Source organism: Halomonas borealis (assembly GCF_004798905.1).
Taxonomy (GTDB): Bacteria; Pseudomonadota; Gammaproteobacteria; order Pseudomonadales; family Halomonadaceae; genus Halomonas; species Halomonas borealis.
Genome location: NZ_SDMO01000011.1, coordinates 1 through 112,354, shown reverse-complemented (window position 1 = coordinate 112,354; position 112,354 = coordinate 1). Strand labels below are relative to the sequence as shown.

The window sequence follows — 112,354 nt, the reverse complement described above, 5'->3', positions numbered from 1 at the left end:
CATACTCGCGGGACACGGTTCGCGCCTGCAGCTGCTCCACCAGCGCGGTCTGCGCGGCCAGGGTCTTGGCCACGACCATCAGCCCGCTGGTGTCCTTGTCCAGGCGATGGACGATGCCGGCCCGCGGCACGGTGGCAAGCGTGGGGCAGTAATGCAGCAGGCCATTGAGCAGGGTGCCATCGGGGTTGCCGGCGGCCGGGTGCACCACCAGGCCGGGCGGCTTGTTGATCACCAGCACCTCGTCGTCCTCGAACACCACCTCCAGGGGAATGTCCTGAGGCTCGAAGCGAGCGTCGTCCTCGACCACCGCGGTCAGCGCCACGGCCTCACCGCCATGGACCTTGTCGCGGGGCTTGGCCGGGCGGCCATCCAGGGTCAGGGCGCCGTCCTTGATCCAGGCCTTGAGGCGTTCCCGGGAGAAGTCGGAGAAGAGGTCGGCGGCGGCCTGGTCGAGGCGCAGGCCGGCCATGTGCTCGGGGACGCGGTGCTGGGCTTCGAAGGTCTGGGACATGGACTCGATGATCATCCGTCTGGGCGGTGGAGCGCTTCGCGACAGTGCACGCGGTACGGTGACTGCGTTTTGCCACGAGGTGCTTTATAGTGGGCGAATTCGGGCCGATTCTAGCACGGCCACCCAGGGTTGTTTGACACGAGGATCACGATGCGCGTTATCACGACCGGACCCCGCCTGGCCGTCATGTTGCTGGCGAGCGCCCTGCTGGCCGGCTGTGCCAGCACCGCCGAAGAGCAGGAAGCCCCGGACCTGCAGGAGCGTCAGCTCTACGACGAGGGGCGCTCGGCGCTGGAAGGCGGGCGCTTCACCACCGCCGTCAACCGGCTCGAGGCCATCGACACCCGCTTCCCGTTCGGCGACACCGCCGAGCAGGCCCAGCTGGAGTTGATCTACGCCTACTACGAGACCAACGACTGGGAGAAGGCCCGGGCCGCGGCCAGCCGCTTCATTCGCCTGCACCCGGATCACGCCCAGGTCGACTACGCCTATTACCTGCGCGGCCTGTCCGCCTGGCAGGCGGGACGCTTCAGCCTCGAAGGGCTCAAGCTGATCGACATCTCCAAGCGTGACCTGGGCGCCACTCGCGATGCCTATTCCGACTTCCGCGAGCTGGTCCAGCGCTTCCCCGACAGCCAGTACGCGCCGGATGCCGAGCAGCGCATCGTCTACCTGCGCAACCTGCTGGCCCGCCACGAGCTTCAGGTGGCCGACTTCTATCTGCGCAAGGGCGCCTACCTGGCCGCCGTGGAACGCGGCCGCTGGGTCATCGAGCACTACCCCGAGGCGCAGGCCACCCGCGATGCGCTGGCGACGATGGTCGAGGGTTACGTCGGGCTCGACATGGGTGAGCGCGCCCAGGAGACCCTGCGGGTGCTGATCGACAACGCCCCGGACCACCCGCGGCTCGATGGCCGCACCTTCGATCCTCAATACGTCAAGGCGGACCCGATCAGCGCCTGACAAGCTGCTGCATGAAACCGCTCGACGCATAAAGAAACCCCGAAGGCCGACGCCTTCGGGGTTTCTTGTCGCTCGGCGTTTGCCGCTAAGCGCCGCCCGGAGGGCTTACTCCCCCGGCTGCCAGCCATTGACGATCGGGTAGCGACGGTCACGCCCGAAGCCGCGGCGGGTCACCCGCACGCCCACCGGCGCCTGGCGCCGCTTGTACTCGCAGCGATCGACCAACCGCACGACCCTGTAGACATCCTCACGCTCGAAGCCGGCGTCGATGATCGCCTCGGCGCTCATGTCGCCCTCGATGTAGGCCATCAGGATGGCATCCAGGTCGTCGTAGTCCGGCAGCGAATCGCTGTCCTGCTGGTCCGGCGCCAGCTCGGCGGTCGGCGGCCGCTCGATGACCCGCTCGGGGATCGCCGGCGACTGGGTGTTGCGCCAGCGTGCCAGGCGATAGACCCAGGTCTTGTACACGTCCTTGATGGCATTGTACCCCCCCACCATGTCGCCATAGAGGGTCGCGTAGCCCACCGCCATCTCGCTCTTGTTGCCGGTGGTGAGCACCATCAGGCCCTTCTTGTTGGAGATCGCCATCAGCAGCACGCCGCGGCAGCGCGACTGCAGGTTCTCCTCGGTGGTGTCACGCTCGGTACCGGCGAAGCTCTCGGCCAGGGTCGACATGAACGACTCAACCATCGGCTCGATAGGCATCACCTCGTAGTCCACCCCGAGCAGCTCGGCCTGGGAGGCGGCATCCTGCTTGGAGATGTCGGCGGTGTAGTGATACGGCATCATCACCGCATGCACGCGCTGCGGGCCCAGCGCATCCACCGCGATGGCCAGCGACAGCGCCGAGTCGATGCCGCCGGAGAGCCCCAGCACCACACCCTGAAAGCCGCTCTTGTTGACGTAGTCGCGCAGCCCGGTGACCAACGCGCAGTAGAGGTCTTCCTCCGGCTCGACCGATTCGTCGACCTCGCCGGCCTGAGGCACCCAGCGCGACTGCTCGCGCACGAACTGCACCGGCATCAGCCCCACCGCCCAATGCGGGGCCTGCACCCGCAGCTGGCCGTCGGCGTCGACACAGGCCGAGCCGCCGTCGAACACCAGCTCATCCTGGCCGCCGATCTGATTGACGTAGACGATCGGCAGCGACACCTCCCGGGCGCGCTGCTCGAGCAACGCCAGGCGCTCGGTGGGCTTGTCCTGGTGGAAGGGCGAGGCATTGAGCGTGACCAGCACCTCGGCCCCGGCCTCCCGTGCCTGCTGAACCGGCGTCTCGTCCCAGATGTCCTCGCAGATCAGGATGCCCAGCGCCGCGCCCTTGTGCTCGATCACCAGCGGCCGGGTACCCACGGCGAAGTAGCGCTGCTCGTCGAACACCTCATAGTTGGGCAACGCCTGCTTGGCGTACTCATCGAGCCATTCGCCGTTGTAGAGCACGCCGGCCAGGTTCCAGTTCTGCCCCTCGCGGCGGCCCGGATAGCCGACGATCACCATCACGTCGCGGGACATCTTCTCGGCCATTCGCGCCCGCGCCTCGCGCAGGCGCGTCTCCATGGAGGGGCGCAGCAGCAGATCCTCCGGTGGATAGCCGGTCAGGAACAATTCGGGCAACACGACGATATCGGCACCATGCTCGATGCGCGCCTCGCGAACCGTCTCGATGGCCCGGTCGGTGTTGCCAGGAATGTCCCCCACCAGGGGGTCCAACTGAGCCATCACCAGCGTTAGGTCTTGCATGGGCGTAGAAATCTCTCGAGAATCCATGGATACCCGCATTGTCCCGCAAGGGCGGTCGAGTGGCAAAGGCGGTCGATACGCTACAGGGAGCGCTTAAGGATGAACCTCTTGCTGATCCGGCTGATCATCTTCGCCGTGCTGTTCTTCGCCGGCCTCAAGCTCTATCGCATGTATCGCGAATGGAAGCTCGAACGCGAAGACAACGCCCAGCCCTCCCAACAGGGCGGGCAGATGGTGCGCTGCGCCTGGTGTCGGGTCCACCTCCCGGAAAACGACGCCCTGCGCGAACGTGGCGAATGGTTCTGCTCCACCGACCACCGCGACAAGTTCCTGCAAGAACGCCGGCGCGAAGACTGAAGGCGCGCCCGACGGGCCGCATGCTTACCTCGAAGCCGCCAGTCGCGTCTCAAGGCGATACGGCATCGGATCGAGGATCGGCTCGCGGCCCAGCAGTTCATCGACCAACAGGTGCGTCGAGGCCGGGGCCAGCACCAGGCCATTGCGATAGTGGCCGGCATTGACGTAGAGCCCTTCCACGCCCGGCGCCGGGCCGATGAATGGCACCCCGTCTGGCGACCCCGGGCGCAGCCCCGCCCAGTGATGCTCGATCTCGCATTCGGCCAGCGCCGGCACGATCCCGATCGCCGACTCCCGCAATGACGCCCGCGCGTCATCGTCCGGCGTCTTGTCGAAGCCGCGTTCCTCGAGGGTCGAGCCGGCCAGCACGCGACCATCGGCGCGAGGAATCACATAGCGACCATCCCGCAGCACGACCCGCTTCACCAGCCCCGGCGGCGCCTTGAACAGGATCATCTGCCCCTTCACCGGGCGGATCGGCAGCGCGACGCCGGCCCGCTCGAGCAGCCCCGCCGCCCAGGCGCCACCGCAGACGATCGTGCGTGCGCCCGCGACGGGGCCCTCCGAGGTCTCGACGCCCGTCACGCGGCCTTCGGCCCCACGAAAGCCCGTGACCTCGCAGCCTTCACGCAGCGTGACACGAGGCATGTCTTCGAGCCGACGGCGCAGCGCCTGGCCGAGGTGCGGGTTGCGGAGGCTGCCCAGGGTCGGCATCCACAGCGCCTCCTCGAGGCCCGGGGCGACCTGCGGCTCCTTGGCATAGAGAAAGCTGGAGGAAACCCGTTCCAACGGCTTGCCCACCTCTCGGGCCCAGCCCATGGCCTGGGCCTCGTCGGCCACACTCAGGTAGAGCAGCCCTTTCTGGCGGTACTCCGGGTCTATCCCGGTCTCCTCGCACAGGCGCAGGGCCAGCGCCGGATAGCTGCCCTCCGACCAGCTCGCGAGGCGCGAGATGGGGGCCGAATGGCGCCAGGGGTAGAGCGGTGAGACGATGCCGCCCCCCGCCCAGGAGGCTTCACGGCCACAGCGGCCGCGTTCGAGAAGGGTGACAGCATGGCCGGCATCGGCCAGTTGCAGGGTCGTCATCATGCCGATGACGCCCCCGCCCACGACGAGGAAATCGCTCACGAAACGTGTCCGAGTTGACTGACGGAAGGAATAAGGCGCCTGATCGATAGTAAACGGGTACCGTGAAGCAAACCGAGAGTTCTCCCGGGAGGGCGACATGGCACCCGGCGCCACCCAAGCTCAACACCTTACCGAGAAGACCGGAGGATGGCCAAAGCCCACCGACACCGGCTTCACCCTGATCGAGCTGCTGGTGACACTCGCGGTGGTCGTGATCCTGGTCACCGTGGCCGTGCCCGGCTTCCAGCGGCTCATGGCGCGCAACGAGGTCGCCGTCGAGGTGATGCGGCTGAAGACGGCACTCGCCATGACGCGTAGTGTCGCCATCACCCGCCGACACACCGTCACCCTGTGCCCCAGCGAGGACATGGCCCAGTGCGCGCTCGATGACGATGCCGATGGCCAGGCCTGGCTAACGACCCTGGCCCTCTTCGATGGGCAGGGGAAGCCCGGCGATGAATTGATACGGACGTTCGGCGAGAGTCACCTGCCGGCCCTGACCTATCGCAACGATGACCGCCCGGTCCGCTACGCGGCGCTGGGGCGCGCCTCAGGGTATAACGGCACCTTCCGGCTGTGCGGCAGGCAGGATGAGGGCGCCAAGGTCATTCTCAGCAACATGGGGCGAGTGCGTATCGAACCCGATAGGCCGGAGTGCTGAACCCGGCCTGCTGACCCGATGCTTCACCGGAGCATCCCTCGAACTTCCCGCCAGGAATAGCACCCCGCGCTACGATTCGTTTAGAGGGGACGGCCTCGCGGCCGGGACGTGCATGAGGCCCGCCTTCACATGGGCTCCCACAGCATGCCTCCACTCTCGACTTCGCCCGGTTCGTCCGGCTCCCCGCCTGTCACCTCGGTTCTACCATTGAAGGCAATCGCCCCATTGGAAACAATACTGCCTGAGATATTGGACCTTCCCGAGAGGCTGATGCTACCACTCGCCCAGATCAGCCCGCTTATCTCTTTATTTCCGAAACCCTTGAAACGTATCTCACCACTGGAGACAAACGACGCCGCGACATCTCCCTTGACCTTCAGCCCTTTCTTTCCCCCTAAACTGCCATCCGCCACGACCGTCATTCCATCGAGCCGGGAGTCGACGTCTCCCTCGAAGACACCATCACAAAACACGATGCTGGCCGCTCCCCGCGAAAAACTCGAGTCACAGCTCTCGACAACCGCCCCATCCCCCGAGGCAAGTTTGGCTTTCACCTCATCAATAAATCCTGTCCGGGTAGGGTCTGCGGGGTGTCGAGACCTAGGATCGGGCACATTGTGCGTGCCGGCATTCATCTTCGACTCTCCCGAGACCGACGAGGCAGGATTCATCGTGTAAGGACCACCCGAAAGGATCGCATAATCAAAGATACCATCGGGGAATGGCACACCGGCCTCATCTTCCGCCCCCTCGCCCACCATCAAGAAGCGATGAGCAATAATCACATCTCCAGGCCTTACATAGCCCATGAACAGCTGGACGTCTCGCCCCTCTGAGTTGGTGCAGGTAAGGCTCCTGTAATAAACACCTTCTGCCCCCGCACTCCTTTCATCGCCCCACTCTTCCAGCCCGACATTTGCATTGGGATACTCTGCCGCATCGGCACAAGAAACACCCTTACCATGACTAGCGGAACCCGGGAATTCGGCGGATCCACCATACTCGGCGGCCATCTGTGCTTCGGACTGCGCCCGATAATTACCCGCCAACCGCTCATCGATCATGGACGACTGCATACTCGTCACCCCCAGCATCAGCGACATCGTCAATAGCGAGAGAACCACAACCAAGGCGGCACCTTGCTGCCTGCGTCTCATCGACTTCCCCTCCGCATCAGCACAAAAACCAACTCAGGGGAGGAGGCCACGCGCACACACCGTCATCGTCGTTATCATCGCCGTCACCGCTATCACCGCCGTCACCGCCGTCACCGCCGTCACCGCCGTCACCGCCGTCACCGCCGCCATGATCGCTATCCCCAAGGCCGCTCGCCACCGCCGCCGTACGATTCACCGCTGAGAATGTCAAAGCCTCAAACTTGCGGGACCCATCCGTCGCCATCAAACGAAACGTGATCCGTAAAACGCCATCATCGGGCCATTCCGCGTCATCAACCTCGAACCCGGGGGTATCGCCGCCCTCACCATCGCCGAAAAAACCTCCGACGACATCGTCATCGTAAGCGACCTTGTCATTACAGCTAACCTCGACATGCAAGAAGGCTTCGCCGGTCTCGGCACTCGAACGTAAACTATATTGTTTCTTGACCGGGGCACCCTCGGAACAGCCCGAGCTCCCGACATCGGAGCGATTGGGAACACTCAGCTCGAGCGTGCCGCTAGCGTCCTTCCATGGATCACCACCAGGGTCATGATGCGCTCGCCTGACGTCCCTCAACAGGCTCTCGGCGGCGAAGTTCACCGCCGCCTGTTTCTCGCCCAGCCGTTCCACCTGTCGATGGGTCTGAAACACCGTCAGGAAAAGCTGGCCGGCGCCAAGAATGATGATCAGGCCGATGACCATGGCGACCATCAGCTCGACCAGCGAGAAGCCCTTATTCTTCTGCACCGCCCGCCCCCTCTGGTAGCCTGATGGTATAGGTCAGCGCTGGCGCCGCCTCACCCGCAAAGCGCTCATCCTCCCATGTCAGCGTCAGATCGAACTCACACTCACCCGATGACTCGAGGGGCGCTGGATCGAGCCCCGGCAGGAAGGTTTCCCACTGCGCATGCCATGTCCCGGCGGGGCCATTGACCTCACCTTCAGCGGGACATGTCAGGCTTCCGGATTCGGCCAGCCCGGCCCAGAGCCTTTCCTGCGCATCCTGTGCCGCCAGGCTGGCGATGGAGCGCTGATAGGCGGCATGAGCGCCCTGCAGGGACTTGAGCTGCATCGCGGCGATACCCAGCAGGCCGATGGAGAGCACCAGTAACGCCACCAGCGCCTCGATCAGGGTAAATCCTCGCGAGCTCATGATGACGAGCCTCGGCCGACACGCCCCAGCGGGCTCACGCCGACCACCCGCGCGTCGGCCCCCGAACGCATCAGGGTCAGGCGGCAGCCGGAGGTGCAGTTGGTGGCCTTGCCCAGGGCGTCGAACGTCACCGCGAAATCCTCATCGTCCACCGTTAACATGCCATCTCCGGCACGCCGCACACGCAGCGGCTCAGAAGTGTCTTCCACTGTCACTCGATACCCCCAGGACGCGGCATCCGCCATCTCGAAGGTCACCGCCTGGCGTCGCTTGATCGCCTCGCTCCGGGCGACATTCAACCCGACGAGCACCTCGTTATAGCCGGACCGCACACGATTGTCGGCCAGCATATGCTGGAAGCCCGGCAGCGCCACGGTGGCCAGGATCACGACCACGGCAAGCGTCACCAGCAGCTCGATCAACGTGAAGCCTGACGATTCCCGCATGCTCAATCCCAGCAGGCCTCGGGGCCACGGCTGCCATCGCTTTTCACCCATAGGGTCTGGCAGCCAGAGGAAACCCGCTTGCCGCCCGTGGCCTGCAGCGTGAAGGTGCTCCCGGGCTCACCCTCGAACTCGATCGTGGGATACACCCCGTCGGGCGAGGCCGTCGTCTGTAGGCACGACGCCTCATACGCATAACGCTGGGTATAACAGCGCTCCATTTCCCCGGCGGCTTGCATCAGCCCCGCCTGCCCATCCGTGACTCGCGAGCGCTCCACGTAGCCCGTATAGCGGGGGTAGGCGATGGCCGCCAGGATGGCGATGATCGCCACGACGATGATCAGCTCGATCAGCGTGAAGCCTCGCACTCTCCGCCCCGGCGGCAGGTGGCGAGCCGCTTCTTGGTGTCTGGCCTGAGTCACACTCACTGCCCTGCCTGGTGATATGTCGTTTCAGTATGTCCCAAGACCGCACCTCCCTGATAGGGCCCATGGAGCGTGCATCCGATAGCCCCATCTCATGTTGACGCCTGAGGTTCATGGGGCTTCGGGCTCACGCCCTGCGCCCAAGGTCGTGCCATCGGCGGAGCATCGCCAGCGCCCCTGCCGGGACGCACCCATGCACAAAAACACCGCCATCGCGGGGCGATGGCGGTGTCCAAGGCGCTCACTCACGGGCGCATCACTCGCTGGCGATCACCCGCTCGCGCAACTCACGGGGCATGGAGAAGGTGATCGTCTCCTCGCGACCGGCGAGCTCCTCGGGCGCTTGTGCGCCCAGCTCCTGCAACCGTTCGATCACGCCCTTCACCAGCACCTCGGGGGCGCTGGCCCCGGCGGTCACGCCCACCACGTTCACGCCCTCGAACCAGGCGGGATCGAGCTGTTCGGCGTTGTCGATCAGGTAGGCCGAGGTGCCCATCCGCTCGGAGAGCTCTCGCAGACGATTGGAGTTGGAGCTGTTGGTGCTGCCCACCACCAGCAGCAGGTCGCTGCCCGCGGCCAGCTCGCGCACCGCGTCCTGACGGTTCTGGGTCGCGTAGCAGATATCGTCCTTGCGCGGCCCCTGGATCTCGGGGAACTTGTCGCGCAGGGCATCGATCACCCGGGCGGTATCGTCCATGGACAGCGTGGTCTGGGTGACGAAGGCGATTCGGCTCGGGTCCTTCACCTCGAGCCTCGCCACGTCATCCTCGTCTTCGACCAGGTAGATGTGCCCGCCATGCGAGGTGTCATAGCGCCCCATGGTGCCCTCGACCTCGGGATGCCCCTGGTGGCCGATCAAGATGCATTCCTGGCCGTGGCGCGCATAGCGCAGCACTTCCATGTGCACCTTGGTCACCAGCGGGCAGGTGGCATCGAAGATCTTGAGGCCACGCCGCTCGGCTTCTTCCTGCACGGCGCGGGACACGCCATGGGCGGAGAAGATGACGATCACGTCGTCGGGCACCTCATCGAGCTCCTCGACGAAGACCGCCCCTCGCTCCCGCAGGCTGTCGACCACGAAGCGATTGTGCACCACCTCGTGGCGCACGTAGATGGGCGGCTCGAAGACATCCAGCGCGCTGTTGACGATATCGATGGCGCGATCGACGCCGGCACAGAAGCCACGCGGATTGGCCAGTTTGATCTGCACAGAATTAGCTTGCATAGGTTGCCTTGCCTTGATGCGTTGGCATCGTTTAACCGCCGAGGACAGCCCCAGCCGTGTCATCACAAGCCGGAAAGTGCTGACTTCCGTCGCGAGCGAAGAAAGGCTGGCTGCCGTCGGAGCACAGGACCGAGCGGCAGGAAATCAGTATTTTCCTAGTGGGTGGTGGCCGGCTTGACCTCGATCACCTCGACCTCGAAGGTCAGGGTACGCCCCGCCAGGGGATGATTGAAGTCCACCTCGACACGCTCGTCGTCGACGCTCTTGATCACGCCGGGCAGCTCGCCGCCGGCCGCATCGGCGAAGGACATCACCATGCCTTCCTCGGGGTCCTCGCTGGTGAAGTCCTCACGCTTGATGACCTGAATATTCTGCGGGTTGTGCTGGCCGAAAGCGTGCTCCGGGGTGATCGCGAAGCTACCGGACTCGCCCGCGCTCATTCCCTTGATCGGCTGTTCGAAACCCGGCGGCAGGTTGCCGTCACCCAACTGGAAGGTCGCCGGCGCCTTGTCGCGGGTCGAGTCCACCTGGGTGCCATCTTCCAGCTTGAGGGTGAAGTGCAGGGTGATTTCCATGCCCTCGTCGATGCTCAGGCCTTGTATATCGCTCATAGATTCTCTCGAAACGGTCGTGAAGGTCGCGTCAGGCGCGCCGCGCCCGGCGGCGCTCGCCGATGGTCGACTCCCAGATCAGCCCGATGGCGCCCAGGGTGATGCCGATGTCCGCGACATTGAAGGCCGGGTAGTACCAGCCGGCGGCGTGGAAGGAGAGGAAATCCACCACGTAGCCGTGCACCAGCCGGTCGTAGAGGTTGCCAAGCGCACCGCCGATGATCAGCGCCAGCGATACCGCCAGCAGACGCTCGCTCGCCTTCAAGCGCTTCATCCACAGCGTCAGGCCGATGCTCGCGGCCACCGCGATGGCCGCGAACAGCCAACGCTGCCAGCCCGGGTGGTCGGCCAGGAAGCTGAAGGCCGCGCCGGTATTGTGCAGCAGCGTCAGGTTGAAGAACGGCAGCACCTCGAGCGGCCGGGCATAGTCGAGCATGCCGGAGGCCAGCGCCTTGCTGCCCAGGTCCAACACGACCCAGGCCACGGCTAGCCACAACCAGCGCAGCGGCTTGTGCATGGGCGCCGTCTCGGCGCCCTCGGGAATCTCGGGCATGGTGCCCACCTCACGCATAATGACGGGTCTCGCCGGAGCCATCCGGCAGGTTGCTCACGCAGCGGCCGCAGAGATCGTCGTGCCCCTGGTGGGTGCCGACGTCCTCGCGATGGTGCCAGCAGCGCTCGCACTTGGTATGCAGGCTCGCCGCGACCGCGACCTTCAGGCCCTCCAGCTCGGTGGCCTCGGCGCCTTCGCCCGCCGCCAGCGGCGCCAGGTGGACCTCGCTGGTCAGCATCACGAAGCGCAGCTCGTCGCCGAGCTTGGCCAGCGTCGCCTGCAGGGCATCATCCACGTAGAGAGTGACCTCGGCGGCCAGGCTACCCTTGATGGCCTTGGCGTTGCGCGCGTCTTCCAGGCACTTGTTGACGGCCTGCTTGATCTCCAGCACCCGTTCCCAGAAGCCGCGTCCCATCTCGGCCGAGTCGTCCAGGGTCTCGAGCCCGGAGTAGTACTCCTCGAGCAGCACGCTCTCCGCACGCTTGCCCGGGATGTGCTCGAAGATCTCCTCGGCGGTGAAGGAGAGGATCGGCGCCACCCAGCGCACGAGCGCCTCGACCACGTGGTAGAGCGCGGTCTGGGCGCTGCGCCGGGCCAGCGAATCGGCCTGGGTGGTGTACTGGCGGTCCTTGATCACATCCAGATAGAAGCCACCCAGCTCGCGGGCACAGAAACCGTGCACCTGCTGGTAGACATCGAGGAAGCGGTACTCTTCGTAGGCGGTCTCGATGCGGGCCTGCAGCTGGGCGGCGCGGTCGACGACCCACCGGTCCAGGGCCAGCATCTCATCGAACGCCACCGCATCGCGGCTCGGCTCGAAACCATTGAGGTTGGCCAACAGGAACCGCGAGGTGTTGCGGATGCGACGATAGACATCGGCGGTGCGCTTGAGGATCTCGTCGGAGACCGCCATCTCGCCGCCGTAGTCGGTGGAGGCGACCCACAGGCGCAGGATGTCGGCGCCCAGCTTGTCCATCACCTCCTGCGGCGCCACCACGTTGCCCATCGACTTGGACATCTTGCGGCCATGGGCATCCACGGTGAAGCCATGGGTCAGCAGCCCCCGGTAAGGCGGATGGCCGTCGATGGCGCAGCCGGTCAGCAGCGAGGAATGGAACCAGCCGCGGTGCTGATCCGAGCCTTCCAGGTACAGATCGGCGATCGGCCCCTCGGCGTGACCATGCGGGTGCGAGCCGCGCAGCACATGGCGGTGGGTGGTGCCGGAGTCGAACCACACGTCCAGGGTATCGGTGACCTTCTCGTAGTCGGCGGCCTCGCCGCCCAGCAGCTCCGCCGGCTCGAGGCGGAACCAGGCGTCGATGCCCTCGGCCTCGACGCGGCTGGCCACGCTCTCCACCAGCTCGACGGTACGCGGATGCAGCTCACCGGTCTGCTTGTGCAGGAAGAACGGGATCGGCACGCCCCAGTTACGCTGGCGCGAGATGCACCAGTCGGGGCGATTGGCGATCATCGAGTGCAGCCGTGCCTGGCCCCAGCCGGGGGTGAAGGCGGTGCCCTCGATGCCTTCCAGCGCCTTCTCACGCAGGGTGCGGCCATCGCGGCCGGTCAGGTCCATGCCGACGAACCACTGGGCGGTGGCGCGATAGATCACCGGCGTCTTGTGGCGCCAGCAATGCATGTAGCTGTGGTTGATGGTCTTGTGATCCATCAACGCCCCCAGCTCACGGAGCTTGGCGACGATCTGCGGGTTGGCCTTCCAGATCAGCTGGCCGCCGAAGAACGGCAGGTCATCGACATACACGCCGTCGCCCTTGACCACGCTGATGAAGTCGCTGAAATCCATGCCGTAGCGGCGGCAGGAGTCGAAGTCGTCGACGCCGTGGACCGGCGCCGAGTGCACGATGCCGGTGCTGCCCTCGTCGATCGTCACGTAGTCGGCCAGGAAGATCGGGGCACGGCGATCATAGATCGGGTGGGCGAACTCGACTCGCTCCAGGCGCTCGCCGGTGGCGGTGGCGATGATCTCGCCCTCCAGGCCGAAGCGCTCGAGGCAGGACACCACCAGATCCTCGGCCAGCAGCAACAGGCGGTCGCCGGTGTCGACCAGCGCATAGGTGAACTCGGGGTGCACGTTCAGCGCCTGGTTGGCCGGGATCGTCCAGGGCGTGGTGGTCCAGATCACCACCGCCGCCGACTTGGGCAGGCTCGCGAGGCCGAAGGCCGCGGCCAGCTTGTCGTCCTCGGCACAGGCGAAGGCCACGTCGATGGCCTCGGACTTCTTGTCGGCATACTCCACCTCGGCCTCGGCCAACGCCGAGCCGCAGTCGAAGCACCAGTTCACCGGCTTCAGGCCCTTGAACACGTAGCCGCCCTCGACCATGTCGGCCAGGGCACGGATCTCACCGGCCTCGTTGGCGTAGTCCATGGAGCGGTAGGGGCTGTCCCAATCGCCGATCACGCCCAGGCGCACGAAGTCGGACAGCTGGCCCTGGATCTGCTCGGCGGCATATTCGCGACACAGTCCACGGGCCTGATCGGCCGCCAGATGCTTGCCGTGGGTGGTCTCTACCTTGTGCTCGATCGGCAGGCCATGGCAGTCCCAGCCCGGCACATAGGGCGCGTCGAACCCGGCCAGGTTCTTGGACTTGACGATGATGTCCTTGAGGATCTTGTTGACGGCGTGACCGATGTGGATGCTGCCATTGGCATAGGGGGGGCCATCGTGGAGCACGAAGACCTCGCGCCCTTGGCGCGCCTCGCGCAGCCGCCGATAGAGGTCCAGCTGTTGCCACTGAGCCACCCGCGCGGGCTCACGCTTGGGCAGCATGCCGCGCATGGGGAAGGCGGTTTCTGGCAGGTTCAGAGTGTGCTTGTAGTCGCTCATATCCTGGGGGTCAGCCGTCGTCGTGGTCGGCGGGCTGGCCCGCCGAGGAATCGGAAGTCACGGCCTCGCGCGCCAACGGCGCCGATGCCAGAGGAAGAGAATCGTCCGCCGTGGCGAAGAAGCCCCGCGCCCGCGCCTGATCGTCGCCGATCTGCGCCTTGAGGGCCGTGAGGCCATCGAACTTCACCTCACCGCGCAGCTTGGCGCAGGGCAGCACGCGCAGGGTCTGGCCGTAGAGGTCGTCGTCGAAGTCGAACAGGTGCACCTCGAGCACCGGCCGCTGGCTACCCACCGTGGGCCGCCAACCGACATTGGCCACACCGGCCAGGCGGCGGCCATCGGGCAGCTCGGCGATGACCGCGTAGACGCCCTGTAACGCCAGGGTGCGGGCCGACTGCGGCAGGTTGGCGGTGGGCACCCCGATGGTGCGCCCGAGCTGGCGGTCACGCACCACCCGGCCGGCGAGCCGATAGGGACGCCCTAGCAGGCGCGCGGCCTGGGCGAAGTTGCCACAGGCCAGCAGGGTGCGCACGCGGGTACTCGAGACCCGCTCGCCATCGAGCAGGAAGCTGCGGGTATGCTCCACCTCGAAGCCCCGCTCGCGGCCCACCGTCTCCAGCAGCGCGAAGTCGCCGCGCCGATCGCAGCCGAAGCGGAAGTCGTCGCCGACCACCAGGTGGCGCACACCGAGCCCCTCGACCATCACCCGCTCGATGAAGGCCCGTGCGGTCAGCGAGCGTAGCGTGTCGTTGAACGGCAGGCACAACACCCGATCGGCACCATGGGCGGCCAGCCGCTCGACCTTGTCGCGCAGCCGGCTCAGCCGCGGCGGCGCCTGAGCGCCGGCGAAGAACTCGCGGGGCTGGGGCTCGAAGACCACCACCGTGACCGGCAAGCCCAGCGTTCGTGCCCGCTCGCGCAGCTGATCGAGGATCGCCTGATGGCCGCGGTGCACACCATCGAAGTTGCCGATGGTCGCCACGCAGCCCCGGTGTTCCTCGCGCAGGTTGTGCAGTCCTCGAATCACTTGCATGGGCGTCATCGCGCTGGAGGTGAAAGATGCTCGATTATAACGGACCGAGGGCCCCTTGACAGCCGACCCGGCTTGGCCATCAGCCGTTGATCCGAAAATGCCGCGGTCGCACGCCGAGGGCCACCAGCCAGGCGAAGTAGGCACCCGCCCCGGCGACCACCAGCGCGGCCAACCAACCGACCCGACGCCACAGCGACCAATCGAGCCAGGCCTGCCACTCGGGCGTCAACCAGGCCAGCCCCACCCCCATGACCGCGCAGCCACCAAACAGCTGCACGGCATAGCGGCCCCATCCCGGCTGGAAGCGCAGCACACCCTCACGGCGCAGCAGGAGACCCAGCAGGCCGGCATTCAGAAAGGCCGACAGCGCCGTGGCCAGGGCCAGCCCCGCGTGGGCCAGCGGCCAGATCAGGATCAGGTTGAAGACCATGTTGGCGACCATCGCCACGATCCCGATCTTGACCGGCGTCTTGGTATCCTGGCGGGCAAAGAAGCCCGGCGCCAGCACCTTGATCAGCATGAAGGCCACCAGCCCCAGGGCATAGGCCCGCAGGCTCATCGCCGCCATGGCGATATCATGATCGGTCATGGCGCCGTAGTGGAACAGCGTGATCAGCAGCGGTTCGGCCAGCAGCGCCAGCGCCAGCGCCGCCGGCAGCCCCAGCAACAGCACGGCGCGGATCGCCCAGTCGAGCATCCGCGCGAAGTGCTCTCCGGACTGCTCGGCGTGACGCTTGGACAGCGCCGGCAGGATCACCGTGCCGATGGCGATGCCGAACACCCCCAGCGGCAGCTCCACCAGGCGATCCGAGTAATAGAGCCAGGAGACGCTGCCCGCCGCCAGCAGCGAGGCCAGCACGGTATCCAGCAGCAGGTTGATCTGTGATACCGAGACGCCGAACAACGCCGGTGCCATCAGCCTGAGGATGCGTCGCACACCGTCATGGGCGAAGTGTGGCCAGGGCCTGGGGATCAGCCCCAGCCGTGCCAGGAAGGGCACCTGGAAGAGCAGCTGGGCGGCACCGGCGATCAGCACCCCCCAGGCGAGCGCCAGGGATGGCTCACTGACCAGCGGCGTCAGCAGCAGCGCCGCGCCGATCAACGACAGGTTGAGCAGCACCGGCGTGAAGGCCGGCACGGCGAAGCGATTCCAGGTATTGAGCACGCTGCCGGCGAAGGCGGTCAGCGAGATCAACAGCAGGTACGGAAAGGTCAGCCGCAGCATGTCGGCGGTCAACGCCAGCTTCTCGGGGTCGCGCGCGAAGCCGGGGGCGAACAGCCACACCAGCCAGGGCGCGGCCAGCATGGCCAGCGCCGTGATCAACAGCAGCACGGCGGCGAGGCTGCCGGCCACCGCATCGAGCAGCTCACGCACCTCCTCGCGGGTACGCTGGGTCGCGTACTCCGAGAGCACCGGCACGAAGGCCTGATTGAAGGCGCCCTCGGCGAACAGCCGGCGCAGGAAGTTGGGCACCTTGAAGGCCACGAAGAAGGCATCGGCGCCCTGCCCCGCCCCCAGCAGCGCGGCGATCACCACATCGCGGGCCAGCCCCAGCACCCGCGAGAGCATGGTCATGGTGCTGACCACCAGCCCCGAGCGCAGCAAGCCGCCGCCCTTGGGGGCCGGCGGGGTGTCGGAGGCGGGCTGTGGGGTGGAATCGGTCACGGGGCGCTCCCTTCCGGTGCGGATCATACCGGGAATCGTCAGGCACAAAAAAACCGGCCGTAGCCGGTTTTTCGATGGCATGCCCGCGCCTGGCGGGCACCCATAGGCGTCCGGCGAGCTTACGCGGCCAGTGCCTTGATACGCTTGTTCAGGCGGCTCTTGATGCGAGCGGCCTTCTTCTTGGACAGCGCGTCCTTGTCGGCGATGCGGTCGATGACCGGCTGGGCGCGCTTGAAGCTGTCCATGGCCTGAGCATGGTCGCCGCCGTTGATGGCCTTGACCACGTTCTTGATGTAAGTGCGAACCATGCTGCGCTGGCTGGCGTTACGGACACGACGGTCTTCTGCCTGACGGGCGCGCTTGCGGGCTTGCTTGGTGTTAGCCACTGACTGTCTCCTTGGAGAAAGTTGTCACCGCCTGCTAGAGCGGTTTTGATAACATTTTGATCCAACAGGGAAAATAAGATTTCCTGTCGGTCTGGCCATCTGGCCGACCGCACCGAAAGGCGCAATCGCTTACGGGCCGTGTCTGAGAGGATGGCGCATCCTATCATGCAGCCGAGGCGCTTGCCAGCCTTGTCAAGGGCCGACACCCCGCCACAGCGGCGCTAGAGCATCACGAGATTGTCGCGGTGAATCAGCTCCGGCGCCTCCATGTAACCGAGGAGCGCCTCGATGCGATGGCTCGGCTGGCCGAGCAGGCGCTGCGCCTCGTCGACGCCATAGTTGACCAGCCCCTTGGCCACCCGACGCCCCTCCTCGTCCACGCACAACACCATCTCGCCACGCACGAAACGCCCGGCGATCGCCTTGACGCCGACCGGCAGCAGGCTGGAACCACTGTCACGCAGCACCTTCACCGCGCCGGCATCCAGGGTCAGGGTGCCGCGCACCTGGAGCTGGCCGGCCAGCCAGCGCTTGCGCGCCGCGATCGGCGCCTGGGCGGGGGTCAGCAGGGTGCCGAGCCGTTCGCCGTCGACCAGCCGCGAGAGCACCTCGGGCTGGCGACCGCTGGCGATCACGGTCAACGCCCCGGAGCGTGCCGCCAGGCGGGCGGCACGCACCTTGGTGGTCATGCCGCCGCGCCCCAGGGCACCGCCGTCGCCGGCCACCGCGGCCAGCCGCGGATCGTCGGCGCGCCCCTCGTCGATCAGCCGGGCCCGCGGATCGTTTCGCGGATCGGCATCGAACAACCCCTCCTGGTCGGTGAGGATGACCAGTGCATCGGCCTCGAGCAGGTTGGCCACCAGGGCTCCCAGGGTGTCGTTGTCGCCGAAGCGGATCTCATCGGTGACCACGGTGTCGTTCTCGTTGACCACCGGCACGACACCCAGCTCGACCAGGGTGCGCAGCGCGGAACGCGCGTTGAGGTAACGCTTGCGATTGGAGAGGTCGTCGTGGGTCAACAACACCTGGGCGGTGGTCAACCGGTGGCGGCCGAAGTGGCCCTCATAACACTCGGTGAGCCCGTTCTGGCCCACGGCGGCGGCGGCCTGCAGGGCATGCACCTCGGTAGGGCGCGTCTGCCAGCCCAGGCGCGCCATGCCCGCGGCCACGGCGCCAGACGACACCAGCACCACCTCGATGCCACGCCGGTGCAGGGCGGCGATCTGATCGACCCAACCACCGATGGCGGCCTCATCGAGGGCACGACCATCGTTGGTCAGCAGGGCGCTGCCGATTTTCACTACCACCCGCCGCATGCCTGTCAGAGCGTCGCGACCCGGGACCTCTTCACCTTTCGCCATCTTCGCCGTCCTTGATACGACTCGACCTCATCGGACCCACGCATGCCGTGCAAGCAGGCCACATGCCGACACCGATGCTACCCGCTACGCGACCTCAGGGGGCGTATTCGATCTCGACATCATAATCATCGTCATCGAAGTCGTCGTCATCCTCGTCGTCACGGCGACGCTTGCGCCCCAGCCGCGCCTCGGTGCGGGCCACGGCTTCGTCTTCCATGCGACGACGCATCTCGCGCTCGTGCTCGGCGACTTCCTCGTCCTCGTGCTCGAGGCGACGCCGCTCGGTGAGCCAGCGATGCGCCGCCTGTACCAGCGCCTCGGTGCCCTCGCCGCTGATCGCCGAGATGCGGAACACCGGGCCCGTCCACGCCAGGCGCCGCACGATCTCATCGGCGGCCGCCTCGCGCTCGTCCTCGGGCAGCAGGTCGAGCTTGTTGAGCACCAGCCAGCGCGGCAGTTCGGCCAGCGTCGGCGAGAACTCGCCCAGCTCGCGGGCGATGGCCTCGGCGGCCGTCACCGGGTCGGACTCGTCGAAGGGCGCCACATCGACCACATGGAACAACAACCGGGAGCGCGTCAGGTGCTTGAGGAAGCGCAGCCCCAGGCCGGCGCCGTCCGAGGCCCCCTCGATCAGCCCCGGGATGTCGGCCATCACGAAGTGCTCGTGTTGGGCAAGCTTCACCACGCCGAGGTTCGGCACCAGGGTGGTGAAGGGATAGTTGGCGACCTTGGGCTTGGCCGCCGACACCGCCCGGATCAGCGTCGACTTGCCGACGTTGGGCAGGCCCAGCAGGCCGACGTCGGCCATCACCTTCATCTCCAGGCGCAGGTTGCGCCGCTCGCCCTCGGTACCCGGCGTGGTACGCCGCGGCGCCCGATTGGTGGACGACTTGAAGTGGATATTGCCCAGCCCGCGGCGCCCTCCCTGGCCGACCAGCACCACCTGGCCGATCTCGGTGACGTCGGCGATCACCTCGAGGGTATCCTCGTCGATCACCGTGGTGCCCACCGGAACCTTGATGTGCAGGTCCTCGCCGGCGCGACCACTCATCTGCCGGCCCTGGCCGCCCTGGCCATTCTGAGCCTTGTAGAAGCGCTGATACTTGAAGTCGATGAGGGTGTTCAGGGCATCGTCACCGATCAGGTGAACGCTGCCGCCATGCCCCCCGTCGCCTCCGTCGGGGCCACCCTTGGGCACGTACTTCTCGCGGCGAAAGCTCAGGCAGCCATTGCCGCCCTTGCCGGCTTCCACGATGATCGAGGCTTCGTCGACGAACTGCATCTATCATTCTCCCGGCGGTACCTACCGCCATGATACAAGAAGGCCCCGCCATGGCGGGGCCTTCTCGCTACAGGTCCGGGCGGTCTCAGGCAGAGACGACGCTCACGAACTTGCGGTTCTTCGGACCCTTGGTCTCGAACTTGATCACGCCTTCGTCCAGGGCGAACAGGGTGTGATCCTTGCCGATACCAACGCCGTTGCCGGCGTGGAACTTGGTGCCGCGCTGACGGACGATGATGTTGCCCGGGGTCGCTGCCTGGCCGCCGAACAGCTTCACGCCAAGGCGTTTGGATTCGGAATCGCGACCGTTACGGGTAGAGCCCGCTGCCTTCTTATGAGCCATTGCAAATACCTCGCTCGTTCAGGGGAGTGACCGCTTACGCGGAGATCCCGGTGATCTTGACTTCGGTGAACCACTGACGGTGGCCCTGACGCGTCATGCTATGCTTGCGGCGACGGAACTTGATGATGTTCACCTTCTCGCCGCGGCCGTGTGCGACGATCTCGGCGGACACCTTGGCACCGCCGACGGTCGGGGCGCCGACCGTGATGTCGTCGTCGCTACCCACCAGCAGGACCTCATCGAATTCGATGGTGTCGCCGGTCGGCACTTCCAGCTTCTCGAGCTTGAGAGTCTGGCCTTCCTGAACGCGGTACTGCTTGCCACCGCTCTTGATTACTGCGTACATGCTTGTCTCTCCGGTACTCATCGGGGTTGGCTCTTCATCGACCTGCTTCGAGTGGCGCCCCTTCCGGCAACCATCTGGCAGGGAGCGAGATGAGTGGGTCGCGGATTATAACCGCCCGCGCGAACGACGACAACCCGGCGCCTGCCGCCGACGGCATGGCCGACGCTTCCCCGATGGCGCGGACGGCGTGCGCCTTGACGCCCCCCAGGGGGCCCCATAGCATGGCTCACACTCCCAGGCCGGCCCACAGCATCACGCACGGATGCCGCATGCCGCCTCCACCACTTCGTCGATGCCGCCTTCATGCCAGCCAACCCGTCGTCACCCCAGCTCGATAACGCCGTCCCCGCCTCGCCCATCCATGCCGTCGTCGCCGAGGACTTCAGCGCCGTCAATCACACCATCCTGGCGCAGCTCGCCTCGCGTGTGCCGCTGGTGAAGACCATCGGGCAGTACATCATCGACAGCGGCGGCAAGCGCCTGCGCCCGCTGCTGGTTCTGCTGGCCGCCCGCTCGCTGGGCTACCAGGGCGAGCGCCACGTGACGCTCGCCACCCTGATCGAGTTCATGCACACCTCGACGCTGCTGCACGACGACGTGGTCGACGAGTCCCACCTGCGGCGCGGCAAGGCCACCGCCAACGATGCCTGGGGCAACGCTCCCTCGGTGCTGGTCGGCGACTTCCTCTATTCGCGCTCCTTCCAGATGATGGTCGACGTGGGCTCGATGCGGATCATGTCCGTGCTCTCCGCCGCCACCTGCACCATCGCCGAGGGCGAGGTGCAGCAGCTGACCAACGTCGGCAACCCCGACGTGGACGAAGCCGCCTACTTCGAGACCATCCAGGGCAAGACCGCCATGCTGTTCGAGGCGGCCTCTCAGAGCGGCGCGATCATCGCCGACGCCACCCCGGAACAGGAAGCCGCACTGCGCGATTATGGTCGCTACCTGGGACTGGCCTTCCAGCTGATCGACGACCTGCTCGACTACCAGGGCGATGCCGAGGCGATGGGCAAGAACGTCGGCGACGATCTGGCCGAAGGCAAGCCGACCCTGCCGCTGATCCAGGCCATGGCCGCCGGCACCGCCGAGCAGGCCAAGCTGATTCGCCGGGCCATCCGCCAGGGCGGCCTCGAGCACCTCGACGAGGTACTGACGATCGTCAACGACACCGGCGCCCTGGACTACACCCGCGCCAAGGCCGAAGAAATGTCGGCCAAGGCCCTGGCCCGGCTGGATGCCCTGCCCGACTCAGCGTACCGCGACAGCATGGCCGAACTGGCCCGGCTGGCGGTGCAACGCCGCAACTGACGGCAGGGGGCCGGCGAGAGAAAAGGATGAGGCGGCAGAAGGGCTTGCATTCCAACCGCTCCTGCGTATAATGCTCATCCGTCGCCGCGAGACACGGCAGACATCGGAGTATAGCTCAGCTTGGTAGAGCGCTGCCTTCGGGAGGCAGAGGTCGTAGGTTCGAATCCTGCTACTCCGACCAAAGAATTCAGTAAAAGCGGCCACTTAGCTCATCGGAGCGGTGGCCGTTTTGCGTTGCATGCCTTCCGGGGCCGCTGGAATCCGCGGGGCCACAGGGCGCCAGACGTTATGCCAAGGCGGCTTCTCGACTATCCTTGTAGCCAGCAAGCCACACCGCTGGATGACGAGAGGGATGCCGCCGCCATGGACGAGATTCACTTCATCCCGCTGCTGCTGGGGGAGATCGAGCAGTACTTGCGAGGCCTGGCCGCCGCCGCACCCCGCATCGCCGGCGCGCTGCTGCTGATCGTGGCGACCTGGGGAGCCTCGAAGCTGCTGCGCGTCCTGGTCTCTCGGCTGGCCCACCGAGCCCGCCTGCGGCGCAACCTCACCGAGGTCATGGCGATGCTGATCGGCCTCACCGTGTGGCTGGTGGGGTTGCTGGTCGCCATCACCCTGGTGTTCCCCACCATCACGCCGGGCAAGGCGATGACCACCCTGGGGCTCGGCTCCATCGCCGTGGGCTTCGCCTTCAAGGACGTGTTCGAGAACTTCCTGGCGGGGCTTCTGATCCTGTGGCGCGAGCCCTTCAAGATCGGCGATCACATCGCCGTCGAGGAGCATGAGGTCGAGGGGCTGGTCGAGGAGATCACCGTCCGCGACAGCCATATCCGTCGCACCGATGGCCAGCTGATCGTGGTGCCCAACGCCCTGATGTTCCAGAACCCGGTCATCGTACGCACCGACCGCGACGTGCGCCGCACCTCGATCATCGTCGGCATCGCCTACGGCGAGGACGTTGACGCCGCTCGCTCGGTGATCGAGGTGGCGGTGCGCCGGGTCGACTCGGTGCGCGACGACGTGCGCGACATCCAGGTCTTCGCCAAGGCCTTCGGCGAGAGCTCCATCGACTTCGAGGTCACCTGGTGGACAGGCTCCAAACCGGTGGATATCCGCTCCTCCCGGGATCAGGTGGTGGCGGCCATCAAGCGCGCCCTCGACGACAACGACATCGAGATTCCCTTCCCCTACCGCACCCTGGTGTTCAAGGATGATTCTCCGGTGCCATTACCGCGCCCCGACGGGAATGACTGAGCCAGGACCTCACCGACCGCCACCCTGACCATCGTGCGCACCGATACGCAGCCCATGCTGCCTGAGCTTGCGTACCACGGTGGGCTGACTGATATCGAGCCGTTCGGCGATCGCGTAGGTGGAAGGTAGCTCACCACACAGCTCGGCCAGGATGGCCCGCTCGGTGCGCGCCAGTGCCGCCTTGAGCGATTCGCTCTCGCCCAGCCGCATCGATGCCTCACCGCCTCGCGCGCCCTCCTGCAACGACGACATCGCCCGACCCGATCGCGGTCCGACCGACGCCCCCTCGAGGCGGATGACATCGTCCGCCGCCGAGAGCCAGGCCCGTTCCAGCCAGTTCTCCAGCTCGCGCACGTTGCCCGACCAGTCGCGCCCCATCAGCTCCTGCCAGACGCAGCGACTCACCAACTTGTCGCGGCCATAGCGGACATTGAGCCGCTTGAGCTGTCGCTCCACCAGGCCTGGGATATCCTCGCGACGCTCGCGCAGCGGCGGCAGGGTCACGGGGATGACATTGAGCCGATAGTAGAGGTCGAGCCGGAAGCGCCCCTCCTCGACCCGACGCGCCAGGTCCTGGTTGGTCGCCACCACCAGTCGAAAGTCGACGCGCCGCGGGCGAGTGTCGCCCAGCCGAGTCACGCTGCCGTCCTGGATGACCTTGAGCAGCTTGGTCTGCATCGCCAGCGGCAGCTCGCCGATCTCGTCGAGGAACAGGGTGCCGCCCTCGGACTGCTCCAAGAGCCCCGCCTTGCCGCCCGGCGCCGCGCCGCTGAAGGCGCCGTGCCGATAGCCGAACATCTCCGATTCGAACAGGCTCTCGGGGATGGCGCCGCAGTTGACGTCGATGAAGGGACCCTCGGGGCGGGCGCTCCAGAGATGCAGCTGATGGGCGAAGGCGGTCTTGCCGACCCCGGACTCACCGAGCATCAGCACCGTGGCATCGGTCGGCGCCACCCGCTTGAGCAGCAGCGCCACCTCGCGCATGAGCTCGCTGCGCACCTCCAGTTCGCCCAGCTCGGCCTCCAGGCCAGCCTCCTCGGTGCCGCCGCTGCGGCGCAGATGATCGCTGAAGCGCCGCTGTAGCAAGGCGTATTCCTTCTGCAGCAGCTGCAGGTCGGTCAAGTCCATGGAGCGGCTGACCACCGCGGCCAATTTACCCGCCTGGAACACCGGATGCGCCTGGGCGATGACTCGCCTGCCGGTGCCCGTCACCTGCACCAGCTGCGCCGGCTTGCCGGAGCGCATCACCTCGAGGCTGACCGAGGGCTTGAGCACGCCCTGGGCCTCGAGGGCCTGAACGGTGGTGCGGCACAGATCCTCCCGGGACATGCCATAGACCGCCGCCGCCGCAGGACTGACATCGCGCACCCGTCCGCCGGCGTCGACCACGAAGAAATGGTCATGGGCGGTGTCGATGATGGTGCGCAGGATATCGCTGTTGAGCTCACTCATGAGGCCTCGCGCCGATACATTCATGGATCGTTGATCCACGAATGTATCACTTGCGCCGCTTTAACGATGCACACATGGATCGCCTTTTCAAAAAGGCTTGTAATATCAGTCTGTTAAAAATGGCACGATTCCTGCTTAAACAAAGAAGACCTTCCCCAACAGACGGAGCCAGACATGAGCGACCTGAACCAGCCCCTGGGTGGCAACGAGATGCCGCGCTTCGGCGGCCCCGCCACCATGATGCGTCTGCCGACCCAGGACGGCGCCGCGGGCCTCGATGCCGCCTTCATCGGCGTACCCATGGACATCGGCACCTCCAACCGCCCCGGCACCCGCCTCGGGCCGCGTCAGATCCGCGACGAGTCGCGCATGCTGCGTCCCTACAACATGGCGACCCGGGCCGCGCCCTTCGACAGCCTGCAGGTGGCCGACATCGGCGACGTGCCGATCAACACCTTCAACCTGCCGAAGAACCTCGACATCATCAGCGAGTTCTACGACAAGGTGCTCGCGGAAGACTGCGTACCGCTGACGCTCGGCGGCGACCACACCCTGACCTGGCCGATCCTGCGCGCCATCGCCAAGAAGCACGGCCCGGTCGGGGTGATCCATATCGATGCCCACGCCGACGTCAACGAGCACATGTTCGGCGAGGAAGTCGCCCACGGCTGCCCGTTCCGGCGCGCCCAGGAAGAAGGCCTGCTGGATGCTAACCGCGTGGTGCAAATCGGGCTGCGCGGCACCGGCTACGCCGCCGACGACTTCGACTGGTGCCGCGAACAGGGCTTCCGCGTGGTCCAGGCCGAGCAGTGCTGGTACAAGTCGCTCGAGCCACTGATGGCCGAGGTGCGCGAGCAGATGGGCGACGGCCCGGTGTACATCTCATTCGATATCGATGGCCTCGACCCGTCCGTGGCGCCGGGCACCGGCACCGTCGAGATGGGCGGGCTCACCGCCCAGCAGGGTCTGGAAATCGTGCGCGGCGCGGCTGGCCTCAACGTCGTCGGCGGAGACCTGGTCGAGGTGGCCCCGCCCTATGACACCAGCGGCAACACCGCCCTGATGGGCGCCACCCTGCTCTACGAGATGCTCTGTGTGCTACCCGGCGTCAAGCACCGCGACTAAGCCGAGCCCCGGCCCCGCGGGGCCGAGCCACATTACAAGACCAACAGGGAAACCCCCATGGCCGATTCCATCGACACGACCCCCGTCAACCGCACCGCGCCATTGAGCCGGAGCGGCCTGCTGAAGTTCCTGATCCCGTCGCTACTCGGCATCGGCCTGTTCCTGGTGCCCTTCTCGACCGGCGACACCATCAACATCGGCATGGGCATGATGGCCGACTGGCTCAAGGCTACGCTCGGCGATGCACTGCCCGCCATCGCCACCCTGGTGCTGTGCCTGTCGGTGCTGTTGACCGGCTTCGTGAAGCTGGCCAAGCCGGCATGGGCCCGGACCGGCATGCTGCATGAGCTGTTCGACGTGGCGCCGCTGTGGGCGATCATGCGCGCCCTCGGGGCCGCGTTCGCGCTGATGACCTACTTCCAGGTCGGGCCGACTTTCATCACCGCCTCCTTCACCGGCGGCGTGATGCTCAACGACCTGGCGCCGGTGCTGCTGACCTTCTTCTTCTTCGCCGCTATCCTGCTGCCCTTCCTGGTCGACTTCGGCTTCATGGAGTTCATCGGTAGCCTGGTGCGCACCCCGTTCCGGATCATCTTCGGGCTACCGGGGCGTAGCGCCATCGATGCCACGGCCTCCTGGATGGGCTCGGGCACCGTCGGCGTGCTGATCACCACCCAGCAGTACGAGCAGGGCTACTACAACCGCCGCGAGGCCTCGGCGATCGCCACCAACTTCTCGATCGTCTCCATCGCCTTCGCGCTGCTGGTCACCAGCTTCATCGGCATCAACCACCTGTTCGTGCCCTTCTACCTGACCGTGGTCATCGCCGGCCTCGTCGCCGCCGTCATCGTGCCGCGGCTGCCGCCGCTGTCGCGCAAGTCGAACAGCTACTACGAGCCGGCCGGCTGCCAGATCCAGGAAGAGAACACCGGCAACCAGAGCCTGCTGCGCTACAGCCTGGGCATCGCCGTGGCCCGCGCCGAGAAGGCCCCGGGGCCGGTCAAGCTGGCCAAGCTGGCACTCTTCAACGTCGCCGACATCTTCTTCGGCCTGCTGCCGCTGGTGATCGCCATCGGCACCGTGGCCCTGGTGCTGGCCGAATTCACGCCGCTGTTCACCTGGCTCTCCTACCCCATGGTGCCGGTGCTCGAGTGGATGCAGGTGCCCGAGGCCGCGGCGGCAGCGCCGGCGACCCTGGTCGGCTTCGCCGACATGTTCCTGCCGGCGGTGCTGGCCAGCGACATCGAGAGCGAGCTGACCCGTTTCGTGATCGCCTGCCTGTCGCTGACCCAGCTGATCTACATGTCCGAGATCGGCGCCCTGCTGCTCAAGTCGAAGATTCCGCTCAAGCTCTGGGAGCTGGTGATCATCTTCTTGCTGCGCACCGCCATCACCCTGCCGATCATCGTGCTCATGGCCCACTGGCTGGTGGGCTGAAGCGATGCCCATGAACCTCGAGAGAACAACGCCCATGACCTGTGCCGAGCTGCTGATTCGCCTGCTGCGCGACACCTACGCCACCGATACCGTATTCGGCATTCCCGGGGTGCATACCGTGGAGCTGTACCGTGGCCTGGAAGGCGGTGCCGAGGCCGGTGAAGCCACGCCCAGCGGCATTCACCACGTCACGCCACGCCACGAGCAGGGCGCCGGCTTCATGGCCGACGGCTATGCCCGGGCCACCGGCAAGCCCGGGGTATGCTTCATCATCACCGGGCCTGGCATGACCAACATCGCCACCGCCATGGGCCAGGCACTCGCCGACTCGATCCCGATGCTGGTGATCTCCAGCGTCAGCCGCCGCGACACCCTGGGCCGCGGCCAAGGCCGGCTGCACGAGCTGCCCAGCCAGCAGCAGCTGATGGCCGGCGTTTCCCGCTTCAGCCATACGCTGCTCGATCCGGACGCCTTGCCAGAAACCCTGGCACGGGCCTTCGCGGTATTCGAGGGGGCCCGCCCGGGGCCGGTGCATATCGAGATCCCCATCGACCTGTTCGATGCCCCGGCGAGCGCACCACGCCACTGGCAACGCGCGGCGCTGGCCAAGGCCGCCCCCGACCCCACGGCGCTGCACCAGGCCGGTGAGTGGCTCGCCGGCGCCGAGCGTCCGCTGGTGCTGCTCGGCGGCGGCTGCGTCGCGGCGCCCGAGGCCGCCCACACCCTGGTCGAGGCGCTGGACGCCCCCGCCGTGACCACCATCAACGCCAAGGGCCTGCTCGGCCGCGACCACCCGCTGGACCTGGGCGCCAACGCCTCGCTGCCGGCGGTGCGCGAGCTGGCCCGGGATGCCGATGTGGTGCTGGCCATCGGCACCGAACTCGGCGAGACCGACTACGACGTGGTCTTCGACGACGGCTTCCACCTCGATGGCCGGCTGATCCGGGTCGACGTCGACCCCCAGCAGCTGGCGCGCAACCAGGCCGCCGACCTGGCCCTGGTGGCCGACGCCGGCCAGGCCCTCGTAGCCCTGGCGGCGCGCTTCGCCGGACAACGTTTCAGCCGCGGCGGCGCCGAGCGCACCCGCGCCACCCTCGCGGCCCTGGGACTGGCCCGAGACCCGGCATTCACCACCTATGTGCCGCTGTTCGAGACCCTGCGCGAGGCCCTGCCCGAGGCGATCCTGGTCGGTGATTCCTGCGCGACCACCTATGCCGCCAACCACCTGGTGACCCAGCCGGCGCCGCGGCGCTTCTTCAACGCCTCCACCGGCTACGGTACCCTCGGCTACGGGCTGCCGGCGGCCCTGGGCGCCAGCCTCGCCCGGCCCGATTTGCCGGTGGTGGCGCTGGTCGGCGACGGCGGCGTGATGTTCACCCTGCCCGAGCTGGCCTGCGCGGTGGAGGAGCGTCTGCCGGTGGTGATCCTGCTGTGGCACAACCAGGGCTATGAAGAGATCCGCCGTTTCATGGACGACGCCGGCGTCACCCGCCTCGGCGTCGACATCCAGGCGCCGGACTTCCTGACCGTGGCTCGTGGCTTCGGCTGCCCGGCCACCCGCGTCAACGCCCCCGCCGAGCTGGCGCATGCCCTGGCCACCCGGCCCACCGACGGGCCCTTGCTGATCGAGATCGACGCAGGCGCCTGGGCCGGCGCCGTCGCTTCCGCCTGACCCCCGATTCCGGAGCCTTGCCATGCAACGACTGACCAAGCAGTTCATCGACAACCACTGGGTCGACAGCCAGGCCACACGCCGCCTGACGGTCACCGACCCCTACCGCCAAGAAACCCTCGCCGAGCTCACCGCCGGCGATGCGGCCGATGTCGATGCCGCGGTGGCCGCCGCCCGACGCGCCCAGCCCGACTGGCAGGCACTCGGCGGCGAGCGCCGGGCCGTCTATCTCGAGGCCTTCGCCGAGGCCCTCACCGAACGCCGCGAGGCGTTGATGCAGCTCTCGGCGCGCAACAACGGCAAGGCCCTGGCCGAGACCGCCATCGACCTCGACGACGCCATCGCCTGCTACCGCTACTACGCCGGCCAGGCGCGGGCATTGGAGGCCCGCCAGGGGCGTCTCGTCGAACACGCCATGGAGGGCGTCGAGGCCCTCACCTACGAGGATCCCGCCGGGGTCGTGGGCCTGATCACCCCCTGGAACTTCCCGCTGGTGACCAGCGCCTGGAAGATCGCCCCGGCGCTCGCCGCCGGCTGCACGGTGGTCTTCAAGCCCTCCGAGGTGACGCCGCTGCCTGAACAGGCGGTGGCGGAGATCGCCCTGGAGATCGGCCTGCCCTCCGGCGTGCTCAACCTGGTGCACGGCGACGGCGACGGCATCGGCGCGCCGCTCACCGCCCATCCGGGCGTCGACAAGCTCTCATTCACCGGCAGCAACGCCGTAGGCGAGAAGGTCATGCGCGCCGCCGCCGAGGGCAGCCGTGGCGTATCGCTGGAACTGGGCGGCAAGTCACCGATCCTGGTGCTCGACGACGCCGAGGTGGAGGCGGCCGCCGACTGGGTGATGGCCGGCATCTACTTCAACTCCGGCCAGATCTGCTCGGCCACCTCACGGCTGATCGTCGACGAGTCGCTGGCCGAGCCGCTTTACGCGGCGCTGGCCTCACGCATCGACGCCATCCGCCTGGGCGACCCGCTGGCCGACGACACCGACATGGGCCCGATGACCGGCGCCCGCCAGCGCCAGGCCGTGGAGCGGTATCTGGCCATCGCCGCCGAGGAAAGCCTCACCGCCGTGCGCGACGCCCGCCACCGGGAGTTGCCGAACCAGGGCGAGTTCATCGCCCCGACGCTGTACCGCGATGTGCCCACCGACAGCCGCCTGTGGCGTGAAGAGATCTTCGGCCCGGTGCTCTGCGCGCGCAGCGTCGCGAGCGAGGCCGAGGCCGTCGCCCTGGCCAATGAATCGGCCTTCGGCCTCGCCGCCACGGTGATCAGCGGCGACGCCGAGCGCGCCAAACGCGTGGGCCGCGCCCTGCGCGCCGGCAGCATCTGGTTCAACAGCGAGCAGCTGGTGATGCCGGAAGCCGGCTGGGGCGGCTTCGGGATCAGCGGCATCGGCCGCGAGCTGGGGCCCTGGGGGCTCTCCGCCTACCTCGAGGTCAAGCACCTGATCGGCCCGGCGGGCTGACGGCCACCGACCATACGGCCGGGGCCTCGTCACTCGGGGGGCAACGCCCTGCCCCGGCGGCTGGTACATGCCGGGGATCGGCGAGGCCGACGGCCCCACGACGCCCCCGGCCTACCGGCGACCGCCCCGCTATCGCGGAGGTAGCGTCGGGCCAGCCCCTCCCACCCTCGAGCCGCCCGGCTAACCGGTCTCGCCGAAGGCCTCGATGATGAAGGCCTCCATGGCCTGGGCGGCCGGCGACAGGCTGCGTCGCCCGGGGCGCAGCAGGCCCAGCTCGCGCTCCACCCGCGGGTCGACCAGCGGGATGAAGCGCAACCGTTCGTACTCCTCGGGGAAGGCCAGCCGCGGCAAGGTGGTGATGCCGATGCCCGACACCAGCATGGCGGTCAGCGATATCATGTTGGAGATATCGAAGGCGCTCTCGGCCAGCAAGGGTTCGGCGTCGCTGCCCTCCAGCAGCCGCGAGGTGCCATTACGGATCAGCACCTGGCCCTGCAGCGCCTCCCAGCCCAGCGCCTCTTGCCCGGCCAGGGGGTGATCGTCCCGGCACACCACCCCTACGGCGTCGCGCATCAGCGGCGTGAAATCCAGGTCATCGTCCTTCTGCCACAGGCTGGTGAGGCCCAGCTCGACCTCGCCGCCGGCCACCAGCTGCCGGACGAAATCCGCATTGCCGTCCTGCAGGCTGACACGCAGCGCGGGATGACGCTGGATGAAGTCGTTGAGCAGTCGTGGCATCACACGGCTGGCCACCGAGGGCACCGCGGCCATGTCGACATGGCCGACCTGCTGCTGGACCTGGGCCACCAGCTCCCGACTCAAGCGGTCGTGCTGGGTGATCAGCTCGCGGAAACGCGGCAGGCAATAGGCACCGAAGGGCGTGAGCACCGACTTGCCGCCCTTCTCGAACAGCGGCTCACCCAGGCGTTGCTCGAGCTCGCGCACCGCCATGGAGACCGCCGGCTGGGTACGATGCAGCTGGCGCGCCGCGGCATGGAAGCCTCCCGCGTCGACGATCGCCAGCACACAGCGCAGCGGCTGGATCTTGAGCTCGGGCAGCATGGTGTCTCCTTGGCCATGGCCGGTAAGAAAGTCTGATCACTGTATCTTTTTTATTGATTATCCTTATCTTGGACCCTCGCCTAGCATGACGGCAACGTCATCAAGGAGGTTCCCATGTCTCACGTTCATTCCCTGTACATCGACGGCGCCTGGGTCGAGGGCCAGGACAGCATCGCCAACGTCAATCCGTCGGATACTCGCGACCTGATCGGCGAATACGCCCAGGCCGGTGTCGACCAGGTCGGCGTGGCCATCGCCGCGGCCCAACGCGGCGTGAACGAGTGGCGCGAGAGCGGCCTGGAGCGGCGTTACGCCGTGTTGATGGCCATCGGCGACGAGCTGATCGCCCGCAAGGACGAGCTCGGCCGGCTGCTGGCCCGGGAAGAAGGCAAGGCCCTGGCGGAGGGCGTCGGCGAGGTCTACCGCTCCGGCCAGTTCTTCCACTACTACGCCGCCGAGGTGCTGCGCCAGATCGACGAGCGGGTCGATTCGGTGCGCCCGGGGGTCGAGGTCGACACCCGCCGCGAGCCGGTGGGCGTGGTCGGCGTCATCAGCCCCTGGAACTTCCCCATGGCCACCGCGGTGTGGAAGATCGCCCCGGCGCTGGCCTTCGGCAATGCAGTGATCTTCAAGCCGGCCAACCTGGTGCCGGCCAGCGCCTGGGCGCTGACCGAGATCATCAGCCGCCAGGCGCTGCCCGCCGGCACCTTCAACCTGCTGATGGGGCCCGGCTCGAGCGTCGGCGACGCGCTGATCTCGAGCCCCGAGATCCACGCCCTGAGCTTCACCGGCTCGCTGGGCGTGGGCCGCCGCGTGGCGGCCGCCACCGCCGGCAACCTGGTCAAGTGCCAGCTGGAGATGGGCTCCAAGAACGCCCTGATCGTCGCCGATGACGCCGACCTGGAGCTGGCCGTGGAGGCCGCCTTCGCCGGCGCCTATTCCGGCACCGGCCAGAAGTGCACCGCCTCCTCGCGGCTGATCGTCACCGACGCGGTCCACGACGCCTTCGTCGACAAGCTCATCGCCAAGCTGAAGACGATCCGCGTCGGCCACGCCCTGGAAGACGGCGTGCATCTCGGCCCCGCCGTGGATGCCCGCCAGCTGGAGTCCAACCTGGCGTGGGTCGAGCGTGCGAAGACCGATGGCGCCACCCTGGCCTTCGGCGGCGAGCGCCTGGAACGCGACACCGAGGGCTACTACATGGCGCCGACGCTGTTCGTCGACACCACCAACGCCATGGCCATCAACCGCGAGGAAGTCTTCGGGCCGATCGCCTGCGTGATCCGGGTGCGCGACTACGAGGAGGCGATCGCCACCCTCAACGACACCAACTTCGGCCTCACCGCCGGCATCATCACCGACTCGCTCAAGCTCGCCAGCGACTTCAAGGCCCGCGCCGAGACCGGCTGCGTGATGGTCAACCTGGCCACCGCCGGCACCGATTATCACGTGCCCTTCGGCGGTCGCAAGGACTCGAGCTTCGGCCCCCGCGAGCAGGGCCGCTACGCCCGCGAGTTCTACACCGTGGTCAAGACCTGCTATGTCAAAGCCAACTGAGCCAAGGCCCGAGGAGCGTGCCATGTCACAGGAAATGCTGATCGTCGACGGCCTGCAGTACTCCAACTGGTCGCGGGAGATCTTCGAGCAGATGCGCGAGGGCGGCGTCGATGCCGTCCACGCCACCCTGGTCTATCACGAGACCACCCGCGAGACGCTGAGCCGCCTCGGCGAGTGGAACCGTCGCTTCGAGGCCCACGGCGACCTGATCATGCCGGTGCGTGCGCCGGGCGACATCGAACGCGCTCGCCAGGCCGGCAAGGTAGGCATCTTCCTCGGCGCCCAGAACTGCTCGCCCATCGAGGACGACATCGACATGGTCGCGGTGATGCGCGACCTGGGCCTGCTGATCATGCAGCTCACCTATAACAATCAGAGCCTGCTGGCCTGCGGGTGTTACGAGGCCGAGGACAGCGGCATCACCCGCTTCGGACGCCAGGTGATCGGCGAGATGAACCGCGTGGGCATGGTCATCGACATGTCCCACAGCGCCGAGCGCTCGACCCTGGAGGCCGTCGAGCTCTCCGAGCGGCCGGTGATCATCTCCCATGCCAACCCGGCCTCCTTCCATCCGGCCAAGCGCAACAAGTCGGACAAGGTGCTGGAAGCGATCGCCGAGTCCGGCGGCCTGCTGGGGTTCTCGGCCTATCCTTTCCACTTGAAGAACGGGCCCGACTGCTCCCTCGACGACTACTGCGACATGATCGCCCGCACCGCCGATCTGATGGGCATCGAGCATATCGGCATCGGTACCGACCTGTGCCAGGCGCAACCGACCTCGGTGCTGGAATGGATGCGCAACGGCCGCTGGTCCAAGGCGATGGACTACGGCGAAGGCAGTGCCGGCAACGCCGGCTGGCCGCAACCACTCGCCTGGCTGCGCGACAGCCGCGACTTCCCCAACCTGGTCGCGGGGCTACGCCGGCGCGGCTTCGACGAGGCAGAAGTCGCCCGCATCATGGGCCGCAACTGGGTCGAGCTGCTGGAGCGGACCGCCGTGCCGGCCCGGGCCGAGGAGGCCGCCGCCTGACCCAGCGGTGCCTCGCCGCCACACAATAACAACGCCCTCAAAGGGCCATCAGCAAAGGCCAAGACCATGACACAACACCACGCCACGTCTCATGCCGCGCCGGCATCACGCGAGCGGCGCCTGGGCGACCCGGTCGTCCTCGTGCTCAGCATCGGCTTCATCCTGCTGTTCGTCGCCCTGTCGCTGTATGACATCGACATGGTCGCCGACACCATCAGCGCCGGCTTCGCCTGGACCGCCGCCACGCTCGGCGCCTACTTCCAGCTGTTGCTGCTGCTGACCTTCTTCATCGCCATCGGCGTGGCCATCACGCCCGCCGCCAGCGCCCGAATCGGCAACCTCGCGACGCCGGAGATCGGCACCTTCAAGTGGCTGTCGATCATCATGTGCACCCTGCTGGCCGGGGGCGGGGTCTTCTTCGCCGCCGGCGAGCCGGTCTACCACTTCGTGGTCACCCCACCGGCCTTCGACAGCGAGCCCGGTTCCGCCGAGGCGATCGCCGACGCCCTGGCACAGTCCTTCATGCACTGGGGGTTCCTGGCCTGGGCAGTGCTCGGTTCGCTGACCGCCGTGGTGCTGGCCCACGCCCACTACGACAAGGGCCAACCGTTGCAGCCACGCACCCTGCTCTACCCGGTGCTCGGCGAACGTATCATGAGTGGCTGGTTCGGCGGTGTCGTCGATGCCCTGTGCGTGATCGCCGTGGTGGCCGGCACCGTGGGCCCGATCGGTTTCCTGGCCACCCAGGTCAGCTTCGGGCTCCACGAGCTGTTCGGCGTCGCCGCAGGGTATGGCACCCAGCTATTGGTCCTCGTCGCCCTGGCGGTGGTCTATGTGACCTCGGCGGTCACCGGCATCCATCGCGGCATCCAGATACTCAGTCGCTTCAACGTGATCCTGGCGCTGACCATCGCCGCGACGATCTTCGTCTTCGGCCCCACGCTGTTCCTGACCAACGCCTTCACCCAGGGCTTCGGCGAATACCTGAGCTCCTTCTTCAGCATGGCCACCATGACCAATCAGACCGCGCCGGCCTGGTGGATGCAGTGGTGGACGGTGTTCTTCTTCGCCTGGTTCATCGGCTACGGGCCGCTGATGGCGATCTTCGTGGCGCGCATCTCGCGTGGGCGCAGCATCCGCCAGATGATCCTCGCCGTGGCGGTGATGGCCCCGGTGGCCACTACCGTGTGGTTTACCCTGCTCGGCGGCTCGGGCATTCATTACCAACTCACCGGCGCCATCGATCTCACCGAGGCGCTCAACAACTTCCAGTTCGACGTGGCGACCCTGACCGTGGCCCAGGCGCTGCCCGGCGGCACCCTGATGGCGTTGGCGATCCTGGTGCTGACGACCATCTTCGTGGCCACCACCGGCGATTCCATGAGCTATGCCATCGCCGTGGTCGGCTCCGGCCATGATGAGCCCAACCCCCTGGTGCGTGCCTTCTGGGGCATCGCCATGGCACTGATGGCTGGCATCCTGCTGTACATGGGCGCCGGCCAGATCAGCGTGCTGCAACAATTCATCGTGATCACCGCCATCCCGGTGTCGCTGGTGCTGCTGCCCTCGCTGTGGACCGCCCCCCAGGCCGCCCGCGCCATGGCCCGCGAACAAGGCCTGTCGACCCGCCGTACACCGGAGCCCGACCATGGCTGAGTATCGCGACGCCACCGCCCCTGGGATGCCACTGCGTGCCGCCGACGAGGCCATGGACCTGGAACGCCTGGGCAGCCTGCCGGCCAGCCGCCTGAGTTTCGTGCGCAGCCTGGTGCGCCAGATGGCCCGCCAGCGCTGGCAGGTCAGCCGCGCCCGCTTCGCGCTGGACGCTCAGGGTCATGGCATCGCCATCTACCGGCTGCAGACGCCCCACGGGCGCTATCACGGGGTCATATTCTCCCATCACCTGGACGACGCCCAGCGTTCGGACCGCGTGATCGCCCAGGCCTGGGACGTGACCTTCGGAGTCATCGAGGGCGACGTCGACGATGTCCTGCTCGAGCAGATGGCCGCCAACGTGCCGCTGCAGGAGGCCGGCCGCCAGCATCCGCGGCTGCTGGTGCTGTCCCGCGCCAATCGTAGCCTGCGCAACTTCACCCACTTCGTGACGGCGCTTGGCGCCGGCGACCAGCCCGATCCCGCCCAGCTGACCCGGGCCGGCTACCTCTACCGGACCACGGCGGTCTACGGCAACGGCAAGTTCGGCATCGCCGACTTCGTGCGCCTGCAGGACAACCCCGACTTCCAGCGTCCCTTCTCGGCCCAGATGCTGGCGGTCTACCTGCTGCGTCACTTCTCCATCGAGCAGGTGGAACACATCGCCCGCGCCCAGGCCCCCGACACGGCGGTTCCCCTGGCCACCGAGCTGCGCCGCTACCTGGGCATCGGCAACTCCACCGGGCTCGGCATGGCGCCCTTCCTGATCAACCACCCCCAGCTGATCCAGCAATGGGTGACCTGCCGGGAGACCGCCCTGGCCATGGCGCTCGGCCAAACGCCCGACGAGGCACGGCGCCAGCGGCTGATCGCCTTGACCCGGCGCGCCATGCGCCACCTGGCGCAGACGGTCACCGAAGACGCCGAGCAGGGCGAGCGCAACGCCGCCGTCGTGATGGCCCTGCCCGAGGTAATCGCCTGGCTCGAGGAGATGCCACTGGAGGACGACCTCTGGCAGCAGCTGGTGGCCTGGAGCGCTCGCACCCTGCCGCTGGAGGCCCAGGAGCTGATCAACACCCTGCTGATCGAGCTCTACCCCGAGCGGGTCGACTCGCTGGTGGACCAGATGGGCATCGAGGAGCGCCTCGAACTGACCCCCGACATGCCGCTGGTGCGCTTGAAGCAGCTGATCGAGACCCATTACGACTGGGCGCTGGCCGAGGACTTCGCGCTCCCCGAGGCACGCCACTGGTTCTGGTATCGCTCGACGGAGAAGGAGGAGCCACGGCTGGGTGTACGCGGCGTCGAGCCCGGAGCCGAGAAGGAGCTGCCGCTGGCCATCGCCCCCCGAGTCCACCATACCCACGGCGTGCTCAGTGACTTCCTGGAGGCCAATCCCCGGGCCCTGGTGGTGGAGTTCCTGATCGCTCACCCCCGCCACAAGGACATCGTGCGGCGCATCCAGACCCTGGCCGATACGCCCTACGGGGAGATTCGCGCCAACCTCTGGCACCGCGACATGAAGCCCATGCACCTGCTACGCACCAAGCTGTCCTTCTTCGGCGCCGGGCGCTTCGATCCCAAGTCGGATCGCTGGGTGCGTATCACCCTGTTCCAGGGCGCGCCGCTGGTGGAAGAACTCAATGCCGAGCCCCGGGACCTGGCCGCGATCGACGACTGGAGCTTCCCGCTGGAGCCCGAGGGCGTCATGCACTCACAACGACAAGGGGCAGGAGAGACATCATGAAGGCGTCCTACAACGAATTGCAGGGCCTGTGCCGCAAGGCCTTTATCGGCATGGGCTTCGAGGAGGGCGACGCGGCGGACGCCGCCGACATGGTCGCCTGGATGCAGTGCTTCGAGCTGGGCGGCCTGGCCGCGCTCAGTCGCGGCCTGGACTTCCTGCTCGAGGACGACCCCGACGAGCTGCCAAGCGTGCTCTACCAGGACGGCGACCTGGCGGTGGTCGACGGCCACGGGCAGAGCGTGCTGAGAAGCTCCACCCTGGCCCTCGAGCTCGGCTTCGCCAAGGCTCGGGCTCGGGGGCTCGCGGTGATCAAGATCCGCCATTGCCACAATCGCCAGCTGATCATGGGCTACCTGGCCCGGCTGGCGGGGCGCGGCATGAACGTCACCGCCTTCTGGCGCAACGCCCAGCAACCGCCCACCGAGCAGGTCGTCGGCTTCCGTGCCAACGGTTCGGTGCCGGAGATTCGCGTCTACGCGGTGCACGAGGTGCCCGAGGAGAACGAGCCCAACGACGCCGTCACCCTGGTGATGGCCAACCACGTCGACCTGCTGCCGGCGATGCGTTCGGACTACCGCTACGACCTGTTGGCGCGCCACGACGAGTCGGACCTGCTGGCCTGCCGCCACCGCTCCCTGGCCGAAGGCATCGAGGTCGACGAGGCCGTCTGGGAACGCCTCAAGCACCTCGCCACCCGCATGCTGGTGGAGGCCAGCGAGGCCTCCCGCGAGGGTGCCGGCGCCGGCACCCAGGATAACGACTGAGACCGAGACGAGGCATCACCCATGATTCATCCCGTCAGCACCGACCTCTTCGCCTCCCAGGCGCCCTTGGAATGGGCCGTGGTCGGCAACGGCATCCTGTTCACCGCCCAGATCCCCATCGGCACGGATGGCCAGGTGGTCGAGGGCGGCATCGAGGCCCAGACCCGCCAGACCCTCGACAACCTCACCCACACCCTGGAGAGGGCCGGCGCCGGCCTGGACGCCCTCACCCAGGTGCTGATCTACGTCACCGCCCGGGAGGACCTGGCCACGGTCAACAAGGTCTACGCCGAGTACATCGACGCGCCCTACCCCAATCGCGCGGCGATCATCGTCTCCGGCTTCGCCCGGGAAGAGATGCGGATCGAGATGCTGGCCTACGCGGCCGTAGACGCCGCCGCGTCCTGAGGCCCGCTCCCGACGGGAGGGCGCGTTCTCAGCCCTCCCCCCTTCGCCCCAGCTCCTCGAGATAGCCCTCCAGCACCCGGTTGGGGGGCGCGCCCTTGCGGGTGATCGCGCTGTAGCGGGTCACGTAGTGGCAGGTGTCCGGCTGCAAGGCGCGCATCCTGCCATCGCTCACCCAGCGTTCGGCATAGTGGGTCGGCAAGTAACCGATATAGCGCCCGGAGAGGATCAGAAAGGCGATTCCCTCGCGATCCGTGGCCGAAGCGGCGGCCTTCAAGGGCTCATGGAACGCCTTGATCTCCGGGCTCTGGGCATAGGCCGGCGTCACAGCATCCGCGCGGGCCAACTGCGCGTCACTCACCGATTCGGCGTCGAACAATGGATGCCCACTCGCGCAGTAGAGCCGCGAGGCCTCCTCGTAGAGCGAGCGGTAATGCAGCCCGGGCAGGGTCTTGAGCTCGGGCACCACGCCGGTATGCAGGCGACCATCGAGCACCGCCAGCTCGATATCGTTGGGCGGTATCATGCGGATGTTGATGCGCACGTCCGGGCCTCGCTCCTTGAGGGCGCTCAAGGCATCGGTGATATGCATCTCCGGCATGGTCACCAGGTTGTCGGTGATGCCGATATTGAGCTCGCCCTTGAGCCAAGCGTGGAGGCCATTGACCCGGGTGCGAAAGCCCTCCGTGGCCGCCAGCAGCTGCAGGGTGGCCTCATAGACCTCGGCGCCCTCGTCGGTCAGGGCGAAACCACTACGGCCCCGCTGGCACAGCCGCAGGCCGATCCGCGTCTCCAGGTCGTTCATCGCCATGCTGATGGCGGCGCGGCTGATGTTCAGCGTCACCTCGGCGGCGGAGAAGCCGCCACACTCGACGACCTTGCGATAGATCCTCATCAGGCGCAGGTCGGCATCGCTGAGCGATCCCGTCAGGGCCTCCTGGCGACGTGCCATGGTGTCTCCTCGCGCGGGAATGTGTCTCCCGCAGACTATGCCGAGACGCGCTGAAAGTTAACCTGATGCTGACATGAAATTAACGATATCTAGATTTAACTTACCGCATCCCTGGACCAGTCTTCATTGACGCAGTCGCCAAGACGACGAGGACAACAGAGGGTATCGCCATGTCAGATCGTTCTCCCCTGCAGGCCGCGGGCCTGACCGCCGCGCAGCTGGATGCCTACTGGATGCCCTACACCGGCAACCGCCAGTTCAAGCGCGACCCGCGGATCATCACCGGCGCGCAAGGTAGCTACTTGACCGACGCCGAGGGTCGCCGGATCTACGATGGCCTCTCCGGCCTGTGGACCTGCGGCGCCGGCCATGGCCGCCCCGAGATCACCGAGGCGGTGAGCCGCCAGCTCGGCGAGCTGGACTACGCCCCGGCCTTCCAGTTCGGCCACCCCAAGGCCTTCGAGCTGGCCCACCGCCTGCGCGAGCTGACACCCCGCGGACTCGATCACGTGTTCTTCACCGGCTCGGGCTCGGAGAGCGCCGATACCGCGCTGAAGATCGCCCGCGCCTACTGGCGCAAGAAGGGCAAGGCGACCAAGACCAAGCTGATCGGCCGCCGCAAGGGCTATCACGGCGTCAACTTCGGCGGCATCAGCCTGGGCGGCATCGGCGCCAACCGCACCCTGTTCGGCCAGGGCGTGGATGCCGACCACCTGCCGCATACCCTGCTCAAGGACAACGCCTTCACCCGCGGCATGCCCGAGCGTGGTGCCGAGCGCGCCGAGGAACTGCTGGAGCTGATCGCGCTGCACGACGCCTCTAACATCGCCGCGGTAATCGTCGAGCCGCTGGCCGGCTCGGCCGGGGTGATCCCCCCGCCGGTGGGCTATCTCAAGCGCCTGCGCGAGATCTGCGACCAACACGAGATCCTGTTGATCTTCGACGAGGTGATCACCGGCTTCGGGCGCATGGGGTCGATGACCGGAGCCGAGGAATTCGGCGTGGTGCCGGACATCATGAACGTCGCCAAGCAGCTGACCAACGGCGCGGTGCCCATGGGCGGGGTCATCGTCAAGGGCGAGATCTACCAGGCCTTCATGGAACAGGGCGGCCCGGACTACATGCTCGAGCTGCCCCATGGCTATACCTATTCGGGCCACCCGGTCGCCTGCGCCGCCGCCCTGGCCTCGCTGGACGTGCTCGAGAACGACCGACTGATCGAGCGCGTGCGCGAGATGGGCCCGATCTTTGAGGACGCCCTGCATGCCCTCAAGGGCACGCGCTACATCAGCGACATCCGCAACTACGGCCTCGCCGGCGCCCTGCAGATCGAGCCCTACCCTAATGAGCCGGCCCGGCGTCCCTATGAGATCGCCATGAAGTGCTGGGACAAGGGCTTCTACGTGCGCTACGGCGGCGACACCATCCAGCTCGGCCTGCCCTTCATCGTCGAGCGCGAGGAGATCGACCGGCTGATCAACGTCCTGGGCGAGGCCATCAACGAGCTGGACTGAACAGGGTAGCCGCCCAGGCAAACAACGCGGGCGTCGAGGACGGGTCAGCCCCGAGCGCCCCCGTCAACGACATCCGCCCGACTGGATTGAAGACTGCAACCTGCAACACTCCATTTGAGAGGACACCCATGACCACGCTTGGCCATCTGATCAACGGCGCCCGTGTCGACCGCGACGGGCGCACCCAGGACATCTACAACCCCTCCACCGGCGAGGTCGCCGGCCAGGTCAGCCTGGCCAGCCAGGCGACCGTCGAGCAGGCCATCGCGGCCGCCCAGGCCGCCTTCCCGGCCTGGCGCGACACGCCGCCCGCCAAGCGGGCGCGCATCATGTACCGCTTCAAGGCGCTGCTGGAACAGCACACCGACGAGATCTGCCGGATGATCGGCCAGGAGCACGGCAAGATCGTCCACGACGCCAAGGGCGAGCTCGCGCGCGGCATCGAGAACGTCGAATACGCCTGCGGCGCCCCGGAACTGCTCAAGGGCGAATACAGCAAGAACACCGGCCCCAGCATCGACTCCTGGAGCGAGTTCCAGCCGCTGGGCGTGGTCGCCGGCATCACGCCGTTCAACTTCCCGGCCATGGTGCCGCTGTGGATGTATCCCATGGCCATCGCCTGCGGCAATACCTTCGTGTTGAAGCCCTCGGAGCGCGACCCGACCGCCACGCTCTTCATCGCCGAGCTGGCGCTGGAGGCCGGCCTGCCCGCCGGGGTGCTGAACGTGGTCAACGGCGACAAGGAGGCCGTCGACACCCTGCTCGACGATGCTCGCGTCCAGGCCGTCAGCTTCGTCGGCTCCACGCCGATCGCCGAAACCATCTACACCCGCGCCAGCGCCAACGGCAAGCGCTGCCAGGCGCTCGGCGGCGCCAAGAACCACGCCATCGTGATGCCGGACGCCGACATGGACAACGTCGTCAACTCGCTGAACGGCGCCGCCTTCGGTTCCTCCGGCGAGCGCTGCATGGCGCTCTCCGTGGCCGTCGCCGTAGGCGACGCGGCCGCCGACGCCCTGATCGCCAAGATGCAATCGCAGATGCAGACCCTCAGGGTCGGCCCCTTCCATGACGCCGAGAACGACTTCGGCCCGGTGATCACCCGAGCCCACCAGGAGAAGGTCTGCGGCTATATCTCCAGCGCCGAGGCCGAGGGCGCCGAGATCGTGGTCGACGGCCGTGGCGTGCAAGTACCGGGCTTCGAGAATGGCTTCTTTGTGGGCGGCACCCTGATCGACCGCGTAACCCCGGACATGACCTGCTATCTGGAGGAGATCTTCGGGCCGGTACTGCTGGTGGTGCGCGTCGACTCCATGGAAGCCGCCATGCAACTGATCGACGACCACGAGTACGGCAACGGCACCTGCATCTACACCCGCGACGGCGAGGCGGCCCGCTACTTCAGCGACCACATCCAGGTGGGCATGGTCGGCATCAACGTGCCGCTGCCAGTGCCGGTGTCCTACCACAGCTTCGGCGGCTGGAAGCGCTCGCTGTTCGGTGACCTCTCCGCCTACGGCCCGGATGCGGTGCGCTTCTACACCAAGCGCAAGACCGTCACCCAGCGCTGGCCGTCGGCTGGAGTGCGCGAGGGGGCGCAGTTCTCCTTCCCCTCCTGAGGGATCGCGACCCCGCCTCGGCGGGGTCGACGCCAACTCGACAACATCAACAACAAGCATGGGAGAAAACGATGTTTGGCTTACCCGTATCCACCACCTGGCTGGTCGTCGGCGCCCCGGCGTTCTGGCTGCTCTATACCCTGGGCTTCCTCTGGGTGACCCGCAACTGGCCCGGCCTCAACCACCCGAAGGACGACGCCTGACGCGAGGCGCTCGATCGCCGCGGATCTCTCACGACGACGGCACACAACAACAACCTGGGTGCAAGGAGAAAGGTGTGAACACGACGGTATTACTGTTTCTGGGACTCTACTTCCTCGCCATGCTGGCAGTGGGGGTGATCTCCATGCGGCGAGGCGGCTCCAGCAGCATGGAAGGCTACTACCTCAGCGGGCGCAACGTCGGCCCGCTGGTCACCGCCATGACCATGCAATCCACCTCAATGAGCGGCTACATGTTCCTCGGGGCCGGCTCCCTGGGCTATACCCAGGGGTACTACGGGTTCTGGTATGCCGCCGGTGACATCGGCGGCGGCGTGGTCAATCTCTCGGTGCTCGGACGCCGGATGCGCAAGCTCTCCCAGATCATGGGCGCACTGACCTCCATCGAGTACCTCGAGAAGCGCTACCCCAGCAAGTGGATCCGGCTGATCGCCGCCGGGCTCTCCGTCTTCCTGCTGGGGGCCTACGTGCTGGCCCAGTTCATCGCCGGCGGCAAGGGCCTGGAGCTGGTGACCGGCCTGCCCTACGAACTCGCGCTGGCCATCGCCGTGTCGGTCATCCTTGCCTACACCCTGATGGGCGGCTACGGCGCGGTGGCCTACACCGACCTGGTGCAGAGCTTCGTGATGATCATCGGCATCATCTGGATCCTCGTCGCCACCCTGCAGGAGGTCGGCGGCCTGACCGCCGCCAACCAAGCACTGGCGGCGCTGGACCCGACGCTGCTCAGCGTCTGGGGCCGCGACCTCGCCTACGAAGGACAGTGGGGCATCGTGATGGGGGCGCTGTTGATCTTCTCGATCGGCTACATGGGCTGGCCCCACGTGGTGACCCGCCACATGGCGATGCGCAACCCCTTCCACGCCCGCCGTGCCGGCGTCTACTCCACGCTCTGGAACCTGGTCTTCGTCAGCGCCCCCTATATCCTCGGTACCCTGGCGATCCTGGTGCTCCCGGAGCTCGACGATCCCGAGCAGGCTATCTTCGCCCTGGCCCAGGCCCTGCTGCCTGCCGCGGTGGTGGGCATCGTGATGGCCGCGATCATGGCGGCGATCATGTCCACGGCCGACTCGATCCTGCTGCAGACCGGCAGCATCGCCGCCCGCGACCTCTACGAGCGCTTCATCAATCCGAACATGGAAGAGAAGCAGATGGTGCGGGTCTCCCAGGGCATCGTGCTGCTGCTGGGCCTGGCCTGCGGGATCGTGGCGCTGTTCGAGCCGCCGGCGGTCTTCTCCATCGTCGTCTTCACCACCTCGGTGCTGGGCAGCGCCTTCCTGCCGTCCTACGTCGCCGCCGTGTGGTGGAGAAAGGCCAATACGCCGGGCGCTCTGACCTCGATGATCGTCGGCACCCTGGTGGCTTTCGGCTGGCAGTACCTGGCGTTGGACCAGGTGACGGGCCTGCATCCGATGCTGGCCGGCGTGGTCCTCTCCAGCCTGTCGATGGTCGTGGTCAGCCTGCTCACCCAGGCCAGCCACCCGGTGCCCGAGCATGTCCTGCAGGCGATGGCCGAGACCGCCGAGCTTCGCCCCTTGCCACGCCCGCTCAAGGCCCAGCAGAGCTTCGAGATGGCCCACGAGGCGCTGACCCTCAAGACCCAGGAGCGCACGACATGATCGCGACCCGCGACGAGGCCGCCCGCCCCTCGGTCGCCCAGGAGGAGGCCTGGCTGCACGCCCGGCTGCCCCAAGATGGCCTGGCGCGGCGGTTGACGACGATCGATCCCGCCCTGAGCCTAGGCGAGGTGCGGGCCGTCGGCTTCCCCTACCTGCTCTGTCTGTACCGCTGGGAGACGCGCCGCCTCGGGCGGCAGCGCCAGGAGTGGATGAGTTGCCTGGTGGACCGCTGCCAGGGCGTCAGCACCACCTGCGAGGGGATCGAATTCGGCGAGCCGCTGGCCACGGCCGACCTCCCCCACGCCGCACTCGACACGCCGCCACTGGAGCGCAAGGCGCGCCAGCACGTCATGCAGGTGCGCCGCCACCGCCTGAAGCGGCGAAGCGCCACGGGCCTCGAGCTTGCGCGCTGCGACACCGTGCGCAAGCCGCTGTGGCGCGTCACCGCCCACCATGCCCGGCACGGCGAGCTCGAGCTGCTGATCGACGCCCTCAACGGCGGTTACTACCTGCTGTAAGGGGCGCTTCCGGCGCCCCGTTGTCCCTCGCCTCTCCTCCACCCCGCCCAACCCATTACGCCCAACCTAGAGCGTCAAGCCGTCGTGGGCGACCTCGACCCCGGCCGGCAGCGCCAGGCCGCCCGCCATCAGCTCGGCATCGAGCTCGTGGCCGATGTGGGTCAGGTAGGCCTGCGGCGCCCCCAGGCGTTCGAGGATCTGCAGTGCCAGGCTCAGGTCGTTATGGTTGCTCGGCGCCGGGTGAGTCGAGGGGTGGGTGGCATCGAGCACCACCACGTCGGGCGCCCAGTCGCGCAGGAAGCGCTCGGTCTCGCCGGGCAGGCCCAGCGTGTCGGTGAGATAAGCCAGCCGGGCGTCGCCGTCATCCAAGCAGAACCCCAGGGTCGGCTTGCTGTGATTGAGTGGCACCGGCGTCACCGTCAGGCCCCCGAGCTCGAGCGCCCGGAAGGGCTTGAGGCCCGGTCGGAAATCGAGGATCCCGGCGTTGCGGTAAAGATCCGCGCAGCCCTGGGCATCCTTGGGGCCATGCACCGGGATCGATTCGCCGGTGCCCCAGCGCAGATGGAAGAGCCCCTGGACGTGGTCGGCATGGTAGTGGGTCAGCAGGATGGCCGCGGGGCGCTCGGCCTCGCAGCTTTCGGCCAGGTCCATGCGTCCGGCGTCGAGCAAGTAGCGCCGTCCGTCGAGCCGCACCTCGGCGCAGCAGGGCCCACGGCGATGGCTGCTCAGCACCCTGGCCCGGGCACAGGCCGGGCAATCGCAGCCGAAGCGCGGTACCTGGGCGCTGTCGCCGCTGCCCACGAAACGAAAGTTCATGCCCGGCACTCCTCATCGAGCAACGCACGCAACCCGGACAACGTCTCGGCCAGCGTGCCGCCATTGTCGACCCGGGCCACCTCGGGCAGCGCCGCGGCCAGTTCGCGGTGACGTGCCAGCCGCGCGGCGATTGCGGCCTCGTCCTCGCGGCCACGCTGCCGAAGTCGCGCCGCGATCGCCGCCTCCGGGGCGGTGACCAGCACCGGCAGCAGGGCATCCCCGAAGCGCGCACGGGCGTCGGGCAAGGCCCGGCGGCTGCCGTTGACCAGCACCGCCCGACCGCGGGATAGCCAGGCCTCGAGCTCGATGCCGAGCCCATAGTCCAGGCCATGGGCCCGCCAGGTCAGGCAGAAGAGTCCCGACCGTCGACGCGAGGCGAACTCCGCGGCGCTGAGCGCCACGGAATTCTCGGACGCCCCGCTGTCGCGGGTCACGTAACGGTGCGCCACCAACCAATCGGGATGTCGAGCCCGGGCGGCGTCGAGCAGGGAATCCTTGCCCACGCCGCTGGCCCCCATCACATAGACCAGGCGACCCATCAGTGCACCTGCCTGCCGGCGCTCCACACCCGCTGCACCAGGGGGTGGCCGTCGACCCGGCGCACCCTCAGCAGGTCGGCGCGCAGCCCCTCGGCCAGCCGGCCCCGGTCGGCGAGGCCCACGGCCTCTGCCGGTTGGCGGGTCGCGGTGGCCACGGCGCGGGCCAATGAGTAGCCGCCCGGCATGTCGGCGATGCGGAAGACCGCGTCGAGCAACGCCGCCGGATAGTAGTCCGAGGAGAGGATGTCGAGCACGCCGAGGCATACCAGCTCGGCGGCGGCGATGTTGCCGGAGTGCGAGCCGCCGCGCACCACGTTGGGAGCGCCCATCATCACCGCCATGCCCTGGCGGTGAGAGGCCTCGGCGGCCTCATGGGTGGTCGGGAACTCGGCCACCCGGGTGCCGTACTCACGGCTCTCCGCCACGTGAGCGACGGTGGCGTCATCGTGGCTGGCGAGCGCCAGGCCCAGCGCCCGGCTGCGCTCGGCGATGGCACGGCGGTGCTCGCCGCTGTAGCGCTCGCTGTTGGACAACTGCTTGGCGATGAAGGCCTCCAGGGCCCGGTCGTCGAGGCTGTACTTGCCCTGGTAGTAGGTGCGATAGGCATCGAGGCTAGCGAACTGGCGCTGCCCGGGGGCATGGTCCATCAGCGAGACCAGGCCCAACAGCGGGGTATCGGCCAGCGCCTCGAAGCGCGTCAGGGTCTCCGGGTGGCTGACCTCGCAACGCAGGTGCAGGCGATGGTCGACCCGGGCCAGGCCATCGTCGACGATGCCCCCCAGGGCGTCGACCATCTCGTGCAGCGCCCCGTGGCGCATGCTCTGCTCGTCCACGTCGCCGATCGACACCGCATCGAACACCGTGGTGATGCCGCTGGCGGCCATCTGGGCATCGTGGGCCAGGGCCGCCTGGCGCCCCGGCCAGGCCACCCTAGGCCGGGGCTGGAAGTACTTCTCCATGTTATCGGTGTGCAGCTCGATGAGCCCCGGCAACAGGTAGTCGCCGGCGCAGTCGATGGCCGCGGTGGAGCGGCTCGGGCCGTCGTCGACGGCGGCGATGAGGCCATCGCGGATCGCCAGGCTGCCGGTCACGACCTCGTCGTCGAGCACCAGGCGAGCGTTGGTCAGGATCTGTTCGGGAGCGGTCATCACGGCATCTCCGGGGCATCGGTCAGGGGGGCGCTGGCGCGGGCCAGCATATGGCGGTCCAGGGGCAGCAGGCGGTCGGCGACCCGCTCGCGCACGTCCTCGTCGTGGAAGATACCGAGCATGGCGGTGCCGCGGGCCTTGGCCTCGCGGATCAGCTCGACGACCACGTCACGATTGGCGGCGTCCAGCGAGGCGGTGGGCTCGTCGAGCAGCAACAGCGGGTGCTCGGCGATGAAGCCCCGGGCGATGTTGACCCGCTGTTGCTCGCCGCCGGAGAAGGTGCCCGGAGGCAGCGACCACAACCGCTCGGGCAGGTTGAGTCGGGCCAGCAAGGCCTCGGCCCGGGGGCGGGCCTCGGCGGGGTCGACGCCGCGAGCCAGCAGCGGCTCCATCACCACCTCCACCGTGGGTACCCGGGGCACCACGCGCAGGAACTGGCTGACGTAGCCAACCACCTCGCGACGCAGCGCCGGCCAGGCCTGGGCTGGCAGGTCGGCGAGCTCCAGCTCACCGTCCTCGAAGTGCAGTCTCAGCCGTCCACCGGAGACCCGGTAGCTGCCGTGGAGCATCTTCAGCAGGGTGCTCTTGCCGATACCGCTGCGCCCGGCCAGCACCAGGCACTCGCCGGGGGCGAGGGTCAGCGATAGATCGTGCATCACCTCCAGGCGCATCCCGCCTTGGCCGTGGATCACGAAGGTCTTGTCGAGCGATTCGACGCTCAGGAAGGGTTGGTTCATGGCGGTCATCTCGAACTCCTCAGGGCGTCAGCACCGACGACACCAGCAGCTGGGTGTAGGCGTGCTGCGGGTCGTCGAGGATCTGGTCGGTCAGGCCGGCTTCCACCACCCGGCCGCGGCGCATCACCATCAGCCGGTCGGCGAGCAGCCGTGCCACCGCCAGGTCGTGGGTCACCAGCACCACAGACAACCCCAGCTCGCGGACCAGGGTGCGCAGCATGTCGAGCAGCCGCGCCTGCACCGAGACGTCCAGGCCCCCGGTGGGCTCGTCCATGAACACCAGCCGCGGCCGGGTGACCAGGGTGCGGGCGATTTGCAGGCGCTGCTGCATGCCGCCGGAGAAGTGTTGGGGGGCGTCGTCGATGCGCCCCGGATCGAGCTCGACCCGGCCCATCCAGTCCTGGCCGGCGGCCCGCAACTGGCCGTAGTGGCGCTCGCCCAGGGCCATCAGCCGCTCGCCGATATTGGCGCCGGCGGATACGCCGAGGCGCAGGCCGTCGCGGGGGTTCTGGTGGACCAGTCCCCACTCCATGCGCAGCAGGGCGCGGCGTCGGGCCTCACCGATGGCGTAGAGGTCGAGCTCGCCGTCTTGAGCCGCCCCGTCGTGGCCTCGGTCGACGGAGGAGTGATAGATGACCCGGCCGGCATCAGGCGTCTCCATACCGGACAGGGTGCGCAGCAGGGTCGACTTTCCGGACCCCGACTCGCCGACGATGCCTAGCACCTCGCCCTCGTGCAGGCGGAAGTCGATGCCCTCGCAGCCCTTGCCGGGCCCATAGAGCCGGGTGACGTCGCGGGCCTCCAACAGGCCAGGGCGCTCCAGTTGCGGACGCTTCATGCCACTTCCTCCTGACGACGCTGGCAGTAGTCGGTATCCGAGCAGACGAACATGCGCCCGCCCTGGTCATCGGTGATCACCTCGTCGAGGAAACTGTCCCGGGCGCCGCACAGCGCACAGGATTCGCCCCACTCCTGGACCTCGAAGGGATGGTCCTCGAAGTCCAGGCTCTCGACCCGGGTGTGGGGAGGAATAGCGTATAGACGCTTCTCGCGCCCGGCACCGAACAGCATCAGCGCATCACTCATGTGCAGCTTGGGGTTGTCGAACTTGGGGATCGGCGAGGGGTCGGCCACGTAGCGGCCGTCGACCTTCACCGGGTAGGCGTAGGTGGTGGCGATGTGGCCATGACGAGCGATGTCCTCGTAGAGCTTGACGTGCATCACCCCGTACTCCTCCAGGGCGTGCATCACTCGGGTCTCCTCCTCGCTCGGCTCGATGAAGCGCAGCGGCTCGGGGATCGGCACCTGGAAGACCAGGATCTGGCCGGCCGCAAGCGGCGTCTCTGGGATCCGGTGGCGGGTCTGGATGACGTCAGCCTCGGTGGTGGCGGTGGTGGTATCGACACCGGCCACGCGCTCGAAGAAGGCGCGGATGCTCACCGCATTGGTGGTGTCGTCGGCCCCCTGGTCGATCACCTTGAGCACGTCGTCCTGGCCGAGGATGCTGGCGGTCAGCTGCATGCCGCCGGTGCCCCAGCCGTAGGGCATGGGCATCTCACGGCCGCCGAAGGGCACCTGGTAGCCGGGAATGGCCACCGCCTTGAGCAGGCCGCGACGGATCATGCGCTTGGTCTGTTCGTCGAGATAGGCGAAGTTATAACCGTTCATGGGGCCACCTGCTCGGTTTCTCTAGAGGCCTGGGGGGCCGCCGGTGCCGGTTCCTTGCTTCCGTCATCGGTCGCCTGGCCTCCCCCCTCGGCGTCGTCGGTTGGGGGCTGGGCGTGGGCACGACGCAGCCGGCGGAGCAGCTCCAGTTCGGACTGGAAGTCCACGTAGTGAGGCAGCTTGAGGTGAGAGACGAAGCCCGCAGCCTCGACGCTGTCGGCATGCGCCAGCACGAACTCGGGCTGCTGGGCGGGGCTCGCCACCGGCTCGCCCAGCTCCTCGGCGCGCAGCGCCCGGTCGACCAGCGCCATGGCCATGGTCTTGCGCTCATTGCGGCCGAACGCCAGGCCGTAGCCGCGGGTGAACTGGGGGGCCAGCTCACGGGAGCCGGCGAACTGGTTGATCATCTGGCACTCGCTGACCGCGATCTCGCCGATGCACACCGGCGCATCGCACTCCTCCACGGCGATCTCCACCTCCAGCATGCCGATGCGGATCTCGCCGGCGAAGGGATGGTTGCGGCCATAGCCGCGCTGGGTCGAATAGCTCAGCGCCAGCAAGTAACCCTCGTCGCCCCGGGCCAGCATCTGCAGGCGGGTGGCGCGATCGACCGGGAAGTCGGGCGGGTCCCGGGTGATGTCGTAGGGCGCGGCACCGTCATCGGTCTCGCGTTCGATCAGTCCCTCGGCGTCAAGCTGGTCAAGGATCGGCGGGCAGGCCTCGAGGGCCTGCTCGGTACGCGCCGGCGCGGGCACTTCGCCATCGGCCAGTTGCAGGAAGTCCAGCAGCCGATGGGTGTAGTCGTAGGTCGGGCCGAGCACCTGGCCACCGGGAACGTCCTTGTAGGTGGCGCTGACACGCCGCTCGAGCCGTATGGCACCGGTGTCCAGCGGCAGCGTCTCGGCCAGCCGCGGCAGTGTGGTGCGATAGGCACGCAGCAGGAACACCGCCTCGACCAGGTCGCCGCTGGCCTGCTTGAGGGCCAGAGCGGCGAGCTCGGGATCAAAGAGCGAGGCCTCGGCCATCACCCGGTCCACGGCCAGGTTCATCTGATCGGCGAGTTGGGCCACCGAGAGCTCGTCCCGGTCACGGTCGCCGCGGCGGCGATCCGCCAGCCAGCGGTGGGCGTTGGCGATGGCCTGCTCGCCGCCTTTCACTGCGACGTACATGCGCGATCCTCCTCGGGGGTAGCGGAAACGGAAGCCTCGATGCGTGTGCTGCGGGGAATCGCCACCAGACGCTCGCCACAGCCGAGGATGGCGTCCAGCCCGCGCGGGAAACGGACCTGGTTGGCGGCCAGGCGCGTCATCAACGGCGTCGCCTCGCCCACGTCCAGGTCTCTAGAATCGGGGATGCCAGGCCCGGCCAGCCGCCAGTGACCGCCCTCGGCCAGGGTGTCGAGAACCACCAGCAGGGTGGACCCTCGGTCGGGGTAGGCGTCGCTGCCCTCGGCGAAGGCCGGGGTGGAATCTCGGCCTGGACCAGCCAGCACGCCCGGGGTGACCAGGGCGAAGTCGGCCTCGTCGGGTGCCGAGGCCAGCCGGCAGCCGGTGTGGAAGGTCACCGCATCGGCCAGGCCGCCGGCCTCGAGGCCCGGGGCGATCCACAGCGAGGTGTCCAGGTCGCACAGCGACAGCAGGGTCGCCCACAGGGCCGGGGCGATGGCCGCGTCCTCGGGCACCGCCGGGGCGGCGGCGTCATGCAGGGTGCCCGGCTCGGCCATGGCCGCGAGCACCTGCCGGAAGTGGCGTTGCCCGTCCTGGACGGGATCGGAAAAGGCTTGCCAGCGCATCGTCATTCGCCTCGTACCATCGTGAAGAAGTCCACCCGGGTCGCCGCCGCGGTGCGCGAGTCCTGCTCGCGGGCCGCGTCCAGTTCCCGGGCCAGGGGGCCCATCAGCTCGGCGTCGATGCGCTCGGCCCACTCGGGGCGATGGGCACAGGCGTCGACCAGGGCGATCAGTTCGGCATGGCGATGGTCACGGCCGGCCACCCAGCCGTGGCCCAGCGGGGCGCCATCGTCGAGCACCACGCTGGCCCGGCTCAGGGTCATCTCGCCGAGGTTGAAGGCGTTGCCGGTACCGCCCATGCGGCCTCGCACCATGGCCATGCCGGTCTCGGGGCCACGCACGCAGCGGTGGTCCACGGGGAGGGCCAGCTCGGCCCAGCCTTCTTCCAAGCGTTCGCGGGAGGTCAGGGCCAGCAGGCGCTGACGCTGGGTCGGGGTCTGGGGCAGATGGGTCTGATTCATGGGAACACCTCGTCGGGGTCCGTCAGGGAGTGATCGAAGTCGATGTGATAGGCCAGGCGGTCGGCCCGGGCGCGGCCGACCGAGACCTCCACCAGGCGGCCGGCCGCGTCGACGTTGTCGCTGGTCAGCGCCATCAGCGGCGCCCGGTGGGGGCACTGCAACAGGCGACTGTCCTCGGGGTCGGCCGAGAACGCCTCGAGGCGCACCCGGCGACGCTGCAGGCGCAGGCCGTAGTGCCGCTCGAGTAGCACCCGGGTGGAGCCGCCGCGATAACGGTCGACCCAGCCCGGCACCCGCGCCGGATCGAACCAATGGCGCAGCCGCAGCAACGGGGAGCCGTCGACCCGGCGCAGCGTCTCCACGCAGAGCAGGGGCTCGCCGGCGGCTCGGGCGAAGCGCCGGGCGATCGCATCGGGCGCCTCGTCGAGCCCCTGGTTCAGGCAGCGGGTCTCGGTGGCCAGGCCCTGCTCAGCCAGGTTGTGGGTGACCTTGCTAGCGGCGTTGACGGCGTAGTCCAGGCGGCGGTCGACGACCTGAGTGCCAAGTCCCTGGTGGCGGGTGACCATGCCGGCGGCAACCAGCTCGTCCAGGGCCCGGCGCACGGTGTGGCGATTGACGGCGAAGCGCGTGGCCAGCCGGGATTCGGCGGGCAGCAGGTCGCCAGGGCCGTAGTCGGTGCGCACCTCCCGGGCCAGGGTGTCGGCCAGGGTGCGGTAGCGGGGCGGGGGGGCGCCGGTCGCGGAACGTTGTCTAGACATCTCGCCTCCTGGCAAGACGCTTCCCTAGAAGCGTCGGCAATCGGGTCAGATGAAGCGCTTGCGCACGCGCTGGGAGGCCATGTCGAGCAGGGTCACCGCGACGATGATCACCAGCATGATGGTGGCCGTTTCCTGGTACTGGAAACCGCGCATGGTTTCCCATAGCGCCACGCCGATGCCGCCGCCACCGACCATGCCGAGCACGGTGGCCGAGCGGATGTTGGACTCGAAGCGATACAGGCTCACCGAGATCCACAACGGCAGCACCTGGGGGATCAGCCCGAAGATGATCTCCTCGATGCGCCCCGCGCCGGTGACCCGGATACCCTCCATGGGGCCGGCCTCACTGGCCTCCACGGCCTCGGAGAACAGCTTGGCGAGCACGCCGGTGGTGTGGATGAACAGCGCCAGGGTGCCGGCGAAGGGCCCCAGCCCCACCGCGACCACGAACAGCATGGCGAACACCAGCTCGTTGATGGCGCGGCAGGCGTCCATCAGCCGACGCATCGGATGATGGACCCACCAGGGCGTGAGGTTCTCGGAGGACAGCAGGCTGGCCGGTATCGCCACCAGCACCGCCAGCAGGGTGCCCCAGATGGCGATCTGCACGGTGACCAGCATCTGATCGACGTAGTGCCCCAGGTTGCCGAGGGCCAGTGGGAAGAAATCACCGGCCAGGTCGGCCATGTTGTCGGCGTTGGTGACCAGCAGGCCGGGCCGCATCTCGGCGCCCTGCCAGGCCCAGGAAAGCACGCCCAAGGCGACCGCCCAGCCCAGCAGCGTGGTCCAGCCGCGCTTGCCGGCCGCAGCGGTATCGAGGGTGGAAGATTGACTCATGGTACTTGGCTCCAGAGGGAGGGGCGGCTCGCCCCTCCCGCTCCTGTGGATCGGCTCAGCTGGCCTGGGCGGTGGCCTCGGTCTCAACCGCCTCGAGGCGGGCATTCAGCTCGTCTAGCCGCGCGTCGAGATCGGCCAGTTCGGCCTCACGCTCGGCGACGGACAGGCTCTCGTCGGCCTCGACCTGGGCGCGTTGCTTGAACAGCTCGAGCTGGCGGATGGGCAACAGCTGATCGTTGCTGGACATCGCGAAGCCGGACCACTGCAGCGGCTCGAGAACCGCCTGCTCGGCCTCGGTCTCGCCGTAGGCATAGAAGAAGTCGCGCAACTCGTCCTTGAGCTCGCCGGACAGGTTCTCGCGCCATACCAGCGGGTCGGAGGGGATCAGCGGCGACTGCCAGATCACCTTGATCTGCTCGGCCTTGTCCGGATGAATCTCTTCCAGACGCTCCATTCCCTCGGTGTTGAAGGTGGCGACGTCCACCTGGCCGTTGGCCACCGACAGGGCGTTGGTCTCGTGGCTGGAGTTAAGGGTGCGCTTGAAGGCGCGGGCGGGATCGACGCCGTTCTGAGCGAAGACGTAGTAGCCCGGCACCAGGAAGCCGGAGGTGGAATTGGGGTCGCCGTTGCCGAACACCAGCTCGGAGGCTTGGGCCAGCACGTCCTCGACGCTCTCCAGTTCGCTGTCCTGCTGGGTGATCATCAAGCTCCAGTAACCCGGGGCGCCGTTGGCGGCCACGGTCTGGGCAAATATCTCGCCGCCGGCGCGGTCCACGGCCTCCATGGCGGACTTGTTGCCGTACCAGGCCACATCGATCTGGTCGAAGCGCATGGCCTGGATGACCGCGGCATAGTCGGTGGCGAAGAAGGGCTCGACCTCACGCTCCAGGGCCTCGGACAGATCCTCCAGGAAGGGGACCCAGAGCGGCGCCTGGTTCTGGCTCGACTCGGTGGAGATGATGCCGAACTTGAGCGGTTCCTCGGCGACGACGAAGGGGCTGGCGGCCAGGCTGGCGGCGGCGACCAGCGGCAGGGTCAGGCGACGGAAGGATGTGAACGACATGGGTATATCCTCGGTGATGAAGCCTTGCGGGAATCAGCCCAGAGCGCCGACGGGCGCCGCCAGGTCGATGCTCGGGGTACGGGTCCTGAGCTCATCGAGCCCGGCATTTTCGTAGAGCGAGGTGAGGCGGGTATCGGTGAGCTCGCCGATGGGGCCATCGAAGTAGAGGCGCCCTCCCTTGAGGGCGATGGCGCGCCGACAGAAGCTCCGGGCGACCTCCACCTGATGCAGAGTGACCACCACGGTGCGGCCGTCTTCGACGTTGATACGCTCGAGGATCTGCATCACCTCCCGGGCGCTGCGCGGGTCCAGCGAGGCGATAGGTTCGTCGGCCAGGATGACGTCGGTGTCCTGCATCAGCACCCGAGCGATGGCGACCCGCTGCATCTGGCCGCCGGACAGGGTGTTGGCGCGTTGATCGGCCAGCGCCTCCAGGCCCACTCGAGCCAGGGCGCGGCGCGCCATGGCGCGCTCCTCGGGCGTGAAGCGGCCGAGCAGGGCACGCCCCCGGGGCATGCAACCCAGGCGGCCGATCAGCACGTTGGTAAGCACGCTCAGGCGTCCCACCAGGTTGAACTGCTGGAAGATGTAGCCGGTACGGCAACGCTGCTGGCGGGAGGCCCGGGCGAGACGGCCCGCGGCCTGGACCTCGCAGCCCTGCAGCCGGACGCGGCTGGCGCCGCGTCTATCGCCCCGGGTGAGGCCGATCAGGTGGCGCAGCAGGGTGGATTTTCCGGAACCGGAGGGCCCGATCAGAGCGACCATCTCGCCGGCATGAATCGTGAAATCGATGTCGCGCAGCACGGGATACTGCCCGAAGGTCTTGCTCAGCCGCTCGACAACGATACTGGGAATCGACATGACGCCTCTCCTCTTGGAATGGCATCAGTGTCGCGGCTCAAGATGAAGGGGACTTGTCTAGACAATGTCGATACGGTGACATTGTGCGGCACCCGGCCCGGCGCCACCCGCCTCTTTCGGTCAGAAAGTCGTTCAAAATCATAAGGGTAGGGGATTCCGCCTTAAGCCCGTCACCTGGCCGACACCCGAGTGTCACAATCGAGGCGGCAACGGGCCATGGCGATCGCCTGCCAGAAGGCCCCGACCCTGACGCGAGCTTCGGCAGCGATCCGGGCGGCCTCGGGATCAGCCCTCGTCGGTCAGACGTCGCGCCCGGGCCTTGCGTGCCTTGTTGCGCCGGTAGCGTCGCACCACGGCGATCCACAGCGCGGCCACCACCATCGCGGCCAGGACGCCGCCCTGCCAGGGGCGAGCGGCATCACCCATGACGGTTTCCAGGGTCAGAATGAGGATGAAGCCCAGGGCCTGGCTGGTGATCGCCAGGGCTCGCAGGGTATCGAAGGACGGTCGTGTCATGAATGCTCCCGCTGGCAGCCTGCCGGGCGTGACGCCGAACGCTCGGACCGGCAGGTTGCTGGATGACAGCCCCGCCCACCGACAGTAGGCTTGGCGCAGAGAATCCGCTCAGTTTACCCGGTCCGGCGCCACGCGCCGACCCCGTTCCGAGAGACCCCGCCACGCCATGGACGCCATCGCTCTGGGGCCCGTACTGGTCCCTCTATCGCGCCTCTATGCCCTCGCCTGCGCCCTGCTGTTGCTCGCCGCCAGCGCCTGGCTGCTGGGCCTGCCCCGCGGTCGCCATACCCGCTGGTTCAATGGGCTGATCATCGCCTGGATCGTGGGCGCTCGGCTCGCTCACGTGGCCTTGAACCTGCCCGCCTACCAGGCGGACCCGCTGGACGCACTGAAGTTCTGGCTGCCGGGCTATCACGCCCCGTTCGGCCTCGCCGCGGCACTGGCCTGGAGCGCCTGGCAGCTGCGCGATCGCCTGGGCATCATGCTCCGCGCCCTGGGCCTCACCCTGGGAGCCGCGCTGCTGTGGCTCGGGCTGATGAGCTGGTCGCCGCTGGGCAGCGGCATGACGCCCCGCGCCCTGCCCGAGCTGAGCCTCGAGAACCTGGAGGGCGAGACCGTCGACCTGGCCGATCTCACCGGCCAGACCCTCATCGTCAACCTGTGGGCGACCTGGTGCCCACCCTGCCGGCGCGAACTGCCGCTGCTCGCCGAGGCCGACGCCCGCGACGATGTCACCGTGGTGATCGCCAATCAGGGCGAGGACCTGCTGCCGGTGGCGCGCTACCTCGACGCCCGAGGGCTCGAGTTCGAACATCCCCTGCTCGACCCGCGCCAATCGCTGATGGTGGAAAGCGATGCCCCGGGGCTGCCTACCACCCTGTTGTTCGACGCCGAGGGCCGCACCCGCGAGCGCCACGTCGGCGAGCTGACCCGAGCCACGCTGGACGACTGGCTGGGCGACGAGTGATCGACACGCCCAAACCTCGGGAAGGCCCTTAAGCCGCGCCGGGGATTGCTGTAATATACCGCGCCCTGTCGTCGACGGCCGGGCGTGGCCAGCGGCGCAAGACCCGATTCCTAGCATCCCCGAGGCACCATGAGCGACTTCTCTCCCGGTCAGCGCTGGATCAGCGATGGCGAGGCCGAACTCGGCCTGGGCACCATCCTCAACTGCGACGCCCGCAGCGTCACCGTCCTCTTCGGCGCCAGCCAGGAAACCCGGACGTACAGCACCCAGCATGCCCCTCTGACCCGGGTGATCTTCGGCAGCGGCGACCGCATCCAGAGCACCGAGGGCTGGCAGATGACCGTCGACGACAGCAAGGTGTCGCGCGGCCTGATCGCCTACATCGGCGAAGACGACCAGGGAGAGGTCTGCGAGCTGCCCGAGGCCCGGCTGGCCGACACCATGCGCTTCGACCAGGCGCGCGACCGCCTGCTGACCGGCCAGGTGGACCGCAACGACTGGTTCGACCTGCGTTTCCGCACCCTGCATCACCATCATCGCGTCGAGCAGAATCCGGCGCTGGGCCTGGCCGGCCCGCGTATCGACCTGATCCCCCATCAGCTCTACATCGCCGACGAGGTCGCCCGCCGCCAGGCCCCCAGGGTGCTGCTGGCCGACGAGGTGGGGCTCGGCAAGACCATCGAGGCCGGCCTGATCCTGCACCGCCTGCTGATCAGCGGCCGCGCCGAGCGCGCGCTGATCCTGGTGCCGGCCAGCCTCACCCACCAGTGGCTGGTGGAACTGCTGCGCCGCTTCTCGCTGGAGGTCACCCTGCTCGACGAGCAGCAGAGCCAGGCCCAGGGCGACGGCAACCCCTTCGAGGCCGGCCAGCTGGTGCTGGCAAGCCAGGACTGGCTGTTCGCCAATCCCCATCGCCAGACCCAGGCCGAGGCCGTCGACTGGGACCTGCTGATCGCCGACGAGGCCCATCACCTGGAATGGAGCGAGGACGAGGTCGGCCCCGGCTACGCCTGCGTGGAGCGCCTGGCCGCCGCCGTGCCCGGCATGCTGCTGCTGACCGCCACCCCGGAACAGATGGGCCAGGCCAGCCACTTCGCCCGGCTGCGCCTGCTCGACCCTGACCGCTATCACAGCCTGGCGGCCTTCCAGGAGGAAGAGCGCCACTACGTCGAGGTCGCCAACGCCATCGACGCCCTGGAGCGCCTGCCCGGCGACGGCGCCGACCGCGACGCCGTCGCCGGAGTCAGCGATGACCCCGACAGCGCGGCGCTGCTCGCCACCCTGGCCGATGCCGAGAGCGACGCCGACCAGCAAGCCTCCGCCCGCGACCAGCTGCGCGACCAGCTACTCGATCGCCACGGCACCGGCCGGGTGATGTTCCGCAACAGCCGTCGCCATGTCGGCGGCTTTCCCGAACGCCGCCTGCATGTCGATCGCCTCGAGCTGCCCTCCGCCTATCGCCGGGTGCTGCGCCGCCTGGCCCGCGACGAGGACTATCTCGATGAGCTGCTGATCGAGACCGGTCTCGATCACCCCGAAGTGCTGGTCTACCTCGACACCATGTACCAGGCGCTGGCCGACGACCCGCTCAACGCCGAGCCCTGGTGGCAGATCGACCCTCGTGTGACCTGGCTGCTCGAGCGCCTCACCGAGCTCGGCGACGACAAGATCCTGGTCATCGCCCACGACCGTGAGACCGCCCAGGGGCTGGCCGACGGCCTGCGGGTACTGGGTGGCGTGCATGCCCCGGTGTTCCACGAGGACCTGTCGCTGGTCGAGCGCGACCGCGCCGCCGCGGCCTTCGCCGATGACGAGGAGGGCTGCCAGGTGCTGGTGTGCTCGGAGATCGGCTCCGAAGGCCGCAACTTCCAGTTCTGTCGGCACCTGGTGATGTTCGACCTGCCGCTGCACCCGGACCAGCTCGAACAGCGCATCGGCCGGCTCGACCGCATCGGCCAGCGCCATGCCATCGAGCTGCATGTCCCGGTGTTCGCCCAGAGCCCCGGCGAGCAGCTGCTGCGCTGGTACCAGGAGGGCATGCAGGCCTTCGGCGCCCCCCATGGCCTGGGTGGCGAGCTGTTCGACGCCTTCGGCGACGCCCTGGCCGACGCCCTGCTCGACGAAGAAAGCCTGAACGAGGTCATCGAGGAGACCCGGACGCTGTTCGACCGACGCATGGCCGAACGCGATGCCGGACGCAACCGCCTGCTCGAGCTCAATGCCTGCCGCCCCGAACGCGCCGAGGGCACCATCGCCTCGATCCGTGAGCTGGACGAGGACCGCGCCCTGCGCCGCTACATCGATCAGGCGCTGGACATCTTCGGCGTCGACGCCGACGACCTGGGCGGCGACATCCAGCACCTGAAGCCCGGCCCGCAGATGCTCGACGGCCTGCCCGGGCTGGTGAAGGGCGAGGACGGTTTCTCGGCGACCTTCTCGAGGGAGCGCGCCCTGGCCCGCGACGACATCCAGCGCCTCTCCTGGGAGCACCCGCTGACCCGCGAGATGATGGGCCGCATCATCGACGGCACCATGGGCAACACCGCGCTCGCGCTGCTCAAGCATCCCTCGATCCCCGGCGGCCGACTGATGGCCGAGCTGGTGTTCCGCACCCACTGCCCGGCCCCCAAGCGGCTGCATCTCAACCGCTTCCTGCCGCCCACCGCGGTACGCGTGCTGATCGACGAGTCCGGCGCCAACCTCTCCGCCAAGGTCTCCTTCACCGGGCTCTCCAAGAACCTGCAGAAGGTCAAGAAGGCGGTGGCCCGCGACCTGATCAAGGATCGCCACAAGCAACTCCGCGAACTGATCGAGCACGCCGAGAGCGAGGCCGAGCGCGAATTGCCGAGCATCGTCGAGGCGGGCCAGACCCGCATGCGCGAGTCACTGGACGCCGAGCTGACCCGCCTCGAGGCCCTCGCTCGTCGCAACCCCGCGGTGCGCGAGGACGAACTGACCGCGCTGCGCGAGGAGCGCGCCGCCCTGGATGCCGCCATCGATGGCACCCGGCTGCGCCTGGATGCGATACGCGTGATCGTCACCATCGACGAAAACTCTCGCTAGGCACATCTCCCGCTAGGCACATCGCGCCGACGAGACCTGTCGCCCCCTGCCATGCCCGCCGGGGCTGATCCGGCGACAGGTCTCCGAGGGGCATCATGAGCCCGCCCATGGGCGCGACCCTGGCCCTGCGACGCGCTCGCCTCCTGCTCCGCTGGCGGGGCGGGGCGGGTACCGGCCACCCTTAGGACGGCCCGTTCGACGTCAACAGAGAGCCCCGCCGGCAGCGTGCCGACGGGGCTATGAGACTCGAGCGAGGCGACAAACATCCGGAGGATGGCCCCGGAGGGGTGAGGAACCGGGGGTTCCGAGCCGACCGGTGTGTCGCCTGCTACATGAGGATCTTGAGTACCGCCGACGGCCAGGATCGCCCGGTGCGTTCCCGACGAACCTGCGCACTTGCTGCGCCCCTGCGGGGCGTCGAGCGCAGCCATGATTCCGTGCTTTCCTAGCCGAGGATATCGGTCAAGGCATCCTCCAGGGTCGGGAAGCGGAAGGCGAAGCCCGACGCCTCCAGACGCGCCGGGCGCATGTCGGCGCCGGTCAGCAACAGCCGCGACATCTCACCGAAGCCGAGTTCCAGCGCCTTGGCGGGCACCGGCAGCAACGCCGGACGATGCAGGTGGCGGGCCAGCAGACGGGTGAAGACGGCGTTGCTGACCGGATGCGGAGCGCTGCCGTTGAAGGGCCCGTCCAGGTCATCGCGCTCGAGCAGCCACAGGATGGCGCTCACCAGGTCCTGGCGGTGCACCCAGGGCATGAACTGGCGACCATCGCCGAAACGCCCGCCGAGCCCCAACTTGAAGGGCGGCAGCATGCGCTGCAGCACGCCGCCCCCGGCGTCCAGCACCAGCCCCAGGCGCAGGATCGCCAGCCGGGTGCCGTGGGCCGTCACGTCTTGCGCGGCCTCCTCCCAGCGCCGACACAGGCGATGGGCGAACTCATCGTGGGGCGACGTCTGCTCGGTGACCGGCCCCTCTAGCTGCGCCCCGTAATAGCCCATGGCCGAGGCCGACACCATCACCGCGGGCGCATGCCCCTGGGTCGCCTCGAGCTGCTCGCAGAGCCGAACCAAATCACGCGTGGCCTCGAGCCGCGACTCGAGCAGCCGCGCCTTCTGCGCCTCACTCCAGCGCTTGCCGGCGATCGGCTCCCCGGCCAGGTTGACCAGCGCCTGCGGCGGCCTGTCGACGAAATCCAGCGCCGAATGCCGCACGTCCACGCCTTCCGGCAGGCGGATGCGCGCCTGCTCGGGATGGCGCGAAACCACCTGTACCCGGTGCCCGCCGGCGATCAGCCGACGGCACAGGGCCTCGCCGACGAAGCCGCTACCACCGGAGATCAATATGCGCATAAGACGACTCCCTGAACGCTCGTCGATGGGTGTTATACAGCGTTTGTACACCTCTGCTAGTCTAGCGGCAAACTCGCGGCGTCGCCCCGCGCGATGCCAACGGCACGACGCCGCATCGACCGGAGAGCCCCGACATGCAAGACGCCCTGATCCTGATGGCCCATGGCTCCAGCGACCCCCACTGGCGCGCGCCCTTCGAACGCCTCGCCGAACGCCTGAGCGAACGGCTCTCCACACCACTGCGACTGGCCTACATGGAGATCTGCGCGCCCTCGCTGGAAGCGACCGTGGCGGCGCTGGCGGCCGAGGGTGTCAATCGCGCCGAGATCCTGCCCCTGTTCTTCGCCGCCGGCCGCCATCTTCGCCAGGACGTGCCCGCCCAGGTCGAGGCCCTCGGCGAAGCCCATCCCGAGCTGCAGCTGACGCTATTACCGCCGGTGGGCGAACACCCGGCCTTCGTCGAGGCGCTGGCGGCGGTCGTCGCCGAGCGCGCCGGCGAACACGACTGAACCCGTGTTGTACGTCGGTCTGTTTTTGTACAAAATTGGCGCGCGACGAGAGGCTCCGTCCCCGTCTACCGCCCCACCATCGAGGCAGAGGCCCGCATGAGCGATCAGGCGAACCATCCGGCCGCGGCGCCGCTCTATCCGATCCGCGAAGTCTCGCGCCTGACCGGCGTCAACGCCGTGACCCTGCGCGCCTGGGAGCGCCGCTATGGGCTGCTCCAGCCCCAGCGCACGCCCAAGGGCCACCGCCTCTACGCCAAGGACGACATCACCCGGGTAGAACACATCCTGCAATGGCTCAACCGCGGGGTGCCGGTCAGCCAGGTCCGCGAGCTCCTCGAGCAACCCGAGCCCGTGGATGCCCCGCCGCCGGCCGCCGGCGACTGGCCACACCAGCGCCAGCAGCTGATCCAGGCCGTCGAGGCGCTGGATACCGCGTGCCTGGAGACGCTGTTCAATCAGGCCCTCGCGCTCTACCCGGTGGCCACCTGCCTCGACGAACTCTGGCAGCCGGTGCTGCGCGAGCTGGAGGAACGTTGGGACAACCGCCTGGGGGCCGAGCTGCAGCGCCGCGCGCTGGAGTCTTTCCTGCGCACCCGCATCGGCACCCGGCTGTATCACACCAATGCCCGTGCCACCGGCGCCACGCTGCTGATCCTGCCACTGCCCGATGACGGCCCGTTATGGGGGCTACTCGCCGTCCTGGCCGCCGCCGACCGCGGCTACCGAGTGGAATGGTTGGACGCCCCGCTGCCGACTCAGGAGCTGCCGCTGGCGGTGGAGCGCTTCCATGCCCAGGCCTTGCTGCTGGCCAGCGGCCGCGCCGAACGGGCCGACCTGGTGCGCCGCCAGCTGCCGCGTCTGGCCGACCAGCTCCAGGTGCCGGTCGCGTTGTGCGGGCCGGTGGCACGCATTCGCGCGAGCGATCTCGCGGCCTCCGCCGTCGAGCTGCTCGGCGATGACCTGGCCCAGTCCATGACGCGCCTGCACTCCTTGACCCACGCCACCTGAACGGAGGCGCCGATGTCCCCGACCCTGATCTGGTTGCGTAGCGACCTGCGCATCCACGACAACACCGCCCTGGCCGCCGCGGCACGCCGCGGCCCGGTGATCGGCGTGTTCCTGCGCTGCGTGCCTCAATGGCAGGCACACGGCCACGGTGCCAACAAGCTGGACTTCCTGCGCCGCGGCGTCGTGGCGCTGTCCGAGTCATTGGCGGGGCTCAACATCCCCCTGCTGCATCGCGACATCGAGCGCTTCGACGAGGCCCCGGCGACGCTGCTCGCCCTGGCCCAGGAGCTCGGCGCCGAATCCCTGCACTTCAACCGCGAATACCCCCTCGACGAGGCGCGTCGCGACGCCGCGGTGATCGAGGCCTTCGAGGCCGCCGGCCTTCAGGCCCACGGCCATCGCGACGCCGTAGCCTTCACTCCGGGCGAGCTGTTGACCGGCAAGGGCGACATGTACGGCGTCTTCACGCCCTTCGCCCGCGCCTGGCACAAGGCGGTCAGCGCCGAGCGGCTGGCATTGCATGACGCCCCCGAGCCCCAGGACACACTGCCCATCGAGGCCGACCCGGTCCCCGCATTGCCCGAGCTCGAGAACACCCCGGTCGACGCTCGCCTATGGCCCGCCGGCGAAGATCCGGCCGCGGATCGCCTGGAACGCTTCCTGCGCTTCCGTGGCCGCCACTACGACGACCAGCGCGACTTCCCGGGGATCCGCGGTACCAGTGAACTATCGCCCTATCTGGCGCTAGGCATGCTCTCCCACCGCCAGTGCCTGCAGGCGGTGATGGCCGAGAACGACGGCGCCCTGAGCGATGGCGACGCCGGCCTGAACGCCTGGGTCGGCGAGCTGATCTGGCGCGAGTTCTACCAGCACATCGCCGCCGGCTTCCCACGGGTATGCCGCCACCGAGCCTTCCAGCGCCACACCGAGGCACTGGCCTGGCGCGACGACGAGGCCGGCTTCCGGGCCTGGTGCGAGGGGCGCACCGGCTATCCCATCGTCGACGCCGCCATGCGCCAGCTCGTCGCCACCGGCTGGATGCATAACCGCCTGCGCATGGTCACCGCCATGTTCCTGGCCAAGCATCTGCTCATCGATTGGCGGCGTGGCGAGGCCTTCTTCCTGCGCCACCTGGTCGACGGCGAGTTCGGCGCCAACAACGGTGGCTGGCAGTGGGCCGCCTCCACCGGCACCGATGCCGCGCCCTACTTCCGCATCTTCAACCCCACCACGCAGTCGCAGCGCTTCGACCCGGAGGGCCGCTTCCTCGCCGAATGGCTGCCCGAGCTCGCCGAGCTTGCACCCAAGGCTCGCCATGCGCCGAGCGACGACCTGCCGAGCGGCGTCGACTATCCGGCGCCGATCGTCGACCACAAGGCCGCCCGAGCGCGGGCGCTGGACGCCTTCAAGCGGCTACCGCCCTCCTCCTGACGCCCCACGACCAAGGTTGCCATGCCACAGGACACGGATCTGGAAGCCTTCTGCGCCTTCTATAATAAACTTGACAAGACCTGTACAAAAAATCTATCTCGGATATACACTCCAGGCATCCGCTTCATCGATCCACTACAGCGGATCGACGGCCTGGCGGCACTCGAGCAGGACTTCGCCGCGCTGTACGAGAACGTGACGGCATGCCGCTTCACCTTCCATGAGCGCCAGCGCCAGGGCGACGTCGCCTTCGTGACCTGGACGATGCACCTCGCCCACCGGCGGCTGGCCGGCGGACGAGAATTCTCGCTGGAGGGCGCCTCCCGGCTGGTGTTCGCGGGCGATGGCTCGGGCCGGGTCTGTGAGCATCGGGACTACTTCGATGCCGGCGCGCTGCTCTATGAACGGGTGCCGCTGCTGGGCGCCGTGATTCGCTGGCTGAAGCGACGCGTGGGGAAATAAGCGGCGCGGCCTGCAACCGACAGGCGATTCCCCGCGTATCCCCTGATAAGAGACCTCGCGAGGAGACACGATGACGGCACCCGACACGCCCCGCTGCATCTGGCTGACCGGCGCCACCTCCGGCATCGGCCGCACGCTGGCGCTACGCCTGCTCGACCAGGGCCATCGAGTCGCGCTCAGCGCCCGCCGTCATGAGGCCCTCGTGGAATTGGCCGGCGCGCGCGACAATGCCCTGCTGCTGCCCCTGGACGTCGGCGACCGCGGCGCCGTGCTGAGCGCCGGCGAGCGCATCGCCGCTCGCTTCGGCCGGCTCGACCTGGCGATCCTCAACGCCGGCACCTGCGAGTATCTCGAGGCCGGCCGCTTCGACGCCGCGCTGATCGAACGGGTCTTCGCCACCAACCTCTTCGGCGCCTTGCACGGCGTGGAGGCCGCGCTGCCGCTGCTCCGCCAGGCCAAGGCCCAGGGCGGCCGCCCGCTGCTGGCCGCCACCTCCAGCGCCGCCGCCTACCTGCCGCTGCCGCGTGCCGAGGCCTATGGCGCCTCCAAGGCGGCGCTCAGTCATTTCCTGGAGTCGCTGCGCCTGGACCTGGCCGGCGAAGGCATCGATATCAGCATCATCCATCCGGGGTTCGTCAAGACGCCGCTCACCGAACGCAACGACTTCCCGATGCCGATGCGGGTCGACGTCGAGACCGCCGCCACGGCGATCCTCGAAGGGCTCGCGGCACATCGCCTGGACATCCATTTCCCGCGTCGCTTCACCCTGGTGCTCAAGCTGCTGGGCATCCTGCCTCCGGGGCTACGCCTGCGCCTCGGCCGACGCCTGGCCCGCGACTCTGCTGCCTCGGAGACCACCCCATGAGGCCGCTCACGGGCTCTCGGCGCCGCGAGCGCATCGCGGTGGTCGGCAGCGGCATCTCCGGCATGGCGGCCGGCTGGTACCTGTCCGGCCAGCATGAGGTCACGCTGTTCGAGGCCGACACCCGGCTGGGCGGCCACACCGCCACCATGGATGTCGAGCTCGAGGGTCGCCACTACGCCATCGATACCGGCTTCATCGTCTTCAACGACTGGACCTACCCGCATTTCCGCCGCCTGCTGGAGACCCTCGGCGTGGCAAGCCAGCCCACCGAGATGAGTTTCTCGGTCCACGAGACGGCCCGCGACTTCGAATACAACGGCCACAGCCTGCCGCGGCTGTTCGCCCAGTGGACGAACCTGCTGCGGCCGAGCTTCCACGGCCTGCTGCGCGACATCCTGCGTTTCAATCGCGAGGCCAGCCAGGCGATGGTCGACGGGCGGCTGCCGGCGGACCTGACGCTGGGCGACTACCTGGATGCCGGCGGCTATGGTGATGCCTTCCAGCGACGCTACCTGCTGCCCATGGGGGCGGCGATCTGGTCGGCCAGCATCGGCGAGCTGCGCGACTTCCCGGCGCGCTTCTTCGTGAGCTTCTTCCATCATCACGGCCTGCTGGCGGTCAACGAGCGGCCCCAGTGGTACACCCTGGTCGGCGGTTCGCGGGCCTACATCCCCGCGCTGACCGCGCCCTACGCCGCACGCATCCGGCTGGCCACGCCGGTCCATGGCATCCGCCGCGAGGCCGACGGCGTGCGCCTGCGCAACGCCGCCGGCGAGGAGCACTTCGACCAGGTGGTGCTGGCCTGCCACGCCGACCAGGCGCTGGCGTTGCTCGACGATGCCGACGACGCCGAGTGCCAGATCCTCGGCGCCCTGCCTTACCAGGACAACACGGTGGTGCTGCATACCGACACCCGACTGCTGCCGCGCCGCCGCCGCGCCTGGGCCAGCTGGAACTACCGGCTCGATGGGCGTGACGACGACGCCCGGGCCTCGGTGACCTACGACATGAACCTGCTGCAGCGCCTCGACGCCCCGCATACCTTCTGCGTGACCCTCAACGACGAGGCGAGCATCGACCCGGCCCGTGTGCTCGGCCGCTACACCTATGCCCATCCTCGGTTCAGCCTCGCCGGGCTGGACGCCCAGGCACGCCACGCCGAGATCTCCGGCCCCCACCGGCGCACCCACTTCTGCGGGGCTTACTGGCGCAATGGCTTCCACGAGGACGGCGTGTGGAGCGCCCTGCGTGTCGCCCGCGGGCTGGGCTACGACACCGAGGCTGAGCCTCGCGACCCGCAGGTGCCGGCATGATCCGCTCACCGCGTTCGCGCATCTATCGGGGTTGGCTGCGCCACCGCCGCTTCGTGCCTCGCGCCCACGCCTTTCGCTATCGGCTATGGATGGCCTGGCTCGACCTCGACGAGCTACCCGAGCTCTTCGATGGCGTGCCCGGCTTCAGCGCCCGGCGCCCGGCGCTGGCCCGTTTCCGCCGCGAGGACCACCTGGCGCCCCGCGACCGGCCGCTCAAGGATGCCGTGCGCGCCGAGCTGACGCGGCTGCTGGGCGACGCCCCGGACGGCCGCATCTGCCTGCTCACCCAGCTACGCACCCTGGGCATGGGCTTCAACCCCGTGTCGCTGTACTACGCCTACGACGCCCGCGGCGAGCTGCGCGCCCTGCTCGGCGAGGTCCGCAACACGCCCTGGGGCGAGCGCACCACCTACGCCTGCCGGGTCGAGTCGCGGCGCCACGCCCATCGGGCCGAGTTCGACAAGGCCATGCACGTCTCGCCCTTCAACCCCATGGACATGCGCTACCGCTGGCGCTTCGACACCCCCGGCGAGCGCCTGACCCTGAACATGGAGACCTGGCAGGGCGACACGCGCCACTTCGACGCCACCCTGAGCCTCGAGGCCCGCCCGGCGAGCCGCGGCGTATTGCTCGCCACGCTGGCCCGTCACCCGGCGATGGCGCTGAAGACCCTGGCCGGGATTCACTTCGAGGCCCTGCGCCTGTGGCTAAAGCGCGTTCCCGTCCATGACCATCCCCGCCATCAAAAGGACTCGCCGTGAATACGCTGCGCACCGCCAATGCCCGTTCATTGCCGGCCGAGGGCGACCGCCTGTCGCGCTGGTTCCGGGCCCGCCTGCTGCCCCAGCTGGACCGCCTCGAAGGCGGCGAGATCACGCTGATCGAGGGCCACCGGCGCCTTCGCCTGGGGCGCGGCGGACCGCTCTCGGTGACCCTGGTGGTGCGCGATGCGCGGGCCTGGCGACGCGTCGCGCTGGGCGGCACCGTGGCCGCCGGCGAGGCCTACATGGCGGGCGACTGGGACGCCGACGACCCGCTCTCGCTGGTGCGGCTGTTCGCCGCCAACCTGGAGCGGGTCAACGGCGAGATGGAGACCGGCCTGGCACGCTTCGGACGCTGGCTGCTCGGCGCCCTGTACCGCCTGCAGCGCAACAGCCTGAGCGGCTCGCGACGCAACATCGCCGCCCACTACGACATCGGCAACGAGCTGTTCGAGACCTTCCTCGACCGCCGTCACTGGATGTACTCCAGCGCCGTCTTCCCCCACGCCGACGCCAGCCTCGAGGAAGCCTCGACGCATAAGCTCGACCTGATGCTGGAGCGTCTCGATGTGCGCCCCGAGCACCACCTGCTGGAGATCGGCACCGGCTGGGGCGGGCTCGCCATCCATGCCGCCCGTACCCGCGGCTGCCGAGTCACCACCACCACCATCTCCGACGAGCAGCACGCCCATACCGCCCGGCGGCTGGCCGAGGAGGGCCTCGAGGATCGCGTCACCCTGCTCAAGCGCGACTATCGCGAGCTCGAGGGCCGCTTCGACCGGGTGATCTCGGTGGAGATGATCGAGGCGGTCGGCCACCAGTACCTGGATACCTACCTGGCCACCCTGGACCGCCTGCTCGCCGATGACGGCCTGGCCATGCTGCAGGCCATCACCATCCGCGACCAGCGCTACGAGGCCGCCAAGCGCGAGATGGACTTCATCAAGCGCTACATCTTCCCGGGCGGCTTCCTGCCGTCTCACCGGGTGCTGCTCGACGGCCTGGCCCGCCGCACCTCGCTGAACCTGATCGGCCTCGACGAGATCGGCCTGCACTACGCGCGCACCCTGCGCGAGTGGCGCCAGCGCTTCGAGGCCAACCTGGAGACCGTGCGCCGGCTCGGCTACGACGAGCGTTTCATCCGCATGTGGCGCTACTACCTGTGCTACTGCGAGGGCGGCTTCCTCGAGCGCACCATCGGCACCAGCCAGCTACTGCTGGCCAAGTCCGGCGCCCGGCCGGCGCCGCTCACGGGGGCCGTGTGACTCACCGCGTGTGGCGAACGCTGGCCAACCTGGCCGGTTTCCAGCTCGGTTGGCTGGCCTGCGTGCTGGGCGGCAGCGTCATCGGCGCTCTCGCGGCGGGTGGAGTGATCCTGGCCCACCTGCGCTGGCAGGCAGGCCCCGGAGAGTGGCGCTGGCTCGCGGGGTTCGCGGGGCTGGGGCTCGTCATCGACGGTGGCCTGGCGCTGGCCGGGGGCTTCCACTTCGCGCCGGACCCGCTCTCGCTGGGGCCCTTGCCGCTCTGGCTGTGGCTGCTGTGGCCACTGTTCGCCACCCTGATCCACCACTCGCTGGCCTGGCTATGGCGATATCCCTGGCTGGCGTTGGCCGGTGGCGCCACCAGCGGGCCGCTGTCCTACTATGCCGGCGCCGGGCTTGCCGGCGTGACGCTGGCCCCCTGGCTGTTGGCCGCCGAGGCACTGTGCTGGGCGCTGATGTGCCGCTGGCTGTGTCATCGGCTCGGTCGACGACGCGGCCATCCCGCCTGAGCCCTGCCCCGTCGACGGGGCTTTCCGGTCGGCACGAGCCTGTCGTATCGTCCTCGGGGCCTCGACGGGCAGGCGGCACGCCTCTTGTGAAGTCGCCCTAGCGTCACCATATACCCCGTTGGGAACATGACGGTCCTCCGAATCCTCCTGCCACCCTGGCCGGCGTGCATTCACGAGGCACGAACAGTAGACTAGGCATGGCCGCCAGGGCGGCTCTTGCCGTTTCGATACGGCATACCACCATCTCGACACTCGGAACGATTCAGTGACCAAGCAACATTCCTTTGATCGCGAAGCACTGCTGGCATGCAGCCGTGGCGAGCTGTTCGGCCCCGGCAACGCTCAACTGCCGGCACCCAACATGCTGATGCTCGACCGCATCGCGCACATCCATGAAGAGGGTGGCGAACACGGCAAGGGCGAACTGATCGCCGAGCTGGATATCCGCCCGGACCTCTGGTTCTTCGACTGCCACTTCCCCGGCGATCCGGTGATGCCAGGCTGCCTGGGCCTCGATGCCATGTGGCAGCTGGTCGGCTTCTACCTGGGCTGGCTGGGTCATCCCGGCCGCGGGCGCGCCCTGGGCTGTGGCGAAGTCAAGTTCAGCGGCCAGATCCTGCCGGAGGCCAAGAAGGTGACCTATCGCATCAACATCAAGCGCACCATCACCCGGCGCCTGATCCTGGGCATCGCCGACGGCACGGTATCCGTCGACGGCCGCGACATCTATCAGGCCAACGACCTGCGGGTCGGCCTGTTCACCTCCACCGCGAATTTCTGATCAGGAGGCTCCCATGCGACGAGTGGTAGTCACCGGCCTGGGCATCGTGTCCTGCCTGGGCAACGACGCAACACAGGTTCTCGATGCCCTGCGCACCGGGCGCTCAGGCATTCGCTTCAAGGATGAATACGCTGAGCTCGGGTTTCGCAGCCAGGTCGCCGGGGTCGTCGATATCGATCTCGACGCGTTGATCGACCGCAAGCTGCGCCGCTTCATGGGCGACGCCGCCGCCTACGCCTATGTCAGCATGGCCCAGGCGGTCGAGGATGCCGGGCTCACCCCGGAGCAGGTCTCCCACGAGCGTACCGGCCTGATCGCCGGCTCCGGCGGCGCCTCCAGCGCCAATCAGGTCGAGGCCGCCGACGTGATGCGCGCCAAGGGCCTGCGCCGCGTGGGGCCCTATCGGGTCACCCGCACCATGGGCAGCACCGTCTCCGCCTGCCTGGCCACGCCGTTCAAGATCAAGGGGGTGAACTACTCCATCTCCTCGGCCTGTGCCACCTCGGCACACTGCATCGGCAGCGCCATGGAGCAGATCCAGCTGGGCAAGCAGGACGTGGTCTTCGCCGGCGGCGGCGAGGAAGAACACTGGACGCTGTCCTGCCTGTTCGACGCCATGGGTGCGCTCTCGACCGACTACAACGAGGCCCCCGAGCAGGCCTCACGCCCCTATGACCAGTCCCGCGATGGCTTCGTCATCGCCGGCGGCGGCGGCATGCTGGTGCTCGAGGACCTGGAGCACGCCCGTGCCCGCGGCGCCAAGATCTACGCCGAACTGGTCGGCTACGGCGCGACCTCCGACGGCCACGACATGGTCGCCCCATCCGGCGAGGGCGCGGTGCGCTGCATGCGCCAGGCCATGGCCAGCGTCGACGGCGATATCGACTACATCAACACCCACGGCACCTCCACGCCGGTCGGCGACGTCGCCGAGCTGAAGGCGGTACGCGAGGTGTTCGGCGATTCCACGCCGGCGATGAGCTCCACCAAGTCGCTGACCGGCCACTCGCTGGGCGCCACCGGGGTACAGGAAGCGATCTACTCGCTGCTGATGATGGAGAACGACTTCATCACCGCCTCCGCCAATGTGAGCGACCTCGACGAGCAGGCCGACGGCTTCGACATCGTCACCCAGCGGCGCGACGCCAAGGTCGAACGCGTGCTCTCCAACAGCTTCGGCTTCGGCGGCACCAACGCCTGCCTGGTGCTGGAGAAGTATCGCGACTGACGGCCTGGCCCGACGCGCGATCGCCGTGACGTAACGCAAGAGGCGCCCCGCGGGGCGCCTCTTGCGTTCTCAGTCCTCGGGGCACTCGCCCTCGCTACGGCTCAGTCCGCCGCCGCCTCCTGGCGGGACGCCTCAGCTTTTTCGTCGTGCGGCCGCGCCACCCCGGAGATCTCGGTCAGCTGCGCCTCGATCCAGGCCTCGGTCTCGGCGAGCACGTCTTCCGGGGTCCGCCCGGCGGTCTCGATCGGCTCGCCGACCACCAGCGTCAGCTTCCCGGGATGCTTGACCCAGTGGCGCCCCGGCCAACGCTCCCCGGCGTTGTGCGCCACCGGCACCACCGGCTTGCCGGCACGGCAGGCGATCACCGCGCCGCTCTTGTTGTAACGACGCCGCCGCCCCGGTTCGACCCGGGTACCCTCCGGAAAGATCAGCACCGAGAGCCCTTCCTCGAGCCGCGTCTTGCCCTGGCTCAACACCTGGCGCATGGCCCGCGACGGCTTTGAGCGATCCAGGGCAATAGGGTGCAGCAAGCGCAGCCCCCAGCCGAACACCGGGAAGTTGAGCAGCTCCTTCTTGAGCACCGTGCAGACCGGTGGCTTGAGCAGCTGCAGATAGATGGTCTCCCACTCGCACTGGTGGTTGGAGAGCAGCACGCAGGCACCCTCAGGCAACCGCTCGCGGCCGCGAATCTCGTAGCGCACCCCACAGGCGACCCTGAACCAGGCGACGATGAAGTGGTTGTAGAGGTTGAGAAGGCGGTAGCGCGAGCGCAACGGCAACAGCGGCGCGGGCGGCAGGAACAGTATCCCGCACACCAGCATGGCGGCGAAGTAGCCGATATAGAAGATGATGCTGCGGATCACACTCATGTTTCGCGGGCCTCCTCGAGGGTCCGGGCATCGTCGTCGCGCGCCAGACACCAGATATCCAGCATGCGCCCCACCTCAAGCCGCCAGGGCTTCTGATGGACGCCGAAGACATCGAGTACCCGCCGGCAATTGAGCACCCGGCGCAGCGGTTGATCGTGATGGTGGCTCAGCGCCTTGGCCTCACCCAGCGCGACCGTTTCGCCGCGCCCTTCGAGCCGAGTGGCCAGCTGGGTACGCACCATCGAGACGAAGGTGTAGGCGCTGACCGGTTCGGTACCGGCCAGATGGTAGCTGCCCCAGCCGGCGGCGCCACAGCCCTGCTGCTGGAGCATGCCGATCAGCGCCATGGCCACCGAGTCGGCGGACGTCGGACAGAAGATGACGTCGTCCTCGGCGCGCAACTCATGGCCGCTGACCAGGGTATCGAGCAGCTCTCCCAGCCAGGCATGGCTGCCCTCCAGGGCAAACAGCGGCCCCAGGCGCACGATCAGGTGAGACGGCAGCTCGGTACGGATCCGCTCGCCGGTAGCCACCAGACGCCGCAACCCTTCGTCGCGAGGCGCGGGGATGACATGCTCGTCGATCGGCTCCTCGAGCCCATCCTCGTAGAGCTGATCGGACACACACCACACCAGCGGCACCCCCAGCTCACGGCAGGCCGCCAGGCTGGCCGCCACCGCCTCGGTATGGGCGGTCACGGCGGCGGGGGCATCGGTAATCGGGCGCGACAGCGGGGGAATCAGCAGTGCATCCGGGCACAGCTCGCCGAGCCTCTCGGCCGAGAGGGACAGGCCAGGCTCGATGACAAGCTCCACGTCGGTACGGCGATTGGACTCCCGCGCCATGGCGAGGCTCAGGCAATGCCCTGCGTCCAGGATCAGCAGCTTCACGGTGACTCCTCGAGACTGGGCGCCGGGATCGAGGCGATCACGGCTGACCAGACGACGACAATCTTGGGACCCATGACGCGAGGGGCATCCTGAAACAGGACGCCCCTCACGCCGGCAAGCGCGCCACTATACCATTACCCTCGACCATCATGGCAGCGACGACGAGGCCGCCCGGCCTGCCACCACGCCCCAACGCCGAGGCCCTGCCAGGGCAGGGCCTTGCGTCACGACGCGTCGAGCGGGAGCGGTGTTAGAACGGGATCTCGTCGTCGAAATCGTCGAAGCTTCCCGGGTCCGGCGCACCGTAGTTGTTGCCCTGTTGCTGGCCACCACCCTGGTTGGGTGCCGGCTGAGGGGCCGGGCGCTGACCGCCGCCCTGCTGCTGGCCACCGAAGCCGCCGCCCTGCTGAGGCTGGCCGCCCTGGGGCTGCCCCCCATACTGGCCGCCCTGTTGCGGGCCGCCGAAACCACCACCCTGGGGCTGACCCTGGGGCTGGCCTTGGGGCTGGCCCTGGGGCTGACCATAGTTACCGCCCTGCTGGCCGCCACCCATATCGCCGCCACGCGAGTCGAGCATCTGCATGTCGTTGGCGACGATCTCGGTGGAATACTTGTCCTGGCCGTTCTGGTCCTGCCATTTGCGGGTCTGCAGGCGGCCCTCGATGTAGACCTTGCTGCCCTTGCGAAGATACTGCTGGGCGATCTCGGCGGTCTTGTTGAACATCACCACCCGGTGCCACTCGGTGCGCTCCTGGCGCTGGCCGCTCTGGCGATCCATCCAGGTATCGGTGGTGGCGAGATTGAGATTGGCCACGGCGGTGCCGGACGGGGTGAAACGCACCTCGGGATCTTGGCCGAGATTACCGATGAGAATGACCTTGTTGACGCCACGGGCCATGGTTGACTCCTTGATTCTGCCGGAAGGCGGAACACCGGGCGAGGCCCAGGCGACGAGACCCGGCCTCCCGGAACGCTCGAATGCATGTAATGGAACGCACCGGGCATTCCCGGTGCACAAAAGCGCGATCCCGATACTATACGCGAGTTCCCGCCTCCACGCCGCCGACAAGACGACCCGCGGCGAGACGCATATGCAGGCGCCGGGTCAGCGCGACCCGGTCAGCCGCGACAGGGCCTCGGTATCCAGCCGCTCGCGGTCGACCTTGAGGTAGGCCAGACGCTCCTCGGGCACCACCAGCACATCCTCGACGCCTGCCACCTCGGCGAAGCGCGCCATCGAGGCCTCCAGGGCATCGTCCTGCTGTGTCTCGGCCAATGCCACCACTTCGCTGGAGAGATGGCGCGGCGGGGTCATGCCGAGCATGAAGACGAACCACACCAGCGCCACCACGGCCACGCCGAGGAACACCGCGGTCAGGCCGAAATGCTGCGACAGGAAGCCGCCCAGCACGCCGCCGAGGAAGGCCCCCAGGAACTGGCTGGTGGAGTACAGCCCCATGGCGGTGCCCTTGGCCCCGGCCGGGGCCAGCTTGCTGATCATCGACGGCAGCGTCGCCTCGAGCAGATTGAAGGCCGTGAAGAAGGCGAACAAGCCGCCCAGCAGCCCGACCAAACCGTGCCCTTCGAGCCCCAGTCCCAGCAGGCTGGCCACGATGACGGCGATCGCCCCCAGGCACATCAGCTTCATCTTGCGCCGCTTCTCGGCGACGATGACCAACGGCACCATGGCCACGAAGGACAACCCCATCACGCCCAGATAGACCAGACCATGCTGGGACTCGGCGATGCCGGCGTCGACCAGCCGGAATGGCACGGCGACGAAGATCGCCATCAGCACCAGGTGCAGCCCGAAGATCGAGGCGTTGAGGCGCCACAGATCGAGGCGCCCGACGAGGCCCTTGAGCTGGCCCCGATCGAGCCCCACGTCCTGGTGGCCACGCCGCTGCGGCGACCGAGGCACCAGCTTCCACAGCACGGCGAGCCCCAGCACGGCGAGCCCGGCGGTGAACCAGAACACGCCGGATAGCCCGAAGTGCGCCGACACCAGCGGCCCCAGCACCATGGCCACGGCGAAGGCGACGCCGATCGACAGCCCGATGGTGGCCATGGCCGCGGTACGCACCTGCTCGCGGGTCTGGTCCGCCAACAGCGCCATGATGGCGGCGGCCACCGCGCCGCTGCCCTGCAGGCAGCGCCCCGCGATGACCCCGGCGATGCTGTCGGCCTGGGCGGCCACCACACTACCGATCAAGAACAACAGCAGCCCGCCGGCGATCACCGGCTTGCGCCCGATGCGATCGGAGAGCAGCCCGAAGGGAATCTGTAACACCGCCTGGGTGAGGCCGTAGATACCGAGCGCGAAGCCGATCAGCAGCGGTGTAGCGCCGACCAGCTCCTCGGCCTTCAGCGCCAGGACCGGCAACACCATGAACAAGCCGAGCATGCGCGTGGCATAGAGGCCGGCCAGGCCGACGATGGCCCGCCGCTCGGCGGCTAACAGCAAGCTGGCCTTGGACATAGAGGTTCCAGTACTTCCAGAGGGAGGGCGCGGGGCCCGGAGGTGATGGAGCGCATATTCTACCGCGTCGCCCCGGCACACGAAACGCCGCCACCCCGAGCGACTTTGCCGCACTCCCGGCCCGCCCCGTATAATCGAGCTTTTACCGTGGCCCGCGAGGTGGGAATGGACAGGATTCTGGTCAGGGGTGCCCGCACCCACAACCTCAAGCAGATCGACGTCGAGCTGCCCCGGGACAAGCTGATCGTGGTGACCGGGCTGTCGGGCTCCGGCAAGTCGTCGCTGGCCTTCGATACGCTCTACGCCGAGGGCCAGCGGCGCTACGTGGAGTCGCTCTCCACCTATGCCCGACAGTTCCTGTCGATGATGGAGAAGCCCGACGTCGACCACATCGAGGGGTTGTCGCCGGCGATCTCCATCGAGCAGAAGTCGACCTCCCACAACCCGCGTTCCACCGTGGGTACCATCACCGAGATCTATGACTACCTGCGCCTGCTCTACGCCCGGGCCGGCACGCCGCGCTGCCCCGAGCACGGCGAGGACCTCGAGGCCCAGACCATCTCGCAGATGGTCGACCAGGTGACGTCACTGCCCGAGGGCAGCAAGCTGATGCTGCTGGCCCCGGTGGTCAGCGGTCGCAAGGGCGAGCATCTGCAGCTGCTCGCCGAGCTGCGCGCCCAAGGCTTCGTGCGTGCCATGATCGACGGCCAGGTGCTCGAACTCGACGACATCGCCCCGCTCGACAAGAACAAGAAACACGACATCAGCGTGGTGGTCGATCGCATCAAGGTTCGTGAGGGCCTCAACCAACGCCTGGCCGAATCCTTCGAGACCGCGCTGGGGCTGGCCGACGGCACCACGATCATCCACTTCATGGATGGCGAGCAGGACGACATCCCCCTCTCCTCGCGCTTCGCCTGCCCGGTATGCGGCTACTCGATCTCCGAGCTCGAGCCACGCATGTTCTCCTTCAACAACCCCGCCGGCGCCTGCCACTCGTGCGATGGCCTGGGCGTGCAGCAGTACTTCGACCCGGACAAGCTGATCAGCCACCCCGAGCTGTCGTTGGCCGAAGGCGTGATCAAGGGCTGGGATCGTCGCAGCGTCTACTACTTCAACCAGCTCCAGGCGGTGGCGGACCACTATCGCTTCACCCTGGAGACGCCCTGGCAGGAGCTGGCCCGCCACGAGCGCGAGATCGTCCTGCACGGCAGCGGCGACGATGCGATCGACTTCCACTACGTCAACGACCGCGGCCGCAAGGTCACCCGCGAGCATCCCTTCGAGGGCGTGCTGCCCAACATGCAGCGCCGCTACCGGGAGACCGAATCGAGCTCGGTGCGCGAGGAACTGGCCCGACATATCGCCGTGCAGCCCTGCGCCACCTGCCAGGGCTCGCGGCTGCGCAAGGAATCGCGCCACGTCTACATCGACGAGCGCGCCCTGCCCGACGTCGTCGGCCTGCCGATCGGCGAGAGCCTGGCCTACTTCCAGGCCCTGGCACTCCCCGGCCGCAAGGGCGAGATCGCCGAGAAGATCCTCAACGAGATCCGTGCGCGCCTCGAGTTCCTGGTCAATGTCGGGCTGGACTACCTCAACCTGGAGCGTAGCGCCGAGACGCTGTCCGGCGGCGAGGCCCAGCGCATCCGCCTGGCCAGCCAGATCGGTGCCGGCCTGGTGGGCGTGATGTACATCCTCGACGAACCCTCCATCGGGCTTCACCAGCGCGACAACGACCGCCTACTACAGACCCTCGAGCGTCTCCGCGATCTCGGCAATACCGTGATCGTGGTCGAGCATGATGAGGACGCCATCCGCGCCGCCGACCACGTGCTCGACATCGGTCCCGGTCCCGGCGTGCACGGCGGCCGAGTGGTCGCCGAAGGCACCCCGGAGCAGATCATGGCCACGCCGGACTCGCTGACCGGCCAGTACCTGTCGGGCAAGAAATGCATCGCGGTCCCGCCGTGGCGCATCCCCGGCAACCCGGAGAAGCAGGTGGTGCTGCACGGCGCCCGCGGCAACAACCTGCAGTCGACGACCCTGACCCTGCCGCTGGGGCTGTTCGTGTGCGTGACCGGGGTCTCGGGCTCCGGCAAGTCGACGCTGATCAACTCGACGCTGATGCCGATCGCCGCCCGCGAGCTCAACCGCGCCACGGCGCTGAGCCCGGCGCCCCATGATGGCATCTCCGGCCTCGAGCAGCTCGACAAGGTCATCGACATCGACCAGAGCCCGATCGGCCGCACGCCGCGCTCCAACCCGGCGACCTATACCGGCATCTTCACGCCCATCCGCGAGCTGTTCGCCGGCACCCAGGAGGCCCGCTCCCGCGGCTACAAGCCCGGCCGCTTCTCGTTCAACGTCAAGGGCGGGCGCTGCGAGGCCTGCCAGGGCGAGGGCATGATCAAGGTCGAGATGCACTTCCTGCCCGACATCTACGTGCCCTGCGACGTCTGCAAGGGCAAGCGCTACAACCGCGAGACCCTCGAGGTGCAGTACAAGGGCAAGGGCATCGACGAGGTGCTGGAGATGACCGTCGAAGAAGCACTGGAATTCTTCGCCCCAGTACCCGCCATCGCCCGGCGCCTGCAGACGCTGATGGATGTGGGGCTGTCCTATATCCGCCTGGGCCAGAGCGCCACCACGCTCTCCGGGGGCGAGGCCCAGCGCGTCAAGCTGGCCCGCGAGCTGGCCAAGCGCGACACCGGCAAGACCCTGTATATCCTCGACGAGCCCACCACCGGCCTGCACTTCGAGGACATCCGCCAGCTGCTGACGGTGCTGCATCGGCTGCGCGACCACGGCAATACCATCGTGGTCATCGAGCACAACCTGGACGTGATCAAGACCGCCGACTGGCTGATCGACCTGGGCCCCGAGGGCGGCTCCGGCGGCGGCCGGATCATCGCCGAGGGCACCCCGGAGAAAGTCGCCCAGCAGGCAGAATCGCACACCGGACGCTTCCTCAAGCCGATGCTGGAGAGGCAAGCCTCGGGCCACGAGGCCCAGGCTAAGAGCACGGCGGAGAGCTGAGCAGACGCCGGCTGCCACGCCATCCGTGAGCAGCAGGCGACCAGCCCGAACCAAAGCCAACCCCGGGACCAGGGTCCCGGGGTTGGCTTATAGCTCGTCGCTGGAAGAAAAAAAACCGGCTCCCCGTGGGGAGCCGGTTTGGTGCCGGAACGGCGAAGCTACGCGAGGATCAATCCTCGGCGGCTTCCTCGACGACCGGACGGTCGACCAGTTCGACGTAGGCCATGGGGGCGTTGTCGCCGGTGCGGAAACCGCACTTCAGCACACGGACGTAACCGCCCGGGCGATTGGCGTAACGCGGACCCAGCTCATTGAAGAGCTTGCCGACCGCTTCCTTCGAGCGGGTACGGCTGAAGGCCAGACGACGATTGGCGACGCTGTCCTGCTTGGCCAGAGTGATGAGCGGCTCGATGTGGCGGCGCAGCTCTTTGGCCTTGGGCAGGGTTGTCTTGATCACCTCGTGCTCGACCAGCGACACGCTCATGTTCTTGAACATGGCCTGACGGTGCGAGCTGGTGCGATTCAGATGACGACCACTCTTACGATGACGCATGGTTGTGATTCCTTACCAAACTGGGACTCGAGTCGACGCTCACGCGGAGGCCTTGTCGTCCTTCAGGCTAGCGGGCGGCCAATTTTCCAGCCGCATACCCAGGGACAGGCCACGGGCGGCCAACACGTCCTTGATCTCGTTCAGGGACTTCTTGCCGAGATTCGGGGTCTTCAGCAGCTCCACCTCGGTGCGCTGGATCAGGTCCCCGATGTAGTAGATGTTCTCGGCCTTCAGGCAGTTGGCGCTGCGGACAGTCAACTCGAGATCGTCTACGGGGCGCAGCAGGATCGGATCGATATGATCCTCTTCCTCTTCCACTTCCTGTTCCTTGTCGGCTTCCAGGTCAACGAACGCGGCCAGCTGCTCTTGCAGGATGGTCGCGCTGCGACGGATCGCCTCTTCCGGATCCAGGGTGCCGTCGGTTTCCAGATTGAGAATCAGCTTGTCGAGGTCGGTGCGCTGTTCGACACGCGCGGCCTCGACATTGTAGGAAACTCGACGCACGGGGCTGAAGGTCGCATCCAGCTGCAGGCGGCCGATGGCACGAGACTCGTCGTCGGCTTCGCCACGAACGTCCGCCGGCTCATAGCCGCGGCCGCGGGCCACCTTGAGCTGCATCTTCAGCTCGGCGCCCTCGTTGACGTGCGCGATGACGTGCTCGGGATTGACGATCTCGACGTCGTGGTCGAGGGCGATATCACCCGCGGTCACGATGGCCGGGCCCTGCTTGTTCAGCGAGAGCACTGCCTCGTCGCGGCTGTGCATCTTGATCGCCACGTCCTTGAGGTTCAGGAGGATTTCGATGACATCTTCCTGGACACCCTCGATCGCGCTGTACTCGTGATCGACACCCTCGATCTCGGTCTCTACCACGGCACAGCCGGGCATGGACGAGAGCAGGATGCGACGCAGAGCATTGCCCAGAGTGTGGCCGAAACCACGCTCGAAGGGCTCGAGCACGATCTTCGCGTGGTGCGCGTTGATCTCTTCGACCTTGATGTCGCGAGGACGGAGAAACTCTGTCACTGAACGCTGCATGATGAATACCTTTCAGGCTGCCAAACGGATACTCGGTACTGAAGGCCACCCACCCCGGAGGGCGGGCGGCACGGCGATCGCCGCTTACTTCGAGTACAGCTCGACGATCAGTTGCTCATTGATGTCGGCAGACAGGTCACCGCGTTCAGGCAGAGCCTTGAAAGTGCCTTCCATCTTCTTGGCATCGACCTCGACCCAGGCCACATCGCCGCGGTTGGCGGCGATGCCCAGGGCGTTCTGGATACGCGCCTGGTTCTTGGCCTTTTCACGGATAGAGACCACGTCACCGGGCTTGACCTGGTAGGAAGCCACGTTGACGGTCCGGCCGTTGACGCTGATCGCCTTGTGGCTCACCAGCTGGCGGGCCTCGGAACGCGTGGCGCCGTAGCCCATGCGATAGACGACGTTGTCCAGTCGGGATTCGAGAAGCTGCAGCAACAACTCGCCGGTCGCGCCCTTCAGGCGGGCCGCTTCCTTGTAGTAGTTGCGGAACTGCTTCTCGAGCACGCCGTACATGCGGCGTACTTTCTGCTTCTCGCGAAGCTGCAAGCCGTAGTCGGAAATCCGCTGACGACGCTGGCCGTGCACACCCGGGATCTGCTCGGATTTGCACTTCTTCTCGAAGGGAGTGACACCGCTCTTGAGGAAGAGGTCGGTGCCTTCACGACGAGACAGTTTGCACTTCGGTCCAATATAACGAGCCATGAATCTGTCTCCTTAAACGCGGCGTTTCTTCGGCGGACGGCAGCCATTGTGCGGAATGGGCGTCGCGTCGGTGATACCTTGCACGCGGAAGCCGGCGGCATTCAGTGCACGCACGGCGGATTCACGGCCCGGACCGGGGCCCTTGACCAGCACGTCGACGTTTTTCACACCATACTCGGCTGCAGCGGTCGCTGCACGTTCGCTTGCCACTTGAGCAGCGAACGGGGTGCTCTTGCGAGAACCACGAAAACCCGAACCACCGGCAGTCGCCCAGGAGAGGGCGTTGCCCTGGCGGTCTGTGATCGTAATGATCGTGTTGTTAAAAGAGGCGTGGATATGCGCGACGGCATCCACTACCTGCTTTTTAACCTTTTTACGGTTGCTACGCGGGTTAGCCATGTTGATGTCAATTCCTGTCGTTACGCAGAACGTGCGTGTTATTTGCGAATCGGCTTACGCGGACCCTTACGAGTACGCGCATTGGTCTTGGTCCGCTGACCATTCAGCGGGAGACCACGACGATGACGCAGACCACGATAGCAACCCAGGTCCATGAGACGCTTGATGTTAAGCGTGACATCACGGCGAAGGTCGCCTTCAACGGTGTACTTGCCGACTTCGGAACGCAGGGTGTCGACTTCGTCAGAAGACAGCGCCTGGATCTTGGTGGTCGGTGCGATGCCGGCCGCGACACAGATTTCCTGAGCGCGTGTGCGGCCAACCCCGAAGATATAGGTCAGCGAGATCGCCGCATGCTTGTTGTCCGGGATATTGACGCCTGCAATACGGGCCATCAGCTTACTCCGAAATTTGAGCGGCTTGCTCGATTAATCATCTACAAAAGGCGCAACAGCATACCCCTTCACCCTGCGAAGGGCAAGGGGGATGCCGGCGCCCGGTTTAGTGCGGCGTCAGGGCTTAGCCCTGGCGCTGCTTGTGCCGCGGCTCGCTGCAGATGACGCGTACGGCGCCATTGCGACGAATGATCTTGCAGTTGCGGCACATTTTTTTCACGGAAGCTCGAACTTTCATCGTTCCATCTCCATTGCTGGCTCGCGGCGCGAGCCAGCGTTCAGCTCGCGGCGCGCCAATTCACTAGCGGCGCTCTCAGCGCATGACACCGCCGCTGCCGTAGCCTTTCAGGTTGGACTTCTTCATCACCGAATCGTACTGATGCGACATGAGATGCGATTGCACCTGAGCCATGAAGTCCATGATGACCACCACGACGATCAGCAGCGAGGTACCGCCAAAGAAGAACGGTACGTTCCACGCCACGATCAGGAACTGGGGCATCAGGGAAACGGCAGTGATGTAGAGGGCACCGAACAGGGTCAGGCGAGTCATGACCTTGTCGACATAGCGAGCGGTCTGCTCGCCAGGACGGATGCCCGGAAGGAATGCCCCCGACTTCTTGAGGTTGTCGGCGACGTCCTTGGGGTTGAAGACCAGCGCTGTGTAAAAGAAGCAGAAGAATACCACCGCTGCCGCGAAAAGCAAGATGTACAACGGCTGTCCCGGCCCCAGAGCCTGAGAAGCACGCTGCAGCCATTCCATGCCGTCCCCGGCGCCGACCCACTGCCCCAGCGACGCCGGGAACAACAGGATGCTCGAGGCGAAGATCGCCGGAATCACACCTGCCATGTTGACCTTGAGCGGCAGGTAGCTGCTCTGGCCGGCGTACATCTTGTTGCCGACCTGACGACGCGGATAGTTCACCGTCAAGCGGCGTTGACCACGTTCGATGAACACCACGAAGGCCACGGTGGCGATGCCCAGGATGGACAAGGCCAGAAGCGGCAGTACGTTCCAGGCGCCTTCGTTACGGGCCAGCTCGAAGGCCTGACCCACGGCTCCCGGCAGACCGGCCACGATCCCCGAGAAGATCAGCAGCGAAATGCCGTTGCCGATACCCTTCTCGGTGATCTGCTCGCCCAGCCACATCATGAACACCGCACCGGACACGAAGGTCACGACGGCGGTGAAGTAGAAGCTGAAGTCGGCCGTGTAAGCGATACCCTGGCTCGCCAGGCCCACCGACATGCCGATGGCCTGGACGAGAGCCAGCAGTACGGTGCCGTAGCGGGTGTACTGGCTGATCTTGCGACGACCGGCCTCGCCCTCCTTCTTCAGCTGCTCCAGCTGAGGCGAGACGGCGGTCAGCAGCTGCATGATGATCGACGCGGAGATGTACGGCATGATGCCGAGTGCGAGGATACTCATGCGCTCCAGGGCACCGCCCGAGAACATGTTGAACATGCCCAGGATGGTGCCCTGCTGCTCCCTGAACAAGGCAGCAAGCTGGTCAGGATTGATACCGGGAACGGGGATGTGGGCACCGATACGGTAGACCACGATGGCGAGGAGCACGAAGCGCAGACGCGCCCAGAGTTCACTCAGACCGCTGCCCATCGCCGGCATATTTCCTGACTTGGCCATTTAGTCCTCTACCTTACCGCCGGCGGCTTCGATCGCAGCACGGGCACCCTTGGTGACCTTGATGCCGCGAACGGTAACCGCCTTGTTCAGATCGCCAGAAAGGATCACCTTGGCATACTGGGTGGCATCCTTCAGCACGTTGGCCTGCTTGAGGGACTCCAGAGTGACTTCGCCACCCTCGACCCGACCCAGTTCGGCCAGGCGGACTTCCTCGGAGACCATCGCCTTGGCAGAGGTGAAGCCGAACTTCGGCAGACGACGCTGCAGCGGCATCTGACCGCCTTCGAAGCCGGGCTTCACGCTGCCGCCGCTGCGCGATTTGAGGCCCTTGTGGCCTCGGCCACCGGTCTTGCCCAGACCGGAGCCGATGCCACGACCGACACGCTTTTCAGCGTGCTTGGAGCCCGGTGCCGGGCTCAAGCTATTGAGTTTCATGGATTACTCTCCCTCAACACGCACAAGGTAGGTCACCTTGTGGATCATGCCGCGAACGGCAGGGGTGTCTTCCAGTTCGACCGTGTGACCAATACGACGCAGGCCGAGGCCTTTCATGGTGGCCTTGTGCTTGGCCAACACGCCGATGGTGCTGCGGATCTGGGTAACCTTGATCGTCGCTGCCATGGTACTCACCCCGTGATCGCTTCGACAGACAGACCGCGCTTGGCGGCCACGTCTTCCGGAGAGCGCTGAGCGGTCAGACCGTTGACGGTCGCACGCACCACGTTCACCGGATTGGTGGAGCCATAGCACTTGGCCAGGACGTCATGGACGCCGGCCAGCTCGAGCACGGAGCGCATGGCGCCGCCGGCGATGATACCGGTACCTTCGGATGCCGGCTGCATGTACACCTTGGAGGCGCCGTGACGGGCCTTGACCGGGTACTGCAGAGTGCCACCCTTCAGGTTGACCTTGACCATGTTGCGGCGCGCCTGGTCCATGGCCTTCTGGATCGCGACCGGCACTTCACGCGCCTTGCCACGACCGAAGCCCACACGACCGTTACCGTCACCGACGACGGTCAGGGCGGTGAAGCCGAAGATTCGGCCACCCTTGACCACCTTGGCGACACGGTTGACCTGCACGAGTTTTTCCTGCAGATCGCCGCTTTGCTGTTCGTTCTTCGCCATCGTAAAACCCTTTAGAATTCCAGGCCGCCTTCACGAGCGGCGTCGGCCAGGGCCTTGACACGACCGTGGTACTTGAAACCGGCACGATCGAAGGCTACCTGAGAGATGCCTGCCTGCTTGGCCCGTTCGGCAATCAGCGCGCCCACCTTGGTGGCCGCATCGACATTGCCGGTCGCACCCTCGCGCAGGGCCTTGTCCAGCGTGGAAGCGCTGGCGAGGACCTTACCACCATCCGGCGAGATGATCTGCGCATAGATGTGGCGTGGGGTACGGTTGACGCACAGGCGATACACGCCCAGCTCGCGGATCTTGGCGCGAGCGCGGCGGGCACGACGGAGACGAGATTCTTTCTTCGCGTTCATAACCCTGCCTTACTTCTTCTTGGCTTCTTTGCGGCGGACTTGTTCGTCGCCGTACCGGATTCCCTTACCCTTGTAGGGTTCGGGCGGACGGAAGGCGCGAATTTCCGCTGCGACCTGGCCGAGCTTCTGCTTGTCCGCGCTCTTCAGCACGATGATGGTGTTCTTCGGCGTTTCCGCCGTCACACCCTCAGGCAGTTCGTAGTCGACCGGGTGGGAGAAGCCCAGTGTCAGGTTAAGCGTCTGGCCCTTGGCCTGGGCACGATAACCGACGCCATTGATTTCGAGCGACTTGGTAAAGCCCTCGGAAACACCCGTGACCAGGTTCTGAACCAGGGCACGGGTGGTGCCGACCATCGCCCAGCTCTTGGCGGATGCGCTCGGCTGGAAGGTCAGCTGACCTTCTTCCTGAGCGACCACCACGTCGGGGTTCACGGTCATGGACAGCGCGCCCTGGCTGCCCTTGACGGACAGCTGATCGCCATCGAGATTGACCTCGACGCCGGCGGGCACTTTAACCGGATATTTGGCTACGCGTGACATTCCAAACTCCTAGAATACGGTGCAGATGACTTCGCCACCGACACCGGCCTGACGGGCCGCGCGGTCGGTCATCACCCCCTTGGAGGTGGTGACGATCGCGATACCCAGGCCTTCGGCAACCTTGGGCAGGGTGTCCTTGCCCTCGTAGTTGCGCAGAGACGGCTTGGACGCCCGTTGCAGATGTTCGATGACCGGCTTGCCTTCGAAGTACTTGAGGGTCACGTTCAGCGACGGCTTGGCCTCTCCGCTGACGACATAGTCCGTGACATACCCCTCTTCCTTCAGCACGCGGGCCACCTCAACCTTGAGCTTGGAGGACGGCATGGAAACCGTCTCCTTGGTGGCCATCTGCGCATTGCGGATACGGGTAAACATATCCGCCAGAGTGTCTTGCATGCTCATTTACGTTGCGCTCCTGATGATTCTACGTGGCGTTACCAGCTGGACTTCTTGAGTCCGGGCACATCGCCACGCATGGCGGCTTCACGCAGCTTGTTGCGGCCGAGGCCGAACTTGTTGTAGTAGCCGTGCGGACGGCCGGTGACGCGGCAGCGGTTGCGCTGACGCACCGGGCTGGAGTCACGCGGCAGCTGCTGCAGCTTGAGCTGCGCATCGAAGCGCTCTTCGTCAGAAGCGTTCACGTCCTGGATGATCGCCTTGAGCTCGGCACGCTTGGCGGCATACTTCGCCACCAGTTCGGCGCGCTTTGCCTCACGCTCTACCATGCTTTTCTTTGCCATGATCCCACCCTTATTTCTTGAACGGGAAGTTCAGCGCGCTAAGCAGCGCACGACCTTCTTCATCGGTGTTGGCGGTGGTGGTGATGGTGACATCCAGACCACGGATCCGATCGATCTTATCATACTCGATCTCCGGGAAGATGATCTGCTCACGCACCCCCATGGAATAGTTGCCACGACCGTCGAAGGACTTCGGGTTGAGACCACGGAAGTCACGAACGCGGGGGATCGCGATATTCACCAGGCGATCGAGGAACTCCCACATGCGCTCGGCGCGCAGTGTGACCTTGATCCCGATCGGCCAGCCTTCACGCACCTTGAAGCCCGCGATGGACTTGCGCGCCTTGGTTACCAGCGGCTTCTGACCGGACAGCTTCTCCAGGTCGCCGATGGCGTTGTCGATCAGCTTTTTATCGCTGGTCGCCTCGCCGATGCCCATGTTCAGAGTCACCTTGGTGATCCGGGGCACCTGCATCACGTTGGCGTAGCTGAACTGCTCGTTGAGTTGAGCCACCACCTCGTTTTGATAACGTTCTTTCAAGTTCGCCATTTTTCTACCCGACTCGCGTTAGGCGTCGATCTGCGCTTGCGTCGACTTGTAGATACGTACCTTGGTACCGTCTTCCTGAACCTGGACGCCGACGCGATCTGCCTTCCCGGTCTCCTGGTTGAAGATGGCCACGTTGGACGCGTGGATCGCCGCCTCACGCTCGACAATACCGCCTTGATTACCCGCCATGGGATTCGGCTTGGTGTGACGCTTGATCATGTTCACACCGGACACGATGTAGCGGTCGTCCTTGAGGACGCGCTTCACAGTGCCACGCTTGCCCTTATCCTTACCGGCGATGACGACGACTTCGTCGTCACGTTTGATTTTTTGCATATCCGCCTCGCTCCTTACAGCACTTCAGGCGCCAAGGAAATGATCTTCATGAACTTCTCTGTACGAAGCTCACGGGTCACCGGACCGAAGATCCGGGTACCAATCGGCTGGTCGTTGGTGTTGTTCAACAGAACCGCCGCATTTCCATCGAAGCGGATCAGCGAACCGTCGTTACGACGGACGCCACTACGGGTGCGAACCACCACCGCTTTGAGGACCTGGCCCTTCTTGACCTTGCCACGCGGGATGGCTTCTTTCACCGTGACCTTGATGACGTCGCCAACACGGGCGTAGCGGCGGTGTGAACCACCCAGCACCTTGATGCATTGCACCCGGCGCGCCCCGCTGTTGTCGGCGACATCCAGCATTGTCTGAGTCTGAATCATCGGTTTTCTCCAAACCTAAACTGACTGCACTGGTTCGACTGGCTTATGCCGATCAACCCTTGGCCTGTTCGAGAACGTCGACCAGGGTCCAGGCCTTCTTCTTGGACAGCGGACGACTCTCCTGAATGGAGACCGTATCGCCGGCCTTGGCCTGGTTCGCCTCGTCATGGGCGTGCAGCTTGGTGGAGCGCTTGACGTATTTGCCGTAGATCGGGTGGCGCTCACGACGCTCGATCATCACAACGATGGACTTGTCCATCTTGTCGCTCACCACCTTACCGGTGAGCGTACGGGCTGTTTTCTCTTCGGCCATCTCAGACACCTGCCTTCTCGTTGAGCACAGTCTTCACGCGGGCGATATCCCGACGTGCCTGCTTGAGCAGATGCGTCTGGCTGAGCTGACCGGTGGCCTTCTGCATGCGCAAGTTGAACTGCTCGCGGAGGAGTTCGAGGAGCTGCTCCTGGAGCTGCTCTGCGGACTTTTCACGAATTTCCTGGGCTTTCATCACATCACCGTCCGTTTCACAAAGGTGGTGGAGACCGGGAACTTCTGGGCAGCCAGGCCGAATGCCTCGCGAGCCAGCTCCTCGGAAACGCCTTCGATCTCGTACAGGACACGGCCTGGCTGGATCTGCGCGACCCAGTACTCGACGGAGCCCTTACCCTTACCCATACGAACTTCCAACGGCTTCTTGGAAATCGGCTTGTCGGGGAAGACACGGATCCAGATCTTGCCGCCACGCTTCACGTGACGCGTGATGGCACGACGGCCGGCTTCGATCTGACGGGCGGTGACACGACCGCGGCCAGTGGCCTTGAGGCCGTATTCGCCGAAGCTCACCTTGCTACCGCGATGCGCCAGGCCACGGTTGCGGCCTTTCTGCACCTTGCGGAATTTCAAACGCTTTGGTTGTAACATCGACTCGCTCTCCCCTTACCTGGAACCTTTCTTCTTGGAGGGCGCGCTCTGCGGCTGCTTGGCCTTGGCGCGGACCTCCTCGATGCCCCCGAGGATTTCACCCTTGAAGACCCAGACCTTGACACCGATGATGCCGTAGGTGGTCTTGGCCTCATAGGCGGCGTAGTCGATGTCCGCACGCAGTGTGTGCAGCGGCACGCGACCTTCGCGATACCATTCGGTGCGGGCGATCTCGGCACCGCCGAGACGGCCGCCAAGCTGCACCTTGATACCGCCGGCGCCCAGACGCATGGCGTTCTGGACGGAACGCTTCATGGCACGACGGAACATCACGCGACGCTCGAGCTGACCGGCGATGTTCTGCGCGACGAGCTGGGCGTCAAGCTCCGGCTTGCGGACTTCCTCGATGTTGACGTGAACCGGCACGCCCATCATCTGAGTAACATCGCGACGCAGCTTGTCGACGTCCTCGCCCTTCTTACCGATCACGATGCCCGGACGGGCAGTGTGAATGGTCACACGGGCGTTGTTGGCCGGACGCTCGATGGTAATCTTGCTGACAGAAGCGTTCTTCAGACGCTCCTCCAGGAAGCTACGCACCTCGAGGTCGTTATTCAGCTTATCGGCATAGGCGCCGCGCTCGGCATACCAGACCGAGGTATGGTCTTTGACGATACCCAGGCGAATGCCTGTCGGATTGACTTTCTGACCCATATGGTCGACTCCTACTTCTCGGCTACCTTGACGGTGATGTGGCAAGTGCGCTTCAGAATGCGATCCGCACGGCCCTTGGCGCGCGGACGGATGCGCTTGAGCGTCATGCCCTCATCGACGCAGATGGTCGAGACACGCAGCTCGTCGATATCCATGCCGTTGTTTTCTTCCGCGTTCGCAATAGCGGACTGCAGCACCTTCTTGACCAGCTTGGATGCCTTCTTCGGTGAGAAGGTCAACAGGTCGAGAGCCTGGGCGACCGGCTTACCGCGCACCTGGTCAGCCACCAAACGGGCCTTCTGGGCGGATAAGCTAGCGCCACGCAGCTTTGCTGTGACTTCCATCTCTAATCCTCTCTCGGCTTACCGTTTGGCTTTCTTGTCCGCCGCATGACCGCGATAAGTGCGGGTAGCAGCGAATTCGCCCAGCTTGTGGCCAACCATTTCCTCGGAGACGTGCACCGGGACGTGTTGGCGACCGTTATGGACTGCAATGGTGAGCCCGACCATGTTGGGCAGGACCATGGAACGACGCGACCAGGTCTTGATCGGTTTGCGATCGTTCTTTTCCGCTGCAGTCTCAACCTTCTTCAGCAGATGAAGGTCTACAAAAGGACCTTTCTTCAGTGAACGTGGCACAGCCGTTACCTCTTAATGTCTTGGCGTGGGATCTTATTTCCGGGCCTTGCGGCGACGGACGATCAGCTTGTCGGTGCGCTTGTTCTTGCGGGTCTTGTGGCCCTTGGTGGGCATACCCCACGGAGACACCGGATGACGACCACCGCTGGTGCGGCCTTCACCGCCACCGTGCGGGTGATCCACCGGGTTCATGGCCACGCCGCGAACTGTCGGGCGCACGCCTCTCCAGCGCTTCGCACCGGCCTTGCCAAGCTGACGCAGGCTGTGCTCGGAGTTGCTCACCTCTCCCAGGGTCGCGCGGCACTCGGCCAGCACCTTGCGCATCTCGCCGGAGCGCAGACGCAGGGTGGCATAGTTGCCTTCGCGGGCCACCAGCTGGGCACTGGTGCCGGCGCTGCGAGCGAGCTGAGCACCCTTGGCGGGCTTGAGCTCGATGCAGTGCACGGTGGAACCCAGCGGGATGTTACGCAGCGGCAGGGCGTTGCCCTTCTTGATCGCTGCATTCACGCCGGATTCGAGACGGTCGCCAGCCTTCACACCGCGCGGAGCGATGATGTAGCGGCGTTCGCCGTCTGCGTACTTCAGCAGCGCGATGTGGGCGCTACGGTTCGGATCGTGCTCCAGACGCTCGACGACGGCGGGAATGCCATCCTTGGTGCGCTTGAAGTCGATGATCCGATAGTGGTTACGGTGACCACCGCCCACGTGGCGGGTGGTGATGCGACCGTGGTTGTTACGGCCACCGGACTTGGACTGCTTTTCGAGCAACGGCGCGTAGGCGCGGCCCTTGTGCAGTTCCTCGCCAACGATCTTGACGACGTGGCGACGACCGGCGGAAGTAGGTTTAGTCTTGACGATTGCCATGATCCGTGCTCCTGCCTTTACTCGGCGCCAGAGAAGTCTTCAAGCGTCTCGCCGGCGGCCAGGGTGACGTACGCCTTGCGATAGCCTTTGCGCAGACCGGTGCCATGCGCGGTGCGCTTGGTCTTGCCCTTGACGTTCAGGACCTGAACGCTGTCGACCTTCTTGCCGAGCAGTTCCTGCACGGCGATCTTGATCTCGGGCTTGGTCGCGTCGCTTGCCACCTTGAACACGTACTGGTTGCGCTCGGCGGCCATGGCGGCCTTCTCGGTCACGTGCGGACCCAGCAGCACCTTGAATACACGTTCCTGGTTCATGCCAGCTTCTCCTCGAATTTACGCAGAGCGGAGACGGTGGCCAGGACCTTGTCGAAGGCGACCAGGCTCACCGGATCGGCGGCAGCGACGTCCACGACATCCACGTTGGGGATGTTGCGGGCGGCGAGGTACAGGTTCTCGTCGACCTCTTCGGTGACGATCAGCACCTTCTCGAGACCCAGCTCGTCGAGCCTTGCGACCAGCTGCTTGGTCTTGGGGCTCTCGACGGCGAAGGTCTCGACGGCCACCAGACGCTCCTGGCGAACCAGCTCGGACAGAATCGAGCGCATGGCCGCACGGTACATCTTGCGGTTGACCTTCTGGGTGTAGTCCTGCGGACGAGCCGCGAAGGTCACGCCGCCGGCACGCCAGATCGGCGAGCGGATGGTACCGGCACGGGCACGACCGGTGCCCTTCTGGCGCCACGGCTTCTTGCCGCCGCCACGAACGTCGGAACGGTTCTTCTGGGCGCGGGTACCCTGACGACCACCAGCCATGTAGGCGGTGACGACCTGGTGCACGAGTGCTTCGTTGAATTCTTTGCCAAAGGTGGCTTCGGCGACTTCGACGCTGCCGCCAGCACCTGAAAGATTCAGATTCATCGGTAAATTCCCCTTCAGCCTGCTTTGGCGGCGCTGCGCACGATGACATCACTGCCGGTGGCGCCAGGCACGGCACCCTTGACCAGCAGCAGGTTACGCTCGGCGTCGACACGGACGACTTCCAGGCTCTGGACGGTGCAACGCTCGTTACCGAGCTGACCGGCCATCTTCTTGCCCTTGAACACGCGACCCGGGGTCTGGCACATGCCGATGGAACCCGGTGCACGGTGGGCCAGGGAGTTACCGTGGCTGTTGTCCTGGGTGCGGAAGTTCCAGCGCTTCACTGCGCCCTGGAAACCCTTGCCCTTGGAGGAGCCGGTCACATCGATCTTCTGACCAGCGTCAAAGAGGGATACGGTGAGTTCGCCACCCACTTCCGGAGCCTCGGCGCCTTCTGCCAGGCGGAACTCCATCAGTGAACGACCAGCCTCAACGCCGGCTTTTGCAAACTGTCCGGCTTGGGCCTTGGAGAGATGCTTGGCCTTGCGGGAGCCAGTGGTCACCTGAATCGCTGCATAGCCGTCGGATTCGACGGACTTCACGCGAGTCACGCGGTTGGGCTCAACCTCGATCACGGTCACGGGCACGGAGGCACCGTCTTCGGTAAAGACACGGGTCATCCCGGCCTTCCTACCGACCAAACCGATAGTCATTACTACGTCTCCTTTAGTGTACGGGGCTGTCACCCGCTATGGCTGCCCTTTCCAGAGCATTCCACTAGCACGTTGTGTGGCGCCATCCCGGCGCGGCGGCTGCTGCCTGTGCGTGTTTCGACAGGCGCTGGGCCGCGAGTGTCTAGTGTGGTATCAGTCGAGCTTGATCTGCACGTCGACGCCGGCGGCGAGGTCGAGCTTCATCAGGGCATCAACGGTCTTCTCGGTCGGCTCGACGATATCGAGCACACGCTTGTGCGTACGAATCTCGTACTGATCACGAGCGTCCTTATTAACGTGCGGTGAAATCAGCACGGTATAGCGCTCGCGATTGGTCGGCAGAGGAATCGGACCCCGTACCTGAGCGCCGGTACGCTTGGCGGTATCAACGATCTCCGCGGCGGACTGGTCGATCAGGCGGTGGTCGAAGGCCTTCAACCGAATGCGAATCTTCTGGTTCTGCATTTGCCCTAAACTCCAATGGATCTTGACGGCGCGAGCCGTCAACCCACGCATTCAAAGGATGCGCATTATAGGCACACCGCCGATGAGAGTCAAACCCTCCCGACGGTGCGCAGAAAGGGGGCTCCGCCAGGAGCCCCCTTCGATCGCTCGAGCAGCGTAACGCTTACTCGACGATCTTGGCCACGACACCGGCGCCGACGGTACGACCGCCTTCGCGAACGGCGAAGCGCAGGCCGTCGTCCATGGCGACCGGAGCGATCAGGCTGACGACCATCTTGACGTTGTCGCCCGGCATGACCATCTCGACGCCTTCCGGCAGCTCACAGGTACCGGTGATGTCGGTGGTACGGAAGTAGAACTGCGGACGATAGCCCTTGAAGAACGGAGTGTGACGACCACCCTCGTCCTTGCCCAGCACGTACACCTCGGCCTCGAACTTGGTGTGCGGGGTGATGGTGCCGGTCTTGGCCAGAACCTGGCCACGCTCGACGTCGTCACGCTTGGTGCCACGCAGCAGCGCACCGATGTTCTCGCCGGCACGACCTTCGTCGAGCAGCTTGCGGAACATCTCGACACCGGTGACCGTGGTCTTGACGGTGTCGTGGATGCCGACGATCTCGACTTCCTGGCCGGACTTGATGATGCCGCGCTCGACACGACCGGTCACAACGGTACCGCGACCGGAGATCGAGAAGACGTCCTCGATCGGCATCAGGAACGGCTGATCGATGGCACGCTCCGGCTCCGGGATGTACGAATCCAGGGCCTTGATCAGGTCGGCAACGGCGGTGGTGCCCATGCCGTTGTCGTCCTTGCCTTCCAGCGCCATCAGCGCGGAGCCGGTGACGATCGGGCAGTCATCGCCCGGGAAGTCGTACTCGTTGAGGAGCTCACGAACTTCCATCTCAACCAGCTCGAGCAGCTCTTCGTCGTCGACCATGTCGGCCTTGTTCAGGAACACGACGATGTTCGGCACGCCGACCTGGCGAGACAGCAGGATGTGCTCGCGAGTCTGCGGCATGGGGCCGTCGGCGGCAGAGCAGACCAGGATAGCGCCGTCCATCTGGGCGGCACCGGTGATCATGTTCTTGACGTAGTCGGCGTGGCCCGGGCAGTCCACGTGCGCGTAGTGACGCACTTCGGACTGATACTCGACGTGAGCGGTGGCGATGGTGATGCCGCGCTCACGCTCTTCCGGGGCGTTGTCGATGGAGTCGAACGCGCGAGCGTCGCCACCAAAGACTTCCGCAGAAACACGTGTCAGGGCCGCAGTCAGCGTGGTCTTACCGTGGTCGACGTGACCGATGGTGCCGACGTTGATATGCGGTTTGGAACGTTCGAATTTTTCCTTAGCCACTGCTATGACCTCTTTACGTTAGCTAACGGTTAACCGTTCTGGTTGATGACGGCTTGGACGACGCTGGACGGCGCCTCTTCGTAATCCGCAAACTCCATGGTGTAGCTTGCGCGACCCTGGGTCTGAGAACGCAGATCGGTGGCGTAACCGAACATCTCAGCCAGCGGAACGGTGGCGCGGATGACCTTGCCGCCAGGCGAATCATCCATGCCCTGCACCAGGCCACGGCGACGGTTCAGGTCGCCCATGACGTCCCCCATGAATTCCTCGGGAGTCACGACCTCGACCTTCATCACCGGCTCGAGCAGCACGGCCTTGGCCTTGGGTGCGCCTTCCTTGATCGCCATGGAAGAGGCGACCTTGAACGCGGTCTCGTTGGAGTCCACGTCATGGTAGGAACCGTCGAACAGCGTGACCTTGACGTCAATCATCGGGTAGCCCGCGATGACACCGTTCTGGAGCTGCTCATAGGCCCCTTTCTCGACGGCACCCACGTATTCCTTGGGAACAGCGCCACCGACGATTTCGGAGGCGAATTTGAAGCTCATCTCTTCATCTTCGCCCTTGTCTTCGGCCGTCAACGGTTCGATACGCATGATAACGTGACCGTATTGACCGCGACCACCGGACTGGCGCACGAACTTGCCTTCCTGCTCGACGCTCTGACGGATGGTCTCGCGATAGGCGACCTGCGGCTTACCGATGTTGGCTTCCACCTTGAACTCGCGACGCATGCGGTCAACGATGATGTCCAGGTGCAGCTCACCCATGCCGGAGATGATGGTCTGGCCGGTTTCCTCGTCGGTCTTGACCTGGAAGGACGGATCCTCCTGGGCCAGCTTACCGAGGGCGACGCCCATCTTCTCCTGGTCGGGCTTGGACTTCGGCTCCACGGCCACGGAAATCACCGGATCCGGGAATTCCATGCGCTCGAGCACGATCTTGTCGGTCAGATCGCACAGGGTGTCACCGGTGGTCACGTCTTTCAGGCCGATGCAGGCGGCGATATCGCCGGCCAGCACTTCCTTGATCTCCTCACGAGAGTTGGAGTGCATCTGGACGATACGACCGACGCGCTCCTTCTTCTCCTTGACGGAGTTGTAGACGCTGTCACCGGACTTCAGCACGCCGGAATAGACGCGGATGAAGGTCAGGGTGCCGACGAACGGGTCGGTAGCAATCTTGAACGCCAGAGCCGCGAAAGGCGCACTGTCGTCGGCCGCACGAGTCGCGACGGTGCCGTCCTTGTCGTCCAGCTCGCCTTCGATGGCCTTGACCTCGGTGGGCGACGGCATGTACTCGATGACGCAATCCAGTACCGCCTGCACGCCCTTGTTCTTGAACGCGGAGCCACAGGTGACCAGCACGATCTCGTTGTCGAGGGTACGACGACGCAGGCCGGCCTTGATGTCCTCCTGGGACAGGTCGCCTTCCTCGAGGTAACGCTCCATGAGCTCCTCGGAGGCCTCGGCGGCGGACTCGACCATGTGCTCGCGATACTCGGCAGCCTGATCCTGCAGGTCCGCCGGGATATCGACCAGGTCGTAGTTCATCCCGAAGTTGGCTTCATCCCACTGGATAGCCTTCATCTGAATGAGGTCGATGACCCCCTTGAACTGGTCCTCGGCGCCCCAGTTGAGCTGGATCGGCACGACGTTGGCGCCCAGCTTGCTTTTCAGCTGGTCGAGAACCATGAAGTAGTCGGCACCGGCGCGATCCATCTTGTTGACGAACACCATGCGCGGCACTTCGTACTTGTTGGCCTGACGCCAGACGGTCTCGGTCTGCGGCTGCACGCCGGAGGAACCACACAGCACGACGACGGCGCCGTCGAGCACCCGCAGGGAACGCTCGACTTCGATGGTGAAGTCGACGTGCCCCGGGGTGTCGATGATGTTGATGCGGTGCTCATCGAACTGCTTGTTCATGCCCTGCCAGAAGCAGGTGGTCGCCGCAGAGGTGATCGTGATGCCACGCTCCTGCTCCTGCTGCATCCAGTCCATGGTGGCGGCGCCCTCATGGACCTCGCCGACCTTGTGAGAGAGACCGGTATAGAACAGGACACGCTCGGTAGTGGTTGTCTTACCGGCGTCGACGTGAGCCACGATACCGATATTGCGGTAACGCTTGAGCGGAGTCTTGCGAGCCACGATGTAACTCCCGTTGGTTGGCAGTACGATTTAGAAGCGGTAGTGAGAGAAGGCCTTGTTGGCCTCTGCCATGCGATGCACGTCTTCACGCTTCTTGACGGCCGAACCCTTGCTTTCGGCGGCATCCAGCATTTCGCCAGCCAAACGCTGCACCATGGTCTTCTCGCCACGGCGACGCGCGGCGTCGGCCAGCCAGCGCATGGCCAGCGCCTGACGACGCGACGGACGCACCTCGACCGGCACCTGATAGGTCGCGCCGCCGACACGGCGAGACTTCACCTCGACCATGGGCTGGATGGTTTCCAGCGCCTTGGCGAAGATTTCCAGCGGCTCTTCGTTGGAACGCTCGGCAACCCTGTCCAGCGCACCATAGACGATGCGCTCAGCTACGGACTTCTTGCCGCTGATCATCAGGTGGTTCATGAACTTCGCCAGGCGCTCGGATCCGAACTTGGGATCCGGGAGGATCTCGCGCTTGGCTGCAACTCTTCTTCTAGGCATGATAAGCCCTCTTCCGAAGGGTCCTTCAGGTAAACCCGAGACGACCATCAGGGCGCTCGACCTTACTCTTATCAGACCGTATCAATGTCAATGTTCTGGTATGGCCGTAGCCGGTAATGCGACGCGGAGGCTTAAGCCTTCGGGCGCTTGGTACCGTACTTGGAACGACCCTGCTTACGATTCTGGACGCCGGAGGTATCCAGGGCACCGCGCACGGTGTGGTAACGCACACCCGGAAGGTCCTTCACTCGACCGCCACGAATCAGGACCACGGAGTGCTCCTGGAGATTGTGGCCTTCACCGCCGATATAGGAAGCGACCTCGAAACCGTTGGTCAGGCGCACACGGCAGACCTTACGCAGGGCCGAGTTCGGCTTCTTCGGGGTGGTCGTGTAGACGCGGGTGCAAACGCCGCGCTTCTGCGGGCAGGCCTGCAGCGCAGGCACGTCGCTCTTGGCGGCCTGGCGCTTGCGCGGCTTGCGCACGAGCTGATTAATTGTAGCCATTTATTGCTCCAAATGGGTTGCCTTAGCGGAAGCGAGTAGCCGTTCGCTTCCTGTCTTGCGTTCCTTTACTTAATGGCGCGGGCGTACCCGCCCCACTGTTAAAGGCTGCGCATTCTAATGGCTGACGCCACCGACCGTCAAGCACGGCACCCCGTGGGGTGCCGTGCTTGGGGCGCTCGACGTCAGATTTCGTCGTCGTCCGAATCGAGCGCGGTGAGCTGGGCGCCCAGCTCCTGCTCGACATCCTGGGCCGACGGCTGAACCACCTGCTCGGTATCCTCACGCTTGCGGCGACGTTCCGCATGGTGCGTCAGGCCAGTACCGGCCGGGATCAGGCGTCCCACGACCACATTTTCCTTCAGGCCGCGCAGGTAATCGCGCTTGCCGGTCACCGCCGCCTCGGTCAGCACTCGCGTGGTCTCCTGGAAGGAGGCCGCAGAGATGAACGACTCGGTCGCCAAGCTGGCCTTGGTGATGCCCAGCAGCAGGTGCTGGAACTTGGCCGGGAACTTGTCGACGCCCTCGAGGGCGGCATTCTGCTCCAGCGCCCGCACCAGCTCGACCTGGTCGCCCGGGATGAAGTCGGAATCACCGGCATCGGTGATCTCGACCTTGCGCAGCATCTGACGCACGATCACTTCGATGTGCTTGTCGTTGATGCCCACGCCCTGCAGGCGGTAGACATCCTGCACCTCGGTGGTGATGTACTTCGCCAGCTCGGCGATGCCCAACAGGCGCAGGATATCGTGCGGGTTGCTCGGGCCGTCGGAAATCACCTCGCCCTTCTCGACGGCCTCACCCTCGAATACCGCGATCTGACGCCATTTCGGGATCAGCATCTCGAACGGGTCGCCGGCTTCCGGGGTGATCGTCAGGCGACGCTTGCCCTTGGTCTCCTTGCCGAAGCTGATCACGCCGCTGACCTCGGCGAGGATCGCCGGTTCCTTCGGCTTACGCGCTTCGAACAGGTCGGCCACACGCGGCAGACCGCCGGTGATGTCCTTGTTACCGGTGGCTTCCACCGGAATACGTGCCACGACCTCGCCGACGCCGATCCCGGATCCGTCATCGACGGTCACGATCGCCTTGCCGGGCAGCAGATACTGTACCGGCGTGTCGGAGTTGGCCAGCGTCACCGGCTTGCCGGCCTCGTCGGACAGCAGGATCATCGGGCGCTTGTCACGACCGGCCATGGGCCGCGCCGCGGACTCGATCACCTCGATGGAGGACAGGCCGGTCATCTCATCCACGCTGCGGTGGATGGTGATGCCCTCGTCCATGTCCGCGTACTGCACCTTACCCTCGGCCTCGGCGACGATCGGGTGAGTGTGCGGATCCCACTTGGCCACGGTCTGGCCGGCATCGACCTGCTCACCGTCCTTCACGGACAGCTCGGCGCCGTAGGGCAGCTTGTAGTACTCGCGCTCGCGGCCATGCTCGTCGGCGACGGCCAGGGCACTGGAGCGCGAGACCACGACCAGCTTGCCGTCGCCACGCTCGACGTGCTTGATGTTGTGCAGGCGCACCTTGCCGCCGTGCTTGACCTGGACGCTGTCCACCGCGGAGGCACGAGAAGCTGCGCCACCGATGTGGAAGGTCCGCATGGTCAGCTGGGTACCCGGCTCACCGATCGACTGCGCGGCGATGACGCCCACGGACTCGCCGACGTTGACCTGATGACCACGCGCCAGGTCGCGGCCGTAGCAGGACGAGCACACGCCGTGGCTGGTGTCACAGCTGATCGTCGAGCGCACCACGATTTCGTCGACACCCATGGTGTCGAGTTCGGCGCACCAGGCTTCGTCGAGCAACGTGCCACGCTCGATCAGCACTTCTTCGCTCTCGGGATCGACGACGTCCTGGGCGACCACACGGCCGAGCACGCGCTGGGCCAGCGAGACGATGATGTCACCGCCCTCGATGACCGGGTGCAGGGTCAGGCCATTCTCGGTGCCGCAATCGGCCTCGGTGATCACCATGTCCTGGGCCACGTCGACCAGGCGACGCGTCAGGTAACCGGAGTTGGCGGTCTTGAGTGCCGTATCCGCCAGACCCTTACGCGCGCCGTGGGTCGAGATGAAGTACTGGAGTACGTTCAGACCCTCACGGAAGTTAGCGACGATCGGGGTCTCGATGATCGAGCCGTCCGGCTTGGCCATCAGGCCACGCATGCCCGCCAGCTGGCGGATCTGGGCGGCACTACCCCGGGCGCCGGAGTCGGCCATGATGAAGACGCTGTTGAAGGAGTCCTGCTCGACCTCGTTGCCCTCGCGGTCGATCACGCTCTCCTTGGAGATACCGGTCATCATCGCCTTGGCGACCTGGTCGTTGGCGCGCGCCCAGATATCGATGACCTTGTTGTACTTCTCGCCCGCGGTCACCAGACCCGAGGAGAACTGGTCTTCGATTTCCTTGACCTCTTCCTCGGCGCCTTCGACGATCTCGGCCTTGGCATCCGGGATGACGAAGTCGTTGACGCCGATGGAGGCGCCGGACCAGGTGGCCATGCGGAAGCCGGTGTACATCAGCTGGTCGGCGAAGATCACCGCGGGCTTGAGGCCGGCGCAGCGATACACCTCGTTGATCAGCTGAGAGATCGCCTTCTTCTTCATCGGCTGATCGATCAGCTCGAAGGACACGCCCTCGGGCAGGATGCGGAACAGCAGCGCACGACCCACGGTGGTGTCGTAGATCTTGCGGGTCTCGGTCCGCTCGCCGCTCTCCTCGTCGATGGCCACCTCATCGAGGCGCACCTTGACGCGGGCGTGCAGGTCGACACTCTGCGTACCGAAGGCGCGCTCGACCTCATTGAGATCGGAGAGCACCATGCCCTCGCCCTTGGCGTTGATGCGCTCGCGGGTCATGTAATACAGACCCAGCACCACGTCCTGGGACGGCACGATGATCGGCTCGCCGTTGGCCGGTGACAGCACGTTGTTGGTGGCCATCATCAGCGCACGGGCTTCGAGCTGGGCTTCCAGGGTCAGCGGCACGTGGACCGCCATCTGGTCACCGTCGAAGTCGGCGTTGTAGGCGGCGCACACCAGCGGGTGCAGCTGGATCGCCTTGCCCTCGATCAGCAGCGGCTCGAAGGCCTGGATGCCGAGACGGTGCAGGGTCGGGGCGCGGTTCAAGAGCACCGGATGCTCGCGGATGACATCGGCGAGGATGTCCCACACCTCCGGCAGCTCACGCTCGACCATCTTCTTGGCGGCCTTGATCGTCGAGGCGTAGCCCAGCGACTGCAGCTTGGAGTAGATGAACGGCTTGAACAGCTCGAGCGCCATCTTCTTCGGCAGGCCACACTGGTGCAGGCGCAGGGTCGGGCCCACGGTGATCACCGAACGGCCGGAATAGTCGACACGCTTGCCCAGCAGGTTCTGACGGAAGCGACCCTGCTTGCCCTTGATCATGTCGGCCAGCGACTTCAGCGGACGCTTGTTCGATCCGGTGATGGCGCGGCCGCGGCGGCCGTTATCGAGCAACGCGTCGACCGCTTCCTGCAGCATGCGCTTCTCGTTGCGCACGATGATGTCCGGCGCGTTGAGATCGAGCAGCCGCTTGAGACGGTTGTTGCGGTTGATCACGCGACGGTACAGGTCGTTGAGATCCGAGGTCGCGAAGCGACCACCGTCCAACGGCACCAGCGGACGCAGGTCCGGCGGCAGCACCGGCAGCACTTCCATGACCATCCACGCCGGGTCGTTGCCGGAGCCCTGGAAGGCCTCCAGCAGCTTGAGGCGCTTGGACAGCTTCTTGATCTTGGTCTCGGAGTTGGTCTGCGGGATCTCCTCGCGCAGACGCTCGATCTCTTCCTCGAGATCGATATCCTTGAGCATCGCCTGGACGGCCTCGGCACCCATGCGGGCATCGAAGTCGTCACCGAACTCCTCGAGGGCCTCGAAGTACTGCTCGTCGTTGAGCAGCTGGCCGCGCTCGAGCGTGGTCATGCCCGGATCGACGACCATGAAGCTCTCGAAGTACAGCACGCGCTCGATGTCGCGCAGGGTCATGTCCAGGAACATGCCGATGCGCGACGGCAGCGACTTCAAGAACCAGATGTGCGCGACCGGGCTTGCCAGCTCGATGTGACCCATGCGTTCACGACGCACGGCGGCCTTGGTGACCTCTACGCCGCACTTCTCGCAGATGATGCCACGATGCTTCATGCGCTTGTACTTGCCGCACAAGCACTCGTAATCCTTCACCGGGCCGAAGATCTTGGCGCAGAACAGGCCATCCCGTTCCGGTTTGAAGGTACGGTAGTTGATGGTCTCTGGCTTCTTGACCTCGCCAAAGGACCAGCTGCGAATCATGTCCGGCGACGCCAGCGTGATCTTGATCGCGTCGAACTCGTCGGACTGAGACTGCGATTTGAGGACTTTCACCAAATCTTTCATGGGTCGGCTCCGTTGCGGAGTTGTCATGGGCAGGGGCGCGCACGCCCCCGCGGACCGTCATTACTGCGAAGCGCCTAGCGGCAGCCTCAGCTCTCCAGTTCGATATCGATGCCCAGCGAGCGGATTTCCTTCACCAGCACGTTGAAGGACTCCGGCATGCCCGCCTGCATGGTGTGGTCGCCATCCACGATGCTCTTGTACATCTTGGTGCGGCCTTCCACATCGTCGGACTTGACGGTGAGCATTTCCTGAAGGGTGTAGGCGGCGCCATAAGCTTCCAGGGCCCAGACCTCCATTTCCCCGAAGCGCTGACCACCGAACTGCGCCTTGCCGCCCAGCGGCTGCTGGGTCACCAGGGAGTAAGAGCCGGTGGAACGCGCGTGCATCTTGTCATCCACCAGGTGGTTGAGCTTCAGCATGTACATGTAACCCACGGTGACCGAGCGATCGAAGGCATCGCCGGTACGCCCGTCATAGAGGGTCATCTGACCGGACTCCGGCAGGTCGCCCAGGGTCAGCAGATGCTTGATCTCCTGCTCGCGAGCACCGTCGAAGACCGGCGTGGCCATCGGCACCCCTGCCTTGAGGTTCTTGGCCAGGGTGATCACCTCTTCGTCGGAGAGCGAATCGATATCCTCGACCCGGGTGCTCGACTCGGTATTGTAGACCTTGCCCAGGAACTCGCGGATCTGCCCCACCTGCTGGTCGCGGGCGTCGCGTAGCATGTGTTCGATCTTCACCCCGAGGCCGCGTGCGGCCATGCCCAGGTGGGTCTCGAGGATCTGGCCGACGTTCATCCGCGAGGGCACACCCAGCGGGTTGAGCACCAGGTCGATGGGCTCGCCGTTGTCGTCGAAGGGCATGTCCTCGATCGGCATGATGGCCGAGATGACACCCTTGTTACCGTGACGACCGGCCATCTTGTCACCCGGCTGCAGGCGACGCTTGATGGCTAGGTAGACCTTGACGATCTTGAGCACGCCCGGCGCCAGGTCATCGCCCTGGGTGAGCTTGCGCTTCTTGTCCTCGAACCGCTCGTCCATCTCCTTGCGGCGAATCTCCAGCTGCTCGTCGGCCTGAGCCAGCAGCTCGTTGAGGCTCTCGTCCTGCATGCGCAGCTTGAACCACTGCTGACGCGGCAGCTCGTCGAGATACTCATCGCTGAGCACATCACCCTTCTTGAGCTGGGGACCACCGTTGACCGTCTGACCGACCAGCGTGCGCTGCAGGCGCTCGAAGGTGGCCTGCTCGGCGATGCGGTAGGTCTCCTGGAGATCCTTGCGCACCTCATCGAGCTGCTGCTGCTCGATGGAGAGCGCCCGGGAGTCCTTCTCCACGCCGTCGCGGGTGAACACCTGAACGTCGATGACGGTGCCCTTCATGCCGGTCGGGGCACGCAGGGAGGTGTCCTTCACGTCGGACGCCTTCTCACCGAAGATGGCACGCAGGAGCTTTTCTTCCGGCGTCAGCTGGGTTTCGCCCTTGGGCGTGACCTTGCCGGCCAGGATATCGCCCGCGCCGACCTCGGCACCGATATAGACGACACCCGCCTCATCCAGCTTAGACAGCGCCGACTCGCCGACGTTGGGAATATCGGAGGTGATCTCCTCCGCACCCAGCTTGGTGTCACGCGAGACGCAGGTCAGTTCCTGGATGTGGATGGTGGTGAAACGGTCTTCCTGGACGGCCCGCTCGGAGAGCAGGATGGAGTCCTCGAAGTTGTAGCCGTTCCACGGCATGAAGGCGATGCGCATGTTCTGGCCCAGGGCCAGGTCACCCATGTCGACGGACGGACCGTCGGCCAGGATGTCACCGCTCGTCACGCGATCACCCGTGCGCACGATCGGGCGCTGGTTCTGACAGGTGTTCTGGTTGGAGCGCAGGTACTTGGTCAGGTTATAGATATCGACGCCGGCTTCGCCGCCGATGATCTCGTCCTCGTTGACCCGGACCACCACCCGGCGAGCGTCGACCGAATCGATCGTGCCGCCACGGCGCGCCACGGCGCAGACGCCGGAGTCGCGCGCCACGAAGCGTTCCATGCCGGTACCCACCAGCGGCTTCTCGGCGCGTAGCGTCGGCACCGCCTGACGCTGCATATTGGCGCCCATCAGGGCACGGTTGGCGTCATCGTGCTCGAGGAACGGAATCAGCGCCGCGGCCACGGAGACCACCTGACGCGGCGAGACGTCCATCAGGGTGACCTGCTCGGGACGCATGAAGGTGGTCTCGCCGCGGTGGCGGACCTGCACCAGGTCATCGACCAGCTGATTGCCTTCGTTCACGGTCGCCGAGGCCTGGGCGATGACGAAGTCGCCCTCCTCGATCGCCGAGAGATGCACCACGTCGTCGGTCACCTGGCTGTCCACAACCTTGCGGTACGGCGTCTCGAGGAAGCCGTAGCTGTTGGTGTGGCTATAGGTGGCCAGCGAGTTGATCAGGCCGATGTTCGGACCTTCCGGCGTCTCGATCGGGCACAGGCGGCCATAGTGGGTGGCGTGAACGTCACGCACCTCGAAGCCGGCGCGCTCGCGCGTCAGGCCACCCGGGCCGAGGGCGGACACACGACGCTTGTGCGTCACCTCGGAGAGCGGGTTGTTCTGGTCCATGAACTGCGACAGCTGCGAGGAGCCGAAGAACTCCTTCACCGCCGCGGCGACCGGCTTGGCGTTGATCAGGTCCTGAGGCATCAGGCCCTCGCTCTCCGCCATGGAGAGGCGCTCCTTGACCGCGCGCTCGACACGCACCAGGCCCACGCGGAACTGGTTCTCGGCCATCTCGCCGACACAACGGATGCGGCGGTTGCCCAGGTGGTCGATGTCATCGACGTCGCCGAAACCGTTACGGATGCTGATCAACTCGCCGAGCACGTCGAGGATGTCGCGCTGATTGAGCACCCCCGCGCCCTCGTCGCCATCGCGACGCAGACGGCGATTGAACTTCATGCGACCGACGCCGGACAGGTCGTAACGGTCTTCGGTGAAGAACAGGTTGTTGAACAGCGTCTCGGCGGCTTCCTTGGTGGGCGGCTCGCCGGGGCGCATCATGCGGTAGATCTCGACCAGCGCCTCGAGCTGAGACCCGGTGGTGTCCAGCCGCAGGGTGTCGGAGATGAACGAGCCGCAATCCAGGTCGTTGGTGTAGAGCGTCTCCAGACGCGTCAGGCCGGCCTGACCCAGCGACTCCAGCACCTCCGGAGTGATCACGGTGTTGCAGGCACAGATCAGCTCGCCGGTATTGGGATCGATCTGATCCTTGGCCAGGGTCTTGCCGAACAGGTAATCCATCGGCACCTCGAGACGCTCGAGGCCGGCCTGTTCCAGCTGACGGATGTGCTTCTGGGTAATGCGGCGACCTTCCTCGACGATGACGTTGGCGTCACCATCCTTGATGTCGAAGGTCGCGGTCTCGCCGCGCAGGCGCGACGGCACCAGCTCCACGGAGAAGCCACTCTTCTCGATGTGGAAGGTGCTGGTGTCGAAGAACTCGTCGAGGATCTCCTCGGCACTCATGCCCAGCGCGCGCAGCAATACCGAGGCCGGCAGTTTGCGGCGACGGTCGATACGCACGAAGACGTTGTCCTTGGGATCGAACTCGAAGTCCAGCCAGGAACCGCGGTAGGGAATCACCCGAGCGGAATACAAAAGCTTGCCGGAGGAGTGGCTCTTGCCCTTGTCGTGATCGAAGAACACGCCCGGGCTGCGGTGCAGCTGGGAAACGATGACGCGCTCGGTACCATTGACGACGAAGGTACCGTTCTCGGTCATCAGGGGGATCTCCCCCATGTAGACTTCCTGCTCCTTGATGTCCTTGATCGCCTTGTTCGACGAATCCTTGTCGTAGATGATCAGGCGGACCTTGACGCGCAAGGGAGCCGAGTAGGTGACGCCACGCAGCTGGCATTCCTTGACGTCGAAGGCCGGAGTGCCAAAACGATAGCTGACGTATTCCAGCGCAGCATTGCCGGAGAAGCTCTCGATCGGGAAGACCGACCGGAAGGCGGCATGCAGGCCGAGATCGAAGCGCTCGTCGGGCGACCGATCCTGCTGGAGAAAGTCGTAATAGGAATCAAGCTGGATGGCCAGCAGGTAAGGCACATCCATCACTTGGGGCAGTTTGCCGAAATCCTTGCGGATGCGTTTTTTCTCAGTGTATGAGTAAGCCATCTGTATTCCCCAGCTTGTTCACCATGGGTGACCGATGCGTGTCGGCGCCACCCGACGGACGCGGCTCCGTCAGGCGCTGACGGCAAGCCCCCGGAGGGAGGCTCGCCGTCGGAATTCGGCTAGCGGAGGCCCGAAGGGCGAACCGCCTAGCGACAACAGAAAAAGGCCGGCAGCGGGTGTCCCGCCACCAGCCATGGAAGCTTACGCAGCGCGTGAAGCCATGGGCACAAGGATTACTTGAGCTCCACGCTCGCGCCGGCTTCTTCCAGCTTGGTCTTGGCTTCGTCTGCGTCTTCCTTGGACATGCCTTCCTTCAGGGTAGCCGGCACGCCGTCGACGGCGCCCTTGGCTTCCTTCAGGCCCAGGCCGGTGATTTCGCGGACGGCCTTGATGACATTGACCTTCTTGTCGCCGGCAGCGGTCAGCACCAGGTCGAACTCGGTCTGCTCTTCTTCGACAGCGGCTTCGCCGCCACCCGGGCCAGCGACGACGGCGGCAGCCGCGGTCACGCCGAACTTCTCTTCCATCGCTTCGATCAGCTCGGCGACTTCCATCACGGTCATGTCGGCGACGGCGTTGATGATGTCTTCTTTGGTCAGTGCCATTTTCACGTTCCTAACTTTGCGGGAGCCTCGGCGGACCGATGGCTCGGTGATTCAATATTCGATTCGCGAGAAGGGGTCGAGCTCGCCGTTCAGGCGGCCTCGTCTTCCTTCTGGTCACGCAGCGCGGCGAGGGTACGAACCAGCTTGCCGGCAGACGCCTCTTTCATGACGGACATCAGCTTGGCGATGGCCTCGTCATGAGTCGGCAGGGTCGCCAGGCGGTCGAGATCGCTCGCCGGGATGAACTCGCCTTCGTATGCCAGCGCCTTGACCTCGAAGTCTTCCTCGGACTTGCCGAACTCCTTGAACAGACGGGCGGCGGCGCCCGGATGCTCGGTAGAGAAGGCCAGCAGAGTCGGACCCACGAAGGTCTCGTTCAGGCACTCCCACTGGGTGCCTTCGAGGGCGCGGCGTGCCAGGGTGTTGCGGACAACACGGATCTGCACGCCATTCTCGCGGGCCTGCTTGCGCAGGTCGGTCATCTTGCTGACCGGGACGCCACGAGAATCGGCAACGACGACGGAGAGAGCATCCTTGGCCGCTTCACTGACCTCGGCAACAATGGCCTTCTTGCCTTCGAGTGCTAGTGGCACGGTGATCACTCCTTCGTGCCGGAATCTCCGCAGAGGATTCCGGTGGTTACCATCTCCCCCGGCCGAGCCATCGAGGCGCCTGCCGGGGGTCCTGGGTGATGGTGCCCACCAGATATCTGGCGGCCACACCATCTGCGCAGGCGGCCCCGAGGGGCGATTAAGCCGCCTCTAGGACGAGGCGGCACCTGCGGTCTTTGACGGTGCCCCGCCGGCTCTCATCGACGCCGTGCACGGGGACCGCAAAGTTCTTGCTCGTGTCGATCGCGGCGTTAAACGAACGCGGCGTGATCGACGGTCAGACCCGGACCCATGGTGGTGGACACGGAGATCTTCTTGAAATACACGCCCTTGGAAGTGCTCGGCTTGAGCTTCCGCAGATCGGCGATCAGGGCTTCGAGGTTGCCGCGAATCGCGTCGGCATCGAAGTCGACCTTGCCGAGAGTGGCGTGGATGATGCCATTCTTGTCGGTACGGAAACGCACCTGACCGGCCTTGGCATTCTTGACGGCAGTGGCCACGTCCGGGGTCACGGTGCCGACCTTGGGGTTCGGCATCAGGCCGCGCGGACCCAGGATCTGACCCAGCTGACCGACGACGCGCATGGCGTCCGGCGAGGCGATGACCACGTCGAAGTCGAGCTGGCCTTTCTTGACCTGCTCGGCCAGGTCGTCCATGCCGACGATATCGGCACCGGCTTCCTTGGCGGCTTCTTCGTTGGCACCCTGGGTAAAGACGGCGACACGCACGTCCTTGCCGGTACCGTTCGGCATGACGGTAGCGCCACGCACGACCTGGTCGGATTTACGCGGATCGACACCGAGGTTAACGGCAACATCCAGGGACTCGTTGAACTTGACGGTGGACAGCTCGGAGAGCAGGGCCACGGCTTCCTCGAGGGAATACGCCTTGTTCGGCTCGATCTTCTCGCGAATCTGCTGTGCACGCTTAGTAAGCTTAGCCATGATCAGAGACCCTCCACGTTGAGGCCCATGCTGCGGGCGCTACCGGCAATGGTACGCACCGCGGCGTCGAGATCGGCGGCCGTCAGGTCCGGCTCTTTCGCCTGAGCGATCTCTTCGAGCTGCTCACGAGTCACGGTGCCGACCTTGGTCTTGTTCGGCTCACCGGAGCCGGACTTGATGCCAGCGGCCTTCTTCAGCAGGACGGCGGCGGGCGGCGTCTTGGTGACGAAGGTGAAGCTGCGATCGGAATAGACGGTGATCACCACGGGGGTCGGCAGACCCGCCTCGAGGTTCTGCGTCTCGGCGTTGAACGACTTGCAGAACTCCATGATGTTCACGCCGTGCTGACCCAGGGCGGGACCCACGGGCGGGCTCGGATTGGCTTTACCGGCTGCGACCTGCAGCTTGATGTAAGCCTGTACTTTCTTGGCCATGATTTACTCCAGATGGGTGATAGCGCCTTGCGGCTCCCCGGTGAAGACGGCCGCCATGGGCGGCCGTCACGAATCTCGGCGCGGCGAGCCGGTTACTCTTTCTCGACCTGAGAAAACTCCAGCTCGACCGGCGTAGCTCGCCCGAAGATCAGCACGCTGACCTGCAGGCGGCTCTTGTCGTAATTGACTTCCTCGACGACGCCGTTGAAGTCGGCAAACGGGCCGTCGACGACGCGCACGGACTGCCCCGGCTCGAACATCGTCTTGGGCCGCGGCTTCTCGGTGCCGTCCTTGACGCGACTGAGGATGGCATCGGCCTCTTTCTGAGTGATCGGCGCCGGTTTTTCCTTGGTGCCGCCGATGAAACCCATGACTCGAGGCGTCTCGTTGACCAGATGCCAGGTCTCGTCGTGCATTTCCATCTCGACCAGCACATAGCCGGGATAGAACTTGCGCTCGCTCTTGCGGCGCTTGCCGTCACGCATCTCGACGACTTCTTCGGTCGGCACCAGAATCTCGCCGAAGCGATCCTCCATGCCGTACATCTTCACGCGCTCGGTGAGCGAGCGCATGACATGCTTTTCGAAGCCGGAGTAGGCGTGAACGACGTACCAACGCTTGGACATGAAGACTCCTAACCAATGACGCCGGACATGGCCCAGCCAAGAAGCGTGTCGATGAGCCACAGAACCAGCCCCACGACCACGACGGCGGCCAGCACGATGCCGGTGGTCTGCACGGTCTCGGGGCGGGTCGGCCAGACGACGCGCTGAATTTCCTTCTTGGCACTGAGAGCCAGCTCGACAAGCTCACGTCCCTTGGTGGTGGTCAGCGCCACCCCCGCCGCCGCCACACTCAAGGCGACGACGCCAAGCACACGGTAAAGCAGCGCCTGATCGGCAAAATAGGTATTACCGACCACGGCAAGAACCAGCAGAATGACGACCACCGCCCACTTGAGCCCGTCGTGGCGCGACTCCTGCACCTCGGCGTTATGTTTCATAAAAACGAGACTCCTCAAGGTGCGGCAATCGAAACATGAAAGATACAAGAAATCTCACCAGCCTGGGGAAGACTGGCAGGCCAGGAGGGAATCGAACCCCCAACCTGCGGTTTTGGAGACCGCTGCTCTGCCAATTGAGCTACTGGCCTGTTGCTTCCGCGGCCACCCTTTGCGGGAGACCTCAGCGACAGCGGGCGCCATCATAGCGAATGCCACCCGAACTGACAACCCCATTTCCGATCCTGAACGGCACCGGCCGGGGAAAAAGAAAAGGCGAGCCTACGCTCGCCTTCTCAATTTGGAGCTCATGGACGGATTTGAACCGTCGACCTCACCCTTACCAAGGGTGTGCTCTACCCCTGAGCTACATGAGCAAAAACTTAGCTTGGAGCGGGCAGCGGGGATCGAACCCGCATCATCAGCTTGGAAGGCTGAGGTTCTACCATTGAACTATGCCCGCCTGCCCGCTCTTGCTGCCACCACTCGTCTTAACAAGTGCGACCAAACCTGGTGGAGGGAGAAGGATTCGAACCTTCGAAGCTTTCGCGGCAGATTTACAGTCTGCTCCCTTTGGCCACTCGGGAACCCCTCCAACTGGCGGAGCATTTTACCGCTCCAGCTCTAGGTGTCAAGTGATTGTTTTACCAATCTTCTTGGCGAAGTGCAGCGGCCTCGGCGCGCCTTCCTCCCTAGAACGCGACGCATTGTGTCAAAGCATCATAGAGAACGCAAGGCCCGCGCGTATCTTTTCCAGCGGCACCCGACCAGGCACCACCGGCGCGCCAGACATCCGCCCCGCGCGCTCTGCGGCCGTCAGTGGAAAGCTGGCTTCCAACCCGCCATACACCATGTCCGGCCAGACCGCATGTGGAACCTGCACGCCCCGCGATACCACCCGGGCATCACCGCCGGTCAGCAGCAGCGGCAACGCTACCCCCTCACGATCGCAGACCTCGCTGTAGATACGATTCACGGCACTCACCGCCGCCATGTAGATGCCGTGATTGACGGCTTCCACCGTTCGCTCGCCCGGCGCCAGGAGGGCGTCGGCCTCGCTGTCCGGATCGATCGCCACATTGCGGGTGCCGAGCTTCAGGCTTTCCTTCATCAGCCTCAGTCCAGGCAGAATATAACCACCTAGATGCCGCCCCCCGGGGAGCACGAAGTCCACGGTGATGGCGCTGCCGCAGTCGACGGCACAGCAGCCTCCGGCCAGCTGATAGCCGGCTAGCACGCCCATCCAGCGATCTACTCCCAACCGCCGCGGCTCCTGATAGCCGTTGCTGACCCCCAACGCCTCGGGCTCGGAGCGCGCCACATACACGTGGCGCACCCGACGCTGCAACAGGGCCACGGTTCGGGCCAGCACCGCCTGGCGCGCGACGCTGGAGATCCTCACCGCCTCCACCACGTCCAGGTCGGGGATGTCGGCCCCGGGGCGCCACTCCTCTCGCGTCCAGACCGCACCTCGAGAGCGGATCTCGCTACTCTCGACGTCCTTGAGCCGCCACTTGGAGAGGGTATTGCCGATATCCAGATCCAGGATCATTAGCGCCCCCGCACGCTGATCTCGCCGCCGGCGAGACGCTCCCGCTTACCCTCGCGGCGCACCCACAAATTACCGGCCTCATCCACCCCTTCGGCGACCGCCGACTCGCGACGCGTGCCGCGGATCACCTCCACCTCGCGCCCCTCGAAGGCATGGCGCGCGTTCCAGGCCTCCTGCCAGGCGGCGAAACCCCGGTGCTCGAAGTCGGCCAACAGCGGCATTAGCCCATCGAGCAGCTCCACGGCCAGCTGGTTGCGCGACAGCCCCGGCGCCTGGTCGCGCACGGCGGCTACCGGCTGCTCGATACCCTCCCGGAAGGTGTGGGGAAGATCGACGTTAATGCCCATGCCGACCACCAGCTCGCAGGGGCCGGTCGCGTCACCGCTCAGTTCGACCAGAATACCCGCCAGCTTGCCTAGCTGCCCCTCCTCCGTCTCCATCAACACGTCGTTAGGCCACTTGAGGCGCGGACGCACCCCGTGACGCTCCAGGACCTGTGACAGAACGACGCCGACGGCCAGGCTGAGGCCCTCGAGGGCCGCCACACCGGATTCCACTCGCCAACCCATGGAGAACATCAGGGTGCGCCCCCAGGGGGTCACCCAGGTTCGTCCACGGCGCCCCTTGCCGGCACTCTGCTGCTCCACGAGGCAGACCTCGCCATGCCCCGCGCCCTGCTCGAAGCGCTCGCGCAGGAACGAGTTGCTCGAGGGCAGCGTCTCCTCGACGAACAAGCGATTGACGTGCTGACGCACCTCCCGCGACAGGCCGGCGACGATCGCGGCGCCATCGAGCAGCTCCATGGGCTCGGCCAGGCGATACCCCTGCCCCTTGACCGCCTCCATGGGAATACCCAGCGATTCCAGCTTGCGCAACTGTTTCCAGACGGCGGCACGAGACACGCCCAGCCGCTCGCCCAGCTGTTCGCCGGAATGGAATTCGCCGTCGCTCAACAGGCGGATCAGGTCACCAATGGTCATGCACGCGCCCCAGCCGGGAAAAAGCCTCATTCTAGCGGAACTGCCGCGCCGCCGGAAATTTCAAGGTCATCTCCCTGGCATGAGGCCGTAACAGGAAAGGCCGGGCATTCGCCCGGCCTTTCCTCGCGTCACGCCTCACGCCCGAGGCGCCAAGGTCACTCAGTACCCTGAATCGGCCTCGTCGGCAGTTTCCTCGACGTTCTCGCCCATCTCCTCGACGGACTCACCAGCCTGGTCCATGGTCTCATCCATGCTTTCACCGGCATCGTTCATGGTCTCATCGATGTTTTCTCCAGCCTGCTCAGCCGGCCCCTCCTCCTCACAGGCCGCCAAGCCGAAGGCCATCATGCCGATGAAGCTTGCGAGAGCGATCTTGCGCAGCATCGATTGGGTCGTCATGAAACTCTCCTCCTGAGATGTCTCGTTTCCGGGTGGTTGCTCCCACAGCCTAGCCTGCCTGAAAGCGCTCGGCCAGCATAGAAACCCCGGCCGTTAGGCCAATATGTCGCCTTGTGCCGACATCGCCTCCTCCGCGACCGACGCGGCATCGCCCTCTCGCCTGCCCGACCGCCTCTTCGACATAGCCAGGCACAAGAAAGCCGAGCCCGGAGGCTCGGCTTTCACGTCGTCGGGTGCGGGGCTCGGGCAGGCCCCTG

118 protein-coding genes and 5 tRNA genes (1 of these 123 cut by a window edge) are annotated in these 112,354 nt (G+C 66.2%); 35 read left to right on the top strand and 88 right to left on the bottom strand.

Annotation, left to right across the window (positions count from 1 at the left end; all coding sequences use genetic code 11):
* On the bottom strand, positions 1-511 hold the 5' portion of the coding sequence (gene rluD / locus ETC07_RS11910; RefSeq protein ID WP_136248741.1) for a 23S rRNA pseudouridine(1911/1915/1917) synthase RluD. 449 nt of this gene lie to the left of the window's left edge; only the first 511 of its 960 coding nucleotides appear in the window; the start codon lies at positions 509-511; its stop codon lies beyond the left edge, outside the window.
* 150 nt (positions 512-661) lie between these two features.
* Between rluD and ETC07_RS11905 the strand changes: the two genes are divergently transcribed.
* Positions 662-1,474, top strand: a complete 813-nt coding sequence (locus ETC07_RS11905; RefSeq protein ID WP_136248740.1) for an outer membrane protein assembly factor BamD — start codon at positions 662-664, stop codon at positions 1,472-1,474.
* A gap of 105 nt (positions 1,475-1,579) precedes the next feature.
* On the opposite strand, the gene ETC07_RS11900 is transcribed toward ETC07_RS11905, so the two are convergent.
* Entirely contained in the window at positions 1,580-3,211 is a 1,632-nt protein-coding gene (locus ETC07_RS11900; protein WP_136248739.1) for an NAD+ synthase, read from the bottom strand.
* A gap of 99 nt (positions 3,212-3,310) precedes the next feature.
* Here ETC07_RS11900 and ETC07_RS11895 point away from each other — a divergent pair, with 99 nt between their 5' ends.
* Positions 3,311-3,568: a PP0621 family protein gene (locus ETC07_RS11895; RefSeq protein ID WP_136248738.1), complete on the top strand. Its 258-nt coding sequence runs from the start codon at positions 3,311-3,313 to the stop codon at positions 3,566-3,568.
* A gap of 24 nt (positions 3,569-3,592) precedes the next feature.
* Here ETC07_RS11895 and thiO read toward each other — a convergent pair whose 3' ends face one another.
* Positions 3,593-4,696 carry a glycine oxidase ThiO gene (gene thiO, locus ETC07_RS11890; RefSeq protein WP_168709219.1) on the bottom strand — a complete coding sequence of 368 codons (1,104 nt, stop codon included), beginning with the start codon at positions 4,694-4,696 and terminating at the stop codon, positions 3,593-3,595.
* Positions 4,697-4,793: 97 nt separating this feature from the next.
* On the opposite strand from thiO, the gene ETC07_RS11885 reads away from it, so the two are divergent.
* Positions 4,794-5,357 carry a GspH/FimT family pseudopilin gene (locus tag ETC07_RS11885; protein ID WP_136248736.1) on the top strand — a complete coding sequence of 188 codons (564 nt, stop codon included), beginning with the start codon at positions 4,794-4,796 and terminating at the stop codon, positions 5,355-5,357.
* A 125-nt stretch (positions 5,358-5,482) separates the two neighbouring features.
* On the opposite strand, the gene ETC07_RS11880 is transcribed toward ETC07_RS11885, so the two are convergent.
* From ETC07_RS11880 to rplU, 16 genes are all read right to left on the bottom strand, one after another.
* On the bottom strand, positions 5,483-6,514 hold the full coding sequence (locus ETC07_RS11880) for a pilus assembly PilX family protein (protein ID WP_136248735.1): 1,032 nt from the start codon (positions 6,512-6,514) through the stop codon (positions 5,483-5,485).
* Positions 6,515-6,530: 16 nt separating this feature from the next.
* Positions 6,531-7,265 (bottom strand): PilW family protein, encoded by a 735-nt coding sequence (locus ETC07_RS15790; protein ID WP_136248734.1) that lies wholly within the window; start codon positions 7,263-7,265, stop codon positions 6,531-6,533.
* Complete coding sequence (gene pilV, locus ETC07_RS11870; protein WP_240724632.1) at positions 7,252-7,671, bottom strand: type IV pilus modification protein PilV; 420 nt, start codon at positions 7,669-7,671, stop codon at positions 7,252-7,254. The genes ETC07_RS15790 and pilV overlap by 14 nt, the downstream gene beginning before the upstream one ends.
* Positions 7,668-8,117 carry a GspH/FimT family pseudopilin gene (locus ETC07_RS11865; RefSeq protein WP_136248732.1) on the bottom strand — a complete coding sequence of 150 codons (450 nt, stop codon included), beginning with the start codon at positions 8,115-8,117 and terminating at the stop codon, positions 7,668-7,670. The genes pilV and ETC07_RS11865 overlap by 4 nt, the downstream gene beginning before the upstream one ends.
* 2 nt (positions 8,118-8,119) lie before the next feature.
* Positions 8,120-8,536 carry a type IV pilin protein gene (locus ETC07_RS16005; protein WP_276605510.1) on the bottom strand — a complete coding sequence of 139 codons (417 nt, stop codon included), beginning with the start codon at positions 8,534-8,536 and terminating at the stop codon, positions 8,120-8,122.
* Between the two features lie 259 nt (positions 8,537-8,795).
* Positions 8,796-9,764 (bottom strand): 4-hydroxy-3-methylbut-2-enyl diphosphate reductase, encoded by a 969-nt coding sequence (gene ispH / locus ETC07_RS11855; protein ID WP_136248731.1) that lies wholly within the window; start codon positions 9,762-9,764, stop codon positions 8,796-8,798.
* 155 nt (positions 9,765-9,919) lie between these two features.
* On the bottom strand, positions 9,920-10,375 hold the full coding sequence (gene fkpB, locus ETC07_RS11850) for an FKBP-type peptidyl-prolyl cis-trans isomerase (protein ID WP_136248730.1): 456 nt from the start codon (positions 10,373-10,375) through the stop codon (positions 9,920-9,922).
* A 31-nt stretch (positions 10,376-10,406) separates the two neighbouring features.
* Entirely contained in the window at positions 10,407-10,928 is a 522-nt protein-coding gene (lspA, locus tag ETC07_RS11845; RefSeq protein WP_136248729.1) for a signal peptidase II, read from the bottom strand.
* 10 nt (positions 10,929-10,938) lie between these two features.
* The gene (gene ileS, locus ETC07_RS11840; protein ID WP_136248728.1) at positions 10,939-13,773 is read right to left on the bottom strand and encodes an isoleucine--tRNA ligase; all 2,835 of its coding nucleotides are present in this window, start codon (positions 13,771-13,773) and stop codon (positions 10,939-10,941) included.
* A gap of 10 nt (positions 13,774-13,783) precedes the next feature.
* Positions 13,784-14,806 carry a bifunctional riboflavin kinase/FAD synthetase gene (gene ribF / locus ETC07_RS11835; protein ID WP_136248727.1) on the bottom strand — a complete coding sequence of 341 codons (1,023 nt, stop codon included), beginning with the start codon at positions 14,804-14,806 and terminating at the stop codon, positions 13,784-13,786.
* 79 nt (positions 14,807-14,885) lie between these two features.
* Positions 14,886-16,382: a murein biosynthesis integral membrane protein MurJ gene (murJ, locus tag ETC07_RS11830; protein ID WP_438590663.1), complete on the bottom strand. Its 1,497-nt coding sequence runs from the start codon at positions 16,380-16,382 to the stop codon at positions 14,886-14,888.
* Positions 16,383-16,591: 209 nt separating this feature from the next.
* On the bottom strand, positions 16,592-16,858 hold the full coding sequence (rpsT, locus tag ETC07_RS11825) for a 30S ribosomal protein S20 (protein ID WP_136248725.1): 267 nt from the start codon (positions 16,856-16,858) through the stop codon (positions 16,592-16,594).
* Positions 16,859-17,079: 221 nt separating this feature from the next.
* Entirely contained in the window at positions 17,080-18,219 is a 1,140-nt protein-coding gene (gene proB / locus ETC07_RS11820; RefSeq protein ID WP_136248724.1) for a glutamate 5-kinase, read from the bottom strand.
* 94 nt (positions 18,220-18,313) lie between these two features.
* The gene (gene cgtA, locus ETC07_RS11815) at positions 18,314-19,501 is read right to left on the bottom strand and encodes an Obg family GTPase CgtA (RefSeq protein WP_136248723.1); all 1,188 of its coding nucleotides are present in this window, start codon (positions 19,499-19,501) and stop codon (positions 18,314-18,316) included.
* Between the two features lie 85 nt (positions 19,502-19,586).
* The gene (gene rpmA, locus ETC07_RS11810) at positions 19,587-19,844 is read right to left on the bottom strand and encodes a 50S ribosomal protein L27 (protein WP_136248722.1); all 258 of its coding nucleotides are present in this window, start codon (positions 19,842-19,844) and stop codon (positions 19,587-19,589) included.
* A 34-nt stretch (positions 19,845-19,878) separates the two neighbouring features.
* Positions 19,879-20,190 carry a 50S ribosomal protein L21 gene (gene rplU / locus ETC07_RS11805; RefSeq protein WP_136248721.1) on the bottom strand — a complete coding sequence of 104 codons (312 nt, stop codon included), beginning with the start codon at positions 20,188-20,190 and terminating at the stop codon, positions 19,879-19,881.
* A gap of 303 nt (positions 20,191-20,493) precedes the next feature.
* On the opposite strand from rplU, the gene ispB reads away from it, so the two are divergent.
* From ispB to ETC07_RS11790, 3 genes are all read left to right on the top strand, one after another.
* Entirely contained in the window at positions 20,494-21,501 is a 1,008-nt protein-coding gene (gene ispB, locus ETC07_RS11800; RefSeq protein ID WP_136248720.1) for an octaprenyl diphosphate synthase, read from the top strand.
* Positions 21,502-21,605: 104 nt separating this feature from the next.
* A tRNA-Pro gene (locus tag ETC07_RS11795) sits at positions 21,606-21,682 on the top strand.
* 182 nt (positions 21,683-21,864) lie between these two features.
* Entirely contained in the window at positions 21,865-22,755 is an 891-nt protein-coding gene (locus ETC07_RS11790; protein WP_168709218.1) for a mechanosensitive ion channel family protein, read from the top strand.
* A gap of 9 nt (positions 22,756-22,764) precedes the next feature.
* Here ETC07_RS11790 and ETC07_RS11785 read toward each other — a convergent pair whose 3' ends face one another.
* Positions 22,765-24,207: a sigma-54 interaction domain-containing protein gene (locus tag ETC07_RS11785; RefSeq protein WP_136248718.1), complete on the bottom strand. Its 1,443-nt coding sequence runs from the start codon at positions 24,205-24,207 to the stop codon at positions 22,765-22,767.
* Between the two features lie 174 nt (positions 24,208-24,381).
* On the opposite strand from ETC07_RS11785, the gene speB reads away from it, so the two are divergent.
* From speB to ETC07_RS11765, 4 genes are read left to right on the top strand one after another with little or no spacing between them, the layout of a single operon-like run.
* Entirely contained in the window at positions 24,382-25,332 is a 951-nt protein-coding gene (gene speB / locus ETC07_RS11780; RefSeq protein ID WP_136248717.1) for an agmatinase, read from the top strand.
* Positions 25,333-25,389: 57 nt separating this feature from the next.
* Complete coding sequence (locus ETC07_RS11775; RefSeq protein WP_136248716.1) at positions 25,390-26,769, top strand: YjiH family protein; 1,380 nt, start codon at positions 25,390-25,392, stop codon at positions 26,767-26,769.
* Between the two features lie 34 nt (positions 26,770-26,803).
* Positions 26,804-28,441 carry a 5-guanidino-2-oxopentanoate decarboxylase gene (locus tag ETC07_RS11770; RefSeq protein WP_136248715.1) on the top strand — a complete coding sequence of 546 codons (1,638 nt, stop codon included), beginning with the start codon at positions 26,804-26,806 and terminating at the stop codon, positions 28,439-28,441.
* Between the two features lie 22 nt (positions 28,442-28,463).
* Positions 28,464-29,912: an aldehyde dehydrogenase family protein gene (locus ETC07_RS11765; protein ID WP_136248714.1), complete on the top strand. Its 1,449-nt coding sequence runs from the start codon at positions 28,464-28,466 to the stop codon at positions 29,910-29,912.
* A 180-nt stretch (positions 29,913-30,092) separates the two neighbouring features.
* On the opposite strand, the gene ETC07_RS11760 is transcribed toward ETC07_RS11765, so the two are convergent.
* A complete protein-coding gene (locus tag ETC07_RS11760) occupies positions 30,093-30,974 on the bottom strand; it encodes a LysR family transcriptional regulator (RefSeq protein WP_136248713.1) in 882 nt (293 codons plus the stop codon).
* A gap of 114 nt (positions 30,975-31,088) precedes the next feature.
* Between ETC07_RS11760 and ETC07_RS11755 the strand changes: the two genes are divergently transcribed.
* From ETC07_RS11755 to ETC07_RS11730, 6 genes are all read left to right on the top strand, one after another.
* Positions 31,089-32,531 (top strand): aldehyde dehydrogenase family protein, encoded by a 1,443-nt coding sequence (locus ETC07_RS11755; protein WP_136248712.1) that lies wholly within the window; start codon positions 31,089-31,091, stop codon positions 32,529-32,531.
* Between the two features lie 22 nt (positions 32,532-32,553).
* Positions 32,554-33,561 carry a dipeptidase gene (locus ETC07_RS11750; protein WP_205742547.1) on the top strand — a complete coding sequence of 336 codons (1,008 nt, stop codon included), beginning with the start codon at positions 32,554-32,556 and terminating at the stop codon, positions 33,559-33,561.
* Between the two features lie 66 nt (positions 33,562-33,627).
* Entirely contained in the window at positions 33,628-35,217 is a 1,590-nt protein-coding gene (locus ETC07_RS11745; protein WP_136248711.1) for a BCCT family transporter, read from the top strand.
* Positions 35,210-36,961, top strand: coding sequence for a hypothetical protein (locus ETC07_RS11740; RefSeq protein ID WP_136248710.1), 1,752 nt, complete (start codon positions 35,210-35,212; stop codon positions 36,959-36,961). Before ETC07_RS11745 ends, ETC07_RS11740 begins: the two co-directional genes overlap by 8 nt.
* A complete protein-coding gene (locus ETC07_RS11735; RefSeq protein ID WP_136248709.1) occupies positions 36,958-37,725 on the top strand; it encodes a DUF3726 domain-containing protein in 768 nt (255 codons plus the stop codon). The genes ETC07_RS11740 and ETC07_RS11735 overlap by 4 nt, the downstream gene beginning before the upstream one ends.
* A gap of 21 nt (positions 37,726-37,746) precedes the next feature.
* Positions 37,747-38,133, top strand: a complete 387-nt coding sequence (locus ETC07_RS11730; protein ID WP_136248708.1) for a RidA family protein — start codon at positions 37,747-37,749, stop codon at positions 38,131-38,133.
* A 28-nt stretch (positions 38,134-38,161) separates the two neighbouring features.
* Here ETC07_RS11730 and ETC07_RS11725 read toward each other — a convergent pair whose 3' ends face one another.
* Positions 38,162-39,082, bottom strand: coding sequence for a LysR family transcriptional regulator (locus tag ETC07_RS11725; protein WP_136248707.1), 921 nt, complete (start codon positions 39,080-39,082; stop codon positions 38,162-38,164).
* A 170-nt stretch (positions 39,083-39,252) separates the two neighbouring features.
* Between ETC07_RS11725 and aptA the strand changes: the two genes are divergently transcribed.
* The 5 genes from aptA (at position 39,253) to ETC07_RS11705 (ending at position 44,573) form a co-directional block, all read left to right on the top strand.
* Complete coding sequence (gene aptA / locus ETC07_RS11720) at positions 39,253-40,596, top strand: omega-aminotransferase AptA (RefSeq protein ID WP_136248706.1); 1,344 nt, start codon at positions 39,253-39,255, stop codon at positions 40,594-40,596.
* Positions 40,597-40,724: 128 nt separating this feature from the next.
* The gene (locus tag ETC07_RS11715; protein WP_136248705.1) at positions 40,725-42,215 is read left to right on the top strand and encodes a CoA-acylating methylmalonate-semialdehyde dehydrogenase; all 1,491 of its coding nucleotides are present in this window, start codon (positions 40,725-40,727) and stop codon (positions 42,213-42,215) included.
* A gap of 71 nt (positions 42,216-42,286) precedes the next feature.
* A complete protein-coding gene (locus tag ETC07_RS16000; RefSeq protein ID WP_276605509.1) occupies positions 42,287-42,418 on the top strand; it encodes a hypothetical protein in 132 nt (43 codons plus the stop codon).
* A gap of 74 nt (positions 42,419-42,492) precedes the next feature.
* The gene (locus tag ETC07_RS11710) at positions 42,493-44,055 is read left to right on the top strand and encodes a sodium/proline symporter (protein ID WP_205742546.1); all 1,563 of its coding nucleotides are present in this window, start codon (positions 42,493-42,495) and stop codon (positions 44,053-44,055) included.
* Positions 44,052-44,573 (top strand): hypothetical protein, encoded by a 522-nt coding sequence (locus tag ETC07_RS11705; RefSeq protein ID WP_136248704.1) that lies wholly within the window; start codon positions 44,052-44,054, stop codon positions 44,571-44,573. Before ETC07_RS11710 ends, ETC07_RS11705 begins: the two co-directional genes overlap by 4 nt.
* 66 nt (positions 44,574-44,639) lie before the next feature.
* Here the strand turns inward: ETC07_RS11705 and phnP are convergent, their stop codons facing one another.
* The 14 genes from phnP to ETC07_RS11635 all read right to left on the bottom strand — a co-directional run bounded on the left by phnP (position 44,640) and on the right by ETC07_RS11635 (position 55,763).
* Positions 44,640-45,389 carry a phosphonate metabolism protein PhnP gene (phnP, locus tag ETC07_RS11700; RefSeq protein WP_136248703.1) on the bottom strand — a complete coding sequence of 250 codons (750 nt, stop codon included), beginning with the start codon at positions 45,387-45,389 and terminating at the stop codon, positions 44,640-44,642.
* On the bottom strand, positions 45,386-45,928 hold the full coding sequence (gene phnN, locus ETC07_RS11695) for a ribose 1,5-bisphosphokinase (RefSeq protein ID WP_136248702.1): 543 nt from the start codon (positions 45,926-45,928) through the stop codon (positions 45,386-45,388). The genes phnP and phnN overlap by 4 nt, the downstream gene beginning before the upstream one ends.
* The gene (locus tag ETC07_RS11690) at positions 45,928-47,076 is read right to left on the bottom strand and encodes an alpha-D-ribose 1-methylphosphonate 5-triphosphate diphosphatase (RefSeq protein ID WP_136248701.1); all 1,149 of its coding nucleotides are present in this window, start codon (positions 47,074-47,076) and stop codon (positions 45,928-45,930) included. The genes phnN and ETC07_RS11690 overlap by 1 nt, the downstream gene beginning before the upstream one ends.
* Positions 47,076-47,822 (bottom strand): phosphonate C-P lyase system protein PhnL, encoded by a 747-nt coding sequence (phnL, locus tag ETC07_RS11685; protein ID WP_136248700.1) that lies wholly within the window; start codon positions 47,820-47,822, stop codon positions 47,076-47,078. The genes ETC07_RS11690 and phnL overlap by 1 nt, the downstream gene beginning before the upstream one ends.
* A gap of 10 nt (positions 47,823-47,832) precedes the next feature.
* Positions 47,833-48,651: a phosphonate C-P lyase system protein PhnK gene (gene phnK, locus ETC07_RS11680; protein ID WP_136248699.1), complete on the bottom strand. Its 819-nt coding sequence runs from the start codon at positions 48,649-48,651 to the stop codon at positions 47,833-47,835.
* On the bottom strand, positions 48,648-49,481 hold the full coding sequence (locus ETC07_RS11675) for an alpha-D-ribose 1-methylphosphonate 5-phosphate C-P-lyase PhnJ (protein WP_136248698.1): 834 nt from the start codon (positions 49,479-49,481) through the stop codon (positions 48,648-48,650). The genes phnK and ETC07_RS11675 overlap by 4 nt, the downstream gene beginning before the upstream one ends.
* A complete protein-coding gene (locus ETC07_RS11670) occupies positions 49,478-50,647 on the bottom strand; it encodes a carbon-phosphorus lyase complex subunit (protein ID WP_136248697.1) in 1,170 nt (389 codons plus the stop codon). Before ETC07_RS11670 ends, ETC07_RS11675 begins: the two co-directional genes overlap by 4 nt.
* A complete protein-coding gene (phnH, locus tag ETC07_RS11665; RefSeq protein ID WP_136248696.1) occupies positions 50,632-51,270 on the bottom strand; it encodes a phosphonate C-P lyase system protein PhnH in 639 nt (212 codons plus the stop codon). Before phnH ends, ETC07_RS11670 begins: the two co-directional genes overlap by 16 nt.
* A 2-nt stretch (positions 51,271-51,272) precedes the next feature.
* Positions 51,273-51,728 carry a phosphonate C-P lyase system protein PhnG gene (gene phnG / locus ETC07_RS11660; RefSeq protein WP_136248695.1) on the bottom strand — a complete coding sequence of 152 codons (456 nt, stop codon included), beginning with the start codon at positions 51,726-51,728 and terminating at the stop codon, positions 51,273-51,275.
* On the bottom strand, positions 51,725-52,486 hold the full coding sequence (gene phnF / locus ETC07_RS11655; protein WP_136248694.1) for a phosphonate metabolism transcriptional regulator PhnF: 762 nt from the start codon (positions 52,484-52,486) through the stop codon (positions 51,725-51,727). The genes phnG and phnF overlap by 4 nt, the downstream gene beginning before the upstream one ends.
* A 45-nt stretch (positions 52,487-52,531) precedes the next feature.
* A complete protein-coding gene (phnE, locus tag ETC07_RS11650) occupies positions 52,532-53,323 on the bottom strand; it encodes a phosphonate ABC transporter, permease protein PhnE (RefSeq protein WP_136248693.1) in 792 nt (263 codons plus the stop codon).
* A 55-nt stretch (positions 53,324-53,378) separates the two neighbouring features.
* Complete coding sequence (phnD, locus tag ETC07_RS11645; protein WP_136248692.1) at positions 53,379-54,386, bottom strand: phosphonate ABC transporter substrate-binding protein; 1,008 nt, start codon at positions 54,384-54,386, stop codon at positions 53,379-53,381.
* Between the two features lie 33 nt (positions 54,387-54,419).
* Positions 54,420-55,247 (bottom strand): phosphonate ABC transporter ATP-binding protein, encoded by an 828-nt coding sequence (gene phnC / locus ETC07_RS11640; RefSeq protein ID WP_136248691.1) that lies wholly within the window; start codon positions 55,245-55,247, stop codon positions 54,420-54,422.
* A 285-nt stretch (positions 55,248-55,532) separates the two neighbouring features.
* Positions 55,533-55,763: a hypothetical protein gene (locus ETC07_RS11635; protein ID WP_136248690.1), complete on the bottom strand. Its 231-nt coding sequence runs from the start codon at positions 55,761-55,763 to the stop codon at positions 55,533-55,535.
* Between the two features lie 166 nt (positions 55,764-55,929).
* Here ETC07_RS11635 and ETC07_RS11630 point away from each other — a divergent pair, with 166 nt between their 5' ends.
* Entirely contained in the window at positions 55,930-56,730 is an 801-nt protein-coding gene (locus tag ETC07_RS11630) for a TlpA family protein disulfide reductase (protein WP_136248689.1), read from the top strand.
* A 129-nt stretch (positions 56,731-56,859) separates the two neighbouring features.
* Positions 56,860-59,793 carry an RNA polymerase-associated protein RapA gene (rapA, locus tag ETC07_RS11625; protein WP_136248688.1) on the top strand — a complete coding sequence of 978 codons (2,934 nt, stop codon included), beginning with the start codon at positions 56,860-56,862 and terminating at the stop codon, positions 59,791-59,793.
* 445 nt (positions 59,794-60,238) lie between these two features.
* Here the strand turns inward: rapA and ETC07_RS11620 are convergent, their stop codons facing one another.
* Positions 60,239-61,144 carry a TIGR01777 family oxidoreductase gene (locus ETC07_RS11620; protein ID WP_136248687.1) on the bottom strand — a complete coding sequence of 302 codons (906 nt, stop codon included), beginning with the start codon at positions 61,142-61,144 and terminating at the stop codon, positions 60,239-60,241.
* Positions 61,145-61,278: 134 nt separating this feature from the next.
* Between ETC07_RS11620 and ETC07_RS11615 the strand changes: the two genes are divergently transcribed.
* From ETC07_RS11615 to fabB, 11 genes are all read left to right on the top strand, one after another.
* Complete coding sequence (locus ETC07_RS11615) at positions 61,279-61,653, top strand: sirohydrochlorin chelatase (RefSeq protein ID WP_136248686.1); 375 nt, start codon at positions 61,279-61,281, stop codon at positions 61,651-61,653.
* A gap of 96 nt (positions 61,654-61,749) precedes the next feature.
* Positions 61,750-62,661, top strand: a complete 912-nt coding sequence (locus tag ETC07_RS11610; protein ID WP_136248685.1) for a MerR family transcriptional regulator — start codon at positions 61,750-61,752, stop codon at positions 62,659-62,661.
* 12 nt (positions 62,662-62,673) lie between these two features.
* Positions 62,674-64,092 (top strand): deoxyribodipyrimidine photo-lyase, encoded by a 1,419-nt coding sequence (gene phrB / locus ETC07_RS11605; RefSeq protein ID WP_136248684.1) that lies wholly within the window; start codon positions 62,674-62,676, stop codon positions 64,090-64,092.
* 21 nt (positions 64,093-64,113) lie between these two features.
* Entirely contained in the window at positions 64,114-64,554 is a 441-nt protein-coding gene (locus ETC07_RS11600) for a nuclear transport factor 2 family protein (protein ID WP_136248683.1), read from the top strand.
* A gap of 70 nt (positions 64,555-64,624) precedes the next feature.
* Positions 64,625-65,419 (top strand): SDR family NAD(P)-dependent oxidoreductase, encoded by a 795-nt coding sequence (locus ETC07_RS11595; protein WP_136248682.1) that lies wholly within the window; start codon positions 64,625-64,627, stop codon positions 65,417-65,419.
* Positions 65,416-66,732: an NAD(P)/FAD-dependent oxidoreductase gene (locus ETC07_RS11590; RefSeq protein WP_136248681.1), complete on the top strand. Its 1,317-nt coding sequence runs from the start codon at positions 65,416-65,418 to the stop codon at positions 66,730-66,732. Before ETC07_RS11595 ends, ETC07_RS11590 begins: the two co-directional genes overlap by 4 nt.
* A complete protein-coding gene (locus ETC07_RS11585) occupies positions 66,729-67,493 on the top strand; it encodes a DUF1365 domain-containing protein (RefSeq protein WP_136248680.1) in 765 nt (254 codons plus the stop codon). Before ETC07_RS11590 ends, ETC07_RS11585 begins: the two co-directional genes overlap by 4 nt.
* Positions 67,490-68,758, top strand: a complete 1,269-nt coding sequence (locus tag ETC07_RS11580; protein ID WP_136248679.1) for an SAM-dependent methyltransferase — start codon at positions 67,490-67,492, stop codon at positions 68,756-68,758. Before ETC07_RS11585 ends, ETC07_RS11580 begins: the two co-directional genes overlap by 4 nt.
* Before the next feature lie 8 nt (positions 68,759-68,766).
* Positions 68,767-69,264: a DUF2878 family protein gene (locus ETC07_RS11575; RefSeq protein WP_240724630.1), complete on the top strand. Its 498-nt coding sequence runs from the start codon at positions 68,767-68,769 to the stop codon at positions 69,262-69,264.
* Between the two features lie 265 nt (positions 69,265-69,529).
* Positions 69,530-70,045: a 3-hydroxyacyl-[acyl-carrier-protein] dehydratase FabA gene (gene fabA, locus ETC07_RS11570; protein WP_136248677.1), complete on the top strand. Its 516-nt coding sequence runs from the start codon at positions 69,530-69,532 to the stop codon at positions 70,043-70,045.
* 13 nt (positions 70,046-70,058) lie between these two features.
* Entirely contained in the window at positions 70,059-71,273 is a 1,215-nt protein-coding gene (fabB, locus tag ETC07_RS11565; RefSeq protein WP_136248676.1) for a beta-ketoacyl-ACP synthase I, read from the top strand.
* Positions 71,274-71,374: 101 nt separating this feature from the next.
* On the opposite strand, the gene ETC07_RS11560 is transcribed toward fabB, so the two are convergent.
* From ETC07_RS11560 to ETC07_RS11545, 4 genes are all read right to left on the bottom strand, one after another.
* Complete coding sequence (locus ETC07_RS11560) at positions 71,375-72,142, bottom strand: lysophospholipid acyltransferase family protein (RefSeq protein ID WP_136248675.1); 768 nt, start codon at positions 72,140-72,142, stop codon at positions 71,375-71,377.
* On the bottom strand, positions 72,139-73,032 hold the full coding sequence (locus ETC07_RS11555; RefSeq protein ID WP_136248674.1) for a sugar nucleotide-binding protein: 894 nt from the start codon (positions 73,030-73,032) through the stop codon (positions 72,139-72,141). Before ETC07_RS11555 ends, ETC07_RS11560 begins: the two co-directional genes overlap by 4 nt.
* Positions 73,033-73,282: 250 nt before the next feature.
* Positions 73,283-73,930, bottom strand: coding sequence for a single-stranded DNA-binding protein (locus ETC07_RS11550; RefSeq protein ID WP_136248673.1), 648 nt, complete (start codon positions 73,928-73,930; stop codon positions 73,283-73,285).
* A gap of 207 nt (positions 73,931-74,137) precedes the next feature.
* The gene (locus ETC07_RS11545; RefSeq protein WP_136248672.1) at positions 74,138-75,511 is read right to left on the bottom strand and encodes an MFS transporter; all 1,374 of its coding nucleotides are present in this window, start codon (positions 75,509-75,511) and stop codon (positions 74,138-74,140) included.
* A gap of 165 nt (positions 75,512-75,676) precedes the next feature.
* Here ETC07_RS11545 and uvrA point away from each other — a divergent pair, with 165 nt between their 5' ends.
* Positions 75,677-78,547 carry an excinuclease ABC subunit UvrA gene (gene uvrA / locus ETC07_RS11540; protein ID WP_136248671.1) on the top strand — a complete coding sequence of 957 codons (2,871 nt, stop codon included), beginning with the start codon at positions 75,677-75,679 and terminating at the stop codon, positions 78,545-78,547.
* A gap of 169 nt (positions 78,548-78,716) precedes the next feature.
* Here the strand turns inward: uvrA and rplQ are convergent, their stop codons facing one another.
* The 47 genes from rplQ to ETC07_RS11305 all read right to left on the bottom strand — a co-directional run bounded on the left by rplQ (position 78,717) and on the right by ETC07_RS11305 (position 112,097).
* The gene (gene rplQ, locus ETC07_RS11535; RefSeq protein ID WP_136248670.1) at positions 78,717-79,100 is read right to left on the bottom strand and encodes a 50S ribosomal protein L17; all 384 of its coding nucleotides are present in this window, start codon (positions 79,098-79,100) and stop codon (positions 78,717-78,719) included.
* 39 nt (positions 79,101-79,139) lie between these two features.
* Positions 79,140-80,138 carry a DNA-directed RNA polymerase subunit alpha gene (locus ETC07_RS11530; RefSeq protein ID WP_136248669.1) on the bottom strand — a complete coding sequence of 333 codons (999 nt, stop codon included), beginning with the start codon at positions 80,136-80,138 and terminating at the stop codon, positions 79,140-79,142.
* Between the two features lie 84 nt (positions 80,139-80,222).
* Positions 80,223-80,843, bottom strand: coding sequence for a 30S ribosomal protein S4 (gene rpsD, locus ETC07_RS11525; protein ID WP_136248668.1), 621 nt, complete (start codon positions 80,841-80,843; stop codon positions 80,223-80,225).
* Between the two features lie 12 nt (positions 80,844-80,855).
* Positions 80,856-81,242, bottom strand: coding sequence for a 30S ribosomal protein S11 (rpsK, locus tag ETC07_RS11520; RefSeq protein ID WP_136248667.1), 387 nt, complete (start codon positions 81,240-81,242; stop codon positions 80,856-80,858).
* Positions 81,243-81,280: 38 nt separating this feature from the next.
* Positions 81,281-81,637 (bottom strand): 30S ribosomal protein S13, encoded by a 357-nt coding sequence (gene rpsM, locus ETC07_RS11515; RefSeq protein ID WP_136248666.1) that lies wholly within the window; start codon positions 81,635-81,637, stop codon positions 81,281-81,283.
* A gap of 124 nt (positions 81,638-81,761) precedes the next feature.
* Entirely contained in the window at positions 81,762-81,875 is a 114-nt protein-coding gene (rpmJ, locus tag ETC07_RS11510; protein ID WP_008959154.1) for a 50S ribosomal protein L36, read from the bottom strand.
* A 75-nt stretch (positions 81,876-81,950) separates the two neighbouring features.
* Positions 81,951-83,282 (bottom strand): preprotein translocase subunit SecY, encoded by a 1,332-nt coding sequence (secY, locus tag ETC07_RS11505; RefSeq protein WP_136248665.1) that lies wholly within the window; start codon positions 83,280-83,282, stop codon positions 81,951-81,953.
* A complete protein-coding gene (rplO, locus tag ETC07_RS11500; RefSeq protein WP_136248664.1) occupies positions 83,283-83,717 on the bottom strand; it encodes a 50S ribosomal protein L15 in 435 nt (144 codons plus the stop codon).
* Positions 83,718-83,720: 3 nt separating this feature from the next.
* Positions 83,721-83,903 carry a 50S ribosomal protein L30 gene (gene rpmD, locus ETC07_RS11495; protein WP_136248663.1) on the bottom strand — a complete coding sequence of 61 codons (183 nt, stop codon included), beginning with the start codon at positions 83,901-83,903 and terminating at the stop codon, positions 83,721-83,723.
* Positions 83,904-83,908: 5 nt separating this feature from the next.
* Positions 83,909-84,409: a 30S ribosomal protein S5 gene (gene rpsE, locus ETC07_RS11490; protein WP_136248662.1), complete on the bottom strand. Its 501-nt coding sequence runs from the start codon at positions 84,407-84,409 to the stop codon at positions 83,909-83,911.
* Positions 84,410-84,420: 11 nt separating this feature from the next.
* Positions 84,421-84,771 (bottom strand): 50S ribosomal protein L18, encoded by a 351-nt coding sequence (rplR, locus tag ETC07_RS11485; RefSeq protein WP_136248661.1) that lies wholly within the window; start codon positions 84,769-84,771, stop codon positions 84,421-84,423.
* A gap of 9 nt (positions 84,772-84,780) precedes the next feature.
* Entirely contained in the window at positions 84,781-85,311 is a 531-nt protein-coding gene (gene rplF / locus ETC07_RS11480) for a 50S ribosomal protein L6 (protein WP_136248660.1), read from the bottom strand.
* Between the two features lie 9 nt (positions 85,312-85,320).
* Positions 85,321-85,713, bottom strand: coding sequence for a 30S ribosomal protein S8 (gene rpsH, locus ETC07_RS11475; protein ID WP_136248659.1), 393 nt, complete (start codon positions 85,711-85,713; stop codon positions 85,321-85,323).
* A gap of 32 nt (positions 85,714-85,745) precedes the next feature.
* Positions 85,746-86,051: a 30S ribosomal protein S14 gene (gene rpsN / locus ETC07_RS11470; protein ID WP_136248658.1), complete on the bottom strand. Its 306-nt coding sequence runs from the start codon at positions 86,049-86,051 to the stop codon at positions 85,746-85,748.
* 10 nt (positions 86,052-86,061) lie between these two features.
* Positions 86,062-86,601 (bottom strand): 50S ribosomal protein L5, encoded by a 540-nt coding sequence (rplE, locus tag ETC07_RS11465; protein ID WP_136248657.1) that lies wholly within the window; start codon positions 86,599-86,601, stop codon positions 86,062-86,064.
* Positions 86,602-86,619: 18 nt separating this feature from the next.
* Positions 86,620-86,937, bottom strand: coding sequence for a 50S ribosomal protein L24 (rplX, locus tag ETC07_RS11460; RefSeq protein ID WP_136248656.1), 318 nt, complete (start codon positions 86,935-86,937; stop codon positions 86,620-86,622).
* A gap of 14 nt (positions 86,938-86,951) precedes the next feature.
* Positions 86,952-87,323, bottom strand: a complete 372-nt coding sequence (gene rplN, locus ETC07_RS11455) for a 50S ribosomal protein L14 (protein WP_136248655.1) — start codon at positions 87,321-87,323, stop codon at positions 86,952-86,954.
* A 52-nt stretch (positions 87,324-87,375) separates the two neighbouring features.
* Positions 87,376-87,636, bottom strand: a complete 261-nt coding sequence (gene rpsQ / locus ETC07_RS11450; RefSeq protein ID WP_136248654.1) for a 30S ribosomal protein S17 — start codon at positions 87,634-87,636, stop codon at positions 87,376-87,378.
* A gap of 1 nt (position 87,637) precedes the next feature.
* On the bottom strand, positions 87,638-87,829 hold the full coding sequence (rpmC, locus tag ETC07_RS11445; protein ID WP_136248653.1) for a 50S ribosomal protein L29: 192 nt from the start codon (positions 87,827-87,829) through the stop codon (positions 87,638-87,640).
* Complete coding sequence (gene rplP / locus ETC07_RS11440; protein WP_136248652.1) at positions 87,829-88,242, bottom strand: 50S ribosomal protein L16; 414 nt, start codon at positions 88,240-88,242, stop codon at positions 87,829-87,831. Before rplP ends, rpmC begins: the two co-directional genes overlap by 1 nt.
* 15 nt (positions 88,243-88,257) lie before the next feature.
* Positions 88,258-88,956 (bottom strand): 30S ribosomal protein S3, encoded by a 699-nt coding sequence (rpsC, locus tag ETC07_RS11435; protein ID WP_136248651.1) that lies wholly within the window; start codon positions 88,954-88,956, stop codon positions 88,258-88,260.
* Between the two features lie 11 nt (positions 88,957-88,967).
* Positions 88,968-89,300 carry a 50S ribosomal protein L22 gene (rplV, locus tag ETC07_RS11430; protein WP_136248650.1) on the bottom strand — a complete coding sequence of 111 codons (333 nt, stop codon included), beginning with the start codon at positions 89,298-89,300 and terminating at the stop codon, positions 88,968-88,970.
* A gap of 18 nt (positions 89,301-89,318) precedes the next feature.
* A complete protein-coding gene (rpsS, locus tag ETC07_RS11425) occupies positions 89,319-89,594 on the bottom strand; it encodes a 30S ribosomal protein S19 (protein ID WP_045990857.1) in 276 nt (91 codons plus the stop codon).
* Between the two features lie 33 nt (positions 89,595-89,627).
* Positions 89,628-90,458 (bottom strand): 50S ribosomal protein L2, encoded by an 831-nt coding sequence (gene rplB, locus ETC07_RS11420; RefSeq protein ID WP_136248649.1) that lies wholly within the window; start codon positions 90,456-90,458, stop codon positions 89,628-89,630.
* Positions 90,459-90,475: 17 nt separating this feature from the next.
* A complete protein-coding gene (gene rplW / locus ETC07_RS11415; protein WP_136248648.1) occupies positions 90,476-90,772 on the bottom strand; it encodes a 50S ribosomal protein L23 in 297 nt (98 codons plus the stop codon).
* Entirely contained in the window at positions 90,769-91,374 is a 606-nt protein-coding gene (gene rplD, locus ETC07_RS11410) for a 50S ribosomal protein L4 (RefSeq protein ID WP_136248647.1), read from the bottom strand. Before rplD ends, rplW begins: the two co-directional genes overlap by 4 nt.
* A 14-nt stretch (positions 91,375-91,388) precedes the next feature.
* Positions 91,389-92,027, bottom strand: coding sequence for a 50S ribosomal protein L3 (rplC, locus tag ETC07_RS11405; RefSeq protein WP_136248646.1), 639 nt, complete (start codon positions 92,025-92,027; stop codon positions 91,389-91,391).
* A 153-nt stretch (positions 92,028-92,180) separates the two neighbouring features.
* Entirely contained in the window at positions 92,181-92,492 is a 312-nt protein-coding gene (gene rpsJ / locus ETC07_RS11400) for a 30S ribosomal protein S10 (protein WP_010626466.1), read from the bottom strand.
* Between the two features lie 163 nt (positions 92,493-92,655).
* On the bottom strand, positions 92,656-93,849 hold the full coding sequence (tuf, locus tag ETC07_RS11395) for an elongation factor Tu (RefSeq protein WP_136248645.1): 1,194 nt from the start codon (positions 93,847-93,849) through the stop codon (positions 92,656-92,658).
* A gap of 29 nt (positions 93,850-93,878) precedes the next feature.
* Positions 93,879-95,999: an elongation factor G gene (gene fusA / locus ETC07_RS11390; protein WP_136248644.1), complete on the bottom strand. Its 2,121-nt coding sequence runs from the start codon at positions 95,997-95,999 to the stop codon at positions 93,879-93,881.
* Between the two features lie 30 nt (positions 96,000-96,029).
* Positions 96,030-96,500, bottom strand: a complete 471-nt coding sequence (rpsG, locus tag ETC07_RS11385; RefSeq protein WP_136248643.1) for a 30S ribosomal protein S7 — start codon at positions 96,498-96,500, stop codon at positions 96,030-96,032.
* Between the two features lie 131 nt (positions 96,501-96,631).
* Positions 96,632-97,006: a 30S ribosomal protein S12 gene (gene rpsL, locus ETC07_RS11380; protein ID WP_136248642.1), complete on the bottom strand. Its 375-nt coding sequence runs from the start codon at positions 97,004-97,006 to the stop codon at positions 96,632-96,634.
* Positions 97,007-97,188: 182 nt separating this feature from the next.
* Entirely contained in the window at positions 97,189-101,406 is a 4,218-nt protein-coding gene (gene rpoC, locus ETC07_RS11375) for a DNA-directed RNA polymerase subunit beta' (RefSeq protein ID WP_136248641.1), read from the bottom strand.
* Positions 101,407-101,492: 86 nt separating this feature from the next.
* Positions 101,493-105,572, bottom strand: coding sequence for a DNA-directed RNA polymerase subunit beta (gene rpoB / locus ETC07_RS11370; protein ID WP_136248640.1), 4,080 nt, complete (start codon positions 105,570-105,572; stop codon positions 101,493-101,495).
* Between the two features lie 233 nt (positions 105,573-105,805).
* Complete coding sequence (rplL, locus tag ETC07_RS11365; protein ID WP_136248639.1) at positions 105,806-106,177, bottom strand: 50S ribosomal protein L7/L12; 372 nt, start codon at positions 106,175-106,177, stop codon at positions 105,806-105,808.
* 89 nt (positions 106,178-106,266) lie between these two features.
* Complete coding sequence (gene rplJ / locus ETC07_RS11360) at positions 106,267-106,770, bottom strand: 50S ribosomal protein L10 (RefSeq protein WP_136248638.1); 504 nt, start codon at positions 106,768-106,770, stop codon at positions 106,267-106,269.
* Positions 106,771-107,039: 269 nt separating this feature from the next.
* Positions 107,040-107,732 carry a 50S ribosomal protein L1 gene (rplA, locus tag ETC07_RS11355; RefSeq protein ID WP_136248637.1) on the bottom strand — a complete coding sequence of 231 codons (693 nt, stop codon included), beginning with the start codon at positions 107,730-107,732 and terminating at the stop codon, positions 107,040-107,042.
* 2 nt (positions 107,733-107,734) lie between these two features.
* On the bottom strand, positions 107,735-108,166 hold the full coding sequence (gene rplK, locus ETC07_RS11350; RefSeq protein WP_136248636.1) for a 50S ribosomal protein L11: 432 nt from the start codon (positions 108,164-108,166) through the stop codon (positions 107,735-107,737).
* Between the two features lie 92 nt (positions 108,167-108,258).
* Positions 108,259-108,792, bottom strand: coding sequence for a transcription termination/antitermination protein NusG (nusG, locus tag ETC07_RS11345; protein WP_136248635.1), 534 nt, complete (start codon positions 108,790-108,792; stop codon positions 108,259-108,261).
* Between the two features lie 8 nt (positions 108,793-108,800).
* Positions 108,801-109,169 (bottom strand): preprotein translocase subunit SecE, encoded by a 369-nt coding sequence (gene secE / locus ETC07_RS11340; protein ID WP_136248634.1) that lies wholly within the window; start codon positions 109,167-109,169, stop codon positions 108,801-108,803.
* A 73-nt stretch (positions 109,170-109,242) separates the two neighbouring features.
* Positions 109,243-109,318 (bottom strand) — tRNA-Trp (locus ETC07_RS11335).
* Between the two features lie 150 nt (positions 109,319-109,468).
* A tRNA-Thr gene (locus ETC07_RS11330) sits at positions 109,469-109,543 on the bottom strand.
* 12 nt (positions 109,544-109,555) lie between these two features.
* Positions 109,556-109,629, bottom strand: a tRNA-Gly gene (locus tag ETC07_RS11325).
* Positions 109,630-109,677: 48 nt separating this feature from the next.
* A tRNA-Tyr gene (locus ETC07_RS11320) sits at positions 109,678-109,761 on the bottom strand.
* Positions 109,762-109,878: 117 nt separating this feature from the next.
* Positions 109,879-110,718, bottom strand: coding sequence for a type III pantothenate kinase (locus tag ETC07_RS11315; RefSeq protein WP_136248633.1), 840 nt, complete (start codon positions 110,716-110,718; stop codon positions 109,879-109,881).
* Positions 110,718-111,698: a biotin--[acetyl-CoA-carboxylase] ligase gene (locus tag ETC07_RS11310; RefSeq protein ID WP_136248632.1), complete on the bottom strand. Its 981-nt coding sequence runs from the start codon at positions 111,696-111,698 to the stop codon at positions 110,718-110,720. The genes ETC07_RS11315 and ETC07_RS11310 overlap by 1 nt, the downstream gene beginning before the upstream one ends.
* Positions 111,699-111,857: 159 nt before the next feature.
* Positions 111,858-112,097, bottom strand: coding sequence for a hypothetical protein (locus ETC07_RS11305; protein ID WP_136248631.1), 240 nt, complete (start codon positions 112,095-112,097; stop codon positions 111,858-111,860).
* Positions 112,098-112,354: the final 257 nt, after the last annotated feature.

Coding starts and splice junctions, on each gene's coding strand:
- rpsQ (WP_136248654.1), bottom strand. CDS start 87,636: ATGGCCGAAGAGAAAACAGCCCGTACGCTCACCGGTAAGGTGGTGAGC.
- ETC07_RS11785 (WP_136248718.1), bottom strand. CDS start 24,207: ATGAGTGAGCTCAACAGCGATATCCTGCGCACCATCATCGACACCGCC.
- ETC07_RS11615 (WP_136248686.1), top strand. CDS start 61,279: ATGCAAGACGCCCTGATCCTGATGGCCCATGGCTCCAGCGACCCCCAC.
- uvrA (WP_136248671.1), top strand. CDS start 75,677: ATGGACAGGATTCTGGTCAGGGGTGCCCGCACCCACAACCTCAAGCAG.
- rplO (WP_136248664.1), bottom strand. CDS start 83,717: ATGAAACTCAATAGCTTGAGCCCGGCACCGGGCTCCAAGCACGCTGAA.
- ETC07_RS11885 (WP_136248736.1), top strand. CDS start 4,794: ATGGCACCCGGCGCCACCCAAGCTCAACACCTTACCGAGAAGACCGGA.
- phnE (WP_136248693.1), bottom strand. CDS start 53,323: ATGAGTCAATCTTCCACCCTCGATACCGCTGCGGCCGGCAAGCGCGGC.
- rpsE (WP_136248662.1), bottom strand. CDS start 84,409: ATGGCGAAGAACGAACAGCAAAGCGGCGATCTGCAGGAAAAACTCGTG.
- ETC07_RS11765 (WP_136248714.1), top strand. CDS start 28,464: ATGCAACGACTGACCAAGCAGTTCATCGACAACCACTGGGTCGACAGC.
- lspA (WP_136248729.1), bottom strand. CDS start 10,928: ATGCCCGAGATTCCCGAGGGCGCCGAGACGGCGCCCATGCACAAGCCG.
- rpsL (WP_136248642.1), bottom strand. CDS start 97,006: ATGGCTACAATTAATCAGCTCGTGCGCAAGCCGCGCAAGCGCCAGGCC.
- ETC07_RS11545 (WP_136248672.1), bottom strand. CDS start 75,511: ATGTCCAAGGCCAGCTTGCTGTTAGCCGCCGAGCGGCGGGCCATCGTC.
- rapA (WP_136248688.1), top strand. CDS start 56,860: ATGAGCGACTTCTCTCCCGGTCAGCGCTGGATCAGCGATGGCGAGGCC.
- rpmA (WP_136248722.1), bottom strand. CDS start 19,844: ATGGCTCATAAGAAGGCAGCGGGCTCTACCCGTAACGGTCGCGATTCC.
- rplL (WP_136248639.1), bottom strand. CDS start 106,177: ATGGCACTGACCAAAGAAGACATCATCAACGCCGTCGCCGACATGACC.
- ETC07_RS11610 (WP_136248685.1), top strand. CDS start 61,750: ATGAGCGATCAGGCGAACCATCCGGCCGCGGCGCCGCTCTATCCGATC.
- phnH (WP_136248696.1), bottom strand. CDS start 51,270: ATGCGCTGGCAAGCCTTTTCCGATCCCGTCCAGGACGGGCAACGCCAC.
- secE (WP_136248634.1), bottom strand. CDS start 109,169: ATGAAACATAACGCCGAGGTGCAGGAGTCGCGCCACGACGGGCTCAAG.
- speB (WP_136248717.1), top strand. CDS start 24,382: ATGAGCGACCTGAACCAGCCCCTGGGTGGCAACGAGATGCCGCGCTTC.
- fkpB (WP_136248730.1), bottom strand. CDS start 10,375: ATGAGCGATATACAAGGCCTGAGCATCGACGAGGGCATGGAAATCACC.
- rplF (WP_136248660.1), bottom strand. CDS start 85,311: ATGTCACGCGTAGCCAAATATCCGGTTAAAGTGCCCGCCGGCGTCGAG.
- ETC07_RS11725 (WP_136248707.1), bottom strand. CDS start 39,082: ATGGCACGTCGCCAGGAGGCCCTGACGGGATCGCTCAGCGATGCCGAC.
- nusG (WP_136248635.1), bottom strand. CDS start 108,792: ATGTCCAAGCGTTGGTACGTCGTTCACGCCTACTCCGGCTTCGAAAAG.
- ETC07_RS11730 (WP_136248708.1), top strand. CDS start 37,747: ATGATTCATCCCGTCAGCACCGACCTCTTCGCCTCCCAGGCGCCCTTG.
- ETC07_RS11630 (WP_136248689.1), top strand. CDS start 55,930: ATGGACGCCATCGCTCTGGGGCCCGTACTGGTCCCTCTATCGCGCCTC.
- ETC07_RS11760 (WP_136248713.1), bottom strand. CDS start 30,974: ATGCTGCCCGAGCTCAAGATCCAGCCGCTGCGCTGTGTGCTGGCGATC.
- ETC07_RS11635 (WP_136248690.1), bottom strand. CDS start 55,763: ATGACACGACCGTCCTTCGATACCCTGCGAGCCCTGGCGATCACCAGC.
- rplV (WP_136248650.1), bottom strand. CDS start 89,300: ATGGAAGTCACAGCAAAGCTGCGTGGCGCTAGCTTATCCGCCCAGAAG.
- rplP (WP_136248652.1), bottom strand. CDS start 88,242: ATGTTACAACCAAAGCGTTTGAAATTCCGCAAGGTGCAGAAAGGCCGC.
- phnC (WP_136248691.1), bottom strand. CDS start 55,247: ATGTCGATTCCCAGTATCGTTGTCGAGCGGCTGAGCAAGACCTTCGGG.
- ETC07_RS11735 (WP_136248709.1), top strand. CDS start 36,958: ATGAAGGCGTCCTACAACGAATTGCAGGGCCTGTGCCGCAAGGCCTTT.
- ETC07_RS11595 (WP_136248682.1), top strand. CDS start 64,625: ATGACGGCACCCGACACGCCCCGCTGCATCTGGCTGACCGGCGCCACC.
- ETC07_RS11620 (WP_136248687.1), bottom strand. CDS start 61,144: ATGCGCATATTGATCTCCGGTGGTAGCGGCTTCGTCGGCGAGGCCCTG.
- phnP (WP_136248703.1), bottom strand. CDS start 45,389: ATGAACTTTCGTTTCGTGGGCAGCGGCGACAGCGCCCAGGTACCGCGC.
- ETC07_RS11675 (WP_136248698.1), bottom strand. CDS start 49,481: ATGAACGGTTATAACTTCGCCTATCTCGACGAACAGACCAAGCGCATG.
- rplA (WP_136248637.1), bottom strand. CDS start 107,732: ATGGCTAAGCTTACTAAGCGTGCACAGCAGATTCGCGAGAAGATCGAG.
- rpoB (WP_136248640.1), bottom strand. CDS start 105,572: ATGGCTTACTCATACACTGAGAAAAAACGCATCCGCAAGGATTTCGGC.
- ETC07_RS11600 (WP_136248683.1), top strand. CDS start 64,114: ATGCCACAGGACACGGATCTGGAAGCCTTCTGCGCCTTCTATAATAAA.
- rpsN (WP_136248658.1), bottom strand. CDS start 86,051: ATGGCAAAGAAAAGCATGGTAGAGCGTGAGGCAAAGCGCGCCGAACTG.
- rpsC (WP_136248651.1), bottom strand. CDS start 88,956: ATGGGTCAGAAAGTCAATCCGACAGGCATTCGCCTGGGTATCGTCAAA.
- ispH (WP_136248731.1), bottom strand. CDS start 9,764: ATGCAAGCTAATTCTGTGCAGATCAAACTGGCCAATCCGCGTGGCTTC.
- phnG (WP_136248695.1), bottom strand. CDS start 51,728: ATGAATCAGACCCATCTGCCCCAGACCCCGACCCAGCGTCAGCGCCTG.
- ETC07_RS11550 (WP_136248673.1), bottom strand. CDS start 73,930: ATGGCCCGTGGCGTCAACAAGGTCATTCTCATCGGTAATCTCGGCCAA.
- ETC07_RS11745 (WP_136248711.1), top strand. CDS start 33,628: ATGACACAACACCACGCCACGTCTCATGCCGCGCCGGCATCACGCGAG.
- rplC (WP_136248646.1), bottom strand. CDS start 92,027: ATGACTATCGGTTTGGTCGGTAGGAAGGCCGGGATGACCCGTGTCTTT.
- rpmC (WP_136248653.1), bottom strand. CDS start 87,829: ATGAAAGCCCAGGAAATTCGTGAAAAGTCCGCAGAGCAGCTCCAGGAG.
- rpmD (WP_136248663.1), bottom strand. CDS start 83,903: ATGGCAGCGACGATCAAGGTTACCCAGATCCGCAGCACCATCGGCGTG.
- ileS (WP_136248728.1), bottom strand. CDS start 13,773: ATGAGCGACTACAAGCACACTCTGAACCTGCCAGAAACCGCCTTCCCC.
- fabB (WP_136248676.1), top strand. CDS start 70,059: ATGCGACGAGTGGTAGTCACCGGCCTGGGCATCGTGTCCTGCCTGGGC.
- rplN (WP_136248655.1), bottom strand. CDS start 87,323: ATGATTCAGACTCAGACAATGCTGGATGTCGCCGACAACAGCGGGGCG.
- rpoC (WP_136248641.1), bottom strand. CDS start 101,406: ATGAAAGATTTGGTGAAAGTCCTCAAATCGCAGTCTCAGTCCGACGAG.
- ETC07_RS11315 (WP_136248633.1), bottom strand. CDS start 110,718: ATGATCCTGGATCTGGATATCGGCAATACCCTCTCCAAGTGGCGGCTC.
- ETC07_RS11305 (WP_136248631.1), bottom strand. CDS start 112,097: ATGACGACCCAATCGATGCTGCGCAAGATCGCTCTCGCAAGCTTCATC.
- ETC07_RS11790 (WP_168709218.1), top strand. CDS start 21,865: ATGGACGAGATTCACTTCATCCCGCTGCTGCTGGGGGAGATCGAGCAG.
- pilV (WP_240724632.1), bottom strand. CDS start 7,671: ATGAGCTCGCGAGGATTTACCCTGATCGAGGCGCTGGTGGCGTTACTG.
- ETC07_RS11775 (WP_136248716.1), top strand. CDS start 25,390: ATGGCCGATTCCATCGACACGACCCCCGTCAACCGCACCGCGCCATTG.
- phnN (WP_136248702.1), bottom strand. CDS start 45,928: ATGGGTCGCCTGGTCTATGTGATGGGGGCCAGCGGCGTGGGCAAGGAT.
- rplR (WP_136248661.1), bottom strand. CDS start 84,771: ATGAACGCGAAGAAAGAATCTCGTCTCCGTCGTGCCCGCCGCGCTCGC.
- ETC07_RS11770 (WP_136248715.1), top strand. CDS start 26,804: ATGACCTGTGCCGAGCTGCTGATTCGCCTGCTGCGCGACACCTACGCC.
- ETC07_RS11715 (WP_136248705.1), top strand. CDS start 40,725: ATGACCACGCTTGGCCATCTGATCAACGGCGCCCGTGTCGACCGCGAC.
- phnF (WP_136248694.1), bottom strand. CDS start 52,486: ATGTCTAGACAACGTTCCGCGACCGGCGCCCCCCCGCCCCGCTACCGC.
- rpsJ (WP_010626466.1), bottom strand. CDS start 92,492: ATGCAGAACCAGAAGATTCGCATTCGGTTGAAGGCCTTCGACCACCGC.
- ETC07_RS11865 (WP_136248732.1), bottom strand. CDS start 8,117: ATGCGGGAATCGTCAGGCTTCACGTTGATCGAGCTGCTGGTGACGCTT.
- ETC07_RS11750 (WP_205742547.1), top strand. CDS start 32,554: ATGTCACAGGAAATGCTGATCGTCGACGGCCTGCAGTACTCCAACTGG.
- rpmJ (WP_008959154.1), bottom strand. CDS start 81,875: ATGAAAGTTCGAGCTTCCGTGAAAAAAATGTGCCGCAACTGCAAGATC.
- phnD (WP_136248692.1), bottom strand. CDS start 54,386: ATGTCGTTCACATCCTTCCGTCGCCTGACCCTGCCGCTGGTCGCCGCC.
- ETC07_RS11590 (WP_136248681.1), top strand. CDS start 65,416: ATGAGGCCGCTCACGGGCTCTCGGCGCCGCGAGCGCATCGCGGTGGTC.
- murJ (WP_438590663.1), bottom strand. CDS start 16,382: ATGACCATGCTCTCGCGGGTGCTGGGGCTGGCCCGCGATGTGGTGATC.
- rplE (WP_136248657.1), bottom strand. CDS start 86,601: ATGGCGAACTTGAAAGAACGTTATCAAAACGAGGTGGTGGCTCAACTC.
- rplB (WP_136248649.1), bottom strand. CDS start 90,458: ATGGCAATCGTCAAGACTAAACCTACTTCCGCCGGTCGTCGCCACGTC.
- ispB (WP_136248720.1), top strand. CDS start 20,494: ATGCCAGCCAACCCGTCGTCACCCCAGCTCGATAACGCCGTCCCCGCC.
- phnK (WP_136248699.1), bottom strand. CDS start 48,651: ATGAAGCGTCCGCAACTGGAGCGCCCTGGCCTGTTGGAGGCCCGCGAC.
- rpsD (WP_136248668.1), bottom strand. CDS start 80,843: ATGGCTCGTTATATTGGACCGAAGTGCAAACTGTCTCGTCGTGAAGGC.
- ETC07_RS11895 (WP_136248738.1), top strand. CDS start 3,311: ATGAACCTCTTGCTGATCCGGCTGATCATCTTCGCCGTGCTGTTCTTC.
- aptA (WP_136248706.1), top strand. CDS start 39,253: ATGTCAGATCGTTCTCCCCTGCAGGCCGCGGGCCTGACCGCCGCGCAG.
- rpsK (WP_136248667.1), bottom strand. CDS start 81,242: ATGGCTAACCCGCGTAGCAACCGTAAAAAGGTTAAAAAGCAGGTAGTG.
- ETC07_RS11560 (WP_136248675.1), bottom strand. CDS start 72,142: ATGAGTGTGATCCGCAGCATCATCTTCTATATCGGCTACTTCGCCGCC.
- proB (WP_136248724.1), bottom strand. CDS start 18,219: ATGGCGAAAGGTGAAGAGGTCCCGGGTCGCGACGCTCTGACAGGCATG.
- ETC07_RS11755 (WP_136248712.1), top strand. CDS start 31,089: ATGTCTCACGTTCATTCCCTGTACATCGACGGCGCCTGGGTCGAGGGC.
- ETC07_RS11690 (WP_136248701.1), bottom strand. CDS start 47,076: ATGACCGCTCCCGAACAGATCCTGACCAACGCTCGCCTGGTGCTCGAC.
- ETC07_RS11705 (WP_136248704.1), top strand. CDS start 44,052: ATGATCGCGACCCGCGACGAGGCCGCCCGCCCCTCGGTCGCCCAGGAG.
- rplW (WP_136248648.1), bottom strand. CDS start 90,772: ATGAACCAGGAACGTGTATTCAAGGTGCTGCTGGGTCCGCACGTGACC.
- ETC07_RS11740 (WP_136248710.1), top strand. CDS start 35,210: ATGGCTGAGTATCGCGACGCCACCGCCCCTGGGATGCCACTGCGTGCC.
- phrB (WP_136248684.1), top strand. CDS start 62,674: ATGTCCCCGACCCTGATCTGGTTGCGTAGCGACCTGCGCATCCACGAC.
- rplQ (WP_136248670.1), bottom strand. CDS start 79,100: ATGCGTCATCGTAAGAGTGGTCGTCATCTGAATCGCACCAGCTCGCAC.
- secY (WP_136248665.1), bottom strand. CDS start 83,282: ATGGCCAAGTCAGGAAATATGCCGGCGATGGGCAGCGGTCTGAGTGAA.
- phnL (WP_136248700.1), bottom strand. CDS start 47,822: ATGACCGCCATGAACCAACCCTTCCTGAGCGTCGAATCGCTCGACAAG.
- rplK (WP_136248636.1), bottom strand. CDS start 108,166: ATGGCCAAGAAAGTACAGGCTTACATCAAGCTGCAGGTCGCAGCCGGT.
- ETC07_RS11670 (WP_136248697.1), bottom strand. CDS start 50,647: ATGTACGTCGCAGTGAAAGGCGGCGAGCAGGCCATCGCCAACGCCCAC.
- ETC07_RS11585 (WP_136248680.1), top strand. CDS start 66,729: ATGATCCGCTCACCGCGTTCGCGCATCTATCGGGGTTGGCTGCGCCAC.
- ETC07_RS11530 (WP_136248669.1), bottom strand. CDS start 80,138: ATGCAGCGTTCAGTGACAGAGTTTCTCCGTCCTCGCGACATCAAGGTC.
- rplX (WP_136248656.1), bottom strand. CDS start 86,937: ATGCAAAAAATCAAACGTGACGACGAAGTCGTCGTCATCGCCGGTAAG.
- ribF (WP_136248727.1), bottom strand. CDS start 14,806: ATGCAAGTGATTCGAGGACTGCACAACCTGCGCGAGGAACACCGGGGC.
- rpsH (WP_136248659.1), bottom strand. CDS start 85,713: ATGAGCATGCAAGACACTCTGGCGGATATGTTTACCCGTATCCGCAAT.
- ETC07_RS11900 (WP_136248739.1), bottom strand. CDS start 3,211: ATGCAAGACCTAACGCTGGTGATGGCTCAGTTGGACCCCCTGGTGGGG.
- ETC07_RS16000 (WP_276605509.1), top strand. CDS start 42,287: ATGTTTGGCTTACCCGTATCCACCACCTGGCTGGTCGTCGGCGCCCCG.
- rplD (WP_136248647.1), bottom strand. CDS start 91,374: ATGAATCTGAATCTTTCAGGTGCTGGCGGCAGCGTCGAAGTCGCCGAA.
- ETC07_RS11880 (WP_136248735.1), bottom strand. CDS start 6,514: ATGAGACGCAGGCAGCAAGGTGCCGCCTTGGTTGTGGTTCTCTCGCTA.
- rpsG (WP_136248643.1), bottom strand. CDS start 96,500: ATGCCTAGAAGAAGAGTTGCAGCCAAGCGCGAGATCCTCCCGGATCCC.
- cgtA (WP_136248723.1), bottom strand. CDS start 19,501: ATGCAGTTCGTCGACGAAGCCTCGATCATCGTGGAAGCCGGCAAGGGC.
- ETC07_RS11905 (WP_136248740.1), top strand. CDS start 662: ATGCGCGTTATCACGACCGGACCCCGCCTGGCCGTCATGTTGCTGGCG.
- rplU (WP_136248721.1), bottom strand. CDS start 20,190: ATGTACGCAGTAATCAAGAGCGGTGGCAAGCAGTACCGCGTTCAGGAA.
- rpsM (WP_136248666.1), bottom strand. CDS start 81,637: ATGGCCCGTATTGCAGGCGTCAATATCCCGGACAACAAGCATGCGGCG.
- ETC07_RS11310 (WP_136248632.1), bottom strand. CDS start 111,698: ATGACCATTGGTGACCTGATCCGCCTGTTGAGCGACGGCGAATTCCAT.